This is a genomic window from Actinobacillus equuli, assembly GCF_900636745.1.
GTDB lineage: Bacteria > Pseudomonadota > Gammaproteobacteria > Enterobacterales > Pasteurellaceae > Actinobacillus > Actinobacillus equuli.
This window is the reverse complement of sequence record NZ_LR134310.1, coordinates 115,344-230,686: the sequence shown is the minus strand read 5'-3', so window position 1 is coordinate 230,686 and position 115,343 is coordinate 115,344. Positions and strand designations below refer to the sequence as shown.

Here is a 115,343-nt window from a genome sequence, read left to right as displayed (position 1 = left end):
CATTCATTACACGCTGGAAACCCTCCATTCCCTGTATTGGGCAATCCCGAGTCTCGTTTGGCATCATACGCCCATAGATTATTAGGTTGTTGTGCGCGATAACGAGGATATAGTTCACTATTAGAAACTAATATACTACCTCCTAGCCAACTTACCTCACGAACTTGAGCCGGGCTTAATGAAATTTGACTCGTCTGTAGTTTTTGGCGCGCCGGAATATAACATTGCTGCACAAACTGACGTAATTCAGTAAGCAATGCGGGGTCATTAATTTTCTCGTGTTGTACTTCGAAACGGATTTGACGTAGATCCGGTTTACACGGAATTGCGGCAACTAATGCGTGTGTTATCCCTTTATTAAGTTGATGGAAAAATCCCCACCATAGGGGTACCTTAGCTTGTTTACCACTTAACTCAGAGGTTAAATCACCGTAGCCACTATCTTGAGGAGCTTGTGGCACCCGGTAACCGCAAGCTTTCGATTGTTCTACGTTCAATTCAATATTGTTTAATTGAATCGGAAGCGTTGGAGCTAGTACAATGACAATAACAAACATCGCCGGAAAGAATTGTAACCCTAGCCACCGGATAAGTAAGTCACCTTTATTTCCTTCATCATCACCTTGTTTTTTCACATCAATAAAAGTCTTAAACAGAATTACAATGAGTGGAATTAAGAATATGCCTGTCTGAATTAATACCGCAAAAATATTGTTATTGATAATCCACGCAAGTAGCGTAAGAAAATATTCTAAATAACTATCAACCGTAAATGTCATGTGATTCTCCCGTTAAATTAGCCCAGAAGATAAAATAGATTTAATCCTTCAATCAGGATAATGCTGGATGCAATGAGTAGTTTAGCTTTGAGAGATAAATGCACATATTTATTTACCGCAAACATAAGAGCTAACACTATGGTATAAAGCACTATTCGCCATAAAAACCAGCCTAAACGGGTATCATAAAACCACGATTGAAAATCTACATTAAACATACCGGTATTATTCATTATCAGGCTACTGGTAAACAAAATAACTAGAATATTGATAATAATAATGGATAATACTTTTAGTGTGTTTTTTAGCCATTGACGCTTAATGCTTAATTTAACCGGGTTCATTATTTTGTTCCTCCACATTACACACCGTATTATGCCCATTTAATGTAGACAAAACGGACATCGTTAAATGAAGGCTTTCTGCTAAAAACATAGTAAGCCAATAGGCATCCACATGATCAGCTACATCAATAGTCAGCCGAGCGGGCCATTGTTTCTCATTAATTTGTGGTAATCGAAAACGCCCAGTAATATTTAGTAGAATAGGTAATTTATCCTTATCTCCTTCAAGCTCCAGCCCCCAGTAATGACGAACCACACGGTGCGGATAAACAACGATTGATTTTCCTTGCCCTATTTTGTTCGTAATTGTTTGGCTGAATGCTTGGAGCATCTCTAATATTTCCGGTGATGAGATATTTAATGTTTCTTTTTGAGGACCAGCATCAAATAAATAGACCGGTTGTAGTGTAGTATTCATGATAGGATTCCTCTCGCAGCATCAATTCGTTTAGCTACAACCAAAGCGGCATCAACTTCACTAAAGTTATGCTTAAGCATTAATTGTCTACGTTCTGCCTTTTCTTCTTTTTCCGTCATGCCAAGTGCAAGGAAAATACTTGCTGGCACAACTCGGAATAATGCTTCCATATTGGTTGATAACACCACGCCTTCAGTGTATTTCCGGTCAGATTTTTTGGCCGAAGATAACATGATTTTTTGCGCATCAGTTAGTTTCCGGAAACGATCCACATCTTCGATTTCTTTGGTTGTCACATTCAATAGTTCCCACCATTCCAACATACTGAGTAACTTACTTGCTTCATTTGGAAAGTCATCTACGTTTTGTGTTGCAAGCCATAACCAAATACCTAATTTACGCCACATTTTAGAACCTTTTACAAGGAACTTTGACAATAATGGATTGACCGTAATAATATGAGATTCGTCGGTCACATTCACTATTGGGCGATAGCTATGTTGGTATTTTTCACCTAAACTATTAATGTGATTAATTAATGAAATATATGAAATAGATAATTCGGCTTCATACCCATCGCGTGCAAACATGGCTAAATCGACCAGCGTAATATCAGCTTCTGGCCAAATTTCCCCCTCACGGTTAAAGAATTGTCCATTTACTCCGGTACAAAACATTTCTAAGGATTCAGCCATTTCAGCTAAACGAGAACGTCGTTCTTTTCGAACTTCATCCGATTTGCTTAATTCATCCAGGGCATTTTTTACGTCTTCAGTTAAGGTTTGACGACTTTCATTTTTTGCTTTACGTGCGGCATTAATAATGGCTTTACGAATTGCGGCACGATCTGCCCGGGTCATTCGCTCATCTTCTTTACTTTCGCCACCTGTAATCATTAGACGTGTAGTTAATTCCATTTCAGCGAGTAGATCTCGTTGTTCTTCTCCCTCATCTTCGTCATCTTCAGAATCATCTGGAACGTCTTCAGGATTAAGTTCCATATCTAATAATTTATGAGCTTCAGAAAAAAGGGGTAATACAATGCCACTATTGGGTGATAATGTAATACGATTAACGGTTAAACCAAATCGCTCAGCATAATCAGCAAATAACCCAAAGGAATTACCAGCCTCCACAATAAAGAGACGAGGGCGGTGTATTGCCATTACTTGTGACATTTGTGCACAAAGTGTTGCAGATTTACCCGAACCCGTTGGACCAAGTAATAATTTATGTGCATTTTTAGTTCTGTCTTTTCGATTTAATGGATCAAAATCAAATGGTGCGCCGCCTCTGTTAAAATAGGTAATACCAGGATTACCCGTACCGGTATCTCGCCCAAAAACAGGTAATAAGTTCGCTAAATGTTGCACAAAATAGTATTTAGTATAGTAATGTTTGGTATCAAGCTGGGGATTGAAGTTCATTGGTAACCAGCGCAAATAACTATTTAGCGGGGCAACTTCTGCATTTTCTTTTACAGGATCAAGGTTATTACTTAATAGAATTGTGCGTAATTTACGTGATCGCATGCGTAATTGTGCTTCGTTTTCCCCTCGTACATAAAAGGCAATACTTGCTTGGTATAATTTATGGTTTTCCTTTAGGTATTGTTGAACGGTCAAACAGTCTTGTTTTAAATAACGTGATTCGAAGTTTTCACCTACAGCACGGCTGCTAAGTTTTTCTAAATGTGCTTCTAATTTGTCTTGTGGATGTACTACTATTGTAATAGCCATAATGGTTGATTCTGGCAACAAATCAAAAAGCGCATTAATATTGCGTCCACGCGTAATTTCTCCCGTCATAAGCCCTATATCAGGCTGACGGCGTAAATTATTTACTACGATGACTTCATGAGGCTGACCGTCAAAATACCAATATTCCCCTTTATTTTCTGGTTGGGAATAAAATAAATTCTCACTAAAATCAGTAAACGCAAGAGGAATGTCATTATTGGCTTGGTTGCTATTTAAATAACGATAACATTCATTGTTACTTAACCCTTCAAAATTTACTGAGGGATTTGGATTAAACCAGCGTAAAAGCCATTCTTTAATTGCATTTTCCTTCAATCTGGAAACTTGTAATCCGGCAGTAGTTAAAGCACCATTAGCTCGTTCACAAGCATTATTGAGTAACTCAATGGAATTATATTCATCGTTTTTATCTACATAACGATAAATAACCATGCGGGTTCGACGAATACGGCCAGACCAAGCTGTATTCGTTACACGATCATCAATAAACAAGCCTCCTGGCTTACCAATATCATTAAAATGCTTTTCTTGAATGCGTAACCATTCTTCAGTAAATTCACTTCCTTTTGCCTCTTTTGTGACATAATTACGTAGGTTCTCAATATAAGGTTGTAAATCGTCATCATCCTGACAGAAGAATTGCACAACATAAGGATTTGTATCTAATTCATCAAAGCTATCCTGTAGAGCATCTTTAACTAAATTTCTGATACGACTAAGATAATTTTCATCACGTCCTGCTGTACCAATAGGTTTAATTTCAAAAACAGCTCCCACACTTCTCGCATCATCAAGTAACATTACGCCTTCAGCGTCGAGAAATTCAGCCCAAGGTAAATGATCCACAAAAGAGGGAGCTTGCCCATATAGTTTCTGATTGTGCTGATTAATAGAAATCTTGCCACTGCGCTGAATTGGTCTAGGCATTTGTATAGTATTAGATTCTTGTACTTGGTTATTCATCTCAGGTTCAAGATCTACGTGTTGTACACCTTGAACAGCCTTGCTAGGTTTAAATGATGAGAGTACTTCACTTAAAAAAGACATTGTTATAGTCCTCTTGTTCGTTCACCCGGTTGTGCATATTGCACCCGACTGTAAAAGGGAATTACCGTAGAATAACCGGGGATAGGCATTGGTTCACCAGAAGGAGAAAGGTGCGGATATACATACATCACTAAATCAGGGTTAGGTAGTCTAGGAAATAAATTATCAATTTCATTTTCAGCTGTACGTGTATAACTGCGCTGCTCGGTATTAGAGATATAATCTACAGGATCGATTAAACGGCTATCTTGTGAACGATATTGTTGTAATTGCCCACTTCCTGCATTTTTATCCCAAACATCACGCATAGAATGTCCATTTGTAGGAAGTAAATCTTCAGATGATGTTGAACAACCAGTAAGTAAAGCAGTTAAAAATAGAATACCAATACGTGCTTTCATTATATTTCTCCTAATCTAGGCGTGGTGTTGATTGTGATACACGATATTTCACTTTGCGGCCTAATTTGTTGTAATCAATTGCTATCTCTTTATTTAAATGAATTGCAACAGGATGACCCGGTGGCACATAGATTGCATCAAACATTTGACCGTAGCGTTCTCTAAACCAGTCTGCGGTTTCTTTTAATCCTCCACCTAATGCTTGCCCTAAAATATATTTGCTATTATCGCCTGTTACGGCACCGACAACACTATTACCATCTACTACGGTGGTCGTTTGTGCTTGAGAGAGTCCTTGCGCAGCAGCACTCGCTCCAGCAAGTAAGAAATTAGAACCTAAATATTCAGGTGCATTAGTTTTACGTTCTCCAGGTACACAAGGAACCCCTCTATCATCTGAAATCCAACCAATGCCTTCATCACTCTTGTTACTTGATTGTGATGAAGTCACAATTCGACCGTCAGAGAAAACAAATGTCATACTTTTTACATCACCGCGTACACAAGATAATGTCCAATCACCGGAAGCTGTCCCTGATACAATTGCACCTTCAACATCGGGTAGTTCAAGACCATTTGCAATAAGATTCTCACGTCCAATAATGACTTTAAATGGATAAGGATCCGTCACATTATTACCTATTGGTACACGACCAATTAAAGCCGTCATTGAAATAGAACCTAATAAAGTCGAATTTTCTGGTAATGTATAAAATGGCTTTTCTGTTGCTTTTATATTTGATTTATTAGCACTACCTGTCGTTTCATCCGTACCATTAAGAAATGGTAATCCTTTTTTTTGTCCTGTTGATTGTTCATCAGATTTCAACTGAGATGGGAAACCAAAACTGTTTGCTCTTGCGCCGTCTGCAACAGGTTTCCCATTTGAATCCAATCCAATTTGATCGCTAGGTTCCACCCATCGAATACCAGGTTCTAATATCACTTCACCATTATTGGCATAAGTACCATTATTAACAGGTAAATTATTATTTGCCTGACCAAAACCTTTTTGAGTACTATCATTATTTTGGCTATTTCCTGTTATGTTATTAGCGTTCTCCACTGATTCTACTAATTGACGTTTTAACTCAGCAATTTCAGCTAATAATGGCTGTGTTTCATTACGGATAGCTTCATTGATTTGATAATTCGTGTCTTCTTCTTTACGTGTTAAACGTTCATTTTCACGTTTATATTTATCTAATTCATTTAAGGTTTGATCGAATTTTTTCTGATTATTTTTTGCCGTAGCTACGAGCGTACGTAAGGTATCTTGCGGAGTATCGCCTTGAATACCCATTGCTCTAATTTCTTCCGGTGTAAGATCATTAATAGAAATATCAAGTACGTCACGTTTAGGTTGTTCGACTTCAGATTTAGAGGGAGAGAATAAAAACCATCCCATTGCACCAACTGCGGTAACTACAATGGAAACAATGACATAAAGAGCTTTGTTTGCTTGCATAGTTCCTCCTATTTAGTTGATTGAGGGGTAACTGTTTTTCTTGTTGTTACCGTCGTTTTTTTCACCTTTTTAGGGGCTTTGTAGATTTTTGTTTCAGGAATAACAGCATTATTTGCATGTCCTTCCGTTACTAAATAGACAGTCGTTGTGTCTTCCGTACTACCATAGCCACCTAACCAATTATGCTGAAAAGTTGCTGCATAAAAGCGACCTTGTAACTCTCTTGGGTCAAGTATAATCCGTGAAACACCACGATTTTGTAAACGGATAGCAGTTACTACATAGTTATCCAATTGCCAGCTCATTAAAGGATTGGCTGTAATCGGATAAGCAGGAAGTAATGTGGTAATTTTTTCAGGTAGACGATGTGCAACGCGTCTTACTCCATCTAAAGGTTCTACAGTGCGTAATGGTGCGTAAAGTGATTGTGCAGCATAGCGTGTCAATGCTGCAGGAATTGGAAGTTGTGGTATTTTGTTATCTACTTCATCATTGGCTATATAATCATCTTGATTTAATGAACCTGACTGTTTTTCAACAATACTATCAGATATTACTTTAATCGCTTCCGTAGGATTATTGACTTTACTGTGTGCCCCTATATCAAAAAGAAAAATTTCACCGGTGACCACATCACGAAATTCAAAACGTGTTGCTGGAAATGTTTCGAGTGCTTTTAAATACACTGCGCCGCCGGTAGATTGAATACGAACTTTGCCTTCAAGCTCTGCGGGATAACCTACTTTGACATTTTTATCCATAAAAATGATACGTTCAGCTTTTACTTGTAAAGCAACTGGAATCGGTTTTCTTTCCCATTTTTGCAAAATATCGGCAAAAGCCTGTTCAGTTGTACCTACAGCTAAAATAGATAATAGGCATAGAGATAAGCGTTTCATTATTTATTCCCCTCTGTATTTTCAATACCTTCTAAACGTTGAGGAATAGATGTATAGCAATTAAATCCTAATCCCCAAGGGTTTCGTTGTGAATCAATATCCATTCTCACAATACTAATTGGAAAACGCGTAAAGACACGTTTTACTGGCTCATCTTCGAAGTATTCATCAACACTTAGATCTAAATTAACTCCCCAACTATCTTTGCTATAGATAGTTACTTTATCTTCACTAAAACCTCGTCCTACGATTTCGTAAACACCACGAGTACGATCGCGTAATTCATTATGGCGTAAGCGATCTTTATAATCTTGTCGTAGAAATGCTTCGCAGTTCGGTGTAAGTAACGGTTTTAATGCGGTAATATTCTTTTCATAATCTTCTTCACCATTCACATTCCAACGATTTAATTGTTGGAATACTTGGTAAGCAAAGGCATAGACTGTTGAATTAGGTACATCCCACCAAGGGCGTTGGCTAGCTGCTCTTATATCAGGTGGAATATAAATATTTAAGCGGTTTGGGAAGGTATAGATAACAAATGAAAGCACCAGTATTACGATAAAAAATAATCCGGCAAAAAATTGTGCTGTTCGAATATGGCGATCTTTTTCATGTAATTGACTTTTTAAATGACTCATTTTTGGTTTCCTTTTTGTCTACGAATGGACCAAACACCTTCACGTCGAATAAATTTGTTACCCATTAATATTTCATCCAATTTTTCTTCAATCTTACGATTTAAATAGGATTCTGGTTTTCCTCGTTTTAATGCAGCTACAATTCCTTTTCCGATTAATACCGTTAATATGCATAGCAACATTCCTAATGCCGGTATAAGTAGCCACCAATCTGTTAAAACCCATAAGAGGAGACCAATAATTAAACCGATGACAAACCCAATCGCAGCAGAAATTCCAAATTCTGATACAGTCATTCCACCAAATACCGTAGCTTCTTTGTTTAAACGAATTGGTAAAAAGGGAATTGTTTTTTCATTATCAGCCATATTGGCTCCTTATATGGATTACATTGATATTAGAAGAGACCTACTGCAAGTTTAACTAACCATAAGGAGAAGAAGATCACGATAAAACCAACAATAAGTGCAATAATGAAATGTCCCCAACCTTTTTTACTATTGTCAGAGGTGGCTTCGTTATAGATACTGATTAAGGCTTTTACCACCACAAAAATAGCAGCGGCAGCAAGCAATATCGCAACTAATGTAACGACAGCCTTAGCAACAATCGCAATAATTTCCGTAGGATCTTTTGTGCCGCTATCAACCCCTGGAATTTTAAAGTCAGGAATTTTACTTGGGTCAAGAGCACCACCCCCTCCTGCTGGCGCAGCAAGGGCATTTTGAATACTGCCCCAGAAAAAGAGCATAAAAGCTAAATATCGAGAAGAACAAGATTGATAAAATGATTTGATGATTTTCATAGTAAAACCTCTTGATTAGACTAATAAATGAAAAAGGTAACAACACACATGACGAGAACTGCACCCTTTAAGAGAAAAATTAAAAAAGAGAGGACATCTCCGTCCCACTTTGCAAATCCTTTGAAACCACTATGTGTTGCCCAAGCATAAGCGAGTAAAAGAGCAGCGACGAAAATAATGGATAAAAGAACACGAAGTTGAGTAGGATCGATACCACTTGCTGCTGAAAAAGCACTAGCGGAGGAATAATTAGGGGTTGTCATTATTTCCCCCGTAATTTGGTGTAATCTTCAGTTAATGTACGTAATGCTTGTGGATCTCTTGGTATCGCTCGAGCAGGATTGATGTACTGAGAAATTCCACTTTTTATCGTGCTTATATCACGGTGAATTGCAGTGTAATTGAAGAATTCACGTGTTTTGGGTGAAGTTTTAGAAAGTTGTTCAGCTCTTTTTAAAGATAATTCAGCTGCTTCCAATTGTTTGATAGCTTGAGCGAGTTGCTCTTTTTCTGTTGAGGCATAAGCAGTTATACTGCTTGAGGCTAAAACAATTACTATCCATTTTCCAAGATGCTTTTTAGCAAACATAATAGCTCCTCATGTTTTAATTTAACTCCTAGCTAAGATTGCCAAAATCACAGTAAAAATTTAATGGAAAACTCTATTGGAAATTAAAAGAGATTCTGTGCATTAAACTCTCAGGGTTTGGAGAATAAATAGGCGTGCTTGAGTTAGATAAATTGGTGTAAATTAACCATACTGAATGTCTTGGGCTTACTATTGAAATGAAAAAATACGGTTATCTATGGTTAGGCTTTTTCATTTTCCCATCGGTTAGTTATGCTCAAAGAGAAGGGCAGATTTGCCATGCTCAAGATGCGCCTTATAACTATGCTGGAATATGGGAAATGAATACGTTTGGGCAACCTATTTGCAATTATTGGCAATTTTTAGGTGAAAAGGAGCGAAGTATCATTGAAGCTCACCTTAACGAGTATGGAGAAGTCATTTTTGATGAATATGAACAAGGAAGCGATTTGGGCCAAGAACATGACTTGAATGAATATCAGAGAAATGAAACTAAGACTGATGAGAGTATATTTATCATCATAGAAGAATAAAAAATAGGTATCTATAGCAAGATACCTATTTAATATGCGATATTATTGTATAGAAATAATTTACTTAGTCACGACAACTGAGCGTTTCACTCCAGAAGTTGATGAGTGCTTTATAACTTTCTTCGGGTATATTCCCCATGTCCATGTCTCCGTTTTCTGAAACGGTTTTTATTACCAATTTATTATTGTTATAATCTATATATATTATTTTCCTTACATCTATAACTCTTTGTATTCCGCCGTCAGATGTAATAAAAAACAATGGATTTGATCTTTTTGCAGTCATTTTATTCTCCTTATAATTATAAAAACTTCTTAAATGTTGCGCAGGTAATACAGATGACCAGACCAAATAACAGTGCGGAAGGTACTAAAATAATATTAGGATGAATCGAAAATGGTAATGATAAATATACTACCCATGAAGTAATCATTAACGGCATCACATATCGACGAGCATGGTGATAAATGAATGCCGATTCTCGACCAGCACCAAATTTACGTATATCTCGCATCATTAATCCTTCTGTGAGTCCGGCTGCACCGGCAAAAAGAAATAATGGGCTTGTAAAAACAATGATAATTAATCGGATCAAGAATATGATAAAAACGTAGATAAGTGATTCTATATAAGCTCTACCATAATGATAAATCAATTGTTCCCATTGATTTGAACCAGGATTTGCTAACCAACCTTGGATTCCGGTCTCTACAAATACCCAATGATGCATATTTCCGATAATATTTGTCGCTAAATCAGCAGATGAATGCGTGAAAATACTCTGGGTGAAATCATCAGATAACCATTGCATTTCAGTCAGCATCATATTTTGGCTATGTAAATGTCCTTGTTCTGGCCACCAAAAAGTAATACCAACCCATTCTAATAAGATACTTAACAAAAGTGAAAGTACTAATGTTGCAATCATCATGTTGATGCGTGAGCATATTCGACTAAATATGCCTTTATTTTGTGGTTTAGGTGGAGATTTCTCACTCATTGTAATAAATCCTGTGATTCAAGTTGGCATTGGATAAGAACATAGCCTTCCATTCCTTTTGAAAACATCAAATAAAAGGCAAATATCTTTCCTTCTTGTTCCAATTCAGATTGTTCAACATCTTGAGCCAACCATAAAGAAATACCATCTGTCTCCCACTTTTCAGCGAACTGATGAAGCGAGAAACGATTCTCAAATAAATCATTAATATAAGGTTGGCAATGTATCAACAAATCATCAGACTGTGGTAACGCACAAGAAATAAAAAATGGGCCATCAAAATTGATACGTTTATTCGGTAAATCTAATAAATTAATTCCATTTTTACTGGGTAAATTACTCATCGTCATCTTGGAGTTCCTCTTCTTCAATGTCATTGTCATTTGGTACATCTATATCAAAATCATAATTAGCATGATCTGGGTGATTGATTCTATTTTCACCAGCCATAGTTTCAAAGGCTTCAGCGATTGCTTTTGAAGGCGTATATTCCGTAAATGCTGGTTCCCACCAATTATCAATTACATGATAATTTTTCTTCATTTTCTCTGTTAATTCCTTCAATGAATGAGGCATGTCATCATCCTTATCCACTGCAGGTAATGGCATACGAATTTTCCATAACTTGCTGCCTTCCATTAAAGCAAAGGCTTGCCCTTTGGGTAAATTAGTGATATTTGCAGGCACAAGCATTGGTACAGTGGTTTCAGAAATACGTTGTCCTGTATTAGAACTGAAGGCTTTATCATCATCGGGATTGCTTGAATCCGTCGTTGCTGACGTAACAGTACTGCGTAGAATAGTCACATCATGGAGCTGTTTTGTGAGTAACTCGGCGGTTGCCGGTTCTTTCACACGGAACATGTATAGGGTATTAAAGTTACCCACAACTTGTCCTGATTTAGCTTTACTTCCAATTCTAGCTTCAATATCTGAGAGCGTCTGTGTATACGCTGTTACTTGAACTCCAGCACCGCCGCCTTTATTGATAAGGGGAATAAACTCATCTCCCATCAATTCATTAAATTCATCACAATGTAGATTGATTTTTACTTGTTTTACTTTCCCCCCTAATTTTTCGGGGAGTCCCTCATTAATGCCAAATTTATATAAATGACCAGCCATAGAAACGAGATCGGCAAACATACTATTTCCTACAGCTGCCGCAACAGTTGCATCAGAAAGAGCATCCAATCCAATATAAACAATACCACGTTTACGAATAATTGATTCCCAGTCAAAAATAGGACGTTCATCTTGGATATTTGAATAGTCGGGAGATAACAATTCAGCAATTTTCCCGGTCGTTAATTTCTCTAGTAATGGTAATAATGAGGCAACAATTTTATCAAAGTATGTGCGATCATAACGTACCGCACTTGCTAAGCCTTGGAGAATTGGGTCGAAAACATCATTCTCACTAATATATTTATTCACGATAAAGATTAAAGGGCGATCTTTCATTCCAAACGGTAGCATTTTTTCATCAACGTTCGCAGCAATTTCTGATAACTTCAGCCAAATTTGCTTATCTTGTTTATTGAAGAAAGTTTTAGCGTAGTCAAGGAATAATGAGTCAATATTTTGCACATAGCGAGAAATTTGTACGTAGTCTGGACGTTGCCCTAATTCCACTAAAGCTCGTGCAACAATATTGACAAATCGCCACGCAAACTCTTTGAATGCGGCAGAGTTGCCAGCCCCACTAAGTTGTCCTGAAATACGCCCCGCAACCTCAGAAATTCGGTTAAAACGTCCAACCGCATTATAACGAGCAGAAATCTCAGGATAGCCAAGGTGAAAAACATAAAATTCATTTTCTCGACCTGCACGTTTAGCTTCTGCATACATGCGTTTCAGCATATCTGCGTCACCTTTAGGATCAAAAAATACAACAACTTCACGTTCTTCTATTTTTTTTCCTCGATGAATATCTTGTGTTACTAAAATTTCAGCAAACCGTGTTTTTCCTACACGGGTTGTACCATATACAGCCGTATGTCCTACACGAGAACTGATAGCTTGAACAACATCTACTTCATTTAGCTCAATCCCATGAATAGCTGGAATACCCTCTACTGGGGGAAGCGGTCTAAAAGGGTTCCAAGGTGAATCTAAAGAGGTAATTCCAGTAAGCCAATTTTCATGGCGTTTTTCATATTCACGTACTTGTTGGAATAATTTGGACGGTTTACGGTATTTGGAACCATTTGATGAGAAACAGTCATGTAAACGCTGCGTGTGAATAGGCTCCCATTCAAACCCCTTGCCGACAAATAAAAATTTAGAACTTACAGGTATTTGACGACTAGTCATTGCATAATATGGTAGTCGTTTCAAATTTTGATGATATTTGACGATGCGCCAGCCTTGTTTGGCTCTATAAGCACTTAATGCTCCAAAACCTGCTGCAATACCATAACCAATGCTAGGATGAAGGGCTAATGACCAAGGCGCAGTGGCACTAACCAATGCACAACAAGCATGAACAGTCGCTGGGAAAAACTCAACCGGAGGGCGTAATAATGCCTCTAAAGTATGCTTCGTTGTCATTATTGAGATACTCCTGTTTCTGTAATTAATGCGGGGTAATGAGATAAAGGAATTCGTTCAGCTAAATCATCACCGGATACGGGTAATAAGCGTAATTCAGGAGCAATATTCCGTAAGGCAATTAATTCTTGCTGAGTATCCACATTAACAACTAACCCTGTGGCATTCAATTGCATTAATTTTTGATAATTATCTGTTATCCAGTATCGAGATAAGTTATCTGTGCCAATAAGAAAAATTGGCTGAATACCTGCTAAATCAAAGGCTTTATTTTCAACTTTACCTGGTGTTAATTTATGTGACACAACCGGAAGCATATCGAATTCAGAAACGCTAGAAGGAAGTGCATTAGGGTAATGGGGCGCATTTTGATCATGTTCCGGTTGTAGTGATTCGTAAAAACGTACTGTACTTTCCCCACCGTAATCTGCAATCACAATATTTTCAGCTAAAACATTAAAAGACAATCCTAACGTAATAAGCATAAATATCACTTTTTTCATTATTAAATTCCTTAATGTGTCGGTTCTATCCATACCATTGAGCCTGTAGGCTCAATCCATTTCATTTGTGAAGATACATTATTTACCATAATAGTTTCGTTTCTTGGTTTGGGTTGTATTTTTGCTATAGCTACCGGTTCAACCCATTTCATAGGTCTGCTAGATTTTATTAGGGGCGAAGATTTTTGTGCAGTTTGCATGAAATTTGCTTCAAACTTGTGTGTGTTATAACGTCTTTTCTGATAGGTTAAGAAATCATTAACCGTCATCCAGCGTTTCATACCATTTAAGCGCATATTACGAATGTCTTCTTTTGTTGATTTACCTACCAAAGCACGATGTAGTCCCTCTAATCCAATATTATGTGCCATATAGAGATTCTCATCTGTAATGCGAATACCTAGTTCTTGAAAGCGTGCGATGTGCCATCTAGCCAAAGCTCCAATTGCTAAGGTATTAATACGTTTATTACGGCGAGGATCAGCTAAAGTACCTCGACTACGAGCAGTAACACGAACCATTCCAAGAGCTCGGCCTTCATCTCTCTCAGCTAACCAATTCCAAGTACCTACAGTAAATTGACCAACGCCAGTTGCTCCAGTAGGAGATAATTTATTTAACCAACCATCTTCCATTTTCACTAAGCCACGTAACATTGTTTCACTGACTTGGTACCGATTTGCTGCAGTTTGGATATAGCTGTCTACATCATTACCAAAGCCGGTAAATGGCTTAGCCAATACCGACTGAGATGTCATTCCTATCACTAAAAGTGTGACTAATAAGTGAGAGCTTGCCATTGTCCGTCTCCTTTCACTTGATAAGCAGCGGGCATTTTGCCAAACGAATATTTAAACCAATAGCCGTTATCGTGGTTGAGCGTAATCAATTTACGTTGTACCTTGCTGGCATCAATATGATTATCTTTTGCCCATTTGCGAATTGCGTCATCAGAAACATTATCGCCGACAATAAACATGTCTATAGGTGTTTGGGTATTGACATGATTTAAGATCTTGCTGAGATCAGCTTTACAAGATGCACAATTATCTAAACGTGTAAAGTAAATAACTCTTCCGACAGATTGGGATATATGAGGTTCGACTGCAAACGCCGTTTCTTCAGGGTACATTTTTTCATATTCCTGCCGATAAATTTTGTCGAATTCAATCTCTTTTAATACTCTGGCACGGAAACGTTCCGCAAGCATGCGAGCATATTTAATCTTTTCAGCTTCTGTTTTTGCTTCGATACCTAAAGCGGTTAATGGATCTAAATTAGGCGACCACATTCCTCGTTCGCCGGCCATCAATGCCGTATAACGATTCCATTCTTCTGTAGTTAAGCCCCATTCAGCCGCTTGTTGGATGGATTTCTGTTGCGTAGTCGTACCGGTATTTAAGTTTTGCTGTGTTAATGATTGCTGATTCACGGTTGTAGAAACACTTGCAAAACTCACTCCGGAACTACTTAATAACCCTACACATAGTAAAAGAGTCTTTGAATTACACATTATTTATCCTCAATAATTTCTGTAGTTGTGGTCGAAGTAACTTCTTCGAGAGGTTTTTTCTGATGATCGACTGGAGAAATTCGAGTTTTAAAGCATACTGTCCGAGTAACTTCATTCAAGGTCATTTCATAACCTGGGCCTGCAATCATTTGAAGGGCTTCATAGAGTTTCATCGGGCCAAATTGATAATGTACTTTAGGTAGCGGACGGGAGAAAAGAGTACCAACATTATGATCTACATTCATTCCAGATGCATAACATAAGTCAAGTCCGGTATGCTGTAATGTACTACGTAAACCTTGTTCAACACTTTTATTTAGATTTCTTTTATTCTTCGGAAGAATATTGATTGAGACAACTTGTTCTAATAAGAATTTCTGTCCATCTTCCGGTGAGATATTCACAAGCGTATAACGACCATCACGAATTACTTCTGTGTTAGACGGTGTGTAATATTGATAAATATCATTCTGAACAATTCTAGCTTCTGGCTCAGGAGGTATCGGTTTTAAGTGGGTATTTGTAGCCTGAATATTTGGAAACTCAGGAAGGGGGGTAATTTCTGTTTCAGAAGTGTTTTTGGCGACACAGCCACTTAAGATCAAAGCTAAGAGTGCGGCCAGCGATAGTTGTTTATTCATATTAACTCTCCAATCATTTGCCATAAATGGGATCTCACTATGTAAAACTTAGCCTTGAATTTGAATAGAAAATTCTTTTACAAATTAAGATAAAATTTAGGCAAAATAGAAAAAGTACCACTACATTGCTGTGTGGTACTTTTGGAAAGCTGATTTAATATTCATTAGCCATCATAATTGTTGTGTAACTACGATCTGCTTCTGTGATAATGAAAATCTTCTCATTTTCAACCTGGTAGCTTGAAACAATTCTATCCCCTACCAATAGTGATAATTCATTTGCATAAATATCATGTTCATCTAAATCACCATAGTCTTTGTACTCATGGCGATGAATAAGCTCTAGAGCCTTATTCTTACCTAGTAGTTCAATAACTGCTCGGGTGGCTGAAATAGTTCCAAGTTTTACTGTTTCAGGAATTACGCATTGTTTCGCAATTTCTGCTTTAACTAGTAAAGAGCGAGTTTCAGCTCCGAGTTTATGAGATGATGCTTTCACAATGTTACGATTCATAATGTGTTCTCCAAAAAAGGGAACACATCCCCTTAGGAAATGTATTCCCTAAGGGTAAAATCAATGTTTATGACCAAAGTAATTTAGCTAATTTCACTTTTTTCTCAAGTTCATTAACCGCTTTTTTGGCATAAGTTAATGAATAGCTATGAGTTCGTTTATCAGGATTAGTCTTTAATTCTTGATGTTTTTCTTTAGCTTGTGCCAATTTAAATTCAAAGAATTCAAGACTTTCAGGCATAGATAAATCAATTTTATCTGCCATTAATTCCCAATAAGCAATTTTACCTTCGTAACTTTCTACCTTATGCATTTCCTCAACAGATTTATCCATCCGGCGGGCATTACGTTCAATTAAAGCTTTATGGCGTTTTTCACTATGGTGGCCAATTTTAATCGGTTCACCTAGAGTCAAAAAATCACGTCCCTCATTAGCTGCTTCACAATATTGTTGGCTACGTTTCATTGCATTATTTGCATAGCTTTGATAGCGTTCTGCTTTCTGAGTTGCTCGCACTTGGCTATTCATCCCATCACAACGAGTAAAGGAGTAAAAATAATATCCGTCTTGTTGTTTGACAAGATTATGTATCTCTACCTCTGTTTCGTTTCCGTATTTACTTGTTAATGTAATGATTTCACCTTTTTCGTGAGATTCGGCACATTTAGCAACAAAAACAGTAGGTGCAAATTTTGCATAAGTGTTAATTGTCATGGTATTTCTCCTGTAAGAAAGGGAAACACCATTCCCAAAGGGAGCCATGTTTCCCTATGGGATTTAATATAATGTAAATTAATGAATTCGATTTTTCTCAATGCAATTCCAGTAATCATCAACTGAGCAGATATCCCAGTCATTGATTACTAGATGCGTATCAATCGAATTTATATAGAAAAAGAGCTTTAATTCTTCTTCTGTTTGTCCTGTTTCCTCACAAAAATGTGAAAGTACACGGTTTAGCACCAAATTTTGGTAGATATTCCCCAATACGGGCAATTCTTTGCATTCACGAGCAATTTCCCATACTTCATCATCATTAACCCAATCACGGTAATGATAAAGAATTTCTTCCCAAGCTTTACATTTTGGTGAACAGTTGAGTGGAATATTAAAGAAAGACATTGTAAATTCTCCTATAACTTATTCCCTATTAGTTTTTGTTAAAATGAGAAAGACCAACAAAGATTGTTGGTCTTAGGTTTATTCTGCATCTAAAGTTTCTTGTTTATTTTGTTTTGGTTGTTCTTGGTATTTTAATTCACCATCGATTTTAATCATCTTAATGCGAATTAAACGGCCTTTGAGACTCACACCAGTATCACCTTTTTTATGGAATTTACTATCAGTTGAATAAGTAAATATATCAGTCCATAAATCAGCAATAACAAAAGAAATGAGAACTTTTTTCTTTGCATTAACCGCATTTTCGCATTTTTTGATGAGTCTTTCGGCTTCATGACCTACGACATTAACATCAAAATAGCGATATTCGGGCTTATCACTCGAACCAGCTAATGCAGCAATTTGACAAGCGATAAATGAATTTCCTTTCTTCGGATCAACATCACGAATACGGCTTAAATAGCCTAAGCCATGAGTATGAAGATCGAAATAGTTATTTGCTTGTTGAGTAGAAGTTTGAGTAGTCATAGTTTGTTTCTCCAAAGATAAAAAAGCGGAGAAACATCCTTGCCCAACACGGGAAAAACGTTCCCCGCTAGGGTAAATTGATATGCTGTTTAGGTGGCATTCCTGCAAAATTACAGTGTTTCCTTTCAGAATGCTGGAAGACATTTTGGCATTGAACTCCTTTACCTCAAGGGTAACCGTCGCTTCTCAAGAGTTCTTGCGACTTTTTTAAGAGCTGTTCCCAGCGACTTAATGAGTTCAATTTACTGAATTTGTTTTGGTAAAAAAACAGCTAATTAAATTTACGTTTCCGAGAATTGCAAAAAGGAAAGCCCCTCAACAAGATAGAACTTATAATGAGGGGCTATATAGAATGAATAAAATCATATACAGGTAGACCAATATAAATTACGTTAGAAAATAACGTCACCTTCGTTACGTGCTTTTATTTTCTTTGCAAATTATCCGATTACTTAGTGGCCTTTAATCGGTAAATCTTTGGCATCGCAAGGACACAAAGGGCACCCTTTATTCACCTGTGGGCGCAGGAAAAGAATAAGTAGCAAGCCATTGCAACGTCATAATTACACTTATTCTGTAAATATACTTAGGACGTTACAATGGCGAGGCTGACCAGATGGGATAGTATAAGAGTTCTATCCAGTGTTTAGGTGGCATTCCTGTAAAATCACAGAGTTCCCTCTCAGAATGCTGGGAGACATTTCGGCTAGTGTTGTGAATTGATAACCGACAATTCACAAACGGCTCTTTATGCTTATTATGGTATCACTATTATTATATTACTTCCATGCCATTTTAATATGTTAATACCCTAATAATTATTTTATTTTTAGTGGTAATACATGTTTTAATAGTTACATAACTAATTTTTACTTAATGAGACTACGCAAATTAGCAATTTGTTCAGTTACATTGACCGAAGATGATTTCTTCGATTTTGAGGATGTTGCTGATTTTTTATCTGGTTCTTTGTGCTGACATTCAGGATAACCTGAACATCCCCAAAAAGTCCCCTTAGTATGCTGAATTTTTCGCATTGGCTTACCACAAAGTGGGCATTTTCGAATTTCAATCTTACCCAGATTTATTCCTTGTTTGAGACAATTATTCATCAACATACGAATAAAGTCTTCTTGCTTCTTCATAAAATCTAAAAGTGTCATTGAACCTTCTGCAATTTGATTAAGTGCTTGTTCCCAAAGCGCAGTAAGTCCCGGATTTTTCAATAAATCAGGCAAACTATCAATTAAAGCATTTGCCTGTTCTGTGGCTAGAATTTGCTTCCCTTTCTTTTTCAGGAAGCCTTTATCAATAAGACCTTGAATAAGGCCGGCACGAGTTGCTTCTGTACCTAGACCTTCGGTTTCTCGTAAACGTTGTTTTAGTCGTTCATCTGTAACAAACCGCGCTGCATTTTTCATCGCACTCAATAATGTACCTTCTGTATAATGTGACGGAGGCGTGGTTTTTAAGGCTTTAACTTCGCTTGATATAATTTGGCAAACTTGATTTGTACTTAATGCTGGAAGTCCTTGGTTATCGTTGTCATACTCAGATTCATCTGTATTTCCAAATAAAACTTTCCAACCTGCTGTAATCACATGATTTCCTTTAGCTAGCAATAAATGTTGTCCACTTTGCAAGTGAATAACTGTTTTATCCACTTCAAAGAATGGCAAAAATTGTGCTAAATAACGACGACAAATTAAATCATACACTTTTAGTTCACTTTCATTCATTGCGTTTAAATTCACTGTGCTCATCGTTGGAATAATACCGTGGTGAGCGGTAATTTTTTTATCATTCCATGCTCGTGATTTTTGAGATAAGTTTAAGAGTGGAACAATTTTTTGCCAATTGGGATTCGCTTTCACTATACTGGATAAAACCCGAGGTACTTCTGTAAATTGAGATTCAGGTAAATAACCGCAATCAGTTCTAGGATAGGTTGTTGCTTTATGCTTTTCATATAGTGACTGAGCAATATCTAAAACCTGTTGTGCTCCCATACCAAATAAACGGTTACATTCTGATTGTAAATCACTTAAAGCAAATAATAGCGGCGCTGCATTTTTATCACGCTTTGTCTCTACGGATGTTACTGTAGCAGCTTGGAGACGTTGAATATCAGCACTAATTTGTTGTATAAACTGTCCATTTAAACAAAGTCCATCAGTGTCTAAATAATTTTCTGGGACAATATATTTTGCTAGGAAAGACTGATTTTGTTGCGTCTGTAACTGTATTATTAATGCAAAATGTGATTTAGGAATAAAATTTGCAATTTCGCGATCTCGGTTTACAACCATTGCAAGAGTTGGGCTTTGCACTCGCCCCACGCTTAAAGGGGGACCTTGATAACCTTGCTGCTGTGCTAATAACGTAAATAGACGCGAAAAATTCATGCCAATAAGCCAGTCAGAACGACTACGACCAATCCCAGCATAATATAATGGTTCCGTCTCTTTTCCTGATTTCAGTACCGATAATGCTTTACGAATACTAGTATCATCCAATGCCGATAACCATAAACGCAATACTTGTCCGTTAAATTTTGCAATATCAAGTAATTCTCTTGCTATCATTTCGCCTTCACGATCAGCATCTGTAGAAATAACTATTGAACTTGCTTTTTTGATCAAAGCCATAACGATATTATATTGTTTTTTTGTTTCTTTCTTAGGTGATAACTTCCACTCACCTGGAATAATAGGTAGGGTTTCAAATGACCAACGTTTGAAAGAGGGGTCATATTCTTCAGGCTGGAATTGTTCTACTAAATGACCTATCCCCCAAGTCACGCAGATTTGTTTATCAGCAGTAAATAAGCAGCCGTCACCACGTGTAGTTGCACCGAGTACTTTAGCAATATCATTACCTTGAGAGGGTTTTTCACAAAGAAAGAGTTTCATATTATCTCCAATAGATGACTGATTATTGGAGTATTACAAACAAGGAGGAGACTATTCTCAATAACTTAATCTCTTGAGAAAAAAGCGAGTTTGATAAAAAAATCCCAGCAATATAGCTGGGATAATTCTCTAGGAGTGTTTTAATGAAATTACTAATTTTTTATGACTTTAGTTAAGCGTGATTCAGCTCGTCTAATCCAGGCTTCACTCCCTGATATTTCCCAGCTCACACTGACGGTATTACTTCCGGTTTTCTCAAGAATCACCTCAAGGTAGTTATCACCTAACGAAATACCACGAGAATCTTCATCATGCCCGAAAAAGCCTGAAACATGATAAAGTGTACCAGGTACTGTATGATAAACTTTTCCTGCTCGACTATCAGATTCTATAGGTCTAAACCCAAACTCACGTCTTACTTTAATAAAGAGTTGGTCAATATTTTGGCGAGAAGTAAGACTCCCATCTTTATTGTGAATAGTCACCCCATTATGATTTACGGTCGTATTGCTAGAGTTTGCCCCATAAACACGTTGATTAATTTCTCCGGCAATTTCACCTACCTTTGTGTTAATGGCACTAAGTTCTGCACAACCTGTAATAAGTATGGTTGAAGCTACTAAAAGTAGAGAAAATTTAGAATAACGCATGTAGTTCTCCTTAAAATAGTTGGTTAGTATTCATTTTTGGCTAAAGTCTGATTAAAATCTACTCGAAACCATTTTGAGTATAAAGATAAAAAAATGCTATATTGGTTTTGTAGATTATTTAATAGCCATAAATACTTTTTCAATTCACAGAAAGGATTTAATTAATGGAATTAATGAAATTTCCACACCATGCTATTTTTATTGAACAGCCTGAATATACATTACAAAACCATTTACTTTTTGAATTATCAACTAAGGATAATTGCAAAGTATATATGCAACATCCTATTTATCATTCATCTAGCGATGAAGTTAAAAAAATAGTATTTGTTCAAGATACAAAGTTTTTAGCTATGTGGAAAAATGCACCATACCTACAGGATATTCATCTTAGTTCAGGAAGTGAACGAGAATGGAGAAACGATAACAAATTTCACCATGCAGAAAGAGCATTTCGAATTGGACGAACAAATCCCGTCCCATTAGCAGACGTAAGTTGTACGGAATATATCAAGAGTACTCCAATTTACGAAAAATCTTTTTTATGGTTTAAAAAATTAGTAGGGTATTCAGAGGAACAAGTTACATGGTGCTCATTTATTAACGGTATTACAAGAACAATATGGTTGCTTGCTAATGGAGTAAAACAATTTCCAGTATATGTTTATAACGAAAAAAATGCGATCTTATTAGCTAAACATGCCGGTATTTCACCTTCATCTTTTTATGATTTGACTGAATTAAATTTAGAACTAGAGAATTTACTCCAAGAGAAAAATCTTTATAAACCTCTATTTGGGCAAGATTAATTCCAGATGCAATGAGATATAGAAGATAGTTTAGGATGGTGTCCACTTATTTAATTACGCTGGACCAACGTAAAGCTAGTTTTGTAATCTATTTTTACATATTTTATATATATGGAATTCAGAACGGAATATCGTCATCAAAGTTATTTATCGGAGGCTCCGTTTGATTAACTGCATTAGTCGGTTGATTTTGTGTTGGAGCAGGAGAAGTTCCATTATTACGTCCACCTAGCATTTGTAATATATCACCTTGAATTTCGGTCGTATAACGATCTTGACCATTCTGATCTTGCCATTTACGTGTGCGTAGACGGCCTTCTACATATACTTGTGAACCCTTGTGGAGATATTGACCAACTACTTCTGCTTGACGGCGATAGAATACAATTCGATGCCATTCTGTTACTTCACGACGTTCTCCGGTCGTTTTATCCGTCCAGCTTTCACTTGTTGCAACACTGATATTTGCAACTGCTTCACCATTCGGCATAGTTCGCATTTCAGGTTCATTGCCGAGATGCCCAACAATAATGACTTTATTGATACCAGCCATCTTATTTACTCCTTTAAAGAATTAAGTTAGGTCTATTAGACTCGATTCAACTCAAGAAAAAATCATTTAATTAAAATCTCATTGGAATGAATTTTTAGCAGATGATGTTGAATAAAGGCTTCACCATCTACTTCGACACTAAATATCATTTTCACATTTACAATCATATACTCCTCAATAAGAAAGGTATTTTCTTCGTTAAGGTAAGGGGCTTGTCCCCTTACCTTTAAAAGGCCTTTTAATGCAGGGATTACATACCTAACTTTTTCAGGCTTTACATACCTAATTTTTCAGAGATTACATCACAGGGCGTTTTCCACTTTTTCAATTTTAGATGCACATTCTGACAACTGTCGCAGAATATAATTGAAGATAGAAATCTGCATATTGACTAAAATACGATCTTTTTCCACTGCGACAAGCTGATTACGTAAAGATTCTGGCACATGACTATCAGTTAGTAATGGTTGCCAAACGGTTTCACCTGTACCGGTATGATGCATACTGCGCCAGCGTAAAAATGTCCCACCTGATGATGAGGATTTATCTTTGATCATAAAAATGGGTAAATGTTGTAATTCACTCGCTCTCACTCGCTGAACCATTTCTAACTGATAATCCATAAAAGCTGTACGTGCTTGATGAACTTGCTCAAATAAAATTTGATAATCTGCCTCAGTCTCTAAATGACTAAATAGTTGTTTCAGTACATTATTTACATCAGCTTTTTTTGCAAGTTCACGATACATGTCTTCAGAAATTAATCCCATAAAACAACCTATTCCTTATTCCTGTTTTGTACTTGCTGTAACATGGCTCTCAACGGCTTGTTCATTCTCATCGCCTAATAGAGAATTATGACGAATGAAAGGAGCATAGTCCGCACGTCGCTCACCGGTAATCACATAATCTGGTACTTCATATCCCATTCGTTTAATTGCAGCTTGATAACGTGCATTATTTTCTTGCGCATCTTTACGAGTGATACCAGAATGTTTGTAGTTTTCAATTACGCCAAAACATCTACGAATTAGGACAGCTCCTGCTTCTAGCCATTCTTGTGCATCTGAACGAGTAAGTAACGCAATATGTGCGGCAGTCATGGTTACTCGAGCTAAATTATCGAAGTCACCTAAAAGATACAGTAATTGATAGCCTAATTGAGAATTGACATAAATTGGGTAAGAAATAGGTGATACATTAGTGCAACGCTCAAACTCAATACTTTCTGGTAGTCTATCCGCATAAATCCCTACTAGCTTATCCACTAATTGCTGCATTTCTTGACGGTAAGTTAGTACCTTTTCTTCAAATCGTAATAAATAATCATCAGCATAAGGATCATCTTGAGCAGCATCTTGCTGGATCTGCCCAATTAGTTTTAAAGCATTTGGCATACTCAAAATAGATGATTGAGTAATTTTACCATTCTCGTCTTTCGTAGAATTTCGACCTGTCCATAATTTATGCGCATATTGGGTATGTAAGGTAAATTTAATCTCACTACGTAACGGACCAAGTTGAGATTCAGGTGTAGTCGTCATAGTTAATACTCCTATAGATTATTTCTGTTTAAATTTTGTGCTTTGAAGAGCCCCTCTTCACTGATTGTTTTTTGTTCAGTATTAATTGGGGCAAAGTTGCATCCGTAGCTGTTTCATCTGTTTGACTAATCTTTCTCGCTCCATTGGAGAGATTTTTTTCTCTTGCGTTGTTCCAATCGCATTTGATTTATTTGCTATGGATACTGGTTTTACAGAGATCGGTTTATTTGATACTTGTTGCCCAAGCTCAAAATAATAGGGTTTAAAGTTGCCTTGATGTGCTTTCTGTATCAAGGTGTACAAATACCCACTAGGTTTTTTTACATCTTGTTTTTGAATAATGCGTTGTTGGGCTTCTAGCAAGATAGCTCGACATAAGCCTAAATCTAATCCATTCATCGCTTTAGCAGCCATGTTTTTTTCTACCGTAGAAAGCGAGATTTCTGCTGGCCAAATTAATTCTTCTGCATTTCCAGTACAGTACTTATTAATATATAAAGTACTAGTACTGTACTGTTTTCCTGACTTCCCTAATGGAAGAGAGTCTAAAATCAATGAGTTAGCCTCATTTTTATCCCTGACTTCCATATTGGAAGTTAGGTTTTTAGCTGATTTTTCCCTGACTTCCACATTTTTATCCCTGACTTCCATATTGGAAGTTAGGATATTTTGTTGAAGATTTTGCAGTTCTTTTTTTGGTAAAGACGAGTCTTGAGGTATTTGTGCTATACGTTGTTGATATTCACGATAGCGAACTTGCATACTTTCGAGATGCGATACATAGTGCCATTGCGTTTTATCAGAAAGTAAATGTTCAATAATATGATTAGCTACACTATTTACAAGCCCGTCATGATGGTTAGCACATTTTTCCAAAAACGTTAAATATTCATCATTTAATTGAATTGCATCTAAAATAGGAATTGGTTCATCGTGCAATAGGTAAACATTACCCATTACATAACCTTTCTCGTTCCTTACAGTTTCACATAACGTAAGCCAACGAGTTAAACGTAAAAGATAAAGCGTTTGTGTAATCGCTTTTTCAGATAATCGGCTCTCTGTATAAGGTTTATCTGATAATAATTTTCCTAATACGTCATAAGACGGGAAGAGTCCGCTTTGAAATTCTCGCGCATTGCATTTAATCAGTTGCCAGGCAAATTTTGCTCTAGGTGTTAAATAAGGATCATGCAATAAACGTGTCGGTACAGTTTCATGTTGATTACCAAAAAAGAGTAATCCATGTTCTGTTCGCTTATTTTGTTGGGTTATCTTCATTTTATTCTCCAGCCAACATAAAGAGTTTTTTTATTGCACTAATATGTTGTGGTGATATAATTACAACGAATAATTTCCATAGAGTCATAGATGGAAATCTCCAACCCCAAAGATAGAGGTTTAGGCTGTCTTTGGGGTTTATTCTTTTAGTTACTTTGCCATTCGCAAACAAGCTTCCAAACGACAGTAAGGTTTATATTGCTTTCTTCCGCAATAAGACTTAGCAACTCCAATCCTTCTAATGAATGAAGATTTTCTATCGTTGCTTGGTATTTCTTCCATAGATTCCAAATCAATTCTTGCTCTTCATCCGTTGCTGCCGCTTTTCTGCCCATTTTTTCTTCTTTGCCAAGTAATTGGCGACGAGCAGAAACAGCTGAAGTAGATAACCCGAAGTATTGATTCAACATTTCGATAGAAGCTCCAAGTAGGAGTGCGCGATCAATAACTTGTTGCTCTTCTGCATTTTCTTGTGCAACAGCAAGCAATTTCCAAAATGCATCATGATTAATTTCTACTTTTGCAAATTGAACTGTGGAATGACCGATATAAAATAATTCGTCCAAAGTTAATTGATTTATTGCTTTAAGCTCATCTTCCGAAAAGCCTAGATTTAAACAAGAACGAACATTACCTTCTCGTAGATTAAGTAGTACATTGGCTAACAAGGCTTCATTAATAGTTGTTTGCTTAATCATGGTTGAGCTCCCTGGCGTAAATGACGTACAACTCGAATAAGACGGAAAATTTTGACTAACGTAATATCATCAATTCCAGTGCCTGATTGTTGAATGTCAAATAAAAAGTGGCTATTTAAATTGCAATGTACCGATTGTGAAAAATCATGTGTTTGTAACATTGAAAGTAACTGATAAATAAAAGAAGCATAATCCGAAAGTGAACTATCGTTAGGTTTCATTCGGTAGCTATAATCCACAGGATTTTTAACCACATGTTCAACTAATTCATTAATATTGGCTGTTTCGGCAATATCTAAAGCCAAAGAATAGGCTTCTGAGCGATAGTTGCGAGCGGGATAAATCTGCCAAATATCTTCGACTGGCTGACGACCACAACAAGCAAACGAAAGTCCATTCTCAGCTGCACGTTTTTCACGTTGCTCTTGAATACTCATACCTGGAGTTAAACCAAAATCTTGTGAAATCTGAGTTAGTAGTTCTGTCTCAGTGTTTTCACTCGTATTCACAATACTTGTTTGTGCATTATTAAAGAAATCCATCACATTTGATGTAAGCTCTCCACTAGATTCAATGTCTTCATTACCCTCACTAGGTGAAGGAGTAGTAGGAATTAGTGCAGAATCTTCTTTAATGAGAGAATTTTTATCACTAGGTTTTGATGTACTTGTAGAGATAGGTTTTGTTTTTACCGTTTCTTGGTGTTGTGTAATTTGTTCAAGACTATGCTCAACATTATTTTCTATCTCATGTTGTTTCGCCGCAATTTTTTTGAATTTTCGCTCATCAAGATCAATTTCAAGATAAAGAGATTCATAGCTTGTTTTCCCTTCTAGTAAATCAGCCATCTGGGTAATTAACTTATCTTGAAAATCACGTACTTGAAATGGTGAATCCTCATTACAACTTGACAATGAACTTGCCCAAACACTGTTAAAAGAAGTATCCACTTCAAGATGATAATGATGCCAAACTTCATCTGCATTATTGCGAATTGCAAGTAATTTATCGATTTGTGTATGACCTAATCCTTTAAAAAGCACATCAGGAATATGAGGATACAAATGGGTTACACAGCGTTCCATTTTGGCAATTAATGTTTGATGAATGATATATCCATCTTTCTCTAACTCTGCTGATAATTCACGAGATGAAAGTGATTTTCCTAGTTTTTTCTCGTAATATTCTTTCGCTTGTAGAATCCCTAAGGCCTTCTCAATGAAAGATAAATCTGCACGAGTGTCATTTTCAATTAAATGACCGATCAGGATATTTAATTCAGCTTCTACGCTATCTGCAGAATCGCCTTGCCATGGTTTATATTCGCAACTAATTGACCAAAATTTCGGATCTTTGGTTTCAGTAAATAATTCTTTCAAGGCTTGAATTCGAGTATTGCCACCGTCGGCGATAATATAAAAATCTTCTCCTGGGCGACGAGTAATATTCGGTTTATGATCTAAGCCGCGGCGGCGGATGGATTCTTTAATCATTTCAAAATTAGGGTTACGTGTCTTACGAGGATTATGCTCATAAGGGCGTAACTTATCTAATGTGACAGTAATATATTCCACCTCTGAGCTGTAATGATTTGGTGTGACAGTTGAGTATGATGGAGATATATTGGCAATTGGGCTTACATTTAAATTTCGTGCAATAGCTGCCGCTCTTTTTTCATTTTTTGTCATTTTTTATTTCCCCTAGTATTGTGTTACTGCTAAATTTTCAAAGAGTGAGTATTCACCGATAAATCGCGTAAATACTGTCTTTAACGGACCATTACGTTGTTTTCCGATAATAATTTCTGCAGTACCAGGATGTTCAGTTTGTTCGTTATAGACCTCATCTCGGTAAATGAACAGAATGAGATCCGCATCTTGTTCTAAGGAGCCTGATTCTCGTAAATCGGCATTCATAGGACGTTTATTTGCGCGTTGTTCCAAGCTCCGGTTAAGTTGTGAGAGAGCGTAAACGGGGCAATCCACTTCTTTCGCTAAATTTTTTAACGCCTGAGAAATTGCGGTAATTTCTAAATGACGATTTTCGTAACGACGAGAACCTTGCATTAATTGCAAGTAGTCAATAAAAATTGCCGCCGGTTTACCATATTTGCGGATGTTATAACGAACTTTCGAACGTAATTTTTGAGGGGTGAGTCCTCCTTCATCATCAATGAGTAAACGATTTTTCCATTCATCTAGAATATGCCCCATCGCAAGTGAGATTTTTGCCCATTCATCTTCACCTAACTGATCTGCTTTACGGATAGCTTGTAAACTCACTCGAGCTCGCATAGCTAGAAAACGTTGCAGAATTTGTTCTGCCGGCATTTCCATGCTATAGAATTGAATAGGTAAATCTTTAAATTTTTCTAAGGTGTGATAAGCAATTGTCTGACAAAATGCAGTTTTTCCCATGGAAGGTCTTGCACCAATTACAATAAAATCTCCTGCCTGGCCACCTGTAGTTACTTCATCTAATTCCTGAATACCTGTAGGAGTGCCTGTAACTGGATCAGCATTTTGGGCAGAAGATTCCATTCGAAGAACCACTTTTTTTAAAGTTTCATTTAAATCTATAACGCCCTCTGTCTGCTGAGAGAGTGTTAAATCCGTAAACTGTCTTTCAATATTTTCGAGAAGTTCATCTAATTTTTCGGCTGATTTGGCAACTTGTATTTCAGAAATAATATTCTGGCCCAGTCTTAAAAGTTTGCGGTGCTTGCTGTATAACACGACAATATCAATGTAAGCTTTAAAGTTAGCTGTAGTTGGAGTAATCTTAACTAACTGAGCGATATAAGCTAATCCTCCTAGCTGCTCCAAAATACCTTGTTCTTTGAAATATTGTTCAAGCGTTAATATATCGACGGGTTTAGCATTACTTAATAATGAAGAAATCCCTTTAAAAATAATTTGATGTGCGTGCAGGTAAAAGTCATTTGGAATGATCACATCAACTATCTCATCAAAGAGGCTATTATCAAGAATAAGCCCACCGAGTACCGAGCTTTCGGCATCTACAGAATAAAGCTCTATTGGTTGTTTATGGCTCATTCTTTACTCCTTACCCATAAAATGGCTTTGAGCAAATTGAGGCATCAGCAATGAACAGAGTTGTTGGATTGTTTTATATTCTGCTCGATTTTGTTTGTATACCGGGATAGAGAATGTTGCAGCCTCACGATAGGCCACTTTATCTGGAACTGTAAAATCTAGTAATGTTTTGGAAGCATCAAATTCTGTTGCAAATAGCGTATGTAAATGTTCTGAAACAAATTTCACATCATTAGTATGATCAACACAATTAATGACAGCTTTCAATGGAGGGAGGGTGAACCCAAAATTTGCAAAAGTCTGCAAATCTTGATACATCCCAATCGTGCCGCGAATAAATTCTTTTGCAGACAAAATATGTGGAAGAATAGGGCAAAAAAGAACATCCGCAGCTAATACAGACATATCTACGGTAATATCGCGAGTACCACGAGTATCTACAATGACTACATCGTATCCATCAATTTTACTTAGAAGTAAGCTAAAGCGAAGTGCACCATCTGGCGAATCTCGTAACATAGGACTAATTTTATTTGATGGGTCGTTTGACTGGATTAAGTCAAGATTAGGAATTTGTGTTTTAGAAATGATATGTGACGGTTCTACATCTCTAAAATGTAGAAATTCATAAGTGCCACCAGGAGCCTGATAATCCAAAGCATAATAAGAACTTAATGTAGGTTGGGTATCAGTATCAATGAGAAGAGTTTTTAAGCCATGTTCAGCGCAAAATGCACCAATATTTGCTGCATTTGTACTTTTTGCCGAGCCGCCTTTAGTTGAAGCTACAGTAATAACAAAGGGCTTATTTGAAGCGTTTTGTAATAAATTCATAATTTACTCACTTAACAAAGAAATTAACGTTAAGGAGTATTGGCTTTAAAAGGAAGGGCTTTAGGTATGGTGCCTGAGGTCGGACTCGAACCGACATGGTTATTCACCGGCGGATTTTGAATCCGCTACGTCTACCAATTTCGTCACTCAGGCTAAGAGTGGTTTTCTAGATTTTACCAAATTTTTTAGTGGTTCTACGCAAAGGATTTTGAATCCGCTGCGTCTACCAATTTCGCCACCCAGGCAAGGATGAATTTAGTGAACTTCTCAGAGCTGAGAACGGGAAGAATTATAGGGAAATTAGTCCGTTTGTGCAAGGAATAAAAACGCATAAAACATTGTTTGCATTAAAAAGCAACACTTATTTTAGATTGAAAAACGAAGTTATTCACATAACTTGTGGATAACTTCGTGAACAACGATGCGTAAGAGTAAATAACACCTTGATTTGGCAAAGGAAATATTAATTAAAACAATGCAGTCTATATTTTAATCAATCAATTTTAATGATTTTACTCACAATTTCACCTTGCGAAAGTTTGGTGGTGATTTGTGCTCCTACCTCAAGATTTTGGGTTGAACGAAGAATTTCACCTTGCGATGTTTGTGTCACAGAGTAGCCTCTTGCCAGAATTTTTAGCGGGCTTAAGCCATCTATTTTCGTACAAAGCTCTTGGAATTTTTGTTGTTCTTTCGTTAATTTCTTTTCAATCGCAAACTGAAGCTGTTGAGCTAATTGCGCATACTGCTGATTTTTCTTTTCTACATAGTGCGGTAATGGATTACGTTTTACTTGCTCAGTAATATGTTTCCACTGGTGTTGTTTGCGGATTAACGTTTGTTCTATCGCTTGAGCCAAACGATATTTTATCTGCTTTAATTGTATTTGTTGTTGCTGTAACTGACGCTGTGGGTGTTGATTGGTTAAGCGTAGCAACAATTGTTCGAGTTTTTGCTTTTCGGTCAAATAAGTTTTATGTATTGCACTTTCTAAACGATAACTAAATTGAGCTAATCGTTGCTGCTGCATTTGTACTTGGCGAGCAGGATGCTGTGCATTTAAACGTAATTTTAAATGTTCGAATTGCGTTTGTTTATCTGTCCACAAACGGTCAAAAGCGAGGCTTAATTTGTCAAATTGATGCTGTAGCTGACGAACTAACTCTTGTTGATCTCGACTCACCAATTCCGCTGCGGCAGACGGTGTTGGTGCTCTTAAATCTGCGACAAAATCGGCAATCGTCACATCGGTTTCGTGTCCTACAGCGCTAATAATCGGAATATCCGAACGGAAAATAGCGTGAGCGACAGCTTCTTCATTAAAACACCATAAGTCCTCTAGTGAACCGCCGCCTCGTCCAACAATTAATACATCACATTCTCGGCGACGGTTGGCTAAATCAATGGTATTTACAATATCTTGTGTCGCTTCTTTGCCTTGCACTAACGTTGGATAAATAATAATTGCCAAACTCGGATCACGGCGTTTTAGAATATTTAGAATATCTTGTAATGCCGCACCGCTTGAAGAAGTAATAATACCTACTCGCTTAGCAAAAGGCGGAATGGCTTTTTTCTTTTCTTGTGCAAAAAGCCCTTCGGCGGCCAGTTTCATTTTTAGTTGTTCAAATTGCTGTTGTAACAAGCCGTCACCGGCAGGTTGCATACTTTCAATAATGATTTGATAGTCACCGCGAGGCTCATATAAACTAACGCTGGCACGCACCAGTACTTGCATACCGTTTTGCGGGCGAACAGTGACTCGTTGGTTTTTCATTCTAAACATTGCACCACGCACTTGGGCATTTTCGTCTTTAAGGGTGAGATACCAATGGCCTGAAACTGGTTGGCTAAAATTGGAAATTTCACCGGTTAGCCAAACTTGTCCTAATTCCATTTCAAGTAAATTACGTACCGAATAGTTAAGTTGCGTGATGGTAAGAATATTGTTCATATCTAGAAAGTTATTGAGAATTTTAGGAAAGTTTACTGGTAAAAGAAGAGTGGTCGCAAGAATTTTAATTTGTTTTTTCGCAAATACGAAAAAGCCCTCGATATTATCGAGGGCTAAGAATTCTGGTTGCGGGGGCCGGATTTGAACCGACGACCTTCGGGTTATGAGCCCGACGAGCTACCAAGCTGCTCCACCCCGCGTCTGTATGTGGTGTATAATACTCGTTTTTAGCATCATTGCAAGCATAATTTCTGAAAATTAGTTTGTTTGACTGAATTTGAAACAGAAATGGCATAAAATATCACAAATCAAGGCTGTATAACGGTAAAATAAAAATTTAGTATCGTTTTAACGGGAATTTTGATACGCTAACTTCTTTTCTATCAGTCATTACTTAAGGTCTTTTATGAATTGGAAAGCATATAAAACGTGGGCAAAAGTAACAGCGGTTGCACTTTTGGTTACAAGTTGTTCTTCAGATAAAGCAAACAAAGGGCAGCGTGATTATCAAGCCGAACACGCAAAGTTTGGTGCGGTATATAAAGGTCGTCAATACATTCCGCATAATTTTGTCAGTACACCAAGAGTGGCTACAAATGGATCTATTGTTAATTTCCAAGACTTTTTAAAACAATTAAATAATGTACGTGCATATGCCGACGGTATTACCGGTCGTTATGCGGGTACTTACGGCAAAGTCTCATCATGGATTGCCTCAGGCGGCAAAGTATCGGATTTAGCTCGTTACAATATACACGCGTTACAAATGCGTGGTGAGGACGGTTTTCAAAACGTGCTAATGACCGGTTATTATTCTCCGGTTATTCACGCACGTCGTACACCGCAAGGTAAATATCAGCATCCGATTTATGCGATGCCAAGTCAGAAACGTTTTACGCGTTCACAAATTTATGACGGCGCGTTAGAAGGTAAAGGTTTAGAACTTGCTTACAGTGATTCAATGTTGGATAACTTCTTACTTGGCGTACAGGGTAGCGGTTATGTTGATTTCGGTGACGGTCGTTTAAATTATTTCGCTTATGCAGGTCAAAACGGCTTTAAGTATGTCAGTGTCGGTCGTTTATTAGTTGAAGACGGTGAAATTCCAAAAGAGAAGATGTCTATTCAAGCGATTCGTGAATGGGGCGAACGTAATCCGCATCGCGTACAGGGTTTATTAGAACGTAACCCGTCTTACGTTTTCTTTAAAAATGATCCGACCGGACAAGTAAAAGGTTCGGCAGGGGTGCCGTTAGTCGCATTAGCGTCAGTCGCTTCAGATAAAAGCCTTGTGCCGTCAGGCAGCGTGTTATTGGTTGAAACACCGTTAATCGATCGTGCCGGTAACTGGACGGGCAAACACGAATTACGCTTAATGGTGGCATTAGATGTCGGCGGTGCGGTAAAAGGTCATCACTTTGACTTATACCAAGGTATCGGTGATGAGGCTGGTCATAAAGCCGGTTTAATGAAACACTACGGACGTGTTTGGGTATTAAACTAATTACTCATCGTACACAAGCGGTTGATTTTTGCAAAAGATTTGCAAATTTTGACCGCTTGTTAGCTTCTAGATACAGCCTCCGCAACTGCCACAACGCCAGTCCTCTTTGTTTACCGCTTGATAAAAATAGCGAATAATATCTTCTTCTAATGGCACATCTTGTTCGATAAACCAATCGCTTAGCCATTCAATATTTTCCACAATCCAATCGTCTTCATCTAAGCCTTCTAAATAAAGTTCATCATCCGGATCCATATAGTTATAAATTCCTTTCGTACCCATATCCTTATCTTGACGGTCTTTCGGTAAGGTAAGTTCTCGACCGTTGTAATGAATGATCCAATGACCTAAACACATGACTTGTTGTTTACGGCTCCAAGCGACGGTAAAAGGGTTCGACATAATTTATACTCCATTCGTTTTTTAAAATTTTAAAACTGACGGAAATAGAGGGATATACAAAGAATGGGGTAAATTAGTGTGAGAGTTTGATTTAGTTCAAAAGAATAAGCCTCAGCAATGTGAGGCTTTAGCAGATAAGTATATGTGTTAGGCATTGGCTAAAATTACCGCACGTTTCGGCGCGGGATAGCCTTCAATGGTTTTACTATGATCGTTTGGATCGAGGAAATCGACCAAACTTTCATTTTCTAGCCACTCCGTTTTACGTTGTTCTTCTAATGTTGTAATGGCTTGATCAACACAACGAACATTTTTGAAGCCAACTTTTTCCAACCAGTTAATCAGACAATCGACCGACGGAATAAAATAAACGTTTTTCATCTTCGCATAGCGATCGGCTGGAACAAGACAAGTATTCACATCGCCATCAATCACTAGCGTTTCTAATACCAATTCACCACCTTTCACCAGTTGCGCTTTAAGTTGTGAAAGATGATCTAACGGAGATTTACGGTGATAAAGCACGCCCATTGAGAAAACCGTATCAAAAGCAGCTAACGGTTGCATTTGCTCAATCCCAAGCGGAATTAAATTCGCACGGCGATCATTACCGAGTAATTTACGCACCACTTCAAATTGGCAAAGAAATAATTCAGTTGGGTCAATACCTACCACCATTTTTGCACCTTCACCGACCATACGCCACATATGGTAACCGCTACCACAACCGACATCTAAAATAGTACGGTCTTTCAGTGGTGCAAGATGTGGAAGAACACGATCCCATTTGAAATCGGAACGCCACTCGGTATCAATATGAATTCCATACAAATGATAAGGGCCTTTACGCCAAGGCATCAGCTGTTTTAAATGATGCGTAAGCTGTTTGGTTTCACCAACGGAAAGCGGTGCGTGCGGAATAGATTCCACCTTATCTTTCAAATTAATACAAGCGGTCGAATTTGGCATAAAATCGACAATTTTTGCCCACTTGGCATAATCACCATGCGTGGTTTTTTCCCATTGTTTTAATTGTAAAGGCAAAGTTTCCAGCCAAGCGGACAGATTCGTTGTTGCGATTTGTTGATAAAAAGGACGAAAGTCAATCATAGCAATTTTTGTGTTATTAAAATAAAGCCGACATTCTAGCAAAATTTGTAAAAAAATCTAAAAATTTAACCGCTTGATTGGAAGAATTGAAGTATGGAGAAAGGCTGATATAAAAATGGTGGGCTTTCGCCCACCATTTGAGAAGATTAACGAGCAATCGGATTTACTTTCGCTACCTGTAATTTACGGTAAGCATCAAGTAATTTCTGATGTGCGGTCATATTTTCGAGTGATTCATCCGATGCGGTTAAGCCGTGGAACGGGTTACCGCCTTGGATTGCGCCCCAAGCAGATTCAACCGCTTGTTTACCGTACATTTTTTCAAATACCATACGGTATTGTTCCGCATTACGTTCCTCATCTAAGAACAACTCAATCGATTGAATTAAGCAGCGGTAATAATTGTTACGTTCCGCTGAGAATACGCTCGCATTCATATTCGCAGTCCAGTTTGCCCAGTCTAACGCTTGCTCTAAGTTACCTAAAGCTAAATGCAGCATAGATTTAAGCTCACCGATACGTAAGGTTTGCATTGCAGAACCTTTTTCCGCTACTAAACCGATAAATTCACGCACGCGAGTTAAATCATCAATACCTTGTTCATCTAATTCATCAAGAAGTTCTTGGTAAGTTTCACGATCGTGATGGAAATGCGGCAGATCTAACAAGATTTCACGCCAATCCATACCCATATTATTATTAGCATAAACTAAATCGTCACTTGGATAGATGTTCGACATACCCGGCGCAAGAATACGACAAGCGTACACGCCCAAATGTTCATAATCCATAATATAAACAGGTTGCTCGTGCTTATTGAAGATGGCCATCATATTGGCAAACTCTTGCTCGGTTGTACCTGAGAAATCCCAATGAACGAAGTCATAATCTGCATCTTTCTTGAAAAGATCCCACGAAATCAGACCGCTTGAATCAATAAAGTGCGTTTCAAGGTTAGCGTGGTCAGCCACATCTTCATTATTAAATGAAGGCGGAGCAAACACATCTAAATCTTTTAAGCTACGACCTTGTAATAACTCGGTTACCGTACGTTCAAACGCTACTTGGAAATTTGGATGCGCACCGAATGAAGCGAAGCAAGTGCCGTTATTCGGGTTTAACAAGATCACACAAATAACCGGGAATTCACCACCTAATGATGCGTCATAGCATAAAATCGGGAAGCCTTCTTGTTCGAGTTTTTCAATAGACGCTTTGATTGTCGGATAGCCGTCAATCACGCTTTGCGGAATTTCCGGTAAGCTGATTGCCTCAGTGATAATACGGTTTTTCACAAAACGCTCGAACACTTCCGACAAACCCTGTACACGTGCTTCGTTTTTCGTATTACCTGCCGACATACCGTTTGAAACAAATAAGTTACCGATAATGCTTTGCGGAATATACACAGTTTGGTTATCTGATTGACGAGTATAAGGCAGAGCAACGATACCACGATCGTAGTTACCTGATTGCAAATCGATTAATAAATTCGGGGTTAATTCGCCATTCGGATCGAAGTAATCAAATAAGAAATCATCCAAAATACCTTCCGGTAATTGCTCATCATCTTCGATTGGGAACCATTTCTCAGTCGGATAATGCACAAATTCACTATTAGCAATTTCTTGACCTAAATAAAAATCCGCCCAGAAATAGTTGGTTGATAAACGCTCGAAATATTCACCTAATGCCGAAGCTAAAGCCGCTTTTTTGCTTGCGCCTTTACCATTTGAGAAACACTGCGGACAATCCGCATCACGAATATGCACCGACCACACATTCGGCACCGGATTTAACCAAGACGCTTCTTCAATGTTAAACCCTAAAGTTTTTAATTTATGCTGAAAGGTAGAAATACTGTCCTCAAGCGCAGCATCTTTACCGGTAATAAAAGTTTGTTCTGACATTGTAATACCTTTGACTTGTCGTAAAAAAATCGCAACATTCTAGCAAAAATCCCCACAGATAAGTAAATTTTTTGTGAAATTTATCCTCCACAAGCTACCTAGTTATTTAGTTAGATTGTAAGTGAAGGCGTTCAATTGAAGTGAATGCTAAAATCCATCACTTATTTGATCTTGTTTTTTGTTTTCTTACTTCGTCAATGTTAAACTTTAATTAATATGATTTAACGACTTAGAGAAAGATAACAATGAGCGGTGCAGAATTATTAGTAAACGTGACGCCGAGTGAGACTCGGGTAGCGTTAGTTGAGAATGGATTGTTAAAAGAGCTTCATATTGAGCGTGAGGCGAAGCGTGGGATTGTCGGTAATATTTATAAAGGGCGTGTGACACGAGTGTTACCAGGAATGCAGTCGGCATTTGTTGATATCGGTTTGGAAAAAGCGGCATTTTTGCACGCTTCCGATATTGTTTCGCACACGGAATGTGTGGATGAAAACGAGAAGAAACAGTTTGTCGTAAAAGATATTGCAGAGCTGGTACGTGAAGGACAAGACATTATCGTACAAGTGGTGAAAGACCCGATTAGTACTAAAGGTGCGCGTTTAACCACTGATATTACTTTGCCTTCTCGCTATTTGGTATTTATGCCGGAAAATAGCCACGTGGGTGTTTCGCAACGTATCGAAAGTGAGGAAGAACGTAATCGTTTAAAAGCGTTGGTTGAGCCTTATTGTGATGAGCTCGGCGGCTTTATTGTGCGTACGGCGGCAGAAGAGGTTTCGGAAGAAAGTTTGCAACAAGATACGATTTTCTTGAAACGTTTATGGCGTAAAATTTTAGAACGCAAGGCAAAATATCCTGTTAAATCAATGCTATATGGTGAGCTGGCTTTAGCACAACGTGTTTTACGTGACTTTGTTGGTACGCATATCAGTTCGATTCGCATTGACTCGAAAATGACCTATGAACAAGTTAAAGAGTTTTTAGCGGAGTTTATGCCGGAACTGACCGAAAACGTGAGTTTATATAGCGGTAGCCAAACGTTATTTGATGCCTACGGTGTAGAAGAGGCGATTCAAAAAGCGTTGGATAAACGGGTCGATTTAAAATCGGGCGGTTATTTAATTATTGAGCAAACCGAAGCGATGACCACGATTGATATTAATACTGGTGCGTTTGTCGGTCATCGTAATTTAGCGCATACGATTTTTAATACCAATATCGAGGCAACACAAGCAATTGCGCATCAGTTACAACTGCGTAATTTAGGCGGCATTATCATTATTGATTTTATTGATATGCAAGAAGAAGAGCATCGTGAGCGTGTGTTGCAGTCATTACAAGAAGCGTTGAAAGGCGACCGAGTGAAGACCAATGTGAACGGCTTTACCCAGCTTGGCTTAGTGGAAATGACCCGTAAACGTACCCGTGAAAGTTTAGAACGTGTATTGTGCTGCGACTGTCCGGCGTGTAAAGGGCGAGGCACGATTAAAACGGTTGAAACGGTTTGTTATGAAATTCTGCGTGAGATTGTGCGTGTTCATCACTTGTTTAAAACCGAAAAAGTACGAGTCTATGCTTCAAAAGAAGTGGCGGAATATTTAATTAATGAAGAAACGCACGCTTCGATTGCTGAGTTAGAAGCCTTTATCGGCAAGAAAGTCGAAATCAAATTAGAACCTTACTATCATCAAGATCAATTTGATGTTGTTGTCATGTAATCGACAAGCGGTCGAATTTTGTGAAAGTTTTGCAAATTTTTCCTAAAATCCGACCGCTTGTTTCCTACCAAAAATCTGTAAAATCGCTTATAATTGCTTTCATTTTTCGAATTTATCAAGCAAAAGGTTAAAAAATGTCTGAAGTTGAAAACCAAGAATTAGATCTTAATGGTGAAATGTTAGCTCGCCGTGAGAAATTAGCAAAATTACGTGAACAAGGTAATCCGTTCCCGAATACTTTCCGTCGTGATGCTTACGCAGAAAAATTACACGCACAATACGATGAAGTAGAAGGCGAAGCGCTAAAAGAACAAGATATTCAAGTAAAAGTTGCCGGCCGTATTATGCTTAAACGTGTAATGGGTAAAGCGTCTTTCTTTACGATTCAAGATGTAAGCGGTCAAATCCAGCTTTATGTTGCACGTGATAACCTTGCTGAAGGTGTGTATGCGGATAAAGTAAGCATGTGGGATTTAGGTGATATCGTTGGTGTTTCCGGTACGCTTTTCAAAACGAAAACAGGCGAATTAACCGTTCGTTGTTCGGAAGTGGAATTATTAACTAAATCACTGCGTCCGTTACCAAACAAAGTACAAGGTTTAACCGACCAAGAAACACGTTATCGTCAACGTTATTTAGATTTAATTTCTAACGAAGAATCTCGCCGTACATTTATGATTCGTTCAAAAGTGGTTTCAGGCATTCGTCAATTCTTCTTAGAGAAAGACTTTATTGAAGTTGAAACACCAATGTTACAAGTGATTCCGGGCGGTGCGGCGGCAAAACCGTTCGTGACTCATCATAACGCATTGGATGTAGATATGTATTTACGTATTGCACCTGAGCTTTATTTGAAACGTTTAGTGGTTGGTGGTTTTGAGCGTGTATTTGAATTAAACCGTAACTTCCGTAATGAAGGTGTTTCAGTGCGCCACAATCCTGAATTCACGATGATCGAATACTACCAAGCGTATGCGGATTACCACGATTTAATGGATAACACCGAAGAATTATTACGTAAATTAGCAATTGATATTCTTGGTACAACAACTGTTCCTTACGGTGAGTACGTGTTCGATTTCGGTAAACCGTTTGAACGTATCACGATGCACGATGCAATCGTGAAATACGGTAACGGCATTACACGTGAAGATTTAGACAGCTTCGAAAAATCAGTAGAAATTGCCAAAGGTTTAGGCATTGAAATTCAAAAATCTTGGGGCTTAGGTTCTGTGGTTAATGCGATTTTTGAAGAAGTTGCGGAACATCAATTAATTCAACCGACTTTCTTAATGGCGCACCCAGCGGAAATTTCACCGCTTGCACGCCGTAATGATGAGAACCCTGAAGTAACTGATCGTTTCGAATTATTTATCGGTGGTCGCGAAATCGGTAACGGTTTCTCAGAACTAAACGATGCGGAAGACCAAGCAGAGCGTTTTGATGCACAAGTGGCAGCAAAAGATGCAGGCGATGATGAAGCAATGTTTAAAGATGAAGACTTTGTTGTTGCGTTAGAACACGGTTTACCACCTACAGCCGGCGAAGGTTTAGGTATCGACCGTTTAGCAATGATTTTTGCAAATGCACCGTCAATTCGTGATGTGATCTTATTCCCTGCAATGCGCCAGAAATAAGCTGAATTGATACGAAAAAAAGCACACTCTCGAGTGTGCTTTTTTGATCTTACAAGCTACAGGCAGTTAAAAATCGCTAAAATTTTGCAAATTGATAAGGAAAAACAATGAGTTGGTTGATCGTAGTTTTACTTTTAACGCTTTCTAATACATTAATGACATTTGCTTGGTATTGGCATATCAAACCATCTGCTATACCGTTACCCTTATGGCAAATTGTGCTGATTAGCTGGGGAATCGCTTTTTTCGAATATTGCCTTGCCGTGCCGGCAAATAATTTAGGCGCACAATGGCAAATCAAACCGTTTCAGCTAAAGATTCTGCAAGAAGTGATTGCTCTTGTTGTATTCTCTGTTTTTGCGGTGGTTTATTTGAATGAAGGGTTTAAATTAAATTATCTACTGAGTTTTATTTGCATTTTAGGGGCGGTTTATTTCGCTTTTCAAAAGTAAATTTAAATAAACAAAAAGGCGAGAGTAATGCTCGCCTTTATATGCTTTAGGTAAGCGGTCAAAATCACACGACTTTTTGCAAATTAGTTTTCACGTTTGACAATGAAATGCGCTAATTCTTTAAGCGCTGTGGTATCAAACGGTAATTCCTCAAGCGCATTTAATGCAGTTTGATATAAGTCCTGCGCTTTCTTTTGTGCGCCTTCTAAACCAAGCAGTTTTGGATAAGTACTTTTATGCAAGTTTTCATCCGAACCTACGGTTTTACCGATTTTATCGGTTTCGCCAATCACATCTAAAATATCGTCTTGTACTTGGAACGCCAATCCGATCGCTTGTGCATAGCGTTCAAGCGGTTGTTTTATTGCTAAATTTTGCGAATGCGTAGATAAATTAAAGCCCATTAACACCGAAGCGATAATGAGTGCGCCGGTTTTATTACGGTGAATTAATTCCAATTCGGCTAAATTAACCGCTTTATCTTCGGCGAGCAAATCGAGGCTTTGCCCTAAACACATTCCTCTTGCACCAGCTGCTTGAGCAAGCGCTTGAATTTGCGAGACTTTTTGCGAATCAGTTAATGATTCGTCTTGTGCAATCAGTTCAAAGGCAAAACTTTGTAACGCATCGCCGGCAAGAATGGCGGTCGCTTCATCAAAGGCGATATGACAAGTCGGTTTACCTCGGCGAAGTTTGTCGTCATCCATCGCCGGCAGATCATCATGTACTAATGAATAAGCGTGGATTGCTTCCATTGCCGCTGCACTGTGATCAAGCTGTTCAAGCGACACACCGAGCATTCTGCCGGTGGCATAAATCAGGAATGGACGAACCCGTTTTCCACCGAGTAAGACGGCGTAAGACATTGCATCAATCAATGGTGAATCATAAGCCTGATGAGTTTGTAGCTTTGCTGCTAAGAAGTCATTGATACGTTGTTGAATAGCGGTAAGATCAGTTGAGAGAGAGTAGCTCATTGTTATTTTTATTCGTAATCGGAAAGTTCGGCTTGTTCGTTTTTATTGAGTAAGATTTGAATGCGTTGCTCCGCTTTTTGTAAGCGTTCTTGCCCTTGTTGGACAAGTTTTACCGCAGTTTCAAATTCATTGAGTGCTTCTTCTAAAGGCAAGTCACCCGTTTCTAAGTGGCTGACAATTGCTTCTAATTCCTTGAGAGTTGATTCAAAATCTTGGGTGGGTTTCTTAGCCATTTTAATTACCTAATTTAGGGCGATAAATGGTGTAAGTTTATCGTCTCCCTTCTTTATTTGCAAATTCCTTTTACTTTTTGCCCGCTTTTGGGTATGGTGCGAGCCTATTTTAGCAAGCGGTCAAATTTACAGGAATTTTTACCAATGAAAGTGACACAACTCAATCTTTACCCGATTAAATCAACGGCAGCTTATCGTGTCGAACAAGCCTTTGTGGAAGCCAAAGGATTAAACTTTGATCGAGAATTTATGATTACCGAAACCGACGGTAAATTTATTACCGCCCGTAAAGATGCGGAGTTATACAACTTGTCTGTGTTTCCGATTGCGACGGGGATCGTCATTTGCCATACAAGCGGTCAAAAATGCGTGGTGCTTTACCAAGATTTTCAGCAAGTTCAAACTAGTGAAGTTTGGGGAACTCATTTTGACTCTTTAGTGGCAAAAACAGAAGTAAATCAATGGTTAAGTGAAATTTTTGGGCGAGCGGTACAGCTACGTTGGATAGGAGGCAAGAGCCAACGTGAAGTGGCGAACTTTGCACAACATCCGTTAAGTTTTGCCGATAGCAATCCGGTTTCACTGATGTCGGAAAAATCACTTGAACAAGTCAAGGAATGGTCACCTGTTGAGATTTCAATGGAACGCTTTCGTCCGAATATTGTAGTGGACGGAAATCAGGCGTTTGAAGAGGAACAGTGGGAACAAGTACAAATCGGTGAGGTCATATTCACGAAATCTGCATTATGCACACGTTGTGTCATGATTACCCGTGATTTAACCACACTTGAACTCGACCCAAATGTTGAGCCTTTTAGAACACTTAAGCAAATGCATGCCAATGAAAAGGGTAAGCCGGTTTTTGGTATTCATTTAGTGCCTCAAAATAGCGGTGTAATTCGCTTAGGTGATCAAGTCTTAATAAAATCTTAATAATCATTCTATATTATTCGCGTAGCCGATTATCGGTATGCGCTTTATTTTAAATTTAAAAGGAGAATTTATGGAACAACGCCGTTCTGTGTTGTTCCCAATACTGTTTTTTGTTGGGATCAATCTACTCATACTGTCTTTATCTCGCCTAGGACTTAGCCTATGGCAATCTGAACGAGTTTCCGCCGTTGATGGCTGGTTACCGCTTTTCTTACAGGGCATTCGCATTGATATTTCTGCACTTTGTTGGCTATTCGGCGTTCCCGCATTATTTACCGCACTTTTCTTAAATAACAATACTTTTTTAGGCAACGTATGGCGTATCATTTTGCGTATCTGGCTCACAGCCGGTTCGGTCTTTATTCTCTTTATGGAAGCGGCGACGCCAAACTTTATTGAGACCTTCGATTTACGTCCGAACCGACTGTTTATTGAATATTTAGTACACCCGAAAGAAGTGTTTACTATGCTGATTAACGGGCATTTGGCTTCGGTAATTATTAGCTCATTATTGGCGGTGATTTCGTTAGTGGTATATTGGAAATTGTCTGGTTGGGCGACTAACAATCTTCGTTTCCCGAATTGGAAATTCCGCCCGTTAATCGGCTTATTAGTTGCCGCTTTAGTGTTTGTCGGCGGACGTTCTTCATTGGCGCACCGTGGCATTAACCCGGCAATGGTGGCGTTTTCTAGTGATCCGTTAGTAAATTCACTGGTATTGAGTTCCGGTTATTCGGTACTTTATGCAGTGCAGCAATTAAAAGATGAAGATAAATCTTCCGAACAGTACGGTAAAATGTCGACAGAAGAAATGTTTGCCTTAGTTAAACAAGCGCGAGGCAGAGCGGATTCTGACTATATTTCAACGGAAATCCCAACATTGACCTATAACCAAGCGACCTATCAAGGCAAGCCGAAAAATATCGTGATTGTTTTAGAAGAAAGTTTAGGCGCGCAGTTTGTTGGAACGCTTGGCGGCAAACCGCTTACCCCAAATTTTGACCGCTTGGCAAAAGAAGGTTGGTTATTTGAGAATTTATATGCCACCGGAACCCGTTCGGTACGAGGTATTGAAGCGGTTACTACCGGCTTTACTCCGACACCGGCACGTGCAGTGGTAAAATTAACCAAGAGCCAGACTAATTTCTTTAGCATTGCCGAGCTGTTACGCCGTCAAGGCTATGATACTAGCTTTATCTATGGCGGAGAAAAACATTTCGACAATATGGCGAGCTTTTTCTATGGCAACGGCTTTACCCGCATTATTGATGAAAAAGATTATAAAAATCCGAAATTTAAAGCGACTTGGGGTATGAGTGACGAAGATCTGTTTGATAAAGCGAATGAAACTTTCACTCAGTTACACAAAGAAGGTAAACCGTTTTTCAGCTTAGTGTTTAGCTCAAGTAATCATGATCCGTTTGAATTCCCGGACGGTAAAATCGAATTATATGAGCAGCCGAAACAAACCCGAAATAATGCAGCAAAATATGCCGATTTTGCGATTGGGCATTTCTTTGAGTTAGCCAAAAAATCAGCGTATTGGAAAGATACTGTCTTTTTAGTGATTGCGGATCACGACTCTAGAGCATTTGGCGAGTATTTAGTACCGATTCAGCATTTCCACATTCCAGCATTGTTTATCGGTGAGGGCATTGAAGCAAAACGTGATAACCGTTTAGTCAGCCAAATTGATATGCCGGCGACTTTACTTTCACTTGCCGGTGTGAGTGGAGAATATCCTATGTTGGGTTATGATTTAACTAAAGATGTAAATCCGAATCGTGCCTTTATGCAATACAATGCAACACAAGCGATGATGAAAGGTGATGGCTCGGTAGTAGTGATGCGTCCAAATACGCCGATTCAAGGTTTTGTTTACAATAAAGCGGATCACAGCTTAAAAGCGCAAGAACAGCCGGAAGCTATGAAGAAAGAAGCGTTAGCACATGCGCTGCTCGGTAGCTATTTATATAAAAACCAGCTATACAAATTACCGAAACAGGAAAAAGAGTAGTTTTAGATTAGATTACAAAGCGTTGTAACAAGCGGTTAAATTTCACAATAAATTTGCAAGTAGTAAATTTTAAGTGGAATTTAACCGCTTTTATTTTGCATGATATGAAAATGGAACAGAAAAAATAGGCAAGATCTTTGAGAGGATATAAAAGGGTGGGGCATTACCAGCAACCCTCGGCACACAGAAATTTCAACCCAAGCTGCTTTCTTCCGAACCTGACTAAGTAAGCTGAACACCGTTGCGAGGAACCAATAACGCCCCATCGGATTACATATCTTTTCTAGCGATATGCAAGGCTTTCTATTATAGGTAATTTTTATGCTAAGGCAAGCGATTATTCTTGTCTTGCAGACAAACGGTCAGATTTTGAATGTTTTTTGTAAATTTTGAACAAATTACTTACAAAGAAAAAATATTATTGATATTAGCGCGTAATAGATTACTTTCTCAGCCGTCAGAAAAATCGTTCATCAAGAGAATGTTTGCCAATATTATTGTAGCCCTAGTATTAGAAATGGTAGATGTTTAGCGTAATGTAATGTCGTCTTCTACCGAGGGGTATGGAAAAACAAATAATATTAAAAACAATCTTTACATATTTTGTAAAGATATGTATTATTGAGTCAAGTTCATTTATTGATAGCTTTGTTTTTAATCAATGAATCAAGTATCGAACAATTACTAAAAAGGAGAATCTATGAAAACTTTAACAAAAATAAGTCTTGCTGCTTTAAGTATGGCGATTGCTGCATGTTCAAGTGGTGGCGGTGGTAGTAAAAATTCAGCACCAAAACCAAAGGTTGAACAGAAGCAAGAACTTAAACAAGGACAAAAACAGCAAGCTCCAAAATCTGATGCGATTCAGCCTAAACAACCGCAATTAGAGTCACTACCTGATGCGATTCAGCCTAAACAACCGCAATTAGAGTCACTACCTGATGTGATTCAGCCTAAGGGACCAGAACCAAAAACTAATATGGAAGAGCCTAAGGAACCGGAACCAAAAGCTAATATGGAAGAACCTAAGGAACCGGAACCAAAAGCTAATATGGAAGAACCTAAGGAACCGGAACCAAAAACTAATATGGAAGAGCCTAAGGAACCGGAACCAAAAACTAATATGGAAGAGCCTAAGGAACCGGAACCAAAAGCTAATATAGAAGAGCCTAAGCAACCAGAATTAAAATCTAATAATACTCAGACAGTTGAAGGAAAAGGGTATACATTTACATTTACAGGACGTGCTAGAGCTCTTGATTTTAACCCTCAATCACTCAAAAGTGAAAATATTACGCAACTTGTTGTTGATGGTCAAAAATTCGATGTAAGCGTAAGTAGTCCAAATAAATCTGAGTATGTAATCCTTAAGGAGGATGGCACATTTCTAAGTAATGATAATATATTTTCTAGTATCAAATATGGGATCCATCAACTCACTGATAATCAGTGGACTTACTTTGTTCAAGGTACCCCAACTAAGCACTCTGAAATTCCTCAACAAGGAACTTTTAACTACGAAGGTAGTTATATTTCCTATGGTGCACCTGTAGGTGTTGCAACATTTAAAGCGGACTTCGGTGAAAAACGTTTAACAGGGGAATTAAAAGGATTCTACCCGGGGGGTAGTAGTTATGGTCTTGGTGCAATAATTGAAGGGAATCATTTCCATAGTAGAAGGGGAACGGTTAATGTTGATGGACACTTCTACGGTAAAGATGCTGATGAATTAGCAGGTTTCGTTGAAGACGAAGCAGAAAATCATCTTAGTATTTTCGGTGGGAAAAAAGTGGATTCTTCTACTAAATAAAAGTTTAAGATAATTTGTATGATGGGGAATCTACCCAATCTAGCAAATTCCTAAAAAAGCCACAATAAGTCTTTATTTGTGGCTTTTATTGTATCTTTACAAAAATAAAATAGCTTATAAATAAGTTAGTGATGCTTTTTATAAGAACATTTCTATGGATAATTTTCTATGAATCAGAAATTTTTTAGTTCTTTATTTTTTCTCACATTGAGCGGTCAAATTTATGCTGAAATAAGCGAACAGCAACAAATCCAAGAAAGGTTGAATGATCACCGTTTTCAAACGGAAACGCAGCAAATTCCTACCCAAAAGACCATTCCTGTGAAGGCTAAGGCAGAATTAACGTCTTCTGCCAAAAGTATTTCTATTTCTAAAGAGGAACTCTCGCATCATCCAAGCTTAGTTGTGCGTGCAATGATTCCTGCTGTTATGCAAAATAATGCAGAAAATGTTGCGTTACTCTACCCGATTTATCAAAAGCTTCCGACTGAATTTCAAGACCCTATATTAGAGAAGTGGATAAAAGCAATTTTAGTAAAACAGCATGATCATTCTGCTGCTATCGCACTTTACCGAGAAGTTTTGGCACAAAATTCTGAAATTACAATGGCTCGTTTGCAACTTGCGATTGCGCTATTTGAGAATAATGAAAATGATGCGGCAGAAGATCAGTTTCAAAAAGTTCGCTCTGAAAATATTCCGGAGGAACTAAAGCAAGGTATTGATCAATATTTAAGTGCTATAGCTAAACAAGATCGTTGGGTGTTTTCAGGTGGAGTGACATATCTAAATGATCCAAATATCAATAATGCCCCCAAAAATGGCACGACTTATGGTAAGTGGACAGCACCAAAATCAGAGTCTGCGCAAGGCTTTGGTTTTAATTTTAACGTAGGGAAAAAATGGTCTTGGGGAAATGGTATTTACAATGAATTCCGTTTAGATACCAATGGAAAATATTATTGGAATAATCATAAATACAATGAGTTTTCAGGCAGAGGAAGTTTTGGTTTAGGTTATCAAAATGCGCGTACAAATTTAGCGCTGTTGCCATTTATGGAACAAACGCTATATGCAGGTGGTTCTTCAAGTAGCGATTCACTTAAACGTTTCTCGAAAACAAGCGGTACAACGCTCGAATTTAGTCACTGGGTCTCCCCGAAATGGCAATTTAATTCAACTTATGAATATGCTGAAGTTCGCTATATGGATAGAAAGCACCTTAATGGTAATTATCACTTTATTTCGACGGGTTTAACTTATTTGGCTAATGCAAAACAGTATTGGTTTACAAACTTGAGTTATAACCGTACGGCAACGCGAGATAAGGATGATAGCTATATGCGTCGTGGAGTTTCATTGGGCTGGGGGCAAGAATGGAGTTTTGGATTATCTACACGTTTGTCTCTCAGTTATGCAGAGAAAGATTATAAAGGACCAATGCCTATTTTTAATATTACACAACGTAATAAAGAATATGGACTTAATGCGAGTATCTGGCATAGGGCAATTCATTATTGGGGTATTACACCGCGTGTAACTTATAGCTTTAATAAAGTGAAAAGTAATCATGTTTTTTACAGCTATGATAAACATCGTGCTTTTATAGAATTTAATAAGCGTTTTTAATTTAGTAAATAGATAAACCACTTACTGAGTTGCTCCTCAAAAGTTGAGTTGGTTAATCGTAGAAAATAAAACTTGGTATAGTGCCAAGCTTTATTTTTCTAAATTAAGATTATTTTAGCCTATACACTATATAGGCATTATTTCTCACAATGTAAAGAAGTTGGGTTTATAAAATTTACCTATAGTTTGCTTATTGTTTAACGTATATTTTTTCAAACCCTGTTCTTGTAATTTAAGCCTTTTACATAACATCAATATTAATTCCATTGAATAGAATAGAATGATCTTGAACACAAAATTTTCTTTATTGTACTGTAAAGATTGTATATTATAGTCAGTATTATTGGTTGAAAGTTTTTTCAGCAAAAACCAAATTAAGATTGATTAATAGATTAATAAAAAGGAGAACTTATGAAAAATTTAACAAAAATAAGTATTGTGGCTTTAGCGATGGCAGTTACAGCATGTTCAAGTGGTGGTGGAGGCAGTAAAAATACAGTACCAAAACCGAAAGTGGAACAGAAACAAGATCAGAAACAGCAAATACCAAAATCTGATACTAATGAAACTAAACAAGATGTACCAAAGCCAGAGGTAAATAAGCCTAAGCAAAATACACCACAACTGGAGGGGAATGGGCTATTACAAGGAGTACCAAAACCAGAGACAAATGAGTCTAAGCAAAATGTACCAGAACCAGATATGAATGAACCTAAGCAAAATGTACCAGAACCAAAGATAAGTGAACCTAAGCAAGATGTACCTAAATCTAAAAAAAGTGAACCGGATTTACCAAAGACACTAGAACCACGATCACCAAAACTTGCACAAGGTGGAACCTATTTCGTAACGCTGGATACTAAAAATCCAGGGGCAACATTAAAAACGGATTTTCAGTCGAGCAGTATAGATAGCCAGGATGTAGGAATATTAATGGTTGATGGAAAGCAGATTAATGTTGTAGCAGGTAAGCTTACGGATGATTATGTTTTTTATTATAAGAATGAAGATTTTGTAAGTAATAGCCAATTACTACCAAATACAAAGTTTGGTCTTGTACAAGTAGAGGATTCACGTTGGGCAGCTTTTGTACAAGGTTATTCAACAAGCATTGCAAATATGCCTAAACAGGGTAATGCGCAATATATTGGTTCTTTTTTATATATTTCTGATGGGCTCCAGATTGGAAACAAAGCAGTTATTGATGTTGACTTTGGCGCTAAGAAGTTAACAGGGACTTTAAGTTTAAGTGGCGCAAGAAAAACTGAGAATGATGTCACTTTCTCTGCAGATATTAAGTCTAATTATTTTGTAGGCATTACAGGATCTGCACGTACAGGTGGGCTATTTTATGGCGAAAATGCAGACGAGTTAGGGGGAACCTATGAAAATAGGCAAAAAAATGAGATCGCTGTATTTGGAGCTAAAAAAGCAAGTAATAAATAAACATATCAAACGTGTATTATTGCAGGGTGAGAAAATTCATCTTAGAGTTATTATGACTAGATTTTAGCTAGCCAAAATAAAAGGCAAACTCAATTTATACTGAGTTTGCCTTTTATTTTAAGGTTCTAATCTTACTAATTTAAATATATTCTTAGAACGGAATATCGTCGTCGAAGTTATCCATAGGTGGTTCTGCTTGAGCTGGTTTCGCTGCTTGCGGAGCAGGGCGACTTGCTGTTTGATCGTAACCGTAACCGCTGTTACCTTGGTTGTAACTTTGTTGTGGTGCAGGCGCTGAATTTCCCCAACCGCCTTGGTTACCGCCGAAATCGCCACCTTGGTTACGTCCGCCTAACATTTGTAAAACGTCACCTTGGATTTCGGTGGTGTAACGGTCTTGACCGTTTTGATCTTGCCATTTACGTGTTTTTAAACGGCCTTCAACATAAACTTGTGAGCCTTTACGTAAGTATTGACCGGCAACTTCCGCTTGGCGACGGTAGAATACGATACGGTGCCATTCGGTTACTTCACGACGTTCGCCCGTATTTTTATCTGTCCAACTTTCACTGGTTGCTACGCTAATATTTGCAACCGCTTCGCCGTTTGGCATAGTGCGCATTTCAGGATCGTTACCTAAATTGCCCACGATGATAACTTTATTAATACCTGCCATAAAATCCTCTGTGAATTGATTAAGTGCTGTAAAATTTTGTGCGGTATTCTACCTGAAATTCAAAAAAATGCACGCATTAAAACTGATATTTTGTACAGTTACTTAAAATATGCGATAATAAAAAACATTTTTTAGTGAGAGCAACCGATTATGCAGTACATTGATGTTCGTGGCGCGAGAACCCACAACCTTAAAAATATCAACTTAATTCTCCCTCGAGATAAATTTATTGTGATTACCGGCTTATCCGGATCGGGTAAGTCTTCCTTAGCTTTCGATACATTGTATGCTGAAGGGCAACGCCGTTATGTCGAATCCCTTTCAGCTTATGCACGCCAATTCCTTTCATTGATGGAAAAACCGGATGTTGACCATATTGAAGGACTTTCACCGGCAATTTCTATCGAGCAAAAATCCACTTCGCATAACCCTCGTTCCACGGTGGGGACGGTAACCGAAATCCACGACTATTTACGTTTATTGTTCGCTCGTGTCGGTGAGCCTCGTTGTCCGGATCACGATTTACCGCTGGCGGCACAAACTATTTCGCAAATGGTGGATAGAGTAATGGAAGAACCGGAAGGCAAACGTTTGATGTTACTTGCACCAGTGGTCAAAGATCGTAAAGGCGAACACGTAAAATTATTGGAAAATTTGACCGCTTCCGGCTATATCCGAGCCAGAATTGACGGCGAAATTTGCGATTTATCTGATCCGCCGGCATTGGAATTACAGAAAAAGCACACGATTGAAGTGGTGGTTGACCGCTTTAAAGTGAGAAGTGATATTGCAACACGTTTAGCGGAATCTTTTGAAACAGCATTGGATTTATCCGGTTCGACAGCGATTATTGCTGATATGGACGATCCGAGTGCGGACGAAATCGTCTTTTCGTCTAGTTTTGCTTGTCCGCATTGTGGTTATTCATTACACGAATTAGAACCTCGTTTGTTCTCATTTAATAACCCGGCGGGTGCTTGCCCAACCTGTGACGGCTTAGGGGTAGAGCAGTACTTTGACCCGAACAAAGTGGTACAGAATCCGGATGTCTCGTTAGCAAGCGGTGCGATTAAAGGTTGGGATCGCCGTAGCTTTTACTATTTCGGTTTGTTGAAATCGGTGGCGGATCATTATGATTTTTCACTGGATACGCCGTTTAAAGAGCTGACTAAAAAACAACGTGAAATTATTCTGAACGGTTCAAAAGACGAAATCGAATTTGTTTATGTCAATGATCGCGGCGATAAAGTAAAACGTAAACATACCTTTGAAGGTGTGTTAAATAATATGGCTCGCCGTTATAAAGAAACCGAATCGAATTCGGTGCGTGAGGAATTAGCGAAATATATCAATAATCGCCCGTGTTTGGAGTGTGAAGGTTCTCGTTTACGTCGTGAAGCACGTTATGTGTTTTTAGATAAAACCAATTTGCCGATGGTGTCGGAAAAATCGATTGGTGAGGCGTTAGAGTTTTTTGAACAGTTAGATCTTGCAGGGCAAAAAGCGAAGATTGCGGAGAAAATTTTAAAAGAAATTCGTGAGCGTTTACAGTTCTTAGTGAATGTCGGTTTGAATTACCTCTCGCTTTCTCGTTCGGCGGAAACTTTATCCGGCGGTGAAGCTCAACGTATTCGTTTAGCCAGCCAAATCGGTGCGGGTTTAGTTGGGGTGATGTATGTGCTTGATGAACCGTCTATCGGCTTGCACCAACGTGATAACGAACGTTTATTAAATACCTTAATTCATCTGCGTAATTTAGGTAATACCGTGATTGTGGTTGAGCATGATGAAGATGCGATCCGTGCGGCGGATCATATTGTGGATATTGGCCCGGGAGCGGGTGTGCATGGCGGACAAGTTATTGCGCAAGGTACGGCAGAAGAAATTATGCAGGTGGAAGATTCTATTACCGGACAATTCCTTTCCGGTAAGCAGAAAATTGAAATTCCTGCAAAACGAGTACCTTATGATGCTGTCAAATTGCTTACCTTAAAAGGAGCGAGTGGTAATAACTTAAAACAAGTACAATTGGATATTCCGGTTGGTTTATTCACTTGTATTACCGGTGTGTCGGGTTCGGGTAAATCGACTTTAATCAATGATACCTTGTTCCCATTAGCACAAAATGCGTTAAATCGTGCGGAACGTACCGATGTAGCACCTTATGAATCGATTGACGGCTTGTCGCATTTCGACAAAGTGATTGATATCGACCAAAGCCCGATTGGACGTACGCCTCGTTCAAATCCAGCGACTTATACCGGTTTATTCACGCCAATTCGTGAATTATTTGCCGGCACGCAAGAGGCGAGAGCGAGAGGCTATAATGTCGGACGCTTTAGTTTTAACGTGCGTGGCGGACGTTGTGAAGCCTGTCAAGGTGATGGCGTGATTAAGGTAGAAATGCACTTCCTACCGGATGTGTATGTGCCGTGTGATCACTGTAAAGGTAAACGTTATAACCGAGAAACCTTGGAAATCCGTTATAAAGGCAAAACGATTCACCAAGTGTTGGATATGACGGTAGAAGAGGCGAGAGAATTCTTTGCGCCGGTGCCGGCGATTGCGCGTAAATTGCAGACGTTAATGGATGTCGGTTTATCGTATATTCGTTTAGGACAGTCTTCTACCACACTTTCCGGCGGTGAAGCACAGCGTGTTAAATTAGCAACTGAGCTTTCCAAACGTGATACCGGCAAAACGCTGTATATCTTAGATGAACCGACTACCGGTTTACATTTTGCCGATATTAAACAATTACTTTCAGTGCTACACAAATTGCGTGACCAAGGCAATACAATTGTGGTGATCGAGCATAATTTAGATGTGATTAAAACCGCCGACTGGATTGTTGATTTAGGCCCTGAAGGCGGTTCGGGCGGCGGACAAATTATTGCGACTGGTACACCGGAAGAAGTAGCGAAAGACAAGCGCTCGCACACGGCAAGATTTTTAAAAGAGATTTTAGCCAAAGGCTAAAGCTAATCATTAAACAAGCGGTTAAATTTCCAGAAAAATTTGCAAAATTTAAAGGGGGATTTAACCGCTTGCTGTTATGCTGCGTTATGTAATTTGGCGAGATCTTCTTGAATCTTTTCATTAGCTAACATTCGTTTTTCAGACTCAACGAAACGCGTTAGGATTTGTTTGATTAGAGGTTGATAGCCTAGCCCGTGAAGTTGGGCGATATCTTTGAGATCTTGAATTAATCCCTTAGATAAGCGAATTGAGATTGGCTGTAAAGCGAGCAATTCGTCTAGCATTTCTGGCGTTGTATGAGTTGAACGTTGTACAAATTTTTCATCTAGCCCAAGTTCTCCATTTTCCCATTTTTCAATATGTTCCATACTTACCTCTATTTATATTTTTCGTAAATTCGAATTTCTTCCGCATTGGGGCGATAGGCTGTTCGAATATAAATGTCGTTATTTTTTCGAATAAAACAGACTTTGAGTTTTATTCCCCTATTGGTTTCTGCAATAAACCATTCTGTCGGAGGATCACTCAAATGTTCTTCACGAGTATCAATTAAAAATTGTCCGTTTATATTTGAAAATGCTTCGAGAATTTCCGTTTCCGGATCAGAAAGTCCATGCTTCTGAATCAGTTTTAAATAAATTTGATGTGAGATTATCAGCATTTTTCACCTTTGTATATACAAATTTAAATCAGATAAATTGAGAATAAGTTTTTCCTTTTATTCTTCAATCGGCAAAAGTGATTTTTTCGATATAACTCGAAAAGTTATCGATTTCTTCAGATTTAAGTAGAAAAATCCGCTATAATTGCAGTAATTTTCACTTCTAAAATAAAGGTTAAAATGGCTACAATTGCTCAAAATCCGCTCGTTCTTGTGGACGGTTCTTCTTATCTTTATCGTGCGTTTCATGCGTTTCCGCCGCTGACTAATAAAAATGGTGAGCCGACGGGGGCGATGTATGGCGTGTTAAATATGCTGAAAAGTTTGATTGCTCAGGTTGAGCCGAGCCATATTGCGGTGGTTTTTGATGCGAAGGGTAAGACTTTTCGTGACGAGTTGTTCGAACAATATAAATCGCATCGTCCGCCGATGCCGGATGATTTGCGTGCGCAAGTGCAGCCGTTGCATACGATTATTAAAGCGTTAGGCATCCCGTTGATTTCAATTGAAGGTGTGGAAGCGGATGATGTGATTGGTACGCTTGCAGTGCAGGCGGCGAATGACGGCAAAAATGTGTTAATCAGTACCGGCGATAAAGATATGGCACAACTGGTGAACGATCACATTATGCTGATTAATACCATGAACAATACCTTGCTTGATCGTGAAGGTGTGATTGAGAAATACGGGATTCCGCCGGAGCTGATCATTGATTATTTAGCTTTGCAAGGCGACGCTTCGGATAATATTCCCGGGGTAAAAGGCGTGGGCGAGAAAACCGCATTAGGTTTGCTGCAAGGAATCGGCTCATTAAAAGAGATTTATGCGAATTTGGATCAAGTCGCCACACTTTCATTCCGTGGTGCTAAAACACTTGCACCGAAATTAGAAGCGGAGAAAGAAGCGGCGGATTTATCTTATTTGCTTGCCACGATTAAGACCGATGTTGAACTGGAAGTCACCCATGAACAATTAGTGGTGCAATCACAAAAGCGTGACGAATTAGTTGAGTTGTTTGGGCGTTATGAATTCAAACGTTGGCTGAATGAAGTGATGAATGACGCTAACCCCGTCACGCAGAATTCAGCGGAAAAAATCCCTAACAATTATCAAGCGACTGCTTCAGTACCACAAGCGGTCGAAACGGAGCAAACTTTTGCAAAAGTAGAGATTGATCGTAGCCGATATGAAACGGTAACCACAATGGAGCAATTGCAGAATTGGATTGAAAAGATCAACCAAGAAAAATTAGTAGCAGTGGATACCGAAACCGATAGTTTGGACTCTATGTCGGCAAATTTAGTCGGGATTTCATTCGGTTTGGCTAACGGCGAAGCGTGTTATATTCCGTTAACGCACAAAGAACAGGTAATGCTTGAGCCTCAGCAAAGCGATCTGTTCGCCGAGCCGGCAGAAGCAGAAACGACCACAAGCTTTGAACTTGCAAAAAATCAGCTAAATTTGACCGCTTGTTTAACCAAACTTAAGCCGTTATTAGAAAATGCGGACGTGAAAAAGATCGGGCAAAACATTAAATACGACCTGACCATTTTTGCGAATCATGGTGTGCAAGTAGAGGGTGTTGCATTCGATACGATGCTGGAATCTTATACGCTAAATAGTACCGGTCGTCATAATATGGACGAATTGGCGGATCGTTATTTAGGGCATAAAACGATTGAGTTTGAAGAAATTGCTGGTAAAGGTAAAAATCAGCTGACATTCGATAAAATTGCGATTGATGTCGCATCTAAATATGCGGCGGAAGATGCGGATGTGACGATGAAATTACATCAAGTGCTTGCGCCGGAATTAGATAAAGCGCCGACACTGGTTAAGTTGTTTAATGAAATTGAAATGCCGTTGGTTGAAGTACTTTCTCGCATTGAGCGTAACGGTGTATTGATTGAACCAGAAAAATTACTGGCGCAATCGGCAGAAATTGAACAGCGTTTAGCTGAGTTGGAACAGTTAGTGCATAGTGAAGCCGGTGAAGTCTTTAATCTTGCTTCTACCAAACAATTACAGGAAATTTTGTTTACTAAACTCGGTTTGCCTGTCTTGAAAAAAACACCGAAAGGTGCGCCTTCCACCAATGAAGAAGTGTTGGATGAATTAGCCGGGCAAGGGCATTTAGTGCCGAAATTATTAATGGAACACCGTGGTTTAAGTAAGTTGAAATCGACTTATACCGATAAATTACCATTAATGATTAATCCAAAAACAGGTAGAGTGCATACCTCTTATCACCAAGCGGTAACGGCGACTGGTCGTCTTTCATCAAGCGATCCGAATTTACAAAATATTCCGATCCGCAATGAAGAAGGCAGACGTATTCGCCAAGCGTTTATTGCCAACAAAGGTTATAAAATTGTCGCAGCCGACTATTCGCAAATTGAGTTGCGTATTATGGCGCATTTGGCAAGTGATGAAGGAATGATTGCCGCCTTCGCCGAAGGCAAAGATATTCACCGTGCAACGGCAGCGGAAATTTTCGGTTTAGCGTTGGATCAAGTAACCGGCGAGCAACGCCGTAGTGCTAAGGCGATTAACTTTGGTCTAATTTACGGCATGTCGGAATTCGGTTTATCAAACCAATTAGGCATTTCACGTGCCGATGCGAAAAAATATATGGAACGCTATTTCCAACGCTATCCGGCGGTGCAACAATTTATGACCGATATTCGCGAGAGTGCGAGTGAAAAAGGCTATGTGGAAACACTTTTCGGCAGACGTTTATATTTACCGGAAATTAAGTCCAGTAATGCAATGCGCCGTAAAGCGGCGGAACGTGTGGCGATCAATGCACCAATGCAAGGCACTGCGGCGGATATTATCAAAGTGGCGATGATTGGCATTGATAAAGCGATTCGAGGTGATGAAAATATCAAAATGATTATGCAAGTACATGATGAATTGGTGTTTGAAGTGAAAGAAGAGCGAGTGGAACACTATAGCCAATTGATTAAAGCGGAAATGGAAAAAGCAATTCAGCTTAAAGTGCCTTTAATTGCCGAAGTCGGCGTGGGCGATAACTGGGACGAAGCGCATTAATTTTGTGAAAAAGGATTAATCAATAAAATAAAAGCCAAATGCTTCTTGGTGTTTGGCTTATTTTATTGTATCGTTACGCTAGTACGGGGCTTGTGAAACTTTTACAGAATAGGTTGTCAAAGAGGCACTTGATTCTCTTTGATAGAAGGAACAAAAAAATGAAAAAATTAATTAAGCAATCATTATTAGGTTTTACCTTATTTTCTATGACTGGTGCGGCATTTGCCGATGCGCAGTCAGTTGCCGAATTGCAACGACGTTTAGAGCAAGTTAGCCAATATAGTGCGGATTTTGATCAAACGGTACGTTCGAGCAAGGGTAAGCAAATTCAATCGGGTAAAGGTAAATTCCAAGTGAAGCGCCCGAATCTGTTCCGTATGGACACTAAATCACCGCAAGAAAATTTAATTGTTTCTGATGGTGCGAATTTATGGTTTTATGATCCGTTTGTGTCACAAGTGACGGTGAATACAGTGCAAGATGCAGTAAATAATACGCCATTCGTATTATTAACCAGCAGTGATAAAAGCCACTGGGATCAGTATGATGTGACGCAAAATGCGGATACTTTCGTATTAAAACCGAAATCGAAAAAAAGTAATTTAAAACAGTTTGATGTGCGCATCGATCAAAGCGGTATGTTAAAAGGTTTCAGCACCATTGAACGAGACGGACAGAGCAATTTATACGTATTACGTAATATTACCGGTGGCGGTGTATCGTCTGATTTATTTAAATTTAGTGTACCGAAAGGCGCTGAGTTAGACGACCAACGTGGCGGTAAAAAATCTAAGAAATAATCTATTTTACTAGCGGTTTTATTTTCGCAAAATTTTGCCAAAATCAGACCGCTTTCCTTATTTTGGAGGTTCAATGAAAATTCTTTATAGTCAACGTGATCCGCAAGAGTGGCAACAGTTTATGGTTTTATTGCAACAAGCGGTGGCAGCAGATAAATTGGAACAATTTTTTACCTCGTTTTTAACTGCAGACGAACGCAACTCTTTAGGCTTACGTGTGCAAATTGTTGCAGAGTTATTAAAAGGTGAAGTGCCGCAAAGAGAAATTCAGCAAAACTTGAATACCAGTGCCGCAACCATTACGCGCGCTTCTAATATGCTGAAAACATTGGAGCCGCAATTTATTGAGTGGTTAAACGAGAAACTTAATGGCAAAGCGTAAACGAAAACGCAAAAAGAAGTCAGTCACAATGTTTAGTTTGATCAAACGCTTATGCCGTAAACTTCTCAAGTTTTTTATTCCGCAGGAGATTAGTTCGAGAGCCGGTTGGTTGTGGTTCGGTTCAAGCCGTTTAGGTGCAGGACTCGGGGGGGCTTTCGTTACATTTTTGATGATTTTCTCAGTGTTACCTGTGCCATTTTCCGCTTATATGGCGCAGAAAAAAGTCGAGCACTTGATCGCCGGCGATAATTATAAAATCCAATACGATTGGGTTAGCTTAGATAAAATCGCTTGGCAAATGCAGATGGCGGTAATCGCTTCGGAAGATCAAAAATTCGAAAGCCATTTCGGGATCGATTTACAAGCCATCGAAATCGCATTGCAGCGCAATGCTAAATCGAAAAAAGTGCGTGGCGCTTCCACCATTTCTCAGCAAACCGTCAAAAATATGTTTTTGTGGCACGGACAAAGTTGGTTACGAAAGGGCATTGAATTGCCGCTAACTTTCGTGATGGAAAATACTTGGGGCAAACGCCGTATTTTGGAAGTGTATTTGAATATTGCTGAATTTGGCGACGGTATCTTTGGCGTAGAAGCGGCAGCGAAGCACTTCTTTAAAAAACGTGCAAAAGATCTGACTTTACAGGAATCGGCTTTATTAGCCGCTTCGTTACCTAATCCGTTAGTGTTTCGGGTGAATAAACCGGGGCCGACCATGCGTAAACGTCAGGCGTGGATTATGCGCCAAGTAACGGCATTAGGCGGTCGTCATTATTTGGAAAAGTTGTAGAATAAGCGGTGAAATTTGCAAAAAAATTTGTAATTTCGACCGCTTATTTTTTATCTTTTTTATCGGAGGCAATATGATTAGCAAACCAACGCTAGAAACCATTCTTTCTCACCGTTCGATTCGTAAATTTACCGAACAACCTATCTCGGAAGAACTGTTTCAAACCTTAATTCAGGCCGGGCAACAAGCCTCGACCTCTAATCATTTACAGTGTGTCAGTGTGATTCGTGTAAAAGATCGAACCATACGCCAAGCATTACGTGAGGTATCCGGTATGGCGTATGTGACCGAATGTGCAGAATTTTTGGTTTTTTGCATTGATTTTTATAAACATAAACAGCTTGTACCGGATTCGCAATTAGAGTGGGCGGAAGTGAGCGTTATCGGCGCAGTTGATACCGGAATTTTTGCCCAAAATGTTTTGTTGGCTGCGGAATCGGTCGGCTTAGGCGGTGTATATATTGGCGCATTACGTAATGATGTCGCTAAAGTAGCGGAGGTATTAGGACTGCCACAATATTGTGTGCCGTTAGTCGGTATGTGTTTAGGTTATCCGGCACAAGATCCGGCACTTAAACCTCGTTTACCGGCAACATTAGTTTGCTATGAAGATCAATATCAGCCGTTAGATCAAACGGAACTTGCAAAATATAACGAAATTTTGACCGCTTATTATCAAGAGAGAACCGGTGAAGGACAACAGTGGCAAGCGGCGATTGGTAAAACCTTAAATAAAGCGGTTCGTCCGCATATGTTGCCGTTTTTCCAACAACAAGGATTGTTGAAACGATGAGATTTTTAATGTTGTGCCGAGAGCCTCGTTTATACAGTTGCCAACGTTTACAACAGGCTTGTGAGCAGCGAGGTATCCGCTTAGATATTCTTGACCCGAATCGGATGTTGATAAAGTTAGCGGTGGAGCAAGGTCAATCCATATTGCAGCTCTATTATCAAGCTGGGGAGACTTACGACAAAAACCGACCGCCTCCGCAATTATTAGCTGACTATGATGCAGTACTGCCTCGCTTCGGCACAACCAGTACGGAAATGGGCTGTCGGGTTTTACGCTATTTTGAAGCAAAGCAAGTAAAAGTATTAAATAATTCGACTGCTTTCGCTTTAGCAAGAGATAAATGGCTAAGTTTACAAACCTTGGTTACCGCACAAATCGCTGTACCGGCAAGTTCGTTAGCTGGAGAATTATGTTCGGTAGACGGGCATTTAGCCCAACATCAGTTCCCGTTAGTAACGAAAACCTTATCCGGTTCGCAAGGTGTCGGGGTCATGTTGGCGGAGAGCAAGCAAACTGCCCAAAGCGTTTTGGCAGTGTTACAGCAAGCAAAATTATCTTATTTGTTGCAAGATTTTGTGGCGGAGTCAAAAGGACAGGATATTCGAGCGTTTGTAGTCGGAGATCGTGTCGTGGCGGCAATGCAGCGTTGCAGTAACGAGGGAGAGTTTCGGGCTAATATTCATTTAGGTGGCAAAGCTCAAACGATAGTATTAACTGAAGCAGAACAACAACTTGCAGTGAAAGCGGCAAAAGCAATCGGACTTCGCGTGGCAGGTGTCGATCTGATTCGTTCTGATAGCGGATTGCTGGTGTTAGAAGTGAATGCCAGCCCGGGGCTAGAAGGGATTGAGCAGGCAAGCGGCATTGATATTGCCGGTTTGATGATCGACCATCTGATTCATTCACTTTAGTACAAAGCCCCCAAAGGGGGCCTTGTTACTTTATTTATCCAATCAGTTTTTCTTTCCAATAACCAATCCATTCTTTAAGGGCAATGCTACTATTTTGTAGCGCTTGTGCTTGTGGAATAAACGGTAAAATTCCGATATCAAGCGCCTGATGAGCAGTGGTGCTAGCCGCAAGCACGTTAAAGCCTTCTCGCTCAAATAGCATTTTTGCGCGTTTCATATGCCATTGGTTAGTCACCAAAACAATATGTTGAATACCGGCTTGCATCAGAATCGGTTTGCTGAATGTTGCATTTTCTTCTGTAACATTTGATTTTTCCTCAACCCACGTGACGGGAACATGGAAAAAATCGTTCAACTCTTGCGCCATAATTTTTGCTTCCGGCTCTCTCCCCTCAGGGCTACCGCCGGTGACTAAAATAGGTAAACTGGTCTGTTTATGTAAATAAGCCGCATAGCGCATACGTTCTAACGGTGCGGCGGCAATCGCATAATTACCGTATAGCTCATTGCTGTCACGTAATCCTCCGCCTAATACCACAATGGCTTGGGCTTTTTTGTAATCTTCAATGGTAAGTTTTTGGGTAAAAGTGACCGCTTGAATCAACTGATGTGAGAAATAAGGCGTGCTACAAATATAAAGAATCGTAATGCCTAGCAACGTACAAAAGTAGCTTAATTTTTTGAAGTGTAATTTGTGCAAAAATAGAGAAAAAATCCATAAAATCAAAGCATTAAATGGCGGAAGGATAATGGCTGTAATCAGTTTGGTTAAAAATAGCATAAGTAAATAGGACAATCATTCAATATGAACATTGTCCGTTATTTGTACATTATTGTCTAGTGTCTATGGACGAACGCCGAGCGTATGACAAATGGCGTAAGTAAGTTCCGAGCGGTTTAAAGTATAAAAGTGGAAATCTTTCACGCCTTCTTTTGAGAGAATTTTGACCATATCCATCGCAATGCTTGCCCCGACTAAATTGCGAGTCGTTTGATCATCTTCCAGACCTTGATACATTTTTTGCATCCAGCTTGGGATTCGCACATTAGTCACTTTCGCCATTTTTTCTAATTGTTTGAAATTGGAAACGGGCAGAATTCCCGGCACGATTTCAACATCAATACCTACGGTGGCACAGCGGTCACGGAATCTAAGGTAGCTGTCGATATCAAAGAAAAATTGAGTAATAGCACGATTGGCCCCGGCTTCAATTTTTTGTTTTAAGTAAATTAAATCGGCTTGGGTAGATTTGGCTTCTGGATGTACTTCAGGGTAAGCGGCAACCGAAATATCAAAATCGGCGACTTCTTTTAATAATCTCACTAAATCTGCCGCATAAAACGGTTTTTTAGTATAACCCGCCGGCTCGTCTCCTCGGAGTGCAACAATATTACGAATGCCGTTATCCCAATAATCTTGAGCAATCGCACGTAATTCCTCAGGGCTGGCATCAATACCGGTTAAATGCGGTGCAGCCAAAATGCCGGTTTCTTGCTGGATATTTTTTACAATGGAGTGAGTGCGTGTGCGTTCGCCGGAGTTTGCACCATAAGTGACGGAAACAAATTTAGGCTTTAACGCTTTTAAACGATGAATGGAATCCCATAGCATGGTTTCTATTTTTTCATTTTTAGGCGGGAAAAACTCAAATGAAACGTTAATTTGACCGTTTAAGTCTGCAACACTTTGATTTAAATGATCAATTTCTTTGGCATAGCTCATATGTTGTCCCTCTTACGAATTGTTATTGTTGGAATGATGTTGAATTTGTAACTATTTTTCTGGTATCGAGTGAGGGCATTTTATTTTTATCTTTTAATTAACGTCAATTTCATAATTTTCAGAATTAATATGAATTTTATTCATAATTGTTGCGCTTTGTATTTTGTTGGTTGATCCATATCAACAATACCTCTTTCTAATTAGCAAAATTATGAGAATTCGTTAGAATGCATTCATTGCGGTAATATTTTTTTTCTTAAAATAATTAACATATGGCTATAAAACATATCATCAGACAGAATAAAATACAGTGGCGAAAAGCCTCCGTTAGTTCGTCTATTGGTTATGTTACTTGCTATCTGTTTTTACAAGCGGTCAAATTTCTTCCTCTTTTACTTACCTTAATTTATTTTCTTTATTTCTATTTTTACTGTCGATCACAACCAGTTGCCAATGGAGAAGGGAGTTCAAGCGGTTGTATTTCCCAATTTATTTGTAATCTTTTGTCCATTAGTAATTCGTTTATTAGCAAAAAATAAGGAACCCATTATGCAGATAACTAAAATCGCTGTGGCAGGCACACTAGAATCTAGTGATGCGCAAGTCCGCATTGAGCCTGCGAATACGTTAAACATTGAGTTAAATAGCTCGGTGGGAAAACAATTTGGTGATGACATTTTAGCCACCATCAAAGAGGTACTCGCTCAATTTGATGTAAACGCAGCACAAGTGACGGTAGAAGATAAAGGTGCATTAGACTGTGTACTTCGTGCAAGATTAAAAGCCGCCTTATTACGTGCAACTGACGAACAAATCGATTGGGGGAAAGTTCTATGAGCCAAAAAAATAAATTACGCAGAAGTATGCTCTTCGTGCCGGGCTCAAATGCGGCAATGATCAGTAATACCTTTATCTATAAACCTGATTCAATCATGTTTGACCTTGAAGATGCGGTAGCGTTAAAAGAAAAAGATTCTGCACGCATTTTAGTGGCTCATGCGTTACAACATCCGCTTTACCAAGAAATTGAAACCGTAGTGCGTGTAAATCCGCTTGATTCTGAATTCGGTTTAGCTGACTTAAATGCAGTAGTACGTGCGGGTGTAGATGTCGTTCGTATGCCAAAAACTGAAACTGCACAAGATGTGATTGATATGGATCATGTGATCACCGAAATTGAAAAAGCATGTGGACGTGAAGTTGGCTCAACATTAATGTTAGCCGCAATTGAATCACCACTTGGTATTACTCAAGCGAACCAAATCGCAACGGCTTCAAACCGTTTAATCGGTATTGCGTTAGGTGCGGAAGACTATGTGCGCAACCTCAAAACCGAACGTTCACCGGAAGGTATTGAATTATTATTTGCACGTTGCTCAATTTTACAAGCGGCTCGTGCGGCAGGTATTCAAGCGTTTGATACCGTTTATTCAAATGCAAATAATGAAGAAGGTTTCTTAGCGGAAGCGGCATTAATTAAACAGCTTGGTTTTGACGGTAAATCGCTTGTGAATCCTCGCCAAATTGAGCTGTTACATAACTTATTTGCACCAACGCAAAAAGATGTGGATCAAGCGCAACGCATTATTGAAGCGGCACAAGAAGCGGAACGTAACGGCTTAGGCGTGGTTTCACTTAACGGTAAAATGATCGATGCACCGATTATCGATCGTGCAAAATTAGTGCTTGAACGTGCTAAATCAGGTATTCGTGAAGAGTAGGGGGATAACATGACAACAAGAGAACAGCGTGTTGAAAAGTTCAACGCAGGTAGACCAGTTTATCAAGCAGTACCAAAAGCGGAATCCCTCGTACGTACCGCAAAAGACCGTAAAGTGTGTGATAGCCTAGAAGATGCTATTCGCCGCTCAGGGCTAAAAGACGGTATGACTATTTCATTCCATCACGCATTCCGTGCCGGCGACTTCGTAGTTAATATGGTAATGGAAAAAATCGCGGCAATGGGCTTTAAAAACTTAACACTTGCGTCAAGTTCATTAATTGACAGCCATTTCCCTCTGATTGAACATATTAAAAACGGTGTAGTAACTAAAATTTACTCATCAGGTATTCGTGGCAAATTAGCGGACGAAATCTCAAAAGGGATTTTAAAAGAGCCGGTAAATATCCATTCGCACGGTGGTCGTGTTCACTTAGTAAAATCGGGTGAATTAAAAATTGACGTGGCATTCTTAGGTGTGCCGATGTGCGATAAATTTGGTAATGCAAACGGCTTTAGCGGTAAAAGCAAATGTGGTTCATTAGGTTACGCTCGTATTGATGCGGAATATGCGGATAAAGTGGTGCTTTTAACCGAAGAATTTGGTGAGTATCCATTAAATCCGGCAAGCATCACGCAAGACCAAGTGGACTTTATCGTGCAAGTGGACGAAGTGGGCGATCCGAAAAAAATCGGTGGTGGTGCAACTCGTATGACCACAAACCCACGTGAACTTTTAATTGCTCGTAAATGTGCAGAAGTGATTTTCGGTTCAGGTTATTTCAAAGACGGCTTCTCATTCCAAACCGGTACCGGTGGTGCATCACTCGCAGTAACTCGTTTCTTAGAAGATAAAATGCGTCGTGAAAATATTACGGCAAGTTTTGGTTTAGGTGGTATCACTTCAACCATGGTGGCATTGCACGAAGCGGGATTAATCAAAAAATTAATCGACGTACAATCATTCGATAAAGATGCGGCAGAGTCATTGGCTCGCAACCCGAATCATATCGAAGTATCGGCAAACCAATATGCGAATTTCAGTTCAAAAGGTGCATCGGTTGAGCGTTTAGATATCGTGGTACTTTCAGCCCTTGAAATTGATACTAAATTCAACGTCAACGTATTAACCGGTTCAGACGGCGTAATTCGTGGTGCGTCAGGTGGTCATTGTGACACAGCTTCATCAGCACAAGTAGCGATCATTGTAGCGCCATTAGTACGTGGTCGTATTCCTTGTGTGGTAGAAAACGTATTAACGTGCGTAACGCCGGGTGAAAACATTGATATTTTAGTGACTGATCACGGCGTGGCAGTGAACCCGAAACGCCCGGATTTAATTGAAAAATTAACCGAAGCGGGTGTGGAATTATTCACAATCGAGCAACTTTGTGAACGTGCATACAGCATCACAGGTAAACCGAAAGAAATTGAGGTAACTGATCAACCGGTAGCGGTAGTACGTTACCGTGACGGTTCAGTGATCGATACGGTATATGCAGTAAAAGAATAATTGCTATACTAGTGTTATTGTAGGGCGTGCCGAGCACGCCTTTTTTATTCCTATTTATATTTATTGATAAGTAACAAGCGGTATGATTTTCCAAAAATTTTGCAAAAACTTTTCTCTCGAAGGAGAAGAAATTTCTCTCGAACAGCTATTAACAGCACGTGAGGAACGTGCATTCTTACAACAAGAATGCCTTGAAAAATATCAGCAAACGTTATTGTCCGTCACTTTAACCGCCGTAGGTGGGGTGAAGAAAAACGAATTGCTCGATTATATTTTTGCAAGAAGTTTGGAAAATCTGAGTGCTTTATTTAAAAAATTAGATATTTCACCGACTGTGGAGTTTATTCGTCCGCTCGTTACAGGGCATGAGGCGATCTTTGTGTTGCCGATTGACGCGGTAATGTTGAAAAGAGCTTGTATTGAATTAGAAGATAGCTCACCGCTTGCCCGTTTGTGGGATATTGATGTTATTTCTCCAAATGGAGTGCTATTAAGCCGAACAGACTTAGGCTTTGCTGCGCGTTCGTGCCTCTGCTGTACGGAAAACGCTAAATTTTGTGCCAGATCACGTAAGCATTCTGTCGAGCAAATTGTAGCGCAGATGCAACAACGGGCTTCAGACGATTTTTTTGCACAACAGATAGCAGAAGCCATTTACCAAGCACTATTACAAGAAGTGTATCTCACGCCAAAACCCGGCTTGGTTGATCGCCGAAATAACGGTGCACATAAGGATATGAATGTACAAACCTTTGAGCGTAGTGCGCTTGCTTTACGTCCGTTTTTTGCGCAATTTATCTTGAAGGGGATTGAAACAAGTGTATTGCCTGAATCGCAAATTTTGACAGAAATTCGACCGCTTGGTATGGCTGCCGAAAATGCGATGTTACAGGTAACCAATGGAGTAAATACGCATAAGGGGGCGATTTTTGCTTTTGGTCTGGTTTGTTGTGCTATCGGACGGTTGTATATTAGACATGCTCCAGATAAAGTGGGATTTTTACAACTGTTTGATTTAGTTAGGAAATTTTCAAAGGGGCTAACCGCAGAATTGCAAAATTATCCTGAAAATTTACCGCTTACTCATGGGGTAAAACTGTATCGAGTATATGGCTTGACTGGTGCAAGGGGCGAGGCGGAAAGTGGTTTGATTACGGTGGTACGCTGTTTGGCGCAAATCAAAGATAAAGAACAGCCGGATTTACACCAAATCTTATTATGGTTGATGGCGCATAATGATGATACGAATGTTGTTCACCGAGGTGGCATAGAAGGTTTAACCTTTGTGAAGCAGCAAGCGGCTGAAATTTTACGAAATGCGGCTACTAAATCAGAAATGATTTCCGCTTTAGAAAAACTTGATAACGAATGTATCCGCCGAAATATTAGTTGTGGCGGTAGCGCGGATTTACTTGCACTAATGGTATTTTTACTTTCCATGGAAAGATAGGTTTTTTTTCAAACTTCAAGAAAATATAGATTGTGATTAATTATTTTAATCAATAAAAAAATTGCAAAACTTAGAGAAATATCAAGGTTTTTAGTATTAAGTTGTGGTAAAAATAGCAGCATCACTCTTTAGAGGTATGAGAGTTTCGTGTTTTATATATTTTAATTTTTACACAGAGGTGAACTTATGGCTTTATCAAAGGCTCAGAAATTAGCGGTATTAGTTGCGATACCGATTATATTTTTCTTATTACCCGCACCGGAAGGTCTGCCGCTTATTGCGTGGCGCTTATTAGGTATTTATATTGCAACGATTGTCGGTCTTGTCATGAAACCTTATGGTGAGCCGGTATTATTACTTGCCGCTGTAGCTGCTTCTGCAGCAACTATCGGTAATACTGAAGGGGCAAGTGAGTTTGTAAAAGTAAGCCACACTTTAGCCGGTTATCAATCGGGTACGACTTGGTTAATTTTTACAGCATTTACACTAAGCTCTGCATTTGTGATTACCGGTTTAGGTAAACGTATTGCTTACCATATGATTAGTTGGTTAGGTAGTACGACACTTCGTTTAGGTTATGTGACCGTTTTCCTTGATTTATTACTTTCTCCAGCTACTCCATCAAATACTGCTCGTGCCGGTGGTATTGTATTCCCAATCATTAATAGTGTTGCGGTTGCATTAGGTTCAGATCCTGAAAAATCACCTAAATTAGCCGGTCGCTATTTATTGTTAAATGTCTATATGGTGGTTAAGACAACCAGCTATATTTTCTTAACGGCGATGGCACCGAATGCGTTAGCACTTTCGTTAATGGCCCCAATCTTAGGCTTAAATTTAAACTGGGTTCAATGGTTCTTAGCCGCTTCTGTCCCGGGTTTATTATGTTTATTTATTATTCCGTTTGTATGTTATTTGATTGCAAAACCGGAATTAACTAAAGTAGATAATAAAGCAATTGCGAAGAAAGGCTTAGAAGAACTAGGCCCAATGAGCTTCCGTGAAAAATCATTAGCGGTTTTATTCGTATTGGCGTTATTAGGTTGGATCTTTGCGGATTTCTTACATGTGAACTCAACCACAGTGGCATTAATTACCATGGTACTTTGCGTGGTATTAAGCATTGTATCTTGGGATGATGTACGTAAAAACAAAGCGGGCTGGGATACCTTAATTTGGTACGGTGGTATCATTGGTATGTCAGGTATCTTAGAAAAAGCGAAGTTCTTTGAGTGGTTGGCAAATACATTAAGTGCAAATCTGAATTTTGGTGATCACGGTAACATTGCGTTAGTCGTTATCTTAATTTTAAGTGTATCTGTACGTTATCTATTTGCTTCAGGCGGTGCTTATGTAGCTGCAATGGTACCTGTGTTTGCGACAGTTGGTAAAGTAGCGGGAGCGCCGGTAGAATTATTAGCGTTAGGCTTATTATTCTCGAACTCTTACGGTGGTTCTGTGACTCACTATGGCGGTGGTCCTGGTCCGATTACGTTTGGTGCGGGTTATAACGACATCAAATCTTGGTGGACAGCTGGCTTTATTATTGCGTTCGGTAGCTTGATTATTCATGCAACATTAGGTATCGCATGGTGGGAATTCTTATTCTCGGCGGGTTGGTTACCAACAGTGAATTAATCTACCTAATTAGAGTAAAATAGCGGTGGGATTTGGCAATTTTTTTGCAAAATCCCACCGTTTTTTGTTATGTTTAACAAACTGTTAAAAATTAGATCCAAATCACACAAAATTGCTAATTTTTGCAGTAAAATACTGTGGCATTGTTAATAATTTAGAGATGTGTTGTATTCAGCCATCTTTCAATTATTAACAGTTAAAACACACATCAATTTGTCGTATTATTAAGGATAGGCTATATGAGCGATTTAAGACAACAAGCGTTAGATTTTCATGAATTCCCCGTGCCGGGCAAAATTGCAGTTACACCAACCAAATCACTTGCGACACAGCATGATTTAGCATTAGCTTATTCCCCTGGTGTAGCAGAACCTTGTTTAGAAATTGAAAAAGATCCGGCAGCAGCGCGTCGTTATACCGCTCGTGGTAACTTAGTGGCAGTAATTTCAAACGGTACAGCCGTACTTGGTTTAGGTAATATCGGTGCATTAGCGTCTAAACCGGTAATGGAAGGTAAGGGTGTATTATTCAAAAAATTTGCCGGTGTTGATGTATTTGATATCGAAATTAACGAACATGATCCGGATAAATTAGTCGATATTATCGCAGCGTTAGAGCCAACTTTCGGTGGGATCAACTTAGAAGATATCAAAGCGCCGGAATGTTTCTATATTGAGAAAAAATTACGTGAGCGTATGGGCATTCCTGTATTCCATGACGACCAACACGGTACGGCTATTATCGTAGGCGCAGCAGCTGTAAACGGTTTACAAATCGTGGGGAAAGATATTAGTGAAGTTCGTTTAGTAGTTAACGGTGCGGGCGCATCTGCAATTGCTTGTACCAACCTATTACGCTCATTAGGTTTCAAAAAAGAAAATATTACGATGTGCGATTCTAAAGGGGTGATTTACCAAGGTCGTGGCGATAATATGGATGAAACCAAACAATTCTATGCGATTGAAGATAACGGTTGGCGTACGCTTGCGGATGCAGTAGCGGGTGCGGACGTATTCTTAGGCTGTTCTAAAGCGGGGGCATTAAGCCAAGATATGATCAAAACCATGGCAAAAGATCCGTTAATTCTTGCATTAGCAAATCCAGTGCCGGAGACAACACCACACGAAGCAAAAGCTGTACGTGCGGATGCGATCGTATGTACCGGTCGTTCAGATTATCCGAACCAAGTAAATAACGTGCTTTGCTTCCCATTCTTATTCCGTGGTGCGTTAGATGTTGGTGCAACCACTATTAATGAAGAAATGAAAATGGCAGCGGCACACGCAATTGCAGATTTAGCGAAAGAGCCGGTTCCGTTCGAAGTATTATCAACCTATGGTGAATTATCATTCGGCCCGGATTATGTAATTCCAACTCCATTTGACCCACGTTTAATTGTGGCGGTTTCATCAGCGGTTGCGAAAGCGGCAATGGATTCAGGCGTGGCAACTCGCCCGATTACCGATTGGGATGCGTATGCAAAACAAGTAAAAGCACTTGTAGCTTAATTGTTTAAATAATGAAAAGAGGCGATACTATTCGCCTCTTTTTGTTTTGCATTTTGTTAGAAAAATGCGTAGAATACGCACTCGACTTTTTTAGTCGAAATTCTTTTGTGAAATAGCTGGGTCGCCTGCTATTTTTTATATTCACGGAACGTTATGTTCCTTTTTACTTTAAGAGAATCAAACAATGTCATTCAAATTTGAAGCTGAAGTTCGTTCTGCGCAAGGTAAGGGTGCGAGCCGCCGCCTGCGTCACAATGGTCAAGTTCCTGCAATCATCTACGGTGGTAACGCAGAGCCTGTATCAATCGTTTTAAACCACGATAACGTAAACAACGCACAAATCCACGATGCGTTCTATAGCGAAGTATTAACTATCGTTGTAGCAGGTAAAGAAGAGCAAGTTAAAGTACAAGCGATTCAACGTCACCCAACTAAACCAAAATTAGTTCACTTGGACTTCAAACGCGTTTAATTTTTAAACGTTAAAAGTGAGTAAAAAGAGAGGATTAAGTTTTTCGGAACTTAATCCTTTTTTATTTACCAATAATTAGCCGAACAAGCGGTTAAATATTGGCAAAACTTTGTAAATCCGCTATACTCGCTATTCTGAGTTGGTTAGACAATCGCTGGTTTATTGAAGCCCTTAATTGTTCGCAAGAACGACCTAGTGGGACAAGTAAACGAGAGGAAAGTCCGAGCTACACAGGGCAGAGTGCCAGATAACGTCTGGGCGGTGTGAACCGACGACCAGTGCAACAGAGAGCAGACCGCCGATGTGCATTAGCGCAGGTAAGGGTGAAAGGGTGCGGTAAGAGCGCACCGCGTGGGTGGTAACATTCCACGGCACGGTAAACTCCACTCGTAGCAAGACCAAATAGGAACTCAATGGATGGCCCGTCCAGAGTTCGGGTAGGTTGCTTGAGCTTGCGTGCGAATGCAAGCCTAGAGGAATGATTGTCCACGACAGAACTCGGCTTATCGACCGACTCAGCCTAATTCTAAAAGAGCGAACAGGGTGACTTGTTCGCTTTTTGTTTTTCTAATAGGGAGACTCAATGAAATTAGTAAAATTATTCAGTATATTTTCAGTGGTATTGTTTAGTCCGGTATTACTTGCACACCCGCATTCTTTTGTCGATTTAAAAAATAACATCTTGGTAGAAGGGACAAAGCTAAATGCGTTTGAAATGGAGTGGATGCTGGATGAGATTGCCTCAGCAGAATTGATTTATGAAGTAAATAACAGCACGAATAAAGCAGTAACAGAAAAATCAATTACCGATGAAATGACGCAAACCGCTATTGAAACGCATTATTTCAGCTATCTTTATGATGCGAAAGACCAACCTATCAAATTTAGTGCGAAACCACTTAATACTCGTTTTAAAATTCATGGCAATAGAGTTGTGTTTTATATTACGATTCCGTTAAGTAAACCGCATGATCTCAAAAATAACCCAATCCGCTTTTACACCTATGAACCAAGCTATTATATGGGGATGGAATATAATAGTGCTAACGCATTGTCTATTAGCAACTCACAGTGTAAAGCGACATTAACCCAGCCGAAAATCAGTAATTCTCTTCGTCTATATGCTTCCAGTTTAGATAAAAACCAATCACCGGAAATGTCTGAAAATGAAGATAATTCCCTAGGCGCACAATTCGCACAAAAGGTAACAGTCGTATGCGAATAATGGGTAAATCTGCAATTTGGCTAGCGGCCATATTTCTCGTATTTTTTGCCATTTACCAAAGCTATCCGGTGATGCTTTATCAGGTAATGGTATGGCAGAAAGCGTTTAACCAACAGCTTTCCGGTTCACTTACCGCATTAAGTATGCATTCGCAACAAGCCGGTATGACATTGATGCTTATTAGTTTTCTCTATGGAGTGTTTCACGCGTTAGGCCCGGGACACGGTAAATTTATTTTGACCAGTTATCTTTCGCTTGAAAAAACTAAACTAAACCAAGCTATGAAGATCAGCTTATTATCTGCGCTAATGCAAGGTATTGTCGCAGTGAGTTTGGTGACGGTCATTGTGGTGGTCTTTACACTTTCTCGCAGCTACTTTAATTTTACACTTAAATGGGTGGAGCGGGGCAGTTTTGCCTTGATGATTTTGTTTGGTATCTATTGGTGCTATCAAGCATTAAAAAATGTTTCACGGAAAGTAAAAACGACCGTGCAGCAAAAGCCTAATATTCGCAAAATCTCGGCAGCCCCGAATTTGCAAAAAATCAGTCAAATTCGACCGCTTGTTAACGCTAAACCGCATATTCATTCAGAGAATTGTGGCTGCGGGCATCAACATTTGCCATCTTCTGATCAAATGCAGAAAGCAAAAGATTGGAAAGCTCAACTGATGATTATTCTCAGTATTGGCGCCAGACCCTGTTCCGGTGCGATTTTAGTTTTATTTTTAGCCTATACATTGGATTTATATGCTTGGGGTATTGCTTCAGCATTGGTGATGGCGGTCGGAACAGGTTTAACCTTAAGTTTATTTGCTTGGCTAGTCTTAGTCGCTCGTAATAAAGCGATTCGTTTAAGTTCGTGGTATATCTCTGAACAGACCAGTAAAAAACTGGTACTCCTTTTAAAGATTGCAGCGGGACTTGGCTTGATTCTGCTAGGAATTACCTTATTTCATAGCAGTTTTATTGAGATTACGACCGGATCCGGATTATTAAGACGATAACTTTTGTTAATTGACTAGATTAAAAAATCTTTTCAAACGTTAAAAAATCATTACAATGCAATCGTTTCCCTTTTTCTATTTTTAACTTTTATGAGGCTTTTTTAATGGATTTTATTGTTTCAGGCTTTGAAAACCTGCTGACGTGGATTGTCAATACTGTTGACGGACCGCTTTGGGATGTAACCATTCTTCTACTTTTAGGCGTCGGAATGTTTTTTACCATTACTACCGGTTTGGTGCAATTACGTTTATTGCCGAGAAGCATTCAAGAAATGTGGGGCGGACGTTCAGCAGAAGGGAACTCACTTACACCGTTTCAGGCATTTGCAACCGGTTTAGCAAGCCGAGTCGGTGTGGGTAACATCGGCGGTGTGGCAACCGCAATTGCATTAGGTGGCCCGGGCGCAGTATTTTGGATGTGGGTAACCGCATTAATGGGAATGAGTTCGGCATTTGCGGAATCATCACTTGCTCAATTATATAAAACACGAGATCCAAACGGTATGTTTCGTGGCGGCCCTGCTTACTATATTACTCGCGGCTTAAAGTTTAAACCGATGGCGATTGCGTTTGCCGTCACTTTAATTTTCACATTCGGCTTCGCTTTTAATGCCGTACAATCTAACTCCATTGTGGCTGCAACAAGTAAAGCTTGGGAATGGGACGGACAATATGTCGGCGTTGTGCTAGTTATCGTAACCGGTATTATTATTTCCGGTGGCGTTAAACTTATTGGTCAAGTCTCATCAAAAGTTGTGCCGATGATGGCATTATTCTATCTCATTATTGCCGTAATCATTCTAGGAATGAACATTGAACGTGTTCCGTCCGTATTAACTTTAATTATTGATAGTGCATTTGATTTCTCGGCAGCAGCCGGTGGTATGTTCGGTACATTAGTGTCAAAAACCATGCTAATGGGGATCAAACGTGGTTTATTCTCGAATGAAGCGGGTATGGGTTCTGCACCGAATTCAGCTGCAACCTCAGATGCCAAACACCCGGCAAGCCAAGGCTTAATTCAGATGCTAGGCGTATTTGTCGATACGATGGTGGTTTGTACTTGTACGGCAGTGATTATCTTGATGTCGGATAACTACGGTAATGAAACATTAAAAGGTGTTGAATTAACACAAACCGCATTGCAATACCATTTAGGTGAATTCGGCTTACATTTCTTAGCATTCATCTTGTTATTATTCTGCTATACCTCAATTATCGGTAACTACGCTTATGCGGAAACTAATATTCGTTATATCAAAAACAAACCTTGGTTCGTTTGGGGTTTCAGAATCATCGTATTATTCTTTGTTTATTTCGGTGCAGTACGTGACGGTGGTATCGTTTGGGCATTCGCAGATACGGTTATGGCATCAATGGCAGTGATTAACTTAGTTGCTATCTTAATTCTTGCACCAATCGTATGGCGTTTATTGAAAGACTATATTCGTCAGATTAAAGCAGGGCAAGAACCTGTATTTAAGATTGAAGAGCACCAAGATTTAATTCATCGTGGTGTGGATCCGCTAATTTGGAAGTCAAAAAACGACTAATTAGCTAACAAGTCCAATCTGTTTTTCTTTTGTAAGGCGATAACATTTATTTACATTTCTTGTAAATAAATGTTATCGCTTTGTATTTTTAGGAGAAAAATAGTGGAAATGAAAAAAACATATTTAGCGTTATTCGCTTCAGCCTTAACCTCTGCGGCAATAGCGCAAGATGTTGTAGTATTTGGAGACAGTTTAAGCGATGTGGGACAAACAGGATGGTTAAATAAAGCGACCTATAATCAACCGAACGGCACACCAAATGCCCTTTATAATGAACATGTAGCAAAAACATTGGGCAGTACTTTAACCGCTTCATCAAAAGGTGGATCTAACTATGCTTATAGCGGTGGGGTAGTTGTTCCAACTAATAGCCAATATACCAATGTGCAGCCTAATGTTGCAGTCGCACAACAAATTCAAAATTACTTAGCAAATGGCGTAAAAAATGATGCGTTACATGTTATGTGGGCAGGCGGCAATGATATGCCGGCAATTTTAACGAAAGCGATAGCAAGCCAAGATGCTTTACAGACTGTTCAAACCGAAAGTACCGTAGCAGCACAAAATAGTGCGCAGCAGTGGGCGGCATTAAAACAAGCCGGTGTGAGTTTACTTGTGGCACCGACAGTACCAAATGTAGCTTATACACCATCGTTATTCCAACAATTTGGTGCATCTGTAGCAAGTAGTTTCGCAGCTCAAACAGGCTATGGTGAAATGGCAAAGAAAGCTTTTCAGGATGCGTTTGATGCAAATTTAGCTGCGTTAAATAACAGTACTCAAAAAAACCTGACGGATTTTGAAAATGCACGTATGCAGGTATTGGCAAATACGGTAGGGGCGCTTTACCAATCTAAATTAGGTAACGCATTAAGTGCAGTAATTGATCAGAAGACTTTTACCAATACGCTTCTTCAACAGTATCAACAGTTTGCTACACAAGCGGCAAGTGCGACAAGTTTCTTAAATAGCGCAACCACTCAAGCATTAAATTCAGTGGGTGGCAATATTGTACGCATTGATACGGATGCATTATTTACGGATATGTTGAGTAATCCGGCGGACTTCGGTTTAACCAACACGACCGCAACAGTATGTGCATCGACTACGAAGCCAGGTTGTACGGTAGCGGATCAAGCGAATGCAGACGGTAAATTATTTGCAGACGGTTTCCACCCGGGTGCTGTAGCGCACAAAGTGATGGCGGATTATATTTTAAATGTATTACAAGCGCCGAGCGAAGTAAGCGTATTGCCACAATTAGCGTTACATTCAACGGAGAAAACTTTTGATTTCGCTCGCCAACAAAGCAATCTTAATCGTTTATTAAAACAAGAAGCTAAAACCGTACAAGGTATCGCAGCATATCAACGTTATAACGAAGGTGATGCGATTTATGCAGGTTTGAAAGCGCAATTTACGCCACAATGGCAATTCTCGGCATTATTTAGCCAAAGTGATTTAGAAGGCTCAAAAGGCTCAACTAAAGGCGAAATTAAGAGTAAAGCGATTAATACCGCAGTGCGTTATGATGCGGATAAATGGTGGGTCGGTGCAGCATTACAGTTAAGCGATAACGACTATAAAACCAGTAGTCAAATTCAGCTAGGTAGTGCTAAACGTTCACAAAAAGGTGAGACGAGTGGGGCAGTAATCAGTGCCGGCGTATTTGGTGGTTATGAATGGCAATTTGATAATAAACAAGTGGCGTTGTTAGCAGATCTTACCAATAGCCATGGCAAAGTAATCGATTTTGGCGAGACGAAAGCGAATGCAATGCGATTAAGTTTTGCAGAGCAACAAATTCGTAGCGTGCGTAGCGGTGTAGGTGCCGAATACCGTTATCAATTTGCAGATTGGCAACCGTATGTGAATGCTCGCTGGGTAAAAGAGTGGCGTGATTCACCGGCAGAATTATTGACTAGCTTTAACGGTAGCCAATTTAAAGTCGGTTTAGCACAAGCGGATAAGAGCTGGGTAAATGTACAAGCCGGTCTTGATTGGAAAGCGAAAGCAAGTCCGTGGCATTTCCAACTTGCGGTACAACGTGATTTAGGTCGTCGTGATAACTTCTCAGGTACATCATTCCATACTCATGTAGGTTATCAGTTCTAAACCTCTAATCTTGAGGCAAGCGGTTAAATTTTGTGATTTTTTTACAAAAAAGTTACATTTTTTAACCGCTTGTTTTTTTGTAATGTGATCTTGTTCACATATTCAAAAGTAACCGATTGGTTTTTATCGGTAATTTCTTTACACTATTAACAATTTTTTAGTCGGGGTGCCTCCAATGAGGCTGAGATTAGACCCGTGAACCTGATACAGTTAGTACTGACGTAGGAAACTAATATGCTTATTTTCATTTCAATTATTCCATTCTTTTTTTCATTAAAGTCATCTCATTCAATTCATTTTAGCCGTTAATTAGCGGTTTTAAGTCATACCTATTTTCTGAGGTATTCAATGAATTGTATCGAAATTTGCCAGTTGCATTTTGCATTTAAAGATCAGGTTATTTTTAATAACTTCGATTTCGTACTGCCGAAAGGTAAGTGGTGTGCATTATTAGGTGCATCAGGAATCGGTAAATCAACCTTACTTCGCTTAATTGCAGGACTAGAGACGGAAATATCCGGCTCGATCGCATTTGCTCCCGAGACGAAAATTGCTTGGCTTGCCCAGCAAGATTCCTTATTCCCCTGGTTATCCGTATTAGATAACGTGCAGTTAGCCGCACATTTACAAGGTAATAAAAATATTGAAACGCTAGCAAAGGCAGAACAATTATTAACTGCTGTAAACATGTTGGAGCATAAAAATAAACCTTGTTATCAACTTTCCGGCGGACAACGCCAGCGAGTGGCTTTGGCTCGTACATTAATACAAGATGCGGATCTCATCCTTATGGACGAACCGTTTTCCGCCTTAGATGCCGTTACGCGTTTACAGCTACAGCAACTGGCGGCACAGCTTCTAGCCGATAAGACAGTGCTGTTAATCACTCATGATCCGCAAGAAGCTATTCGTCTTGCTGATCAAATCTATATTCTTAAACATCAGCCGGTTCAACTATCGGATGTAATTGAGCCGTTAAGTAAGACCCCTCGTTTTAGCGTAAACACCGAACAATGGCAATTAGAACAACGCCTGTTGGATATGCTCTCTAACGATACTAAAGGGGGCAAGGATGTTTAAACGTTTACTCAAAATAAGTGGTTTGAGCTTATTGTTGATTCTCTTATGGCAATTAACTGTGATGGGGTTTGCGTTACCGCATTATATGTTGCCGGCGCCTCTCACGGTTTTTGAACAAATCGTCAGCCAATTTCCGCTACTTTGGCAGCATAGCCAAATTACTTTTATTGAAATTATTACTGGCCTAAGTCTGGGTTTCCTGCTTGGAGTAATGTCCGCCTTATTACTTTCGCTTTCCAAGTGGTTAAACGGTTTTTTATTGCCGTTATTAGTGATATCCCAAGCCATTCCGGTCTTTGCGATTGCACCTTTATTAGTGCTTTGGCTGGGATACGGTATGGCTTCCAAGATTGCGATGACCATCCTGATCATTTACTTCCCGGTTACGGCAGCCTGTTATGACGGACTGCGCAATACGCCCAAAGCCTATTTAGAATTAGCAAAAACCTTAGAAATTAAACCGCTTGCCATGTTGCTTCGGGTACGTCTGCCGGCAGCATTACCGGCGTTAGCTTCCGGATTACGTATTGCAGTTTCGGTTGCGCCTATCGGGGCTGTGGTCGGGGAATGGGTAGGATCTTCGCAAGGACTTGGCTATTTGATGTTACACGCCAATGCTCGAATGCAAACCGATTTATTATTTGCCGCTTTAACGATTTTAGTACTGATGACGCTTTGTTTGTATTTTGTGACCGATAGACTGCTACGCCGTTGGCTGCCGTGGGTTCAATATATGCGATAGCGTACAAGCGGTTGATTTTTTGAGATTTTTTACCAAGGAATTGTTATGAGTTTATCTGATCAATATTTCCTGCGTTATAGCCGCCAGATTTTACTAGAGGAATGCGGTATCGAAGGACAGCAAAAGTTAGCCAAAAGCAGAGTATTAGTGGTGGGCTGTGGCGGACTCGGTTCGCCGGTTGCACAATATTTAGCGTCTGCCGGCGTTGGAAAACTTTACCTTGCCGACTTTGATAGAGTGGACTTAACCAATTTACAACGCCAAACACTATTTGGCATGAAAGATTTAAACAAACCTAAAAGCGAACAGGCTCGGCTAAATTTACAAGCGATTAATCCGTCCGTTGAAATTATCGCCATTAATAAACAATTAACCGCAGAAAATCTGGCGTATTGGGTGAATAAAGTCGATGTGGTGTTGGATTGTTCGGACAATATGACTACTCGCCATGCGATTAATAAAGTGTGTGTTGAAAATAAAATTCCGCTGATTTCCGGTTCGGCGGTCGGTATGGACGGGCAATTATTAGGTGTTTTTCCCCCTTATCAACACGGCTGCTACGCTTGTTTATTTTCCGATACTGAGATCGGTAATCTAAATTGTCGAACCGCCGGTGTTTTAGCACCGATTGTCGGCATTATCGGCAGTTTACAAGCGTTAGAAACGCTGAAGTTTTTACTGGGGTTAGCGGTTTCTTGTGACGGAAAGTTAGGTGTTTTTGACGGACGAACTTTGATGTGGCAGCAGCTTGAAATGGTAAAAGATAAACATTGCCGAGTATGCGGCAGACCATAATTAAGTTTTGAATCAGAGTGAGGAAATATGCAAATTTTCATTAATAATCAACCGCTTGACGTAGCGGAAAATACGTCTATCCAAACGGCGTTAGCACTTTCACAGACTAATTTACAGGGTGTGGCGGTCGCATTAAATCAACAGATTGTACCGAAAAGCGAATGGCAAAATTATCCGTTGCAAGAAGGGGCGAAACTCACCGTCTTTAAAGCGATAGCCGGTGGTTGATAACATTTAGTATAAGTCAGGAATAAGTAAAAATTTTAGAAAAAATCCTTCACTTGGAAGGCTTATAGATAAGGAAAAAAATATGACAGATCTTCTTAAAATTGGTGATACCGAATTTCACTCCCGTCTTTTTACCGGTACGGGCAAATTTTCAAACCCTAAAGTGATGCAACAAAGTATTGTCGCATCAGGTTCCCAGCTTGCAACAATGGCGATGAAACGGGTGGATTTAGCACAGGAACAAGACGATATTTTAACGCCGTTAATTCAGAGTGGCGTCAAGCTGTTACCGAATACCTCGGGAGCGAAAACAGCGGAAGAAGCGGTTTTCGCGGCAAAATTGGCACGCGAAGCATTACAAACTAACTGGATAAAACTTGAAATTCACCCGGATGTTCGTTATTTGCTGCCGGATCCGATTGAAACACTCAAAGGTGCGGAAATGTTAGTTAAAGAAGGCTTTATCGTATTGCCTTATTGCGGTGCGGATCCGGTGTTATGTAAACGCTTGGAAGAAGTCGGGTGTGCGGCAGTAATGCCGTTAGGTGCGCCGATTGGAACTAATCAAGGGCTAAAAACGCAAGATTTCTTACGCATTATTATTGAACAAAGCCGAGTACCTGTGGTGGTGGATGCCGGTATCGGCGCTCCGAGCCATGCCGCACAAGCGATGGAAATGGGCGCCGATGCGGTATTAGTGAATACGGCAATGGCGGTAGCTCGTGATCCGATTCAAGTTGCACAAGCCTTTAAATTAGCGGTTGAAGCAGGGCGTTTAGGCTATTTAGCCGGGTTAGGCAAAGTGAGCCAAACCGCACAGGCAACCAGCCCATTAACCGGTTTTTTGGGTTAGGGAGTTGCAATGAAAACGAATCAGTTTTCACAGTTTAGCGATTATTGGCAAACCCTTGATTGGGCGCATTTCGCTTTATCGTTAAGAGCAAAAACTTCAATGGATGTAGAGAATGCCTTGCAAACATCAAACCGAGATTTAAATGATTTTATGGCGTTAATTTCGCCGGCGGCGGAAGCCTATTTAGAACCGATGGCACAACTGGCTCAGCAGCTTACTCGTCAGCGTTTTGGCAATACCATCGGCTTTTATTTACCGCTTTATCTCTCTAATGTTTGTACCAATGATTGTACTTATTGCGGTTTTTCGATGAGTAATCGCATTAAACGTAAAATTTTGGATGAGAAAGAAATTCTCAATGAAATCAAGGCGATTAAGTCGATGGGATACGAGCATTTATTGCTGGTCACCGGCGAACACGAAACCAAAGTCGGGATGCCTTATTTTAGAGAAAAATTAAAACTGATTCGTCCGCATTTTTCCGCATTATTAATGGAAGTACAGCCTCTTCAATCTGAGGAATATGCCGAGTTAAAAACGCTAGGCTTGGACGGCGTATTAGTTTATCAAGAAACCTATAATGCTGCCGAATATGCTAAACACCATTTACGTGGTCAGAAACAAGATTTTATTTATCGCTTGGACAGCCAAGACCGTTTAGGTCAAGTAGGCATTGATAAAATCGGTTTAGGCGCATTAATCGGGCTTTCAAATGACTGGCGTACCGATATTTACTTTGTCGGCGAACATTTGAATTACCTGCAAAATAAATATTGGCAAAGCCGTTATTCGATCTCATTTCCTCGCTTGCGCCCTTGTGTCGGTGGATTACAACCTGCTTCGCAAATGAGTGATAAGCAACTATTACAAATTATTTGTGCCTTCCGCATTTGCTTCCCGGAAGTAGAACTCTCACTTTCGACCCGAGAAAGTGCCAATTTCCGCAATAATGTAATTCCGATTGCGATTAACACGATCAGCGCAGGATCTAAAACACAGCCCGGTGGTTATGCAGAAGATGATAAACATCTCGAACAATTTTCGCCGGACGATGAACGACCTCCACACATTATTGCCGCAGAATTGGTTAAGCGAGGACTACAACCGGTTTGGAAAGATTGGGAACCTTATTTAGGCAGAGCATTATCTTAAATTGTATGGTTAAAAAAGGAGAAAAAATGACCGCTATTCAACAATTTATCCAAAATGCAGAACCTTACTGGGCAGCATATACCGAACATCTTTTTGTACAAAAAATGGCGGACGGTAGCTTGCCGAAAAGTTGCTTTCAGCATTATTTGAAACAAGATTATCTGTATCTTTATCAATATTGTCGGGCATTGTCATTGGGTATTTATAAAGCGGAAAATTTTGAGCAAATGCGTTATGCGCTAGAAGCGACGCAAGCTATTTTGAACGAGGTGGAATTGCATTTGCAGTTTTGCCGTGAATGGGGCATTGAGGAACAAGAGGTGCGTAAAACGCCGGAAAGTTCAGCTTGTGTCGCTTATACACGGTATGTACTCGATTGCGGTATGCGAGGCGGATTAGCCGAACTGTTTACGGCAATCGCACCTTGTGCAATCGGTTATGCGGAAATCGGTAAAAAGTTAGCCGATATTGCGGCAAAAAATACGCCGTATCAGGCATGGATTGATACCTATGCGGCTCCCGAATACCAAGCGGCAGTGGCAAAACTGGCGGATTATCTTAATCAGCTATGTGAAAACTTACCGGCAGAACATCTTGCAAAATTACAAGAGATCTTTACCACTGCAACACGTATGGAAATTTCATTTTGGCAAATGGGACTTGATCAAGCTATGTAATCTTTTTTAAAGGAGAAAATGATGAAATATGTAAAAAAATTGGCTTTTTTGACCGCTTGTAGCTTGGCGTTACAAGCACACGCAGGTGAGAAAATGACGGTCTTATTAGATTGGTTCGTTAATCCCGATCATGCCGCAATTATTGTGGCGCAACAGAAAGGCTATTTTAAGCAGAACGGGTTAGAGGTTGAATTGGTCGAGCCAGCGGATCCGTCTATGCCGCCCAAACTGGTTGCCGCAGGGCAAGCGGATATTGCAGTGGATTATCAGCCGCAATTACAACTACAAGTTGATCAAGGTTTACCGTTAGTCCGTTTCGGCACACTAGTTCCCACACCGTTGAATAGCCTAATCGTTTTGAAAAACGGCTCAGTAAAAAGTATTGCTGATTTGAAAGGTAAGAAAATCGGTTATTCGGTAAGCGGGTTTGAAGATGCGTTGCTTAATACTATGTTAGCTAATTCGGGGGTAGCGGCTAAAGATGTGGAACTGGTTAATGTCAATTGGTCACTTTCTCCTAGCCTGATTAGCGGGCAGGTTGATGCGATTATCGGCGGTTTTCGCAATTTTGAATTAAATCAGATGCAATTAGAAAAACAGGAAGGTAAAGCATTCTTTGTGGAAGATTTCGGCGTACCGATTTATGAAGAATTAATTCTTGTCGCTCATAAAGATAAAGTGAAAGATGCAAAATTTTCTGCATTTTTGACCGCTTTAGAACAAGCAACACATTATTTAAAACAATCGCCGAATGAAGCGTGGCAGAGCTTTGTCAGCTATAAGCCCAAGGAATTGGATACGGAATTAAATCGTCTTGCGTGGCGTGATACGTTACCGAAATTAGCGGATACCCCCCGCAAATTAGATCATAAAAAATACCAAGTATTCAGCGAGTTTATGCAAAATAACGGTTTGATTAAAACCCTTCCTGCATTGAAAAACTATGCGGTTGAATTACAACCGTAGTTATGGAGAAAAGTATGGAAAATATTGCACAGGCTTTAACTATCGCCGGGTCGGATAGCGGCGGTGGCGCAGGGATTCAGGCTGATCTGAAAACGTTCCAAATGCGAGGCGTTTTCGGTACTTCGGTACTTACCGCAATTACCGCTCAAAATACGTTGGGCGTATTCGATATTCATAGCGTGCCGCTAAGTATGATTGAATCGCAACTTAAAGCAATCGCAGAAGATTTTCAAATCTCAGCCTTTAAAATCGGAATGTTAGGCACAGCGGAAGTGATTGAGTGCGTGGCAAATGCTTTACGTCGGTATAATTTTGGTAAATTGGTACTTGATCCGGTCATGATCGCCAAAGGCGGTGCGCCGTTATTACAACAAGATGCGATTAGCGCACTAAAAACGCATTTGTTACCGTTAGCGGATGTGATTACGCCGAATCTGCCTGAAGCGGAAGCATTAACCGGTGTAAAAATTATCGATGATGCGACTGCTTATCAGGCGGCAAAAAAATTACAAGATTTAGGCGTGAGCACGGTAGTGATTAAGGGTGGGCATTTGGCGGATTCGCAAAGTACGCATTGCCGTGATTGGGTCTTTACCCCAACGGAACATTTTACGTTGGAATGTCCACGTTTCCCAACTCGTCATACGCACGGCACCGGCTGTACTTTTTCTGCGTGTATTACGGCAGAATTAGCTAAAGGACAAGCGGTCGAAAACGCGATAAAAATTGCAAAAGCCTATATCAGTGCGGCAATTTCTCACCCATTGAATATCGGGCAAGGGCACGGACCGACTAACCATTGGGCTTATCAAGATTTACCCATAGAGGAATGAGAATGTACGATATTCGACAAATGCTTAAACTTTATTTTATTGCCGGTACACAAGATTGCCCGAATCTGACCGAAGATCGATCACAAAATCTCTTGTTGATTTTAGAACAAGCGTTGCAAGCGGGAATTACTTGTTTTCAGTTTCGTGATAAAGGTAATAATTCATTAGAAGCTCAGCCACAAGCCCAAAAAGCATTAGCGATTCAATGCCGTGATTTATGTCGCCGATACAAGGTTCCGTTTATTGTGGATGATAACGTTGCGTTAGCGATCGAGATTGGTGCGGACGGTGTGCATGTCGGACAAAAAGATATGTCTCCAATCATGATTCGACAGATGACGAATAAACCGTTGATTATCGGCTTATCGAATAATACTTTGGAAGATCTTTGGCGTTCCGAACAAATGATAGAAGTGGATTATTGCGGATTAGGCCCTGTCTTCCCGACTAATTCAAAAGAAAAACATAATCCGCCGATTGGTTTGGATTTTGTTAAGAAAGCACGTGATGCGGGAATTCGCAAGCCGATCGTGTCTATCGGCGGAGTGAAAGCGGAGCATGTGGCAACGCTCAAACAAAATGGGGCGGACGGCGTAGCAGTGATTACGGCGATTAGTTTAGCGTCGGATGTTCCAAAAGCAGTCAAATCATTACAGTAAACGGTTGCTTGAACAAGCGGTCTTTTTTCCGGATTTTTTTGCAAAATTTCTCGAAAAAACGACCGCTTGCTTTTTTGTGCTTTTCCTTTCCAAAGCAACGGATTTAAAGTAGAATTGGTCGGTTAATTTCCCTTTTAAATAAATTTATTACAACACAGGACATTTATTGCCCGATGAATATGAAAAACATTCGTAACTTTTCAATTATTGCTCACATTGACCACGGTAAATCAACTTTATCCGACCGTTTAATCCAAACTTGCGGCGGTTTATCGGATCGTGAAATGGAAGCGCAAGTTTTAGACTCGATGGATTTAGAGCGTGAACGTGGTATCACAATCAAAGCACAAAGCGTAACGCTCAATTATAAAGCGCAAGACGGCGAAACTTATCAATTAAACTTTATCGATACACCGGGACACGTGGACTTCTCTTATGAAGTTTCTCGTTCGTTAGCTGCGTGTGAAGGCGCATTATTAGTGGTGGATGCCGGTCAAGGGGTAGAAGCGCAAACATTGGCAAACTGCTATACCGCGATTGAAATGGATTTAGAAGTTGTGCCGATTTTAAATAAAATCGACTTACCGGCGGCAGATCCTGAGCGTGTTGCGGAAGAGATCGAAGACATCGTAGGGATTGATGCGATGGATGCGGTGCGTTGTTCGGCGAAAACCGGTTTAGGTATCGAAGATGTATTAGAAGACATCGTGAAAAAAATTCCGGCACCGGAAGGCGATCCTGAAGCACCGTTGCAAGCTCTAATTATCGACTCATGGTTCGATAACTACTTAGGCGTTGTCTCTTTAGTACGTGTGAAAAACGGTTCGATCAAAAAAGGCGACAAAATTAAAGTAATGAGTACCGGTCAATCATATAACGTTGACCGCTTAGGTATTTTCACGCCGAAACAAGTTGATACCACAGAATTGAAAACCGGCGAAGTGGGCTGGGTAGTGTGTGCGATTAAAGATATTTTAGGCGCACCGGTAGGCGATACCTTAACCCATCACCACAATTCGGCAACCGAAGTGTTACCTGGCTTTAAAAAAGTAAAACCGCAGGTATATGCAGGTTTATTTCCGATTAGCTCGGACGATTATGAAGCATTCCGTGATGCACTAGGTAAATTAAGTCTGAATGACGCATCACTTTTCTATGAGCCGGAAAACTCAACCGCATTAGGTTTCGGTTTCCGTTGCGGCTTCTTAGGCTTATTACATATGGAGATCATTCAAGAGCGTTTAGAGCGTGAATATGATCTCGACTTAATTACCACCGCACCGACGGTAGTTTACGAAGTGGTGCAAACCAACGGCGAAACTATTTATGTGGACAGCCCGGCAAAATTACCGCCAATTAGCAATATTGCGGAAATTCGTGAGCCGATTGCGGAATGTAATATGCTTGTGCCGCAAGAGTATTTAGGTAACGTGATTACCCTTTGTGTGGAAAAACGTGGCGTACAAACCAATATGGTGTACCACGGCAACCAAATTGCGTTAACCTACGAAATCCCGATGGGTGAAGTAGTGTTAGACTTCTTCGACCGCTTAAAATCGACTTCTCGTGGTTATGCGTCATTGGATTACGGTTTCAAACGTTTCCAAGCAGCGGATATGGTACGTGTTGATATTATGATCAACGGTGAACGTGTAGATGCGTTAGCATTGATCGTACATAAAGATAATGCGCAATACCGTGGTCGTGAGTTAGTGGAAAAAATGAAAGAGTTAATTCCACGTCAACAATTTGATATTGCAATTCAAGCGGCAATCGGTAACCACATTATTGCTCGTTCAACCGTAAAACAATTACGTAAAAACGTATTGGCGAAATGTTACGGTGGTGACGTGAGCCGTAAGAAGAAACTTCTACAAAAACAAAAAGAGGGTAAAAAACGTATGAAATCTCTCGGTAACGTAGAAGTGCCGCAAGAAGCATTCTTAGCGATTCTTCATGTAGGTAAAGACTAATCATTTACCGCTGAATACTTAGAAATCACGGGATACAAGCGGTCGATTTTTGCAAAAACTTTGCAAGTTTTATCCGCTATATTCCGTGGTTTTTCAGTAGATGGCAGTAGATAAATAAGGGAGAACAGCATGGCACAAATTATGCCGATTATTTTTATCGCAATTTTATACGGTGTTTGGAAAACATTGGATTCAATGCAGTTACCAAACACAATTTCCATTTTATTGGTTTCATTAGTTGTGATTTGTGGCGGATTTTGGGCGTTTTATAAATTTAGTGCGGATCCTCGCCGTAAATTGGCAATTGCACGTGAAGAAAAGCATTTAAATCGTCCGTTAACGGAAGAAGAGAAAGCAGAAATTCAACCACGTTCGGCAACCGGTGAGTTTTTTGCCTCGTTATTTGGCGTGCTTTTTTTAGTGACGCTATTACGTTCGTTTATTTTTGAACCGTTTCAAATTCCAAGTGGTTCAATGGAACCGACCCTACGTGTAGGCGATTTTTTAGTCGTAAACAAATTTAGTTATGGAATTAAAGATCCGATTTGGCAGAATACGTTAATCGAAACCGGTGAACCGCAACGTGGTGATGTGATTGTGTTTAAAGCACCGAAACAGCCGCATATCGACTATATCAAGCGTGTCGTTGGTGTGGGCGGTGATCGTGTTAAATATGATGTACGTACTCAGCAATTAACGGTGACCCACGCAGATGGTCAACAAGTTGTATTTGACTATAGCGTAGGCGTACCAAACCCAGAGTTTTTCTATCATGGTGAAATGCAAGTGGAACGTACCGAGAAAGGCGAGGTGACTCACCAAATCTTAAATAATCCACAGCCGTTTAATTATGAGCCGTATTTCTTCACACAAGAAGGAATGCCAGCCGGAGAATGGATTGTGCCGGAAGGTCATTACTTCGTGATGGGTGATAACCGAGACAACAGTGAAGACAGCCGTTTTTGGGGCTTTGTACCGGAAAAAAATGTAGTAGGTAAGGCAACTTATATTTGGTTAAGCCTTGATAAGAAGCCAAATGAATTCCCAAGCGGTATTCGTTTTGGTCGAATGTTCAGTTCAATCCAATAACCAGAGAAAGGTGGGTGTAAGCCCACCCTTTAATTTTTTATGCATATCGAACGATTACAAAAAAAATTAGGCTATAAATTTATTAGCCTAGATTACCTTTTACAAGCATTAACCCACCGTAGTGCCGGTGCCAAAAATAATGAACGCCTAGAATTTCTTGGCGATTCGATTTTGAATTTTGCTATCGGTAAAGCGCTATTTGAGAAATTCCCTAAGGCAAATGAAGGCGAATTAAGCCGTATGCGAGCAACACTAGTGCGTGAACAAACGCTAGCGATTTTGGCTCGTCAATTTGATTTAGGCGAATATATGAAATTAGGTGCAGGCGAATTGAAAAGCGGTGGTTACCGCCGTGAGTCGATTCTTTCTGACTGTGTGGAAGCGATTATTGCTGCGATTTATCTGGATTCCGGTATGGATAATGCGATTGAGCGCGTATCCGTATGGTATCAAGACTTATTAGCCGAAATGAAACCGGGTGATGCGCAAAAAGATCCGAAAACACGCTTACAAGAGTTTTTACAAGGTCGTAAATTACAGTTACCAACCTATGAAGTGATTGATATTAAAGGTGAAGCACATAATCAAACCTTTAAAGTCACTTGTAAAATTGAAACATTCGATGAAACCTTTATCGGTGTTGGTACCAGCCGTCGCAAAGCGGAACAAAATGCCGCCGAGCAAGTGCTGGTAAAATTAAACAAATAATCTATAGCGGCGGAATAAAAGATAACAATAAAGTATTCCGCTGCGTCAAGGAATAACAATGACAGAACAAAATCAACAACCTAAAACCTATTGTGGCTTTATTGCCATTGTTGGTCGCCCGAATGTCGGCAAATCAACATTATTAAATAAAATTTTAGGTCAAAAAATTTCGATTACCTCTCGCAAAGCGCAGACAACACGTCACCGTATTGTCGGTATTCATACCGAAGATCAATATCAAGCGATTTACGTCGATACGCCGGGACTTCACATTGAAGAAAAACGTGCGATCAACCGTTTAATGAACCGTGCGGCAAGCTCGGCAATCGGTGATGTTGATTTAATTATTTTCGTGGTGGAAGGCACAAAGTGGACCGACGATGACGAAATGGTGTTAAATAAATTACGTGCGGCAAAAGCGCCGGTAGTGTTAGCGATTAATAAAGTCGACAATATCAAAGAAAAAGATGAGTTATTACCGCATATTACCGAACTTTCACAAAAATTCGATTTTGCAGAAATTTTACCGATTTCGGCGCAACGTGGTAAAAACGTCCATATTCTGCAAAAAATTGTACGTAAATCATTACGTGAAGGGGTTCACCATTTCCCTGAAGAATATGTTACCGACCGTAGCCAACGCTTTATGGCATCTGAAATTATTCGTGAAAAATTAATGCGTTTCACCGGTGAAGAATTACCTTATTCGGTTACGGTTGAAATCGAACAATTTAAGCTGAATGAGCGTGGTACTTATGAAATCAACGGCTTGATTTTAGTAGAACGTGATGGTCAGAAGAAAATGGTGATCGGCGCGAAAGGTCAAAAAATCAAAACCATCGGTACTGAAGCGCGCGCAGATATGGAACGTTTGTTTGATAACAAAGTTCACTTAGAATTATGGGTGAAAGTGAAAGCCGGCTGGGCGGATGACGAACGTGCATTACGTAGTTTAGGCTATATGGACGAGTAGTTTCTGAAATAAATCATGATAGAAAATTGGCATCGAGGATTTGTTTTACACCGTCGTGAATATAGTGAAACAAGTTTGTTGGTAGATTTTTTTACCGAAGATCACGGGCGTATTACCTTACTTGCCAAAGGCGCAAGACGTCCTCGTTCGCCATTAAAAGCCGTTTTGCAACCGTTTACGCCGTTGCTATTACGTTGGAGCGGAAAAGGAGAGTTAAAAACTTTAACTAAAGCTGAACCGGCTTCGTTAACTTTACCAATGCAAACTTTGGCGTTATACAGCGGCTTTTATGTAAATGAAGTGCTTGCAAGAGTTTTGGAAAATCAGACCGCTTATCCGGCGCTTTTTCAGCACTATTTGCAGTGCGTAACACACTTAGCAACTCAGCCCGATAATCTTGAAGCGATTCTAAGAACTTTTGAATTTCACACGTTAAAAGCATTAGGTTATGGCGTGAATTTCGGCGTATGTGCCGCAACCGGTGATCCGGTATCGCCGTCAATGACTTATCAGTTTAAAGAAAATCAAGGCTTTATTGCTTCGTTGTTGCAGAATAATGCCAGTTTTCTCGGCAAAGATTTATTGGCTTTCGAACGGCTGGATTTTTCCGATAAAGCCACTTTACAAGCGGCAAAACGCTTTACCCGCATTGCACTCAAACCTTACTTAGGCTCGCAACCGCTTAAAAGCCGAGAACTGTTTCAAAGTATTCTGCCGAATAAGCTAAAAAGTGCTTAAGTTAACTACCTACCAAATAAAAGCGGTTTAATTTGCAAAACTTTTTACAAATTAAACCGCTTGTTTTTTGCCTTAACTTAATTTGGCTTAGTTGATGCTATGACCTACATCATCAGTATGACCAATCGCTTGCTTAAATGAATTAAGTAGCGTTTCTCTATTTGTGGCGGAGTGGTAGTTTTCATTACCTACACACTTTTTCCATGCATCAGCGGATTTTGATTGATATCCAAATTCTACAAAAACAATAGATGTGTTTTTATCGTCATTTAGTTCGTTTAGTTTATCACGAATAATATTACACATTTGGAACTTATCAGATAATTGTTTTCTTCCATCATTTAAAATAATATCAGATTTACCAGAGTAAGATCCTATTCTGCTATAAGGATTACTATCATAAAAAGTTTGTTCTGTTGATGATGCTAGAGTTTCTTCTTGATAGCCTAAGATAAGGTCTTCAGTTAATCTACTGTAGTTTTTAAATGGTACTCCACTGTCTTCAGCTCTTAACTCATCATTACCATCGGAAAGAACTAATAGAACTCTTTTGGTTTCTTCACCTAATTCTTTAGATCGTCCTTTTTCTTTTAACATTTTATCTGCAGCAGCTAATAAACCAGAGCCAGCAAATGTACTACCAACGGCTTCTAATTGATTAACAAATGTAGAAAATTCACCTTGTTCTCCCTGGGTAAACCACTTATGGTGGTTTCTATTCTTCTCACCTAAACAATAGGCATTTTTAAGGAATTTTAAACCAACTTTGTCTGGAGAACCTATTGAAGAAAGTGTTTTAGTGACGTCGATTTGTGTAGCTAGGCTTTGTGTAAAGACAGCTCTAGATAATTTTGAATTTGAGGATCCTGGTGTAGTTAGATACTCTTTGATAATATCTTGCGTATTTCTTGTTGTTTTTTTACCGAAGCGATCTGTATAACTAATAGTTCTTGGATTATCGTTAAAAACAAAAGGAAGCGTACACTCTGTAGCTGAATACTCTGCACCTAATGCAAATGGCGATACAGCAATACGATTCTTATCATTTGATTCTTGGCTAAACAATGAGTTCATTGCAAGTTCATTGAGTACCTCTTTTAAGATACTAATTTTACTTTCATTTTTATTATAAGCATAAGTTTGTTGCCCAGCCAGATTAAAGTCCATAGAACCCGATAAATCCGCCACTACCATTAAATCAATTGGAATACTCACTATATTCTTTTTAAAGGCTTTGGAGGCACTTGCAACCTTAACTTCGGCTGGAATCACTTCCGTATTACCGACTTTAAGTGGGAACCACGACTTATGCTGAATAGTTCCAGAAACCGTACAAGTTGTTTCGGCAGAAGAGGTATGTCCTTTTGAATTAGTTTTTTCTTTAGTTTCACAAATAGGGGTAAGGCTCATTTTACTTGCAGCTGTTTGTGGCAGATATGTCATAACAAAGCTTTCAGCAATTTCAAGATCACGTTTACCAATTTTGGACTCAGGGTGAAAGTGTCCATTTTCGGCATCGGTATCAGATAATCTATAGTCATTTTTTTTACGACCACTATTGTTTTCCGCACTAAGCGATAATACGGCTTGTTCAAGACTGTCAGATAAACGGGCTTTGTCTTGAATAATACCGGCACTTTCAAGTGAGACAAACATTAGGGCAACAATAGGCAAGGCGAGTAGCCCACCCATTACAGCATAGACGCCGGATTCATCTTGAATAAAGCGTTTAATATGGGGGATTGGAATTATTTTCATAAGAGATTTATCCTTAGAAAGAGAGTGGTTAGCGGCTTACACCAATAGCGGTAGCTCTGATCCAACCAGATACTTGGTCTTCTTTTGAAAGAGAAAGACCTTTAAATAAGTTAGTCATTTTGCGACATACCGTCACACTGTAAACAGACGCATAGCGTACTGAATTTCGGAAGTTCTGAGTGAGCGGCGCTGCATGTGTAACATCAGCTTTTCCCGCAGCCTGACATACGTTAGCGTTATCAGACAGAATTTTGGTCACAGAAACTTTTTTTGTTGGTCTTGTTGCTGAAATAGTGGAAACAGTTCCTTGAGGTTTAATCTCTTCGAATTTATGGAGTTCAATGGTTACCGCTACATCATTCGAAGATTTATCCTCACCCATTAAAGAGATAGCGAGTGCTTTGAGTTTGTTGACTTCATCCTGAGTAAGATCTTCCTTGCCGTTGTGTACAGCACTTCGTTCTTTTACGATATTAAGTAAGGAATACGAGGTACGTTGTACTTTTCCGGTGGTGGCTTGCAAAATTGTGACATCAATTAGGAAAATCAGCAGTACCGAAAACAGGAAGAAAATAAATATAAACTCGACGGTAACCGAGCCTCGGGGGTTAGTTAGAAATTGCTTTATCTTTTTCATATTCTTGTAATACCACGATCTTGCGATTAAATAATGGTTCAACTGCGGCACCTGGCACCCAGAAGAACAGCGGTTTGTATTTGTATTGAAACGCATATTGGGCAAAAGCTGCACCACTAGCAGTAGGTTGGAATTTCTGCTGAACCAACTCATCCAAATTTTTTGCGTACATAACATTAATAGAAGTAAGAGAATCTTGGTTTAAAAATGCCCAAAGGCCATCTTTACGTTTCAGATTTTCTTCAAAAATTTGCTGATACTGACTGTCAATGGGTTGCTTTCTCGCAATACGAGACGCTTCAGAAACAGATAAGTCTAGATAAGACGAAAGAAGGGCGATTCGGCACCCTTCTGCAATCATAAAAAGGACGAGAATAAAGAGTCCAATCGTTAGACTGAACTCAATAGTTGCTACGCCTTTCACATTACGTATAAAACGGTAAAGCGTATTTTTCATCATTAGCGACCTACCATCGGTAATTTCTCAGTTTTCTTCAATGCGTTAACTAAATCTTCCGGTGAAGTATTTAGTTTTTCTTTACGAATAATATCTAACGCATATTCGGTATCCCCTGCCTTAACTAACGCAAACACAAGGTTATGAATTAAACGAGAATCGGTTGAACCGTTTAAATATTGTGGTAATAACAGATTTACCGCATTTTTGTAGTCGTTATTTAAAATGCTTAGCATCGCTAAATTGTTGATAGCAATCGTATCGTGAATAAATAACTCGCGAGATTTATTCAAGTCTTTCTCTGCATCCGCTAATTTGCCTAACTGCGCCGAACTAATACCACGCAAGTTGTACGCTTCGCTATTTTTTGGTGATAACGCAACAAGATCACTCGCGGCTAAATACGCTTCATTGTAATCACCGGCTTGAATCTGATTGCGGATATACAATAACTCTACATCGTCATTAAATGAGAGTTGAGAAAAGCGTAACGGCTCTAAATAAAGTAGAGAAGACTTACTATCGCCGGCTAAGTAGTAGCTTTTCGCAAGTTTATATTGCAGTTGGGGATCTTGGTTTACTTTAAGTTGTTCACGATATAGTGAGATTAACGCACTATAGTTTTTAGTATCTTGATAAAGTTTTTCCTGCTGTTCTACATTCTGAGTTGCAGAAGTAGAAGTCGTGAGACTTGAACAAGCAGATAAAGACAGTAATACGGTTGAAACAAGAATTGTTTTAAGTAATTTAGAAGACATGTGGTAAAACCCTCATAGCACCAGGTGCAACAATTAGAATAATAATTGGGAACATAATGAATAGAATCAGCGGAATACTCATTTTCGCGGAGAGTGTCCCGAGTTTTTCTTCCATTACAAGTAATTGCATTTCACGAATATCCGCAGATAGCTGTGTTAAATGCTCATAAAGTGAAGAACCGAAATTAAGGCTTTGTTGCATTACCGTACAAAACATTCGAATTTCTTTGGTCGGTAACGAAATTGCCAGATCTTGCAATGCTGCGCTTAAGCTGGTGAGTTCCGCTTTACGCATAATGCGCAGAATCACATAGGTTAAGTCGGCATTCAAATGCTCGAAGTCAATTGCCACTTGTTTAAATGCCGCTTCGATACTGATACCGGTCTGAACGTTAACCGCAACAAGATCGATAAAACCGGGTATATCGTTCATAATGCGTTTAATCTTACTTTTCAGAATCACACCGATAGTGATACTCGGTAACATAATTGCCAATACCACCACCACTGCACAACCTAATAAAAAGGTGGTTTGATCTTCGCTGACAAAGTAGTTAATCAAAGTAAGTAAGGCGATAACCAACATTTTCACTTTGATATTTTTATCAACTAAACCAAGGAATTTAAGCAACGGATTTTTATTAACGAGTAATAATTCCAGTTCAATTTGTTGTTTAGTTTTCCCTTTTTGGTTGTTATCTTCAACATTATCTGTCGGGCGTACGCCTTCTAAGATTTCTTTGTTACGGTCGATTTTCTTTTTATGTGAAAACGCCACAATTAAAACAAAACCGCCGAAGAAGATAATACCAAGGAAGAATAAAATAGGATTCATTAGGTCGATTTCCTCATTAGCCACCAGATAATAAACATACCGAGTAATTCACTCCCTACCACGTAATAAAGAATAATTCGACCGCCCGGGTCATTTACTACGAAGTCAAAGTTTTCCGGTGTGGTTACTTTCATAAACAAGAAGAATGCAACCGGAAAGCAAGCAACAATTGCCGCAGACATTCGCGCTTCCGAAGTCATCGCTTTCTTCTTTTGTTCCATTTTGTTTGAATCCGCAATCGCACGTCCTAAACGAGAAATCACCTCACGCATTTGTCCGCCTCGAGAAAGATTGGTACGGATAATGCTAATAAAGAAGTAGAACTCTTTATAAGGATAGCGAGAGTAACTGTCATGAAATACCGCCATTGCATCTTCACCACGCGCTAAACGTTTGTAAATCATGGTGAATTCTTCTCCGATAGGGCCGGTAATGTCTTTACCGCAGCGCTCTAACGCTTGTAAAAGGCTGATACCGGAAGAAGTTGCGGAGTTAAGTACCTGAATCACTTCAGGGAACTTTTCATTGAACAATTTTCTATTACGGCGTTGACCTAACTTCCATACTGCGACAATAAAGCCAATTAATTCAACCACCATAAAGATTTGGTTATTAAAGCGAATAAATTGGCTATTGAGATAATACAAGCCGATAAAGATCAAGAAGTGAATAATGATATTTCGGACAAGATTATTTTTATCGCCGGCAGTAAAGTAATAGAACCATAAATTCCCCGTCTTTTGCAGTTTCTTAACTGTCTTGTCGAATTTTTCGCTAAAGTTGGTTTCACGCGCATTAACTTTTTTCGTCGTTTTAAACCAAGCTGAAGCGGTAAACAGCAACAACAAGACACCAAATGCAAGGACGAAATAATAGAGTAGTATCATTACTTCTCCTTAAAGATATTTTGTAGCTCATTGCTTAAATTAAACATCTGGGCATTTTGATAAACCACCGAACGAGTAAGTAAACCGTGATTAACAAACTTACCGATAATCTTGTTATTTTCATCACGGTATTTACTTGGTTCGAACGAGAAAATATCTTGCAAGACAATTTGTCCGTTTTCCATGCCCATTACTTCGGTAATGTTTGTCACTTTACGTGAACCGTCATTTAAACGAGAAGCCTGAATAATAATATTTACCGCAGAGGCAATATTACGGCGAATCGCTTCAAGCGGCAGGGAAGCGTTGGACATCATGACCATGCTTTCCAAACGGGCGGTAGCATCACGCGGGCTATTGGCGTGCAGAGTTGACATCGAACCGTCATGGCCGGTATTCATTGCCTGCAACATTTGGAATGCTTCCGCACCACGACACTCACCCACGATGATACGTTCCGGACGCATACGCAGGGCATTGATTACTAAGTCCTGCATTGTGATCTCACCGGTTTTTTCAACGCCGGCTAAACGTGTTTCTAATCGAACTACGTGTGGCTGTCCTAAACGAAGCTCTGCCGTATCTTCCAACGTGAGTACACGTTCGGTTGGTGAAATATAGTTTGAAAGGGCATTCAGTAGTGTTGTCTTACCTGAACCGGTACCACCCGATACGATGATATTGACTCGAGAACGTGCGGCAATAATTAGGAAATTTGCCATCTCAAGCGTCATAGAACCAAAATTTACTAAGTCTTGTAATGACTTTTTCGATTTTGAGAATTTACGAATCGAGATTGAGGTTCCGTCTAATGCAATCGGCTGAATAACCACGTTTAAACGGCTACCATCCGGTAAACGAGAGTCGACTAACGGCATACCTTCATCAATACGGCGACCGACTCGAGCAACAAGACGTTTTGCAATATCGGTTAATTGTTCGTTATTGATAAAAGTTTTGTTGGTTTTCTCCAGAATACCTGCGCGTTCAACCCAGATGTCATCTGGGCCATTCACTAAGATATCATTGACGGTTTCATCTTCCATTAACTCACGTATCGGACCATACCCGCCAATTTCATCTGCTATCAATTCCGCCATATAAGTGGCATCTGCCGGTGTCAGATAAATCGAACTGCTATTTGCAATGCGATAAAGTGACTGGGTAAGTTCTTCAATTAATTTATTACGCTCGTTTTGGATCTCATCGAGTTTTTCCACGTCTAAATTACTGAGTAATTCGGAGCGGAAGAATATTTGTTGTTCTTTCGTTAGCATAATAATCGTTATTTAAAGAGTTTTTGGAACAAGGAAGCACCTGCTTTTTTATTACGTTGAGCTGCTTGGCGAGAGAGAATGCCAATAACTTTCATTGCAAGCGTTTCCATTTCTTTTTTGCCTTGACGACTTAAATTTGCCGTAAGTACGGTATCTTTATCGGTCGATTGCTTGTTATAAGGAATCACACCATCTACTTCACATTTAAGTAAACGTTCGATATCTGCGGCAGCCATCAGTTTTGCCGTTTCTTGTTTGTGGTCGGAAATACAAACAAAGGTACGAATTAATCTACCTGTGTTCGCTTTCATTCGCTCACATTCATCTAAGAACTGTTTTGCTACACGTAATGAGCTGATTTTACGTTCTACCACCAATACGAAAGTATTACTGTGCTGTAATATAGCCGGGTAATCTTCTTTACTTACGTTAAAGATAGGTTGGTCGTAAATGATAAAATTATATTTTTGTAACGTTTCGCTAGCTAGTCTGGACGGTACGCCACGGAATAAGTCCAGATTTTCCGAATATTCGGCAATGTCACTTTGTATTTTCTTGTCGAACAATAAATCTAAATCTTGAGAGCCGTTCGAACCTTGTGCGAGCAATACCGGTACTTTCTTCTCGGCTGCGATGGTTTGAGCGATATGCGAGCTAATAAAACTTGCACCAATACCGCCTTTACAACCTAACACCGAAATTTTGATAGTGTGGCGTACTAATGGAATGTTCACTCCACCTAAGATACGTGCCACCATTTGGGTTAATTGCGTTTCGCTATTGAAATACAACACGCCCTGTTCTAATAATTTTTGAGAAAGCGAAATAGAGTCGCTTTCACCCACTACACAGCACCATACGTTTTGTGGGATAACGCTGTGAATACGACCGGTAATTTTGGTCAGGTTGGTTTCGCTTTGAATATCAACGATCACACCTAAAGTTTCTTCCGCCGAGAATGCAAGTTTTTCCGCATCAAAAAAATTCGCGTGAATCACATCAATATTTTCAAGTCCGCGAGAACGAAGAAGTTGAGCAATATGACTATTAATGCCATTTTTTTCAGAGATAATGACAATTTTGCGGATGCTATCAACACCTTCACCGCCATAACCTTCTTGATCGAGCAATAACATAATTAAATCCTTTCTAGTTATTATTTGAATTGGGATTGCCGTTTAGCATTGAGCTTCTCTTATATCGGTGATTAAAGACCTCTCAACATACGATATAAAAGCAGCAATCCCGCATGGAATCCTAATATTTAAGTTGCACTTGGTTATTATGTTTGAGTGCACAATCGTGGTATGAATCGAATCCCATATGATCTTCACCGGTTTCTACTTTACACAGTGAAGCGCGCTTAGCAATTTGGCGAATTTCCACGTAAAGCGGATAAACACTATTTTGCGTTTTGTAATGTTCTACATGAATAGCCGGTTTAACGTGTAAATCTTTTAAACGCTTGCTAATGTTTTTCGCCAATTTTTTTGCAGAGGCTTCATGAGAAATAATGTAGATAGCTTGGCTATCTTTATCACTTGACGTATGGCGTCTTACATCCGAAATCAGGTTTTCAAATGCAACATCCGACTGGTTCGCTAACACAAAGCGTTTTACCATCAGTGATTTGTTGGAAACCAACTCACTATGAGTTGGCTGTACCGGGCGAATTGTTTTTGGTAGTTCTGTGCTAGCCATGGCATAGGTGGTTAGTGTCAGACCTAAACCTGCACAAATTGTGATTAATTTTTTCATTGGATAAACCCACCATTTTTTAAGAAGTTAGAAGTTAACGTTTTGTGATAAACATTTTTCAGTGACGTACTGTTAAAGAAACGTTCCATCGTGCCGGTGTTTTCAAATGTCGGGTAAAGTACTTGTGAGCCGTCCACCGGTTTCACTAGATTAACTGTTGCTACCACAACTAACTCTTTACTTTCACGCGATGAATTTGCGCTACGGAAAAATGCGCCTAAAATCGGTACATCGCCTAAGAAAGGCACTTTCTTAATTCCTTCAATATCTTGTTTGTTGAGTAAGCCGCTGATAATAAAGCTTTCACCATTACCTACTTCGAAAGTCGATTTTGAACGGCGAGTGTTAAAAATCGGAATATGGTTATCATCAATTTCGTAGTTACCCGCAATGGTGCTTACCGATTGTGATAACAATAAACGGATTCGATCGCTTTTTTGTACTTTCGCACCTACGGCAAGTTTGATACCGAAGTCTTTGTAAAGTACGTTTAATTCACCGTCTTTGTTTCTTTGCACGAAAGGTACTTCGCCGCCGACTAAAATATCTGCGGTTTCACCCGAAAGCATTGAGATATTCGGCTCGGCTAAAATTTTGCCGTTGTTTTGGTTATCTAATGCGCTTAATAACACATTTAAATTGTTTGAATTAACCAGCGCTAATTGACCGCCGCCTGTACCAAAGCCACCGCTAATTGAAGCGTTACCTAAATTACGGAAGAAGTTACCGCTTAGGTTGCTCCAGTTAATCCCAATTTCGTCCGAGAAGGTTTTGTTCACTTCGGCAACGGTTAATTTCACGTTGATTTGTGTTGCGTCATCTTCTTTCGCGTTATTAATTACGCCTTCGTATTGGTATTTATCTAAGAAAGGTACATCTTCTTCAGATTCATTAAGTTTTAATTTAGCTTCGATAACTTTTTTACCAGCCCCGAGCGACTCGCCGACAATTCGGTTGATCTCTTCGCTCTCGGCGGCGTTTTTTGCTTTTCCCTCAATCACATAAGCTTTACCGATTTTTTTAACCGAAAGGTTACTGTTTGGGAAGCGTGTTTGAATTTGCTCGTTGGTTGCCGCAATGTTATTGATAGTGTTATTTACGTTAATGAAATCTTCGGTTAACGGCGTGCCGTCCACATCAAACGCCACGATTTCCGCACGACCTTCCGCTTTGGCATATAACATGAAGGTGTTGTCGTCTAAGATTTCGTAATCGGCAACATCCGGAGAAGAAACGAAAACCGTATCAATTTTGGCATCAGTTTTAATCAGTTGACTTTGCCCTTGTTCAAGGGTAAAGGTTTTTGCCGATGCTGCATGAGAAAAGGCAAATAAGCCTAGCAAGGCAGAGCAGATCAATGTTTTCGGAAATAAATTAGTTCGCATTATTTTTTCCTCGTAATTGGCGAATAAACATACCTCGATGATTAATAGCTTTAGCTGCGGCATCGGTTGGTAAAACAATTAATTTGGCTTGTTTATCAAGTGAATAAAATGCTTTCAACATTGAAGCGTCCACTTTTAAGCTGATGTAGCCCAAGAAATCTTTGTTATGGCTTGAATCTTGTTTATTTTCTTCCGCAGTGAACGTTTTTACTTGCAACACGGTAAGATTATCAACCAGTTTCACTAAAGATCCTTGGTCTCTTTCACGGTGAGCGAGGTCTGTTTGTTGGCTAAATACTGAAACAGTGTCGCCGCTACGCACAGAGTCTAAAATATATTGTTCGTTGTTTTGGATATACACACGGTATGCCACTTCTTGATTCGGGTTAATGCTAAACAGAATAAAGCGCGGGTCATTCGGTGTAACCAGTAATTCCGGTTGTACTAATGAGCCGGCTTTAATATTTTCTGTCGCCACAAAACCTTGTAGAGACGGGGTATTTGCCGTTTCAAGTAAGCTTTTTAAATCAGAACTGATCATTGGGCTGGTTTCCGGCACGGTTAATTCCGAAAGGGTATAATCTTCCGCTTGAATTAACGTGCCTTTTGTGACGTCTCGATTTAGCGTTGCAGTGGTAATCACTTTCGTCACCACTTCAGGTTGCTTCGGCGCTTCGGCACTTGCCGCTGCACTTTCGGCTTGGTTGGCATCTTCTGCATTCGGCAGCATAAAGAGCCCACCAAAGCCGATAACGAGAATGAAGGTCGAGATGATAAATAGCACTCTATAGTTCATTTGTTATTTCCTTAGGTTTAGATTTTAATAATTAAAAAGTAGTAAGGTGGTCAGAAAACCAGCACTAATTGCGATGCCGTAAGGCAATCCTTTTTCTCGAATGGACTGTCGATAAAATAGCCAGCCGATAATGATGAGCAACAAACCCGCACAGGCGGTTAAAAAAAGGAAAAAAACTGCAAAAGGTGATGGAACCGCCAACATTAACACCGCAAGCAATTTCACATCGCCGGCGCCGATAATATTGAACAGAAAGAGTATGAAACCGATGGCTAAACAAAGCAGGGCAGGCTGCCAAAACAGCGTGCCATGCATTAAATAGCTAAAGGGAATAGTGACCAACAATAATGCCATAATGATTCGGTTACTAATCAGGCGATAGCGGAGGTCTGTCCAACAAAGCGTGAGTAGTAAACCAATCATTATGGCAAGGAGGGTAGTAATAAAGAGTGTCATAAGAGATGTCCTTATCGTTATGCCCTTTAAGGGGCGCCGCTAAGCCGTGCTTAACAGCGCCGTTTTAACCAGCTCGGTGAGCTGGTTAAATTTTTTCAAGGTTTCATCAATGAAACTTGCCTCACCATATAAAATCGCTACAACCGTAACCGCCATTGTTACTGCGATTAAGCCATATTCTATGGCGGTTACACCTTGTTGTTGCAGATAAAACTGTAATAGTCTTTTCATATTTATATTGGAAAGGAGTTAGAAATCTTATGCTATAAACATAAGTTGCGATAAAATTATTTTACTTTTAATTTATCGCCGGTTGCGCTATTAATTGATTCTGTGAGCGTTCCGAATTTCTCTTTCAATTTCACGATAAAGCCATCTTCGTTATAGAACACTGCGATAATTAAAATTGCCAAAGCAACTGCAATTAAACCGTATTCGATTGCGGTTACACCTTTTTGGTTTTCTTTAAAGCTACGGATACCTTCAGTTACTGCGATATAAGCTTTTGTAGATAAAGTTGATAACATTTTAAAAATCTCCTTAGATTGTAAGTAATATCAAAAATTAATTGCATGAATGATTTTGCTAGTGCATAACCGCCGTTATGCGTTAGCGGGGTGTATATTAAATTCAATTTTGTAAATTGTAAATATCAACTTAAATCAATGTAATATTGAGTAAGATTTATATTTGACGGGATTGATAATATATTGTGGTTTTTTTGTTAAAAAATATAGCATTTACCTATTTTAAGGTGTTTTGGGGTATAAAACCCGGAAAATTCAGCAAAATTAGCGATTTTTTGTGTATTTTTGTGAGTTGTGTTGTTGTGTAAAAGTTAATGATTGGTGATTAAAATGGCGGGTTTTTGTAGAATATTTAATCTGGTCTAACCAGTGAGATGAGCCAAATAAAACGTTTTATTTGAATAAAAATTCAACTATTTTGTGTGTTTTATCTATTTATGTAAATTAAATAACAAGGTTGCTTTACCAAATGTCAGTAAGTGTAAGTAAATATTAAGAGCGAAAATGATTAATTTGCAAGCAATTTATAACACAGCGGAGCAGTAGTTGGGAATACAATTGGTGAAATAATCGCCGGCTACTCAATATTTCGCTTCTATGATATGCTTACGGCGGATGCTACGGCTTTAAATTGAACAATCAAAAGGAGATTTGCGATGTCAAAACATCTCACCGAACAGCGTTTTATTGATTTTCCGATTCATGAAAATGTAATTGCGGCACTCGACAGTAAAGGATTTGAGTTTTGCACCCCGATTCAGGCAAAAACCTTGCCAATTACTTTAGCAGGCAATGATATTGCCGGACAGGCGCAAACCGGTACGGGTAAAACCATGGCGTTTTTGGTTGCAACTTTCCACCATTTATTAACTCATGATATGCAAACGGCAAATAATCAGCCTCGTGCATTAATTTTGGCACCCACTCGTGAGCTTGCGGTGCAAATCGGTTCGGATGCCGAGCTATTGGTAAAACATTCGGATTTAAAATTAGCACTTGCTTATGGCGGTGACGGCTATGAAAAGCAATTGCAGGCGATTGAACAAGGCGTAGATATTTTAGTGGGTACCACCGGTCGTGTAATTGATTATGTCAAACAAGGCGTAATTAATTTAGATAAAGTGCAGGTGGTGGTATTAGATGAAGCGGATCGGATGTTTGATCTCGGCTTTATTAAAGATATTCGCTATTTAATGCGTAAATGCCCGAAACCGGATCAGCGCTTGACGATGTTATTTTCCGCAACACTTTCGCCGCGTGTACGAGAGTTAGCTTATGAAGATATGGATAATGCGCAATATATTGAAATTGAACCGTTGCAACGCACCGGACATCGTATTAAAGAAGAACTGTTTTATCCGTCTAATGAAGATAAGATGGCTCTGTTGCTTACTTTATTAGAAGAAGAGTGGCCGGAACGTTGTATGATTTTTGCCAACACAAAGCATAAGTGTGAAGAAATCTGGCGCTATTTGGCAGCGGACGGGCATCGTGTGGGGCTGTTAACCGGTGATATTGCACAGAAAAAACGTTTGGCGCTGTTAGATAGCTTTACCAAAGGTCAATTAGATATTTTAGTGGCGACCGATGTTGCCGCGCGAGGTTTACATATTCCGGAAGTTACCCACGTATTTAATTATGATTTGCCGGATGATCGCGAAGACTATGTACACCGTATCGGGCGTACTGGTCGTGCCGGTGAGAGTGGTCATTCGATTAGTTTTGCATGTGAGCGTTACGCAGTAAATTTACCGGCGATTGAAGAATATATCGGCCATGCGATTCCAGTAAGCCAATATGACGGCAGTGCATTATTAGCATTACCGAAGCCGGCACGTGCGGCGAGAGCGCCAAGACACCCGCAAGCAAAACGCCGTTAATGCCTTTTATTGCTATATAAAAGAAGCCTCCGTAAGTTGCTTACTGCGGAGGTTTCTTTTTTGCAAAAAATTTGCCGCTACATAATTCCGAAGACATTGCGAAATTTAACCGCTTGCTATGAGTAAAATTACTTTTACAAAACTGAAAATTTATTGTAGATTTGAGCGCTTTTTTGAGGTCGTACCACTTTTGTGGTGTTTAAGGAGTCTATCAAATGCTTGATAGATGTTTTGGAGTTGCAATGAAAAAACTAAAATTCACATTATTTACTACTATTCCTTTTTTACTTAGCGCTTGCGGTTCGGTGGATACTGAAACGGTATTGGAAGATCTGGGTAATTTAGGCAAGCTGTTTGAAGCAGAAAAACGTCAGGGTGTACAAGTGACAAAAGGCTATCCGGAGCCGAAAGCAGTTACTTATGCTCAACAACAAAAACAACCCAAAAGTTTAGAAAAACAAACGGTTAAGCATGGCAGAATTAATACCACGCAATGTAAAGATGCAGATGATTGGTATTTAGACGGCTACCGTGTCGGCTATTCATTTACCGCTCAAAAAGAGGCGATGTATCAGCAGCGTGTGAATTATTGTAAGGGAATGCTTTCCAATGCTAACCAGTTCCAACAAAATTGGGAAAAGGGCTTTAAAGTTGGGGTGAAAAAAGCATAAAATGATAGCGTTCAGTTTATGATAAACGTCATTATTTAAGAGATCCAATATGGCACAATACGCACTCGCCCAAACGAAAACAGGGCAAATTATTTCATTAAATTCAAAAATGGCAAACCGTCACGGCTTAATTGCCGGTGCAACGGGGACGGGTAAAACGGTTACATTACGTAAATTTGCAGAAGCCTTCAGTGATGACGGTGTGCCGGTTTTTTTAGTTGATGTAAAAGGTGATCTTTCAGGGCTTGCACAAGCGGGCAGTTTATCCGGCAAAATTGCAGAACGTGTCGAACAATTCCAATTAGGCGGTGAGAGCTATTTAAGCGGTTATCCGGTTTCTTATTGGGATGTGTTTGGCGAAACGGGGATTCCGCTTCGCACCACCATTTCGGAAATGGGGCCGATGTTGCTTGCTCGTTTATTAAATTTAAACGAAACGCAAGAAGGTTTATTAAACTTGGTTTTCCGTGTAGCGGATGATCGCGGTTTATTGCTCATCGACTTAAAAGATTTACGTGCGCTACTTAAATTTGTGGCGGAAAACGCTAAAGAATTCCAAGTGGAATACGGCAATGTTTCGGCGGCGAGTGTCGGTGCGATTCAACGTGCGTTATTGGCACTTGAAAATGAAGGTGCAACGAATTTATTCGGTGAGCCGGCGTTAAATCTACAAGATTGGATGCAAACCCGTGACGGTAAAGGTGTGATTAACGTACTCAATTCAGAGAAGTTAATTAATTCGCCTCGTATGTACGGTGCGTTTTTATTGTGGTTTATGGCGGAATTGTTCGAAACCCTACCGGAAGTCGGCGATCCGGAAAAACCGAAATTTGTGCTGTTCTTTGATGAAGCGCATTTATTGTTTGACGGTGCGCCAAAAGTGTTGGTGGATAAAATCGAACAAGTGGTGCGTTTAATTCGTTCGAAAGGGGTTGGCGTGTATTTTGTGACGCAGAACCCGTTAGATTTGCCGGATTCGGTATTAGGTCAGTTAGGTAACCGTGTACAGCATGCTTTACGTGCCTTTACGCCACGTGATCAAAAAGCGGTGAAATCGGCGGCGGAAACCTTCCGCGCTAATAAAGGTGTGGACGTGGTTGAAGCGATTACCCAACTGGGTGTGGGTGAAGCGCTGATTTCGGTGCTCGATGAAAAAGGTATGCCGACACCGGTGGAAGTGGCGTATATTCATCCGCCGAAAAGTCAATTAACCCCGTTATCGGCGGCGGAGCGTGATACATTAGTGAAACAAGATGACTTGTATGCTTATTACAGTCAATATGTTGATAATGAATCAGCGTATGAATTATTGAATGCGCAAGTTGCTCAAACTCAAGCGGCTCAGCAACAGGCTGAAGCGCAACAGGCGGAAGAAGACAGCAATTTCTTTGGCGGTATGATCGCTTCGATTTTCGGCACGAAAAAGAAAAAAGATCAAACCATTGCCGAGCAAGTGGTGAGTGAAGTGACTAAATCGGTAGCGAAAAAGCTGACCAACCAAGTTTCTAAACAAATCATGCGTGGCATCTTAGGCGCAATTACTAAGTAATTGTTTTATTTAGATTGCCGGTTACAAGCGGTCGTTTTTGTGAAATTTTTTGCAAAAACGACCGCTTGTTATTTTATTAGAGTTATTTGTAAATCTGACCCCATTAAAATGTTAATTTCTGACCCTTTAAATCATGCCTGTTTATCTTGAGAATGGCGCACTATTTTCGGTAAATAAAAAGGATAAGCATAATGAAAGCAAAATTAACAGCGTTGGCTTTAGTCGCAGGTGCAACATCGGCACTATTGGGGGCCAATACGGCTCAGGCGGAAGGTCGTTTAACCGTTTATTGTACGGTGCAAAATGAGGTATGCGAAAATTTAACCCAAAAGTTTGCGAAGCAATATCAAGTGGAAACGCAGTTTATTCACGGTGGAACCGGTACGATTTTCGGCAAAATTAAAGCGGAAAAAGACAATCCGCAAGCGGATATTTGGGTTGGCGGTACGATTGAACCGCATTTCCAAGCCGGAGAACTTGGCTTATTAGAAAGTTATCGTTCGCCAAAACAAGCGGAGATTTTGCCGCAATTTAAATCACTAATGGAAAAACGTGGAGATAAAACCTCGATTATCTATATGTTAGTGCTAGGTTTTGGGGTAAATAGTGATAAGTTACAGAAATTGGGCGTGAAAGCACCGCAAAACTGGGAAGATTTGTTGAATCCGCAATTTAAAGGCGAAATTCAACTGCCGGATCCGAGATCTTCAGGTACAACTTATACGATTATGGCAACACTTATTCAGAAATTGGGTGAAGAAAAAGCGTTCGAATACCTCAAGAAATTAAATGAGAACGTATCGCAATATGTAAAAAGTAACTTAGTCACGGCAAATCTTTCTCGTGGCGAAAGCACGGCAAGTATCGGTTTTGTGCATGCTTATGCCACAGAAAAGGAAAAAGGTGCGCCGGTTGAAATGGTGATTCCACAAGGCAAAGTCGGTTATGCGTTAGGCGGTGCGAGTATTATTAAAAATACGCGTAATTTAGAGAATGCTAAATTATTTATGGATTACGTACTCAGTGCCGAAGCGCAAGAGTTGCCGTGGCGAGAGCATGGTGTGTACCAGATTCCGACCAATGTGAATGCGAAAGCTTCGCCAAGTTCGGTTGACCCGAAAGAACTTGATTTATTGGATTTCGATTTTGATAAATTCGGTTCGAGTGAAGAAGGTAAGCGTTTGATTGATAAATGGCTTACTGAAATTAAATTAGCGAAATAATTTTCTTTGATAACAAGCGGTTGAATTTCTTCCAAATTTTACAAACAGCATTTGCAAAATTTCGGCTAAATTTAACCGCTTATAAACCACGCTATGTCGTGGTTTCTTTTTTTGAATAGCACAAACCCTTTATGTTACAACGTTTTTCTCATTCTTATTTTTGGATCTTATTAGCATTGCTTGCCTTTGCTTATTTGCCCTCGCAGGCGTTAGATTACGGCTTATTCGGTGCAACCAAAGGCGAACTTGTTGCGGCAATGGGCTGGAGTAACGTTAATATCAGTTGGCTTTGGTTTGGTGGTTTACTGATTTTTCCAGTGTTTCGTTACAACAAAGATCTCACTTTACGCAGCCGAATTGAATTGGGTTTGGCGTTGTTACTCATATTTTTTCTGTTATCTTCCGCCGTTTATCTTAACTATCGTTTCGGCTATGCGATTATTTCTCTTGCTTTAGCACTATTAGCAATCAGCAGCAATGCGTTGGCGAATTTAAAAGTGTTACAAGCCGATCGTTTTATGATTGTGAGCTTGTTAGTGGTGGTATTGACGATAGCGCTTTTTATTTTATATCCGATCACCACAATTTTTAGCACGATGTTCAGCGAAGGCAATGCGTTTGTGATCCTAGAGCAAAGCTATCTTTTACGAATTGTTTGGAACTCGTTAAGCGTATCGGCAACCGTAGGCGTGCTATCCACTGTTCTTGGTTTATGTTTTGCGCTTTATACCACTCGTATTGCAACCAAACGTACTCGCTTGCTCAGTAAGTTTTTTTCGGTGTTACCGATGGTAACGCCACCTTTTGTAGTCAGTTTGGGCATTGCGTTAATGCTTGGGCGTTCCGGCTATATTACAGACTTTTTGGTGGAATATTTCGGCTTTAGTGCAAACTGGCTGTATGGTTTTACAGGTATCGCCGTTTCGCATACCTTAGCACTTACACCGATGGCATTTATGATTTTAGAGGGGGCGTTAAAGTCATCTAACGTGGTGTTGGAAGAGGCGAGCTATACGTTACGAGCAAACAGTTTGCAAACTTTTCGCTTTGTGTTATTACCGCTGCTCAAACCGGCATTAGCCAATTCGTTTTTGGTAATTACCGTGCAGTCGCTCGCCGATTTTAGTACACCGTTTGTGTTGGGCGGTAATTTCGATGTATTGGCGAGCCAAATTTATTTTTACCTTGTCGGCACGCAATTAGATTATGCGGCGGCAAGCGGTTTAGGCGCAATTTTACTCGGTTTTTCATTGTTGTTTTTTCTGATTCAGTATTGGTGGATTGGTAAAGGGTCTTATGTCACGGTATCCGGAAAGGGGTTTCGAGGTACATTCCAGCCGTTACCAAGCGGTCTAAAAAGCCTAATTTTTTGCATACTCGCCGCTTGGGTCGGTTTTACCGTTTTGCTGTACGGCTCGATTTTTTACGGCAGCTTTACCGTAAATTGGGGCGTGGATCATAGCTTTACCTTAGAAAATTATCGCAAGTTATTTGGGCAAGGCTTAGATCAGGGCGGTTTCCCATCATTGATTCAAACGGTATTGTTCTCGCTGATTGCCGCTCCGATTAGTGCGGTATTGGGGTTATTAATCGCTTATCTTCTTACTCGCCATAGCTTTGTCGGTAAGCAAAGTTTGGAATTTGTTACCTTACTTTGTTTTGCCGTACCGGGAACGGTTGCCGGCGTGTCTTATGTGGTGGCGTTTAATCATTCGCCGCTTTATCTCACCGGTACGGCGGCGATTATCGTTTTGTCGATGGTGACACGTAATATGCCGATTGGTATGCGAGCTTGTATGGCGGCATTGCAGCAATTGGATAAATCACTCGATGAAGCCTCGTTTTCATTAAGAGTGAGTTCACTGAAAACCTTATTGTTTGTGACGTTACCACTATTAAAACCGGCATTTTTATCGGCATTGGTGACTAGTTTTGTTCGTTCGATGACCACAATTAGTGCGATCGTGTTTTTAGTTTCACCAAGTACCCGAGTGGCGACATCTTATATTCTGAATAGAGTTGAAGACGGGGCATACGGATTGGCGGTGGCATACGGTTCGACTTTAATTATGGTGATGATGCTGATTATCGGCTTATTCGGTTGGCTGATGAAAGATCAACGACAGTTTTAATTTCTTTCGTGTATTGCTAACAAGCGGTTGTTTTTACTCAAACTTTTACAAAATTTGAGCTAAAAATGACCGCTTGTTGTTTGTTTGGCAATTACTTTGTAAATAAAAATAAAAAAATGGAGGAATCGGAGTGATTTCTATTGGAAAGATAGGTATGATTCTTAGCTATGATTGAGAATTATTTTCAATCAGTAAAACCTATTAATTTAGGCGTTTTTTCATTAATTATTTACGGAAGTATTGGCATGAAATTCAAATACAGTGTGATCTATAGTGCATTATTTGTTTTACCTTCAATCGCAATGGCAGATGAAACGGCAACGCTGGAACAGGTGAACGTCAGTGCGCAATTTGAAAAGGCAAAAGCGGCAGGCGATAAACAAAAAGAAATTGTGAATTTGAGTTTGCTGGGCAGACAAACCGCCTTCACTTCGCCGATTTCCGTGGTCAATTATGATGAGAAAGCGTTTGAAGATAAGGCACCTCGTAATGTAGTGGACGCGATTGCGAAGACCGATGCTTCGGTAATGAATTTCGGTGGCGAAACCAATACGTTATCCGGTGTGTATGTGCGTAACTTGCAATTAGATATGCGCCAAGTGAGTGTAAACGGTTTGGCAGGTTTGTATTCGACTTATAATTCCCCGACTGCAGCGGTAGCTTCAGCTCAATTGATTAAAGGCGCTTCTACCGCAACTACCGGTATGGATCCGGAAGGTTCTGCCGGTGCCTCAATGAATATCGAAACCAAACGTGCAACCGATGAAGACATTAATAAAATCGGCTTCGGTTGGTATAGCAATAATCGTTTACAAGAAACCTTCGATTTCGGTCGCCGTTTCGGGGCGAACAACGAATGGGGCGTGCGTGTAAGCGGTAAATATCGTGACGGCAATACTGCACGTAATGATTATGATGAAATGAATAAAGAATTAGCGATCGGTGCGGATTATCGTGGCGATGCGCTGCGTGTCGGTTTGGATTATATGTATAGCAAACGAGATACTGATGGCGGACGTGCACGTTTACAGGACTTGCAAAATCTCGCTTATACCGTTCCTTCTGCGCCAAACGGTAAAACCAACTTGAATCCACATTGGATCGGGCAGACTACCGAAGATGAAACCGTGATGGGAACCTTCGAATACGATTTAGCTTACGGAATGATGTTATCCGGTGGTTTAGGTCATATGGAATCTCGTTATTCGGGCGCATTTGGACAGATTACCAAACCTGAACAAAACGGTAATTTTGAAGTCAGCGGTATTCGCGGCATCGACTTCCGTTCTCGTACCACCAGCGGTAATTTGAAGTTACAAGGTGATTTTGAAACAGGAGCTATTTCGCATAATTGGAATTTAGCGTTTGATTCAGTGGTACGCCAACGAGATCATGACCAAAGCAGTAAAACTAACGGAAAAATTAAAGGCGCTACAATCTATGCACCAAGCTTTGCGCCGTTAAAAAACTTTGATTTAACTGCAAATACCCAAGGAGTGGATTCAAAACTGAGTGCCAATAGCCTTGCATTCGCAGATACCTTAGGTTTTATTGAAAATAGCGTTCGTCTAACTTTAGGCGGTCGCTTCCAGTGGATTAAGCAACAGGATAAAAAAGCCGGTACGGAAGTGAAAGCGGATCGCTTTAGCCCGATGGTAACCCTTGCTTATGTGCCGAATCCGGATTTAGTGCTTTACGGCAACTATTTGGAAGATTTAGAACCGGGTAATATTGATGTTGAAACCGGCGAAATGAATAGCCCTCGTGTTAGCAAACAAATCGAAGTGGGAGTGCGTAAAAATTGGGATAACTGGCTCACGACCACACTAAGTGCTTATGAAATTCGCCGCCCGGGGATTATTCGTGGTAATAAAGCCGCATTGAAAGCACTTGCGGGTAAAGAGCATGGCAAAGAACGTAACCGTGGGATTGAATTTAATACCTATGCGAGTTTGTTTGATAATACGTTACGTCCATCATTAGGTTTGACTTATAACCAAGCGAAATTATTTGATTTCCCAACGTATAAGGATACTTTTGTTGACGGCGTACAAGTCACCAGCCCTCGTTGGATGGCAAAAGCGAATGTGGAATGGGATACGCCGTTTGTGGCTAACTTAACGCTGAATGCCGCACTACAATACTATGGAAAATCTTACCAAGACACTTCAGCGAATTATCGTTTGCCGTCTTATACTACGGTAGATTTCGGTGCGAAATATGTGGTGAAAGTAGCGGATAAACAAACGCTAACTTTACGTGGCAGGGTGGAAAATGCCTTTAACAAACGTTACTGGCAGGTACAACGTGGTCAATATGACCGCAGTTTTGCCGTGTTAGGTATGCCTCGTACTTACTGGGCAAATATGGAATATTCATTCTAAATAGGCTTTGGCAAGCGGTCGGATTTTGCAAAAAATTTGCCAATTCCGACCGCTTGTTTTTTTGTGCGGAAACGTAATTTGTTATTTTTTAGACAGTGGTTAAATGAACTGGCAAACAGAATTAAATAATAGTTTTTTGTGGTTGATAAGTGCGCTTTGTTGTGTGTCTGCCGGACTTTTGCTGGCGGGCAGGTTACTCAAACAAACCGAGTTCGGGCAGCGCTTTTGGCATATCACTCGACCTTGTTGGCAAAAAAGTCATAAAGGGAAAACACTCGGCTTACTTTTATTGCTGATCTTTTTGATTTTATTGGAAGTGCGTATCAGCGTATTAAACACCTTTTTCTACAATGGCTTATATAAATCGTTGCAAGACAAAGCGGTCGAGGCGTTTTGGTTTTTTGCGGGGATTAATGCGTTATTGGTGATCGTGAAGATTGTTCACTCGATTATCAATTATTTTCTTACCCAATCGTTTGAAATTAAGTGGTTGGAAAAGCTTAACGGTGAGATGTTAAATCGCTGGTTGCAAAATAAAAATTACTATTTGCTACAGTATGAGAAAACGTTGCCGGATAATATCGATCAACGTATTGAGCAGGACGCAACTGCTTTTGTAACGGGGACGGTGGAAGTCACTCGGGGTGTGATTAATTCGATTGTGGCAACGATTGAATTTACCATTATCTTATGGGGACTTTCTGGACTGTTAACTCTATTTGGTGTGGATATTCCAAAGGGTGTGGTGTTCTTTATTTATCTGTTTATCATTTTTGCGACTGCTTTATCGGTTTGGATTGGGCGACCGCTGATTCGTTTGAATTTTAATAAAGAAAAATTGCAAGGGGATTACCGTTATTCGTTGATTCGTGTACGAGACAATGCCGAAAGTATCGCTTTCTATTCGGGGGAATCACGAGAACAGCATAATTTAACCGCTAAATTTGATTATATTATTGCCAATCGCTGGAAAATTGTGCGAAAGATGTTGGGGTTAGACGGTTTTAATACGGGGGTAACACAAGTGGCAATGATTTTACCCTTAATGTTACAAGCACCACGATTCTTCGCCGGACAAGCAACATTAGGCGATATGCACCAAACGGTACAATCATTTAATCGCTTAATGCGCGCATTGTCTTTTTTCCGCTTGTTTTATGAAGAATTTACTTTATACCAAGCTCGTTTGAATCGTTTATACGGTTTTTTCACTACGTTGGATAAGCTTGATCAAATGCCGGTAAATACGCCTTACCCGTGTTCAAGAGGCTTTGTGTTGAAAGATTTTGGGGTCAAAGACGCAAGCGGTCAAATTTTGCTGAAAAATATCAATATTGAATTACAAGCTGGAGATTCATTGTTGATTCAAGGGGCTTCCGGTACGGGCAAAACCACCTTATTAAAAGCATTGGCGGGGATTTATCCGTTTGAAACCTTCGGGGTAGCGGAACGTGCTTGCTTAGAACAACCGCTGTTTTTACCGCAACGCCCTTATGTGCCGCAAGGCAGTTTGCGTGAGGCGATTTGTTACCCTAATTTAGTCGTGACGGACGAACAGTTAAAAGCAGCAATGCAGCAGTGTTGTTTGAGCAAGTATGTAGATTCGCTGGATTTCGATACCGACTGGCAAGCAACGTTGTCGCCGGGCGAATTGCAGCGAGTGGCTTTTGTGCGTATTTTATTGGCGAAACCGGAGTTGATCTTCCTCGATGAAACGACTTCGGCGTTAGACGAACCGACTGAAGCGATTTTGTATCGGACAATTCGAGAGCGATTACCGAATAGTATTATCATTAGCGTAGGGCATCGTTGTACTTTGCAGCAGTTCCACAATAAGCAGATTAATTTAACCGATCGAGAGTGTTGCGAGTGCATTAATTGCGGCTAATACAAGCGGTTAAATTTGCCGGTATTTTTGCAAAAAACTGCTGGTAATTTTGTCCGTTTTTTGGCATAATTCGCCCCGTTTTTTGTCTGAAGAATTTTAGGCGAAAAACATTCACATTTATTTTTTAACACTAAAACACACACATATCGCAAGCTAATGATCGGGGTGCTACGTAAGTGGTTGATTTATTAGGATATGTGGAGGCTAAACCCCGCTTTGTCTTTCATAAGTGACAAAGCAAACAACATTTAAGGAAAATTCTTATGGCACAAGTTTCTATGCGCGATATGCTTAACGCGGGCGTTCACTATGGTCACCAAACTCGTTACTGGAACCCAAAAATGAAACCATTCATTTTCGGTGCACGTAACGGTGTTCACGTAATCAACTTAGAAAAAACTTTACCTTTATTCAACGAAGCTTTAGCGGAATTAACTCGCATTTCAAGCAACAACGGTAAAATTTTATTCGTTGGTACAAAACGTGCAGCGTCTGAAGCAGTTAAAGCAGCAGCAGTAGATTGCCAACAATTCTACGTAAACCACCGTTGGTTAGGTGGTATGTTGACTAACTGGAAAACAGTACGTCAATCAATCAAACGTTTAAAAGATTTAGAAGCTCAAACTCAAGACGGTACTTTTGACAAAATCACTAAAAAAGAAGCGTTAATGCGTACTCGTGAGTTAGAAAAATTAGAGTTAAGCTTAGGCGGTATCAAAGATATGGCTGGTCTTCCGGATGCAATTTTCGTAATCGGTGCTGACCACGAACATATCGCAATCAAAGAAGCAAACAACTTAGGTATTCCGGTATTTGCTATCGTTGATACAAACTCTACGCCAGACGGTGTTAACTACATCATCCCTGGTAACGATGACGCAACACGTGCAATCCAACTTTACTTAGACGCAGCATCAGCAGCAGTTAAAGAAGGTCGTGGTTCAAACGTTGAAGCTGAGTTAGAAGCGACAGCTGAATAATCGTTATTAAGGCATAGCCCTTAAATCACTTTGGAGCAGGGGCGATTTTTTATCCCCCTGCTTTTCTTATCTAATTCAACCTTAGAGGAATACAAAATGGCTGAAATCACAGCATCACTCGTAAAAGAACTTCGTGAACGTACTGGCGCAGGTATGATGGAATGTAAAAAAGCGTTAGTTGAAGCAAACGGTGATATCGAATTAGCAATCGACAACATGCGTAAATCAGGCCAAGCTAAAGCGGCTAAAAAAGCAGGTAACGTGGCAGCTGAAGGTGTTATCTTAGCTCGCGTTGCTAACGGTTTCGGTGTGTTAGTTGAAATGAACTGCCAAACTGACTTCGTAGCAAAAGATGCTGGTTTCTTAGAATTAGCAAACGAAGTTGTTGATTACGCAGCAGCAAACAAAGGCATCGCAATTGAAGCATTAGCGGCACAATTCGAAGAAAAACGTGTTGCGTTAGTTGCTAAAATCGGTGAGAACATGAACATCCGTCGTGTTCAATACTTAGACGGTAACGTAATTGCACAATACTTA

The 115,343-nt window shown here is 39.6% G+C and carries 112 protein-coding genes, 2 tRNA genes, 2 other RNA genes and 1 riboswitch (2 of these 117 cut by a window edge); of the genes, 54 read left to right on the top strand and 62 right to left on the bottom strand.

Going from position 1 to position 115,343, the window contains the following annotated elements; all coding sequences use genetic code 11:
* The 12 genes in view from EL121_RS01085 to EL121_RS01030 are tightly spaced (at most 29 nt apart) and all read right to left on the bottom strand, a layout consistent with a single transcriptional unit that may run on beyond the window.
* A protein-coding gene (locus EL121_RS01085) for a conjugal transfer protein TraG N-terminal domain-containing protein (protein WP_039197074.1) crosses the window boundary here: on the bottom strand, positions 1-779 show its 5' portion. It extends 712 nt beyond the left edge of the window; the window shows 779 of its 1,491 coding nt (coding positions 1-779); it begins with the start codon at positions 777-779; its stop codon lies beyond the left edge, outside the window.
* Positions 780-796: 17 nt separating this feature from the next.
* Positions 797-1,123 carry a hypothetical protein gene (locus EL121_RS01080; protein ID WP_005607856.1) on the bottom strand — a complete coding sequence of 109 codons (327 nt, stop codon included), beginning with the start codon at positions 1,121-1,123 and terminating at the stop codon, positions 797-799.
* A complete protein-coding gene (locus tag EL121_RS01075; RefSeq protein WP_039195126.1) occupies positions 1,110-1,541 on the bottom strand; it encodes a hypothetical protein in 432 nt (143 codons plus the stop codon). Before EL121_RS01075 ends, EL121_RS01080 begins: the two co-directional genes overlap by 14 nt.
* On the bottom strand, positions 1,538-4,348 hold the full coding sequence (locus EL121_RS01070; RefSeq protein ID WP_039197073.1) for a conjugative transfer ATPase: 2,811 nt from the start codon (positions 4,346-4,348) through the stop codon (positions 1,538-1,540). Before EL121_RS01070 ends, EL121_RS01075 begins: the two co-directional genes overlap by 4 nt.
* A gap of 2 nt (positions 4,349-4,350) precedes the next feature.
* Complete coding sequence (locus EL121_RS01065) at positions 4,351-4,749, bottom strand: TIGR03751 family conjugal transfer lipoprotein (protein ID WP_005607846.1); 399 nt, start codon at positions 4,747-4,749, stop codon at positions 4,351-4,353.
* 10 nt (positions 4,750-4,759) lie between these two features.
* On the bottom strand, positions 4,760-6,217 hold the full coding sequence (locus EL121_RS01060) for a TIGR03752 family integrating conjugative element protein (protein ID WP_005607843.1): 1,458 nt from the start codon (positions 6,215-6,217) through the stop codon (positions 4,760-4,762).
* Between the two features lie 8 nt (positions 6,218-6,225).
* Positions 6,226-7,116, bottom strand: coding sequence for a TIGR03749 family integrating conjugative element protein (locus EL121_RS01055; RefSeq protein WP_005607840.1), 891 nt, complete (start codon positions 7,114-7,116; stop codon positions 6,226-6,228).
* Positions 7,116-7,757: a PFL_4703 family integrating conjugative element protein gene (locus tag EL121_RS01050; protein ID WP_005607836.1), complete on the bottom strand. Its 642-nt coding sequence runs from the start codon at positions 7,755-7,757 to the stop codon at positions 7,116-7,118. The genes EL121_RS01055 and EL121_RS01050 overlap by 1 nt, the downstream gene beginning before the upstream one ends.
* On the bottom strand, positions 7,754-8,125 hold the full coding sequence (locus EL121_RS01045) for a TIGR03750 family conjugal transfer protein (protein WP_005607834.1): 372 nt from the start codon (positions 8,123-8,125) through the stop codon (positions 7,754-7,756). Before EL121_RS01045 ends, EL121_RS01050 begins: the two co-directional genes overlap by 4 nt.
* Before the next feature lie 29 nt (positions 8,126-8,154).
* Positions 8,155-8,562: a DUF2976 domain-containing protein gene (locus tag EL121_RS01040; RefSeq protein WP_039197072.1), complete on the bottom strand. Its 408-nt coding sequence runs from the start codon at positions 8,560-8,562 to the stop codon at positions 8,155-8,157.
* A gap of 20 nt (positions 8,563-8,582) precedes the next feature.
* Positions 8,583-8,825, bottom strand: coding sequence for a DUF3262 family protein (locus EL121_RS01035; protein ID WP_039197071.1), 243 nt, complete (start codon positions 8,823-8,825; stop codon positions 8,583-8,585).
* Positions 8,825-9,151: an integrative conjugative element protein, RAQPRD family gene (locus EL121_RS01030; RefSeq protein WP_005620750.1), complete on the bottom strand. Its 327-nt coding sequence runs from the start codon at positions 9,149-9,151 to the stop codon at positions 8,825-8,827. The genes EL121_RS01035 and EL121_RS01030 overlap by 1 nt, the downstream gene beginning before the upstream one ends.
* Positions 9,152-9,348: 197 nt before the next feature.
* Between EL121_RS01030 and EL121_RS01025 the strand changes: the two genes are divergently transcribed.
* Entirely contained in the window at positions 9,349-9,684 is a 336-nt protein-coding gene (locus tag EL121_RS01025) for a hypothetical protein (protein ID WP_005620751.1), read from the top strand.
* A 64-nt stretch (positions 9,685-9,748) separates the two neighbouring features.
* Here the strand turns inward: EL121_RS01025 and EL121_RS01020 are convergent, their stop codons facing one another.
* From EL121_RS01020 to EL121_RS00955, 14 genes are all read right to left on the bottom strand, one after another.
* Positions 9,749-9,970, bottom strand: a complete 222-nt coding sequence (locus tag EL121_RS01020; protein ID WP_039195117.1) for a hypothetical protein — start codon at positions 9,968-9,970, stop codon at positions 9,749-9,751.
* 16 nt (positions 9,971-9,986) lie between these two features.
* Positions 9,987-10,685, bottom strand: coding sequence for a TIGR03747 family integrating conjugative element membrane protein (locus EL121_RS01015; RefSeq protein ID WP_005607827.1), 699 nt, complete (start codon positions 10,683-10,685; stop codon positions 9,987-9,989).
* Complete coding sequence (locus EL121_RS01010; protein ID WP_005620752.1) at positions 10,682-11,035, bottom strand: hypothetical protein; 354 nt, start codon at positions 11,033-11,035, stop codon at positions 10,682-10,684. Before EL121_RS01010 ends, EL121_RS01015 begins: the two co-directional genes overlap by 4 nt.
* The gene (gene traD, locus EL121_RS01005; protein ID WP_039195111.1) at positions 11,022-13,238 is read right to left on the bottom strand and encodes a type IV conjugative transfer system coupling protein TraD; all 2,217 of its coding nucleotides are present in this window, start codon (positions 13,236-13,238) and stop codon (positions 11,022-11,024) included. Before traD ends, EL121_RS01010 begins: the two co-directional genes overlap by 14 nt.
* Positions 13,238-13,741: an integrating conjugative element protein gene (locus tag EL121_RS01000; protein WP_005607818.1), complete on the bottom strand. Its 504-nt coding sequence runs from the start codon at positions 13,739-13,741 to the stop codon at positions 13,238-13,240. Before EL121_RS01000 ends, traD begins: the two co-directional genes overlap by 1 nt.
* Positions 13,742-13,752: 11 nt before the next feature.
* On the bottom strand, positions 13,753-14,541 hold the full coding sequence (locus EL121_RS00995) for a hypothetical protein (RefSeq protein WP_005620755.1): 789 nt from the start codon (positions 14,539-14,541) through the stop codon (positions 13,753-13,755).
* Positions 14,520-15,254: a TIGR03759 family integrating conjugative element protein gene (locus EL121_RS00990; protein ID WP_005620758.1), complete on the bottom strand. Its 735-nt coding sequence runs from the start codon at positions 15,252-15,254 to the stop codon at positions 14,520-14,522. Before EL121_RS00990 ends, EL121_RS00995 begins: the two co-directional genes overlap by 22 nt.
* Positions 15,254-15,895 (bottom strand): PFGI-1 class ICE element type IV pilus protein PilL2, encoded by a 642-nt coding sequence (gene pilL2 / locus EL121_RS00985; RefSeq protein WP_039197070.1) that lies wholly within the window; start codon positions 15,893-15,895, stop codon positions 15,254-15,256. Before pilL2 ends, EL121_RS00990 begins: the two co-directional genes overlap by 1 nt.
* Before the next feature lie 154 nt (positions 15,896-16,049).
* Entirely contained in the window at positions 16,050-16,409 is a 360-nt protein-coding gene (locus tag EL121_RS00980; protein ID WP_005620763.1) for a hypothetical protein, read from the bottom strand.
* Positions 16,410-16,476: 67 nt separating this feature from the next.
* Positions 16,477-17,124, bottom strand: a complete 648-nt coding sequence (locus EL121_RS00975) for a DUF3560 domain-containing protein (RefSeq protein WP_005620766.1) — start codon at positions 17,122-17,124, stop codon at positions 16,477-16,479.
* Positions 17,125-17,202: 78 nt separating this feature from the next.
* Entirely contained in the window at positions 17,203-17,532 is a 330-nt protein-coding gene (locus EL121_RS00970; RefSeq protein WP_005607801.1) for a hypothetical protein, read from the bottom strand.
* A 78-nt stretch (positions 17,533-17,610) separates the two neighbouring features.
* Positions 17,611-18,060 (bottom strand): STY4534 family ICE replication protein, encoded by a 450-nt coding sequence (locus EL121_RS00965; protein ID WP_005607798.1) that lies wholly within the window; start codon positions 18,058-18,060, stop codon positions 17,611-17,613.
* Positions 18,061-18,929: 869 nt separating this feature from the next.
* Positions 18,930-20,972, bottom strand: a complete 2,043-nt coding sequence (locus EL121_RS00960; protein WP_005607796.1) for a DNA topoisomerase III — start codon at positions 20,970-20,972, stop codon at positions 18,930-18,932.
* 152 nt (positions 20,973-21,124) lie between these two features.
* Positions 21,125-21,622 carry a hypothetical protein gene (locus EL121_RS00955; protein ID WP_005607794.1) on the bottom strand — a complete coding sequence of 166 codons (498 nt, stop codon included), beginning with the start codon at positions 21,620-21,622 and terminating at the stop codon, positions 21,125-21,127.
* A gap of 164 nt (positions 21,623-21,786) precedes the next feature.
* Between EL121_RS00955 and EL121_RS00950 the strand changes: the two genes are divergently transcribed.
* Positions 21,787-22,431, top strand: a complete 645-nt coding sequence (locus EL121_RS00950) for a plasmid fertility inhibition factor family protein (protein ID WP_039197069.1) — start codon at positions 21,787-21,789, stop codon at positions 22,429-22,431.
* A gap of 118 nt (positions 22,432-22,549) precedes the next feature.
* On the opposite strand, the gene ssb is transcribed toward EL121_RS00950, so the two are convergent.
* The 11 genes from ssb to EL121_RS00895 form a co-directional block, all read right to left on the bottom strand.
* Complete coding sequence (ssb, locus tag EL121_RS00945; protein WP_005607789.1) at positions 22,550-22,984, bottom strand: single-stranded DNA-binding protein; 435 nt, start codon at positions 22,982-22,984, stop codon at positions 22,550-22,552.
* Positions 22,985-23,286: 302 nt separating this feature from the next.
* Positions 23,287-23,754, bottom strand: a complete 468-nt coding sequence (locus EL121_RS00940) for a DUF3158 family protein (RefSeq protein ID WP_005620769.1) — start codon at positions 23,752-23,754, stop codon at positions 23,287-23,289.
* A gap of 15 nt (positions 23,755-23,769) precedes the next feature.
* Entirely contained in the window at positions 23,770-24,528 is a 759-nt protein-coding gene (locus EL121_RS00935; protein WP_005607783.1) for a PFL_4669 family integrating conjugative element protein, read from the bottom strand.
* Between the two features lie 81 nt (positions 24,529-24,609).
* A complete protein-coding gene (locus EL121_RS00930) occupies positions 24,610-25,809 on the bottom strand; it encodes an STY4528 family pathogenicity island replication protein (RefSeq protein WP_039197068.1) in 1,200 nt (399 codons plus the stop codon).
* 146 nt (positions 25,810-25,955) lie between these two features.
* Positions 25,956-26,507, bottom strand: a complete 552-nt coding sequence (locus tag EL121_RS00925; protein ID WP_005607778.1) for a DUF2857 domain-containing protein — start codon at positions 26,505-26,507, stop codon at positions 25,956-25,958.
* Positions 26,504-28,195, bottom strand: coding sequence for a ParB family protein (locus EL121_RS00920; RefSeq protein WP_005620773.1), 1,692 nt, complete (start codon positions 28,193-28,195; stop codon positions 26,504-26,506). The genes EL121_RS00925 and EL121_RS00920 overlap by 4 nt, the downstream gene beginning before the upstream one ends.
* Positions 28,196-28,207: 12 nt before the next feature.
* Complete coding sequence (gene dnaB / locus EL121_RS00915) at positions 28,208-29,563, bottom strand: replicative DNA helicase (RefSeq protein WP_005607773.1); 1,356 nt, start codon at positions 29,561-29,563, stop codon at positions 28,208-28,210.
* 3 nt (positions 29,564-29,566) lie between these two features.
* Positions 29,567-30,397, bottom strand: a complete 831-nt coding sequence (locus EL121_RS00910) for a ParA family protein (protein ID WP_005607771.1) — start codon at positions 30,395-30,397, stop codon at positions 29,567-29,569.
* 67 nt (positions 30,398-30,464) lie between these two features.
* Positions 30,465-30,550: transfer RNA gene (locus tag EL121_RS00905), tRNA-Leu, on the bottom strand.
* A gap of 340 nt (positions 30,551-30,890) precedes the next feature.
* Positions 30,891-32,351 carry an exodeoxyribonuclease VII large subunit gene (xseA, locus tag EL121_RS00900; protein ID WP_197050939.1) on the bottom strand — a complete coding sequence of 487 codons (1,461 nt, stop codon included), beginning with the start codon at positions 32,349-32,351 and terminating at the stop codon, positions 30,891-30,893.
* Positions 32,352-32,474: 123 nt separating this feature from the next.
* Positions 32,475-32,551: transfer RNA gene (locus EL121_RS00895), tRNA-Met, on the bottom strand.
* A gap of 206 nt (positions 32,552-32,757) precedes the next feature.
* On the opposite strand from EL121_RS00895, the gene mltA reads away from it, so the two are divergent.
* Positions 32,758-33,855: a murein transglycosylase A gene (gene mltA, locus EL121_RS00890; protein WP_039197067.1), complete on the top strand. Its 1,098-nt coding sequence runs from the start codon at positions 32,758-32,760 to the stop codon at positions 33,853-33,855.
* Between the two features lie 66 nt (positions 33,856-33,921).
* Here the strand turns inward: mltA and EL121_RS00885 are convergent, their stop codons facing one another.
* The 3 genes from EL121_RS00885 to ycaO all read right to left on the bottom strand — a co-directional run bounded on the left by EL121_RS00885 (position 33,922) and on the right by ycaO (position 37,277).
* Complete coding sequence (locus EL121_RS00885) at positions 33,922-34,257, bottom strand: hypothetical protein (RefSeq protein ID WP_039197066.1); 336 nt, start codon at positions 34,255-34,257, stop codon at positions 33,922-33,924.
* Positions 34,258-34,404: 147 nt separating this feature from the next.
* Positions 34,405-35,367 carry a tRNA 5-methoxyuridine(34)/uridine 5-oxyacetic acid(34) synthase CmoB gene (cmoB, locus tag EL121_RS00880; RefSeq protein ID WP_039197064.1) on the bottom strand — a complete coding sequence of 321 codons (963 nt, stop codon included), beginning with the start codon at positions 35,365-35,367 and terminating at the stop codon, positions 34,405-34,407.
* Positions 35,368-35,513: 146 nt separating this feature from the next.
* Positions 35,514-37,277 carry a 30S ribosomal protein S12 methylthiotransferase accessory factor YcaO gene (ycaO, locus tag EL121_RS00875; RefSeq protein WP_039197063.1) on the bottom strand — a complete coding sequence of 588 codons (1,764 nt, stop codon included), beginning with the start codon at positions 37,275-37,277 and terminating at the stop codon, positions 35,514-35,516.
* A gap of 245 nt (positions 37,278-37,522) precedes the next feature.
* Here ycaO and rng point away from each other — a divergent pair, with 245 nt between their 5' ends.
* The 3 genes from rng to EL121_RS00860 all read left to right on the top strand — a co-directional run bounded on the left by rng (position 37,523) and on the right by EL121_RS00860 (position 41,087).
* Positions 37,523-38,998, top strand: coding sequence for a ribonuclease G (gene rng / locus EL121_RS00870; protein WP_014991657.1), 1,476 nt, complete (start codon positions 37,523-37,525; stop codon positions 38,996-38,998).
* A gap of 134 nt (positions 38,999-39,132) precedes the next feature.
* Entirely contained in the window at positions 39,133-40,635 is a 1,503-nt protein-coding gene (gene lysS / locus EL121_RS00865) for a lysine--tRNA ligase (RefSeq protein WP_039197061.1), read from the top strand.
* Positions 40,636-40,742: 107 nt separating this feature from the next.
* On the top strand, positions 40,743-41,087 hold the full coding sequence (locus tag EL121_RS00860) for a DMT family protein (protein ID WP_039197059.1): 345 nt from the start codon (positions 40,743-40,745) through the stop codon (positions 41,085-41,087).
* Between the two features lie 83 nt (positions 41,088-41,170).
* Here the strand turns inward: EL121_RS00860 and ispA are convergent, their stop codons facing one another.
* Together ispA and xseB are read right to left on the bottom strand one after the other, a co-directional pair.
* Positions 41,171-42,064: a (2E,6E)-farnesyl diphosphate synthase gene (gene ispA / locus EL121_RS00855; protein ID WP_039197058.1), complete on the bottom strand. Its 894-nt coding sequence runs from the start codon at positions 42,062-42,064 to the stop codon at positions 41,171-41,173.
* Between the two features lie 8 nt (positions 42,065-42,072).
* Positions 42,073-42,297 (bottom strand): exodeoxyribonuclease VII small subunit, encoded by a 225-nt coding sequence (gene xseB / locus EL121_RS00850; RefSeq protein ID WP_039197055.1) that lies wholly within the window; start codon positions 42,295-42,297, stop codon positions 42,073-42,075.
* Positions 42,298-42,441: 144 nt separating this feature from the next.
* On the opposite strand from xseB, the gene EL121_RS00845 reads away from it, so the two are divergent.
* Positions 42,442-43,230 carry an MOSC domain-containing protein gene (locus EL121_RS00845; RefSeq protein ID WP_039197053.1) on the top strand — a complete coding sequence of 263 codons (789 nt, stop codon included), beginning with the start codon at positions 42,442-42,444 and terminating at the stop codon, positions 43,228-43,230.
* Positions 43,231-43,267: 37 nt separating this feature from the next.
* On the top strand, positions 43,268-45,247 hold the full coding sequence (locus EL121_RS00840; protein WP_039197052.1) for an LTA synthase family protein: 1,980 nt from the start codon (positions 43,268-43,270) through the stop codon (positions 45,245-45,247).
* Positions 45,248-45,407: 160 nt separating this feature from the next.
* Here EL121_RS00840 and ffs read toward each other — a convergent pair.
* Positions 45,408-45,505, bottom strand: an RNA gene (gene ffs, locus EL121_RS00835) — signal recognition particle sRNA small type.
* Positions 45,506-45,947: 442 nt separating this feature from the next.
* Here ffs and EL121_RS00830 point away from each other — a divergent pair.
* The 3 genes from EL121_RS00830 (at position 45,948) to EL121_RS00820 (ending at position 50,132) form a co-directional block, all read left to right on the top strand.
* Entirely contained in the window at positions 45,948-47,057 is a 1,110-nt protein-coding gene (locus tag EL121_RS00830; protein ID WP_052190388.1) for a transferrin-binding protein-like solute binding protein, read from the top strand.
* Positions 47,058-47,225: 168 nt separating this feature from the next.
* Positions 47,226-48,686: a surface lipoprotein assembly modifier gene (locus EL121_RS00825; RefSeq protein WP_039197051.1), complete on the top strand. Its 1,461-nt coding sequence runs from the start codon at positions 47,226-47,228 to the stop codon at positions 48,684-48,686.
* Between the two features lie 411 nt (positions 48,687-49,097).
* Positions 49,098-50,132 carry a transferrin-binding protein-like solute binding protein gene (locus tag EL121_RS00820; protein ID WP_039197050.1) on the top strand — a complete coding sequence of 345 codons (1,035 nt, stop codon included), beginning with the start codon at positions 49,098-49,100 and terminating at the stop codon, positions 50,130-50,132.
* Between the two features lie 151 nt (positions 50,133-50,283).
* Here EL121_RS00820 and EL121_RS00815 read toward each other — a convergent pair whose 3' ends face one another.
* Complete coding sequence (locus EL121_RS00815; RefSeq protein ID WP_005622535.1) at positions 50,284-50,808, bottom strand: single-stranded DNA-binding protein; 525 nt, start codon at positions 50,806-50,808, stop codon at positions 50,284-50,286.
* Between the two features lie 150 nt (positions 50,809-50,958).
* On the opposite strand from EL121_RS00815, the gene uvrA reads away from it, so the two are divergent.
* Entirely contained in the window at positions 50,959-53,787 is a 2,829-nt protein-coding gene (gene uvrA / locus EL121_RS00810) for an excinuclease ABC subunit UvrA (RefSeq protein ID WP_039197049.1), read from the top strand.
* 74 nt (positions 53,788-53,861) lie between these two features.
* On the opposite strand, the gene EL121_RS00805 is transcribed toward uvrA, so the two are convergent.
* Positions 53,862-54,155: a hypothetical protein gene (locus EL121_RS00805; protein ID WP_039197046.1), complete on the bottom strand. Its 294-nt coding sequence runs from the start codon at positions 54,153-54,155 to the stop codon at positions 53,862-53,864.
* 8 nt (positions 54,156-54,163) lie between these two features.
* Positions 54,164-54,448 (bottom strand): BrnT family toxin, encoded by a 285-nt coding sequence (locus tag EL121_RS00800; protein ID WP_039197045.1) that lies wholly within the window; start codon positions 54,446-54,448, stop codon positions 54,164-54,166.
* A 180-nt stretch (positions 54,449-54,628) separates the two neighbouring features.
* On the opposite strand from EL121_RS00800, the gene polA reads away from it, so the two are divergent.
* From polA to EL121_RS00770, 6 genes are all read left to right on the top strand, one after another.
* Positions 54,629-57,502 carry a DNA polymerase I gene (gene polA / locus EL121_RS00795; RefSeq protein WP_039197044.1) on the top strand — a complete coding sequence of 958 codons (2,874 nt, stop codon included), beginning with the start codon at positions 54,629-54,631 and terminating at the stop codon, positions 57,500-57,502.
* 158 nt (positions 57,503-57,660) lie between these two features.
* Positions 57,661-58,302 carry an outer membrane lipoprotein chaperone LolA gene (lolA, locus tag EL121_RS00790; RefSeq protein ID WP_039197043.1) on the top strand — a complete coding sequence of 214 codons (642 nt, stop codon included), beginning with the start codon at positions 57,661-57,663 and terminating at the stop codon, positions 58,300-58,302.
* A 73-nt stretch (positions 58,303-58,375) separates the two neighbouring features.
* Positions 58,376-58,684: a trp operon repressor gene (trpR, locus tag EL121_RS00785; protein ID WP_039197042.1), complete on the top strand. Its 309-nt coding sequence runs from the start codon at positions 58,376-58,378 to the stop codon at positions 58,682-58,684.
* Between the two features lie 28 nt (positions 58,685-58,712).
* Positions 58,713-59,474, top strand: a complete 762-nt coding sequence (gene mtgA, locus EL121_RS00780; RefSeq protein WP_039199003.1) for a monofunctional biosynthetic peptidoglycan transglycosylase — start codon at positions 58,713-58,715, stop codon at positions 59,472-59,474.
* A 73-nt stretch (positions 59,475-59,547) separates the two neighbouring features.
* Positions 59,548-60,267 carry an oxygen-insensitive NADPH nitroreductase gene (gene nfsA, locus EL121_RS00775; RefSeq protein ID WP_039197040.1) on the top strand — a complete coding sequence of 240 codons (720 nt, stop codon included), beginning with the start codon at positions 59,548-59,550 and terminating at the stop codon, positions 60,265-60,267.
* The gene (locus tag EL121_RS00770) at positions 60,264-61,178 is read left to right on the top strand and encodes an ATP-grasp domain-containing protein (RefSeq protein ID WP_039197038.1); all 915 of its coding nucleotides are present in this window, start codon (positions 60,264-60,266) and stop codon (positions 61,176-61,178) included. Before nfsA ends, EL121_RS00770 begins: the two co-directional genes overlap by 4 nt.
* A 34-nt stretch (positions 61,179-61,212) precedes the next feature.
* Here the strand turns inward: EL121_RS00770 and EL121_RS00765 are convergent, their stop codons facing one another.
* A complete protein-coding gene (locus EL121_RS00765; RefSeq protein ID WP_039197036.1) occupies positions 61,213-61,959 on the bottom strand; it encodes a YdcF family protein in 747 nt (248 codons plus the stop codon).
* 63 nt (positions 61,960-62,022) lie between these two features.
* Positions 62,023-62,901, bottom strand: coding sequence for a methylenetetrahydrofolate reductase (gene metF / locus EL121_RS00760; protein ID WP_039197035.1), 879 nt, complete (start codon positions 62,899-62,901; stop codon positions 62,023-62,025).
* Between the two features lie 549 nt (positions 62,902-63,450).
* Here metF and citD point away from each other — a divergent pair.
* The 27 genes from citD to recO all read left to right on the top strand — a co-directional run bounded on the left by citD (position 63,451) and on the right by recO (position 90,568).
* Positions 63,451-63,738: a citrate lyase acyl carrier protein gene (gene citD / locus EL121_RS00755; protein ID WP_014991622.1), complete on the top strand. Its 288-nt coding sequence runs from the start codon at positions 63,451-63,453 to the stop codon at positions 63,736-63,738.
* The gene (gene citE, locus EL121_RS00750) at positions 63,735-64,622 is read left to right on the top strand and encodes a citrate (pro-3S)-lyase subunit beta (RefSeq protein ID WP_039197033.1); all 888 of its coding nucleotides are present in this window, start codon (positions 63,735-63,737) and stop codon (positions 64,620-64,622) included. Before citD ends, citE begins: the two co-directional genes overlap by 4 nt.
* A 9-nt stretch (positions 64,623-64,631) precedes the next feature.
* Positions 64,632-66,134 (top strand): citrate lyase subunit alpha, encoded by a 1,503-nt coding sequence (gene citF / locus EL121_RS00745; protein WP_039197031.1) that lies wholly within the window; start codon positions 64,632-64,634, stop codon positions 66,132-66,134.
* Positions 66,135-66,216: 82 nt separating this feature from the next.
* The gene (gene citG / locus EL121_RS00740; protein ID WP_039197030.1) at positions 66,217-67,584 is read left to right on the top strand and encodes a triphosphoribosyl-dephospho-CoA synthase CitG; all 1,368 of its coding nucleotides are present in this window, start codon (positions 66,217-66,219) and stop codon (positions 67,582-67,584) included.
* A gap of 186 nt (positions 67,585-67,770) precedes the next feature.
* Positions 67,771-69,222 carry an anion permease gene (locus tag EL121_RS00735; protein WP_039197029.1) on the top strand — a complete coding sequence of 484 codons (1,452 nt, stop codon included), beginning with the start codon at positions 67,771-67,773 and terminating at the stop codon, positions 69,220-69,222.
* Between the two features lie 239 nt (positions 69,223-69,461).
* Positions 69,462-70,730 carry a malic enzyme-like NAD(P)-binding protein gene (locus EL121_RS00730; RefSeq protein ID WP_039197028.1) on the top strand — a complete coding sequence of 423 codons (1,269 nt, stop codon included), beginning with the start codon at positions 69,462-69,464 and terminating at the stop codon, positions 70,728-70,730.
* 184 nt (positions 70,731-70,914) lie between these two features.
* The gene (gene rplY, locus EL121_RS00725) at positions 70,915-71,202 is read left to right on the top strand and encodes a 50S ribosomal protein L25 (protein ID WP_014991616.1); all 288 of its coding nucleotides are present in this window, start codon (positions 70,915-70,917) and stop codon (positions 71,200-71,202) included.
* Positions 71,203-71,337: 135 nt separating this feature from the next.
* Positions 71,338-71,724: RNase P RNA component class A (rnpB, locus tag EL121_RS00720), an RNA gene on the top strand.
* 61 nt (positions 71,725-71,785) lie between these two features.
* Positions 71,786-72,427 (top strand): DUF1007 family protein, encoded by a 642-nt coding sequence (locus tag EL121_RS00715; RefSeq protein ID WP_039197026.1) that lies wholly within the window; start codon positions 71,786-71,788, stop codon positions 72,425-72,427.
* Complete coding sequence (locus tag EL121_RS00710) at positions 72,418-73,434, top strand: nickel/cobalt transporter (protein WP_039197024.1); 1,017 nt, start codon at positions 72,418-72,420, stop codon at positions 73,432-73,434. The genes EL121_RS00715 and EL121_RS00710 overlap by 10 nt, the downstream gene beginning before the upstream one ends.
* A gap of 104 nt (positions 73,435-73,538) precedes the next feature.
* Entirely contained in the window at positions 73,539-74,987 is a 1,449-nt protein-coding gene (locus tag EL121_RS00705) for an alanine/glycine:cation symporter family protein (protein WP_039197022.1), read from the top strand.
* A gap of 108 nt (positions 74,988-75,095) precedes the next feature.
* Positions 75,096-77,102 (top strand): autotransporter domain-containing esterase, encoded by a 2,007-nt coding sequence (locus tag EL121_RS00700; protein WP_039199001.1) that lies wholly within the window; start codon positions 75,096-75,098, stop codon positions 77,100-77,102.
* 152 nt (positions 77,103-77,254) lie between these two features.
* Positions 77,255-77,347, top strand: a riboswitch (TPP riboswitch).
* Positions 77,348-77,450: 103 nt separating this feature from the next.
* Positions 77,451-78,182 (top strand): ABC transporter ATP-binding protein, encoded by a 732-nt coding sequence (locus tag EL121_RS00695; protein WP_039197020.1) that lies wholly within the window; start codon positions 77,451-77,453, stop codon positions 78,180-78,182.
* Positions 78,175-78,924 carry an ABC transporter permease gene (locus EL121_RS00690; RefSeq protein WP_039197018.1) on the top strand — a complete coding sequence of 250 codons (750 nt, stop codon included), beginning with the start codon at positions 78,175-78,177 and terminating at the stop codon, positions 78,922-78,924. Before EL121_RS00695 ends, EL121_RS00690 begins: the two co-directional genes overlap by 8 nt.
* A gap of 45 nt (positions 78,925-78,969) precedes the next feature.
* Positions 78,970-79,719 (top strand): HesA/MoeB/ThiF family protein, encoded by a 750-nt coding sequence (locus tag EL121_RS00685; protein WP_039197017.1) that lies wholly within the window; start codon positions 78,970-78,972, stop codon positions 79,717-79,719.
* A gap of 27 nt (positions 79,720-79,746) precedes the next feature.
* Positions 79,747-79,947 carry a sulfur carrier protein ThiS gene (thiS, locus tag EL121_RS00680; protein ID WP_039197015.1) on the top strand — a complete coding sequence of 67 codons (201 nt, stop codon included), beginning with the start codon at positions 79,747-79,749 and terminating at the stop codon, positions 79,945-79,947.
* Positions 79,948-80,029: 82 nt separating this feature from the next.
* Positions 80,030-80,800: a thiazole synthase gene (locus tag EL121_RS00675; RefSeq protein ID WP_039197013.1), complete on the top strand. Its 771-nt coding sequence runs from the start codon at positions 80,030-80,032 to the stop codon at positions 80,798-80,800.
* Between the two features lie 9 nt (positions 80,801-80,809).
* Positions 80,810-81,952 carry a 2-iminoacetate synthase ThiH gene (gene thiH / locus EL121_RS00670; RefSeq protein WP_039197011.1) on the top strand — a complete coding sequence of 381 codons (1,143 nt, stop codon included), beginning with the start codon at positions 80,810-80,812 and terminating at the stop codon, positions 81,950-81,952.
* Between the two features lie 5 nt (positions 81,953-81,957).
* Entirely contained in the window at positions 81,958-82,629 is a 672-nt protein-coding gene (gene tenA, locus EL121_RS00665) for a thiaminase II (protein ID WP_039197010.1), read from the top strand.
* Positions 82,630-82,647: 18 nt separating this feature from the next.
* On the top strand, positions 82,648-83,595 hold the full coding sequence (locus tag EL121_RS00660) for an ABC transporter substrate-binding protein (protein ID WP_039197008.1): 948 nt from the start codon (positions 82,648-82,650) through the stop codon (positions 83,593-83,595).
* A 14-nt stretch (positions 83,596-83,609) separates the two neighbouring features.
* Positions 83,610-84,428 carry a bifunctional hydroxymethylpyrimidine kinase/phosphomethylpyrimidine kinase gene (gene thiD / locus EL121_RS00655; RefSeq protein WP_039197006.1) on the top strand — a complete coding sequence of 273 codons (819 nt, stop codon included), beginning with the start codon at positions 83,610-83,612 and terminating at the stop codon, positions 84,426-84,428.
* A 2-nt stretch (positions 84,429-84,430) separates the two neighbouring features.
* A complete protein-coding gene (thiE, locus tag EL121_RS00650; protein ID WP_039197005.1) occupies positions 84,431-85,087 on the top strand; it encodes a thiamine phosphate synthase in 657 nt (218 codons plus the stop codon).
* 179 nt (positions 85,088-85,266) lie between these two features.
* Positions 85,267-87,060, top strand: coding sequence for a translation elongation factor 4 (lepA, locus tag EL121_RS00645; RefSeq protein WP_039198999.1), 1,794 nt, complete (start codon positions 85,267-85,269; stop codon positions 87,058-87,060).
* 129 nt (positions 87,061-87,189) lie between these two features.
* The gene (lepB, locus tag EL121_RS00640; protein ID WP_039197003.1) at positions 87,190-88,149 is read left to right on the top strand and encodes a signal peptidase I; all 960 of its coding nucleotides are present in this window, start codon (positions 87,190-87,192) and stop codon (positions 88,147-88,149) included.
* A gap of 39 nt (positions 88,150-88,188) precedes the next feature.
* Positions 88,189-88,857, top strand: coding sequence for a ribonuclease III (gene rnc / locus EL121_RS00635; RefSeq protein WP_014991605.1), 669 nt, complete (start codon positions 88,189-88,191; stop codon positions 88,855-88,857).
* A 58-nt stretch (positions 88,858-88,915) separates the two neighbouring features.
* Positions 88,916-89,830 (top strand): GTPase Era, encoded by a 915-nt coding sequence (gene era, locus EL121_RS00630; RefSeq protein ID WP_039197001.1) that lies wholly within the window; start codon positions 88,916-88,918, stop codon positions 89,828-89,830.
* 15 nt (positions 89,831-89,845) lie between these two features.
* Positions 89,846-90,568, top strand: coding sequence for a DNA repair protein RecO (gene recO, locus EL121_RS00625; protein WP_039196999.1), 723 nt, complete (start codon positions 89,846-89,848; stop codon positions 90,566-90,568).
* Positions 90,569-90,655: 87 nt separating this feature from the next.
* On the opposite strand, the gene EL121_RS00620 is transcribed toward recO, so the two are convergent.
* The 14 genes from EL121_RS00620 to EL121_RS00555 all read right to left on the bottom strand — a co-directional run bounded on the left by EL121_RS00620 (position 90,656) and on the right by EL121_RS00555 (position 102,099).
* Positions 90,656-92,326, bottom strand: a complete 1,671-nt coding sequence (locus EL121_RS00620; RefSeq protein WP_039196997.1) for a TadE/TadG family type IV pilus assembly protein — start codon at positions 92,324-92,326, stop codon at positions 90,656-90,658.
* Positions 92,327-92,354: 28 nt separating this feature from the next.
* On the bottom strand, positions 92,355-92,963 hold the full coding sequence (gene tadF / locus EL121_RS00615; RefSeq protein ID WP_039196995.1) for a tight adherence pilus pseudopilin TadF: 609 nt from the start codon (positions 92,961-92,963) through the stop codon (positions 92,355-92,357).
* Entirely contained in the window at positions 92,935-93,420 is a 486-nt protein-coding gene (locus EL121_RS00610) for a TadE/TadG family type IV pilus assembly protein (RefSeq protein ID WP_039198997.1), read from the bottom strand. Before EL121_RS00610 ends, tadF begins: the two co-directional genes overlap by 29 nt.
* Before the next feature lie 2 nt (positions 93,421-93,422).
* Positions 93,423-94,178, bottom strand: a complete 756-nt coding sequence (locus EL121_RS00605; protein WP_039196992.1) for a tetratricopeptide repeat protein — start codon at positions 94,176-94,178, stop codon at positions 93,423-93,425.
* Positions 94,168-95,013 (bottom strand): type II secretion system F family protein, encoded by an 846-nt coding sequence (locus tag EL121_RS00600; RefSeq protein WP_039196990.1) that lies wholly within the window; start codon positions 95,011-95,013, stop codon positions 94,168-94,170. Before EL121_RS00600 ends, EL121_RS00605 begins: the two co-directional genes overlap by 11 nt.
* The gene (locus EL121_RS00595) at positions 95,013-95,900 is read right to left on the bottom strand and encodes a type II secretion system F family protein (protein WP_039196989.1); all 888 of its coding nucleotides are present in this window, start codon (positions 95,898-95,900) and stop codon (positions 95,013-95,015) included. Before EL121_RS00595 ends, EL121_RS00600 begins: the two co-directional genes overlap by 1 nt.
* On the bottom strand, positions 95,900-97,177 hold the full coding sequence (locus EL121_RS00590; RefSeq protein WP_039196987.1) for a CpaF family protein: 1,278 nt from the start codon (positions 97,175-97,177) through the stop codon (positions 95,900-95,902). Before EL121_RS00590 ends, EL121_RS00595 begins: the two co-directional genes overlap by 1 nt.
* An 8-nt stretch (positions 97,178-97,185) precedes the next feature.
* The gene (locus tag EL121_RS00585) at positions 97,186-98,313 is read right to left on the bottom strand and encodes an AAA family ATPase (RefSeq protein ID WP_039196984.1); all 1,128 of its coding nucleotides are present in this window, start codon (positions 98,311-98,313) and stop codon (positions 97,186-97,188) included.
* Between the two features lie 121 nt (positions 98,314-98,434).
* Positions 98,435-98,935, bottom strand: a complete 501-nt coding sequence (locus EL121_RS00580) for a hypothetical protein (RefSeq protein ID WP_039196982.1) — start codon at positions 98,933-98,935, stop codon at positions 98,435-98,437.
* On the bottom strand, positions 98,932-100,320 hold the full coding sequence (locus EL121_RS00575) for a type II and III secretion system protein family protein (protein WP_039196980.1): 1,389 nt from the start codon (positions 100,318-100,320) through the stop codon (positions 98,932-98,934). The genes EL121_RS00580 and EL121_RS00575 overlap by 4 nt, the downstream gene beginning before the upstream one ends.
* Positions 100,310-101,116: an SAF domain-containing protein gene (locus EL121_RS00570; protein ID WP_039196979.1), complete on the bottom strand. Its 807-nt coding sequence runs from the start codon at positions 101,114-101,116 to the stop codon at positions 100,310-100,312. The genes EL121_RS00575 and EL121_RS00570 overlap by 11 nt, the downstream gene beginning before the upstream one ends.
* A 24-nt stretch (positions 101,117-101,140) precedes the next feature.
* Complete coding sequence (locus EL121_RS00565; protein ID WP_039196977.1) at positions 101,141-101,572, bottom strand: A24 family peptidase; 432 nt, start codon at positions 101,570-101,572, stop codon at positions 101,141-101,143.
* Positions 101,573-101,611: 39 nt separating this feature from the next.
* The gene (locus EL121_RS00560; protein ID WP_039196975.1) at positions 101,612-101,803 is read right to left on the bottom strand and encodes a Flp family type IVb pilin; all 192 of its coding nucleotides are present in this window, start codon (positions 101,801-101,803) and stop codon (positions 101,612-101,614) included.
* Between the two features lie 56 nt (positions 101,804-101,859).
* A complete protein-coding gene (locus EL121_RS00555) occupies positions 101,860-102,099 on the bottom strand; it encodes a Flp family type IVb pilin (RefSeq protein WP_039196973.1) in 240 nt (79 codons plus the stop codon).
* A gap of 656 nt (positions 102,100-102,755) precedes the next feature.
* On the opposite strand from EL121_RS00555, the gene rhlB reads away from it, so the two are divergent.
* The 9 genes from rhlB to tsf all read left to right on the top strand — a co-directional run.
* A complete protein-coding gene (gene rhlB, locus EL121_RS00550) occupies positions 102,756-103,979 on the top strand; it encodes an ATP-dependent RNA helicase RhlB (protein ID WP_039196971.1) in 1,224 nt (407 codons plus the stop codon).
* 242 nt (positions 103,980-104,221) lie between these two features.
* Positions 104,222-104,650, top strand: a complete 429-nt coding sequence (locus tag EL121_RS00545; RefSeq protein WP_039198996.1) for a hypothetical protein — start codon at positions 104,222-104,224, stop codon at positions 104,648-104,650.
* A gap of 49 nt (positions 104,651-104,699) precedes the next feature.
* Positions 104,700-106,199: a helicase HerA-like domain-containing protein gene (locus EL121_RS00540; protein ID WP_039196969.1), complete on the top strand. Its 1,500-nt coding sequence runs from the start codon at positions 104,700-104,702 to the stop codon at positions 106,197-106,199.
* Positions 106,200-106,390: 191 nt separating this feature from the next.
* Positions 106,391-107,422, top strand: coding sequence for an ABC transporter substrate-binding protein (locus EL121_RS00535; protein ID WP_039196964.1), 1,032 nt, complete (start codon positions 106,391-106,393; stop codon positions 107,420-107,422).
* A 131-nt stretch (positions 107,423-107,553) separates the two neighbouring features.
* Positions 107,554-109,554: an ABC transporter permease gene (locus tag EL121_RS00530; protein ID WP_039196961.1), complete on the top strand. Its 2,001-nt coding sequence runs from the start codon at positions 107,554-107,556 to the stop codon at positions 109,552-109,554.
* 245 nt (positions 109,555-109,799) lie between these two features.
* Complete coding sequence (locus tag EL121_RS00525) at positions 109,800-111,938, top strand: TonB-dependent siderophore receptor (RefSeq protein ID WP_039198994.1); 2,139 nt, start codon at positions 109,800-109,802, stop codon at positions 111,936-111,938.
* Positions 111,939-112,041: 103 nt separating this feature from the next.
* Positions 112,042-113,826 carry an ABC transporter ATP-binding protein/permease gene (locus EL121_RS00520; protein WP_039196960.1) on the top strand — a complete coding sequence of 595 codons (1,785 nt, stop codon included), beginning with the start codon at positions 112,042-112,044 and terminating at the stop codon, positions 113,824-113,826.
* Between the two features lie 263 nt (positions 113,827-114,089).
* Entirely contained in the window at positions 114,090-114,806 is a 717-nt protein-coding gene (rpsB, locus tag EL121_RS00515; protein WP_014991581.1) for a 30S ribosomal protein S2, read from the top strand.
* Between the two features lie 96 nt (positions 114,807-114,902).
* A protein-coding gene (tsf, locus tag EL121_RS00510) for a translation elongation factor Ts (protein WP_039196959.1) crosses the window boundary here: on the top strand, positions 114,903-115,343 show its 5' portion. It continues 405 nt past the right edge of the window; the window shows 441 of its 846 coding nt (coding positions 1-441); its start codon is at positions 114,903-114,905; the stop codon falls past the right edge of the window.

Coding starts and splice junctions, on each gene's coding strand:
- EL121_RS01080 (WP_005607856.1), bottom strand. CDS start 1,123: ATGAACCCGGTTAAATTAAGCATTAAGCGTCAATGGCTAAAAAACACA.
- EL121_RS01075 (WP_039195126.1), bottom strand. CDS start 1,541: ATGAATACTACACTACAACCGGTCTATTTATTTGATGCTGGTCCTCAA.
- EL121_RS01070 (WP_039197073.1), bottom strand. CDS start 4,348: ATGTCTTTTTTAAGTGAAGTACTCTCATCATTTAAACCTAGCAAGGCT.
- EL121_RS01065 (WP_005607846.1), bottom strand. CDS start 4,749: ATGAAAGCACGTATTGGTATTCTATTTTTAACTGCTTTACTTACTGGT.
- EL121_RS01060 (WP_005607843.1), bottom strand. CDS start 6,217: ATGCAAGCAAACAAAGCTCTTTATGTCATTGTTTCCATTGTAGTTACC.
- EL121_RS01055 (WP_005607840.1), bottom strand. CDS start 7,116: ATGAAACGCTTATCTCTATGCCTATTATCTATTTTAGCTGTAGGTACA.
- EL121_RS01050 (WP_005607836.1), bottom strand. CDS start 7,757: ATGAGTCATTTAAAAAGTCAATTACATGAAAAAGATCGCCATATTCGA.
- EL121_RS01045 (WP_005607834.1), bottom strand. CDS start 8,125: ATGGCTGATAATGAAAAAACAATTCCCTTTTTACCAATTCGTTTAAAC.
- EL121_RS01040 (WP_039197072.1), bottom strand. CDS start 8,562: ATGAAAATCATCAAATCATTTTATCAATCTTGTTCTTCTCGATATTTA.
- EL121_RS01035 (WP_039197071.1), bottom strand. CDS start 8,825: ATGACAACCCCTAATTATTCCTCCGCTAGTGCTTTTTCAGCAGCAAGT.
- EL121_RS01030 (WP_005620750.1), bottom strand. CDS start 9,151: ATGTTTGCTAAAAAGCATCTTGGAAAATGGATAGTAATTGTTTTAGCC.
- EL121_RS01025 (WP_005620751.1), top strand. CDS start 9,349: ATGAAAAAATACGGTTATCTATGGTTAGGCTTTTTCATTTTCCCATCG.
- EL121_RS01020 (WP_039195117.1), bottom strand. CDS start 9,970: ATGACTGCAAAAAGATCAAATCCATTGTTTTTTATTACATCTGACGGC.
- EL121_RS01015 (WP_005607827.1), bottom strand. CDS start 10,685: ATGAGTGAGAAATCTCCACCTAAACCACAAAATAAAGGCATATTTAGT.
- EL121_RS01010 (WP_005620752.1), bottom strand. CDS start 11,035: ATGACGATGAGTAATTTACCCAGTAAAAATGGAATTAATTTATTAGAT.
- traD (WP_039195111.1), bottom strand. CDS start 13,238: ATGACAACGAAGCATACTTTAGAGGCATTATTACGCCCTCCGGTTGAG.
- EL121_RS01000 (WP_005607818.1), bottom strand. CDS start 13,741: ATGAAAAAAGTGATATTTATGCTTATTACGTTAGGATTGTCTTTTAAT.
- EL121_RS00995 (WP_005620755.1), bottom strand. CDS start 14,541: ATGGCAAGCTCTCACTTATTAGTCACACTTTTAGTGATAGGAATGACA.
- EL121_RS00990 (WP_005620758.1), bottom strand. CDS start 15,254: ATGTGTAATTCAAAGACTCTTTTACTATGTGTAGGGTTATTAAGTAGT.
- pilL2 (WP_039197070.1), bottom strand. CDS start 15,895: ATGAATAAACAACTATCGCTGGCCGCACTCTTAGCTTTGATCTTAAGT.
- EL121_RS00980 (WP_005620763.1), bottom strand. CDS start 16,409: ATGAATCGTAACATTGTGAAAGCATCATCTCATAAACTCGGAGCTGAA.
- EL121_RS00975 (WP_005620766.1), bottom strand. CDS start 17,124: ATGACAATTAACACTTATGCAAAATTTGCACCTACTGTTTTTGTTGCT.
- EL121_RS00970 (WP_005607801.1), bottom strand. CDS start 17,532: ATGTCTTTCTTTAATATTCCACTCAACTGTTCACCAAAATGTAAAGCT.
- EL121_RS00965 (WP_005607798.1), bottom strand. CDS start 18,060: ATGACTACTCAAACTTCTACTCAACAAGCAAATAACTATTTCGATCTT.
- EL121_RS00960 (WP_005607796.1), bottom strand. CDS start 20,972: ATGAAACTCTTTCTTTGTGAAAAACCCTCTCAAGGTAATGATATTGCT.
- EL121_RS00955 (WP_005607794.1), bottom strand. CDS start 21,622: ATGCGTTATTCTAAATTTTCTCTACTTTTAGTAGCTTCAACCATACTT.
- EL121_RS00950 (WP_039197069.1), top strand. CDS start 21,787: ATGGAATTAATGAAATTTCCACACCATGCTATTTTTATTGAACAGCCT.
- ssb (WP_005607789.1), bottom strand. CDS start 22,984: ATGGCTGGTATCAATAAAGTCATTATTGTTGGGCATCTCGGCAATGAA.
- EL121_RS00940 (WP_005620769.1), bottom strand. CDS start 23,754: ATGGGATTAATTTCTGAAGACATGTATCGTGAACTTGCAAAAAAAGCT.
- EL121_RS00935 (WP_005607783.1), bottom strand. CDS start 24,528: ATGACGACTACACCTGAATCTCAACTTGGTCCGTTACGTAGTGAGATT.
- EL121_RS00930 (WP_039197068.1), bottom strand. CDS start 25,809: ATGAAGATAACCCAACAAAATAAGCGAACAGAACATGGATTACTCTTT.
- EL121_RS00925 (WP_005607778.1), bottom strand. CDS start 26,507: ATGATTAAGCAAACAACTATTAATGAAGCCTTGTTAGCCAATGTACTA.
- EL121_RS00920 (WP_005620773.1), bottom strand. CDS start 28,195: ATGACAAAAAATGAAAAAAGAGCGGCAGCTATTGCACGAAATTTAAAT.
- dnaB (WP_005607773.1), bottom strand. CDS start 29,563: ATGAGCCATAAACAACCAATAGAGCTTTATTCTGTAGATGCCGAAAGC.
- EL121_RS00910 (WP_005607771.1), bottom strand. CDS start 30,397: ATGAATTTATTACAAAACGCTTCAAATAAGCCCTTTGTTATTACTGTA.
- xseA (WP_197050939.1), bottom strand. CDS start 32,351: ATGAACAATATTCTTACCATCACGCAACTTAACTATTCGGTACGTAAT.
- mltA (WP_039197067.1), top strand. CDS start 32,758: ATGAATTGGAAAGCATATAAAACGTGGGCAAAAGTAACAGCGGTTGCA.
- EL121_RS00885 (WP_039197066.1), bottom strand. CDS start 34,257: ATGTCGAACCCTTTTACCGTCGCTTGGAGCCGTAAACAACAAGTCATG.
- cmoB (WP_039197064.1), bottom strand. CDS start 35,367: ATGATTGACTTTCGTCCTTTTTATCAACAAATCGCAACAACGAATCTG.
- ycaO (WP_039197063.1), bottom strand. CDS start 37,277: ATGTCAGAACAAACTTTTATTACCGGTAAAGATGCTGCGCTTGAGGAC.
- rng (WP_014991657.1), top strand. CDS start 37,523: ATGAGCGGTGCAGAATTATTAGTAAACGTGACGCCGAGTGAGACTCGG.
- lysS (WP_039197061.1), top strand. CDS start 39,133: ATGTCTGAAGTTGAAAACCAAGAATTAGATCTTAATGGTGAAATGTTA.
- EL121_RS00860 (WP_039197059.1), top strand. CDS start 40,743: ATGAGTTGGTTGATCGTAGTTTTACTTTTAACGCTTTCTAATACATTA.
- ispA (WP_039197058.1), bottom strand. CDS start 42,064: ATGAGCTACTCTCTCTCAACTGATCTTACCGCTATTCAACAACGTATC.
- xseB (WP_039197055.1), bottom strand. CDS start 42,297: ATGGCTAAGAAACCCACCCAAGATTTTGAATCAACTCTCAAGGAATTA.
- EL121_RS00845 (WP_039197053.1), top strand. CDS start 42,442: ATGAAAGTGACACAACTCAATCTTTACCCGATTAAATCAACGGCAGCT.
- EL121_RS00840 (WP_039197052.1), top strand. CDS start 43,268: ATGCGCTTTATTTTAAATTTAAAAGGAGAATTTATGGAACAACGCCGT.
- EL121_RS00830 (WP_052190388.1), top strand. CDS start 45,948: ATGAAAACTTTAACAAAAATAAGTCTTGCTGCTTTAAGTATGGCGATT.
- EL121_RS00825 (WP_039197051.1), top strand. CDS start 47,226: ATGAATCAGAAATTTTTTAGTTCTTTATTTTTTCTCACATTGAGCGGT.
- EL121_RS00820 (WP_039197050.1), top strand. CDS start 49,098: ATGAAAAATTTAACAAAAATAAGTATTGTGGCTTTAGCGATGGCAGTT.
- EL121_RS00815 (WP_005622535.1), bottom strand. CDS start 50,808: ATGGCAGGTATTAATAAAGTTATCATCGTGGGCAATTTAGGTAACGAT.
- uvrA (WP_039197049.1), top strand. CDS start 50,959: ATGCAGTACATTGATGTTCGTGGCGCGAGAACCCACAACCTTAAAAAT.
- EL121_RS00805 (WP_039197046.1), bottom strand. CDS start 54,155: ATGGAACATATTGAAAAATGGGAAAATGGAGAACTTGGGCTAGATGAA.
- EL121_RS00800 (WP_039197045.1), bottom strand. CDS start 54,448: ATGCTGATAATCTCACATCAAATTTATTTAAAACTGATTCAGAAGCAT.
- polA (WP_039197044.1), top strand. CDS start 54,629: ATGGCTACAATTGCTCAAAATCCGCTCGTTCTTGTGGACGGTTCTTCT.
- lolA (WP_039197043.1), top strand. CDS start 57,661: ATGAAAAAATTAATTAAGCAATCATTATTAGGTTTTACCTTATTTTCT.
- trpR (WP_039197042.1), top strand. CDS start 58,376: ATGAAAATTCTTTATAGTCAACGTGATCCGCAAGAGTGGCAACAGTTT.
- mtgA (WP_039199003.1), top strand. CDS start 58,713: ATGTTTAGTTTGATCAAACGCTTATGCCGTAAACTTCTCAAGTTTTTT.
- nfsA (WP_039197040.1), top strand. CDS start 59,548: ATGATTAGCAAACCAACGCTAGAAACCATTCTTTCTCACCGTTCGATT.
- EL121_RS00770 (WP_039197038.1), top strand. CDS start 60,264: ATGAGATTTTTAATGTTGTGCCGAGAGCCTCGTTTATACAGTTGCCAA.
- EL121_RS00765 (WP_039197036.1), bottom strand. CDS start 61,959: ATGCTATTTTTAACCAAACTGATTACAGCCATTATCCTTCCGCCATTT.
- metF (WP_039197035.1), bottom strand. CDS start 62,901: ATGAGCTATGCCAAAGAAATTGATCATTTAAATCAAAGTGTTGCAGAC.
- citD (WP_014991622.1), top strand. CDS start 63,451: ATGCAGATAACTAAAATCGCTGTGGCAGGCACACTAGAATCTAGTGAT.
- citE (WP_039197033.1), top strand. CDS start 63,735: ATGAGCCAAAAAAATAAATTACGCAGAAGTATGCTCTTCGTGCCGGGC.
- citF (WP_039197031.1), top strand. CDS start 64,632: ATGACAACAAGAGAACAGCGTGTTGAAAAGTTCAACGCAGGTAGACCA.
- citG (WP_039197030.1), top strand. CDS start 66,217: ATGATTTTCCAAAAATTTTGCAAAAACTTTTCTCTCGAAGGAGAAGAA.
- EL121_RS00735 (WP_039197029.1), top strand. CDS start 67,771: ATGGCTTTATCAAAGGCTCAGAAATTAGCGGTATTAGTTGCGATACCG.
- EL121_RS00730 (WP_039197028.1), top strand. CDS start 69,462: ATGAGCGATTTAAGACAACAAGCGTTAGATTTTCATGAATTCCCCGTG.
- rplY (WP_014991616.1), top strand. CDS start 70,915: ATGTCATTCAAATTTGAAGCTGAAGTTCGTTCTGCGCAAGGTAAGGGT.
- EL121_RS00715 (WP_039197026.1), top strand. CDS start 71,786: ATGAAATTAGTAAAATTATTCAGTATATTTTCAGTGGTATTGTTTAGT.
- EL121_RS00710 (WP_039197024.1), top strand. CDS start 72,418: ATGCGAATAATGGGTAAATCTGCAATTTGGCTAGCGGCCATATTTCTC.
- EL121_RS00705 (WP_039197022.1), top strand. CDS start 73,539: ATGGATTTTATTGTTTCAGGCTTTGAAAACCTGCTGACGTGGATTGTC.
- EL121_RS00700 (WP_039199001.1), top strand. CDS start 75,096: ATGAAAAAAACATATTTAGCGTTATTCGCTTCAGCCTTAACCTCTGCG.
- EL121_RS00695 (WP_039197020.1), top strand. CDS start 77,451: ATGAATTGTATCGAAATTTGCCAGTTGCATTTTGCATTTAAAGATCAG.
- EL121_RS00690 (WP_039197018.1), top strand. CDS start 78,175: ATGTTTAAACGTTTACTCAAAATAAGTGGTTTGAGCTTATTGTTGATT.
- EL121_RS00685 (WP_039197017.1), top strand. CDS start 78,970: ATGAGTTTATCTGATCAATATTTCCTGCGTTATAGCCGCCAGATTTTA.
- thiS (WP_039197015.1), top strand. CDS start 79,747: ATGCAAATTTTCATTAATAATCAACCGCTTGACGTAGCGGAAAATACG.
- EL121_RS00675 (WP_039197013.1), top strand. CDS start 80,030: ATGACAGATCTTCTTAAAATTGGTGATACCGAATTTCACTCCCGTCTT.
- thiH (WP_039197011.1), top strand. CDS start 80,810: ATGAAAACGAATCAGTTTTCACAGTTTAGCGATTATTGGCAAACCCTT.
- tenA (WP_039197010.1), top strand. CDS start 81,958: ATGGTTAAAAAAGGAGAAAAAATGACCGCTATTCAACAATTTATCCAA.
- EL121_RS00660 (WP_039197008.1), top strand. CDS start 82,648: ATGATGAAATATGTAAAAAAATTGGCTTTTTTGACCGCTTGTAGCTTG.
- thiD (WP_039197006.1), top strand. CDS start 83,610: ATGGAAAATATTGCACAGGCTTTAACTATCGCCGGGTCGGATAGCGGC.
- thiE (WP_039197005.1), top strand. CDS start 84,431: ATGTACGATATTCGACAAATGCTTAAACTTTATTTTATTGCCGGTACA.
- lepA (WP_039198999.1), top strand. CDS start 85,267: ATGAAAAACATTCGTAACTTTTCAATTATTGCTCACATTGACCACGGT.
- lepB (WP_039197003.1), top strand. CDS start 87,190: ATGGCACAAATTATGCCGATTATTTTTATCGCAATTTTATACGGTGTT.
- rnc (WP_014991605.1), top strand. CDS start 88,189: ATGCATATCGAACGATTACAAAAAAAATTAGGCTATAAATTTATTAGC.
- era (WP_039197001.1), top strand. CDS start 88,916: ATGACAGAACAAAATCAACAACCTAAAACCTATTGTGGCTTTATTGCC.
- recO (WP_039196999.1), top strand. CDS start 89,846: ATGATAGAAAATTGGCATCGAGGATTTGTTTTACACCGTCGTGAATAT.
- EL121_RS00620 (WP_039196997.1), bottom strand. CDS start 92,326: ATGAAAATAATTCCAATCCCCCATATTAAACGCTTTATTCAAGATGAA.
- tadF (WP_039196995.1), bottom strand. CDS start 92,963: ATGAAAAAGATAAAGCAATTTCTAACTAACCCCCGAGGCTCGGTTACC.
- EL121_RS00610 (WP_039198997.1), bottom strand. CDS start 93,420: ATGAAAAATACGCTTTACCGTTTTATACGTAATGTGAAAGGCGTAGCA.
- EL121_RS00605 (WP_039196992.1), bottom strand. CDS start 94,178: ATGTCTTCTAAATTACTTAAAACAATTCTTGTTTCAACCGTATTACTG.
- EL121_RS00600 (WP_039196990.1), bottom strand. CDS start 95,013: ATGAATCCTATTTTATTCTTCCTTGGTATTATCTTCTTCGGCGGTTTT.
- EL121_RS00595 (WP_039196989.1), bottom strand. CDS start 95,900: ATGATACTACTCTATTATTTCGTCCTTGCATTTGGTGTCTTGTTGTTG.
- EL121_RS00590 (WP_039196987.1), bottom strand. CDS start 97,177: ATGCTAACGAAAGAACAACAAATATTCTTCCGCTCCGAATTACTCAGT.
- EL121_RS00585 (WP_039196984.1), bottom strand. CDS start 98,313: ATGTTATTGCTCGATCAAGAAGGTTATGGCGGTGAAGGTGTTGATAGC.
- EL121_RS00580 (WP_039196982.1), bottom strand. CDS start 98,935: ATGAAAAAATTAATCACAATTTGTGCAGGTTTAGGTCTGACACTAACC.
- EL121_RS00575 (WP_039196980.1), bottom strand. CDS start 100,320: ATGCGAACTAATTTATTTCCGAAAACATTGATCTGCTCTGCCTTGCTA.
- EL121_RS00570 (WP_039196979.1), bottom strand. CDS start 101,116: ATGAACTATAGAGTGCTATTTATCATCTCGACCTTCATTCTCGTTATC.
- EL121_RS00565 (WP_039196977.1), bottom strand. CDS start 101,572: ATGACACTCTTTATTACTACCCTCCTTGCCATAATGATTGGTTTACTA.
- EL121_RS00560 (WP_039196975.1), bottom strand. CDS start 101,803: ATGAAAAGACTATTACAGTTTTATCTGCAACAACAAGGTGTAACCGCC.
- EL121_RS00555 (WP_039196973.1), bottom strand. CDS start 102,099: ATGTTATCAACTTTATCTACAAAAGCTTATATCGCAGTAACTGAAGGT.
- rhlB (WP_039196971.1), top strand. CDS start 102,756: ATGTCAAAACATCTCACCGAACAGCGTTTTATTGATTTTCCGATTCAT.
- EL121_RS00545 (WP_039198996.1), top strand. CDS start 104,222: ATGAAAAAACTAAAATTCACATTATTTACTACTATTCCTTTTTTACTT.
- EL121_RS00540 (WP_039196969.1), top strand. CDS start 104,700: ATGGCACAATACGCACTCGCCCAAACGAAAACAGGGCAAATTATTTCA.
- EL121_RS00535 (WP_039196964.1), top strand. CDS start 106,391: ATGAAAGCAAAATTAACAGCGTTGGCTTTAGTCGCAGGTGCAACATCG.
- EL121_RS00530 (WP_039196961.1), top strand. CDS start 107,554: ATGTTACAACGTTTTTCTCATTCTTATTTTTGGATCTTATTAGCATTG.
- EL121_RS00525 (WP_039198994.1), top strand. CDS start 109,800: ATGAAATTCAAATACAGTGTGATCTATAGTGCATTATTTGTTTTACCT.
- EL121_RS00520 (WP_039196960.1), top strand. CDS start 112,042: ATGAACTGGCAAACAGAATTAAATAATAGTTTTTTGTGGTTGATAAGT.
- rpsB (WP_014991581.1), top strand. CDS start 114,090: ATGGCACAAGTTTCTATGCGCGATATGCTTAACGCGGGCGTTCACTAT.